The organism is Pseudomonas sp. LBUM1669 (assembly GCF_059695705.1).
Genome location: NZ_CP166784.1, coordinates 2,230,604 through 2,345,946, shown reverse-complemented (window position 1 = coordinate 2,345,946; position 115,343 = coordinate 2,230,604). Strand labels below are relative to the sequence as shown.

Annotated in this window: 88 protein-coding genes, 1 other RNA gene and 1 pseudogene (2 of these 90 running past the window's edge); 45 read left to right on the top strand and 45 right to left on the bottom strand. The window is 59.9% G+C overall.

Annotated features, from left to right (window positions below; all coding sequences use genetic code 11):
• Window positions 1-708, bottom strand: partial view of a glyceraldehyde-3-phosphate dehydrogenase gene (locus ACA051_RS10840; protein WP_219096444.1) — the 5' end (the start) only. It extends 756 nt beyond the left edge of the window; only the first 708 of its 1,464 coding nucleotides appear in the window; it begins with the start codon at window positions 706-708; the stop codon falls past the left edge of the window.
• A gap of 363 nt (window positions 709-1,071) precedes the next feature.
• Here ACA051_RS10840 and mfd point away from each other — a divergent pair, with 363 nt between their 5' ends.
• The 3 genes from mfd to ACA051_RS10825 are packed head-to-tail and all read left to right on the top strand — an operon-like array spanning window position 1,072 to window position 7,802.
• The gene (gene mfd / locus ACA051_RS10835; RefSeq protein WP_497309597.1) at window positions 1,072-4,521 is read left to right on the top strand and encodes a transcription-repair coupling factor; all 3,450 of its coding nucleotides are present in this window, start codon (window positions 1,072-1,074) and stop codon (window positions 4,519-4,521) included.
• A 10-nt stretch (window positions 4,522-4,531) separates the two neighbouring features.
• Window positions 4,532-5,098, top strand: coding sequence for a CsiV family protein (locus ACA051_RS10830; RefSeq protein WP_497309595.1), 567 nt, complete (start codon window positions 4,532-4,534; stop codon window positions 5,096-5,098).
• Between the two features lie 10 nt (window positions 5,099-5,108).
• Window positions 5,109-7,802 (top strand): DEAD/DEAH box helicase, encoded by a 2,694-nt coding sequence (locus tag ACA051_RS10825; RefSeq protein ID WP_497309594.1) that lies wholly within the window; start codon window positions 5,109-5,111, stop codon window positions 7,800-7,802.
• A gap of 125 nt (window positions 7,803-7,927) precedes the next feature.
• Here the strand turns inward: ACA051_RS10825 and ACA051_RS10820 are convergent, their stop codons facing one another.
• Window positions 7,928-10,897: a DEAD/DEAH box helicase gene (locus ACA051_RS10820; RefSeq protein WP_497374706.1), complete on the bottom strand. Its 2,970-nt coding sequence runs from the start codon at window positions 10,895-10,897 to the stop codon at window positions 7,928-7,930.
• Between the two features lie 36 nt (window positions 10,898-10,933).
• Here ACA051_RS10820 and ACA051_RS10815 point away from each other — a divergent pair, with 36 nt between their 5' ends.
• Entirely contained in the window at window positions 10,934-11,194 is a 261-nt protein-coding gene (locus ACA051_RS10815) for a hypothetical protein (RefSeq protein WP_497374704.1), read from the top strand.
• A 97-nt stretch (window positions 11,195-11,291) separates the two neighbouring features.
• Here ACA051_RS10815 and ACA051_RS10810 read toward each other — a convergent pair whose 3' ends face one another.
• The 3 genes from ACA051_RS10810 to ACA051_RS10800 all read right to left on the bottom strand — a co-directional run bounded on the left by ACA051_RS10810 (window position 11,292) and on the right by ACA051_RS10800 (window position 13,918).
• Complete coding sequence (locus ACA051_RS10810) at window positions 11,292-12,029, bottom strand: S-methyl-5'-thioinosine phosphorylase (RefSeq protein ID WP_497374702.1); 738 nt, start codon at window positions 12,027-12,029, stop codon at window positions 11,292-11,294.
• A 12-nt stretch (window positions 12,030-12,041) separates the two neighbouring features.
• A complete protein-coding gene (gene nagZ / locus ACA051_RS10805; RefSeq protein ID WP_497375536.1) occupies window positions 12,042-13,040 on the bottom strand; it encodes a beta-N-acetylhexosaminidase in 999 nt (332 codons plus the stop codon).
• A gap of 170 nt (window positions 13,041-13,210) precedes the next feature.
• Window positions 13,211-13,918 carry a TetR/AcrR family transcriptional regulator gene (locus tag ACA051_RS10800; RefSeq protein WP_131059947.1) on the bottom strand — a complete coding sequence of 236 codons (708 nt, stop codon included), beginning with the start codon at window positions 13,916-13,918 and terminating at the stop codon, window positions 13,211-13,213.
• A gap of 229 nt (window positions 13,919-14,147) precedes the next feature.
• Here ACA051_RS10800 and lexA point away from each other — a divergent pair, with 229 nt between their 5' ends.
• A complete protein-coding gene (gene lexA, locus ACA051_RS10795; RefSeq protein WP_046026989.1) occupies window positions 14,148-14,756 on the top strand; it encodes a transcriptional repressor LexA in 609 nt (202 codons plus the stop codon).
• 10 nt (window positions 14,757-14,766) lie between these two features.
• Window positions 14,767-15,240 (top strand): SOS-induced cell division inhibitor SulA, encoded by a 474-nt coding sequence (sulA, locus tag ACA051_RS10790; RefSeq protein ID WP_083376186.1) that lies wholly within the window; start codon window positions 14,767-14,769, stop codon window positions 15,238-15,240.
• 95 nt (window positions 15,241-15,335) lie between these two features.
• On the opposite strand, the gene ACA051_RS10785 is transcribed toward sulA, so the two are convergent.
• From ACA051_RS10785 to ACA051_RS10755, 7 genes are all read right to left on the bottom strand, one after another.
• Window positions 15,336-15,569 carry a hypothetical protein gene (locus ACA051_RS10785; RefSeq protein ID WP_010456352.1) on the bottom strand — a complete coding sequence of 78 codons (234 nt, stop codon included), beginning with the start codon at window positions 15,567-15,569 and terminating at the stop codon, window positions 15,336-15,338.
• 106 nt (window positions 15,570-15,675) lie between these two features.
• On the bottom strand, window positions 15,676-16,200 hold the full coding sequence (locus ACA051_RS10780; protein ID WP_497309586.1) for a DUF6586 family protein: 525 nt from the start codon (window positions 16,198-16,200) through the stop codon (window positions 15,676-15,678).
• A 140-nt stretch (window positions 16,201-16,340) separates the two neighbouring features.
• Complete coding sequence (topA, locus tag ACA051_RS10775) at window positions 16,341-18,968, bottom strand: type I DNA topoisomerase (RefSeq protein WP_497309584.1); 2,628 nt, start codon at window positions 18,966-18,968, stop codon at window positions 16,341-16,343.
• Window positions 18,969-19,082: 114 nt separating this feature from the next.
• Complete coding sequence (locus ACA051_RS10770; protein WP_046047845.1) at window positions 19,083-19,319, bottom strand: DUF1653 domain-containing protein; 237 nt, start codon at window positions 19,317-19,319, stop codon at window positions 19,083-19,085.
• Window positions 19,320-19,419: 100 nt separating this feature from the next.
• A complete protein-coding gene (gene fadA, locus ACA051_RS10765; protein ID WP_010456360.1) occupies window positions 19,420-20,595 on the bottom strand; it encodes an acetyl-CoA C-acyltransferase FadA in 1,176 nt (391 codons plus the stop codon).
• Between the two features lie 32 nt (window positions 20,596-20,627).
• Window positions 20,628-22,775 carry a fatty acid oxidation complex subunit alpha FadB gene (gene fadB, locus ACA051_RS10760; protein WP_461980602.1) on the bottom strand — a complete coding sequence of 716 codons (2,148 nt, stop codon included), beginning with the start codon at window positions 22,773-22,775 and terminating at the stop codon, window positions 20,628-20,630.
• Window positions 22,776-23,315: 540 nt separating this feature from the next.
• Window positions 23,316-23,753: a hypothetical protein gene (locus ACA051_RS10755; RefSeq protein WP_010456364.1), complete on the bottom strand. Its 438-nt coding sequence runs from the start codon at window positions 23,751-23,753 to the stop codon at window positions 23,316-23,318.
• Between the two features lie 104 nt (window positions 23,754-23,857).
• On the opposite strand from ACA051_RS10755, the gene ACA051_RS10750 reads away from it, so the two are divergent.
• Complete coding sequence (locus ACA051_RS10750; RefSeq protein WP_094471516.1) at window positions 23,858-24,295, top strand: universal stress protein; 438 nt, start codon at window positions 23,858-23,860, stop codon at window positions 24,293-24,295.
• 190 nt (window positions 24,296-24,485) lie between these two features.
• On the opposite strand, the gene ACA051_RS10745 is transcribed toward ACA051_RS10750, so the two are convergent.
• A complete protein-coding gene (locus tag ACA051_RS10745; RefSeq protein ID WP_497309582.1) occupies window positions 24,486-26,405 on the bottom strand; it encodes an ATP-binding cassette domain-containing protein in 1,920 nt (639 codons plus the stop codon).
• A 213-nt stretch (window positions 26,406-26,618) separates the two neighbouring features.
• Here ACA051_RS10745 and ACA051_RS10740 point away from each other — a divergent pair, with 213 nt between their 5' ends.
• Window positions 26,619-28,547: a transglycosylase SLT domain-containing protein gene (locus ACA051_RS10740; RefSeq protein WP_497374700.1), complete on the top strand. Its 1,929-nt coding sequence runs from the start codon at window positions 26,619-26,621 to the stop codon at window positions 28,545-28,547.
• A gap of 72 nt (window positions 28,548-28,619) precedes the next feature.
• On the opposite strand, the gene ACA051_RS10735 is transcribed toward ACA051_RS10740, so the two are convergent.
• Together ACA051_RS10735 and ACA051_RS10730 are read right to left on the bottom strand one after the other, a co-directional pair.
• Complete coding sequence (locus ACA051_RS10735) at window positions 28,620-29,657, bottom strand: Fic family protein (RefSeq protein WP_497374698.1); 1,038 nt, start codon at window positions 29,655-29,657, stop codon at window positions 28,620-28,622.
• 68 nt (window positions 29,658-29,725) lie between these two features.
• Window positions 29,726-31,492 (bottom strand): ABC transporter transmembrane domain-containing protein, encoded by a 1,767-nt coding sequence (locus ACA051_RS10730; protein WP_497374696.1) that lies wholly within the window; start codon window positions 31,490-31,492, stop codon window positions 29,726-29,728.
• A 257-nt stretch (window positions 31,493-31,749) separates the two neighbouring features.
• Between ACA051_RS10730 and ACA051_RS10725 the strand changes: the two genes are divergently transcribed.
• The gene (locus ACA051_RS10725) at window positions 31,750-31,929 is read left to right on the top strand and encodes a PA1571 family protein (protein ID WP_497309576.1); all 180 of its coding nucleotides are present in this window, start codon (window positions 31,750-31,752) and stop codon (window positions 31,927-31,929) included.
• Between the two features lie 184 nt (window positions 31,930-32,113).
• Here the strand turns inward: ACA051_RS10725 and pdxB are convergent, their stop codons facing one another.
• Window positions 32,114-33,256 (bottom strand): 4-phosphoerythronate dehydrogenase PdxB, encoded by a 1,143-nt coding sequence (gene pdxB, locus ACA051_RS10720; protein WP_497309574.1) that lies wholly within the window; start codon window positions 33,254-33,256, stop codon window positions 32,114-32,116.
• 337 nt (window positions 33,257-33,593) lie between these two features.
• On the opposite strand from pdxB, the gene ACA051_RS10715 reads away from it, so the two are divergent.
• A complete protein-coding gene (locus ACA051_RS10715) occupies window positions 33,594-35,003 on the top strand; it encodes an MATE family efflux transporter (protein ID WP_497309572.1) in 1,410 nt (469 codons plus the stop codon).
• Here ACA051_RS10715 and tusA read toward each other — a convergent pair.
• A complete protein-coding gene (gene tusA, locus ACA051_RS10710; RefSeq protein ID WP_054054315.1) occupies window positions 35,000-35,251 on the bottom strand; it encodes a sulfurtransferase TusA in 252 nt (83 codons plus the stop codon). The genes ACA051_RS10715 and tusA overlap by 4 nt on opposite strands.
• A gap of 165 nt (window positions 35,252-35,416) precedes the next feature.
• Complete coding sequence (gene rlmM / locus ACA051_RS10705) at window positions 35,417-36,490, bottom strand: 23S rRNA (cytidine(2498)-2'-O)-methyltransferase RlmM (RefSeq protein WP_497374694.1); 1,074 nt, start codon at window positions 36,488-36,490, stop codon at window positions 35,417-35,419.
• A 222-nt stretch (window positions 36,491-36,712) separates the two neighbouring features.
• Between rlmM and acnA the strand changes: the two genes are divergently transcribed.
• From acnA to ACA051_RS10690, 3 genes are all read left to right on the top strand, one after another.
• Window positions 36,713-39,454, top strand: a complete 2,742-nt coding sequence (gene acnA, locus ACA051_RS10700; RefSeq protein WP_497374692.1) for an aconitate hydratase AcnA — start codon at window positions 36,713-36,715, stop codon at window positions 39,452-39,454.
• A gap of 249 nt (window positions 39,455-39,703) precedes the next feature.
• Window positions 39,704-40,495, top strand: coding sequence for a CPBP family intramembrane glutamic endopeptidase (locus ACA051_RS10695; RefSeq protein ID WP_497309566.1), 792 nt, complete (start codon window positions 39,704-39,706; stop codon window positions 40,493-40,495).
• Window positions 40,496-40,597: 102 nt separating this feature from the next.
• Complete coding sequence (locus ACA051_RS10690; RefSeq protein WP_497309564.1) at window positions 40,598-42,163, top strand: methyl-accepting chemotaxis protein; 1,566 nt, start codon at window positions 40,598-40,600, stop codon at window positions 42,161-42,163.
• A 205-nt stretch (window positions 42,164-42,368) separates the two neighbouring features.
• Here ACA051_RS10690 and ACA051_RS10685 read toward each other — a convergent pair whose 3' ends face one another.
• On the bottom strand, window positions 42,369-43,046 hold the full coding sequence (locus ACA051_RS10685; RefSeq protein WP_497374690.1) for an alpha/beta family hydrolase: 678 nt from the start codon (window positions 43,044-43,046) through the stop codon (window positions 42,369-42,371).
• Between the two features lie 111 nt (window positions 43,047-43,157).
• On the opposite strand from ACA051_RS10685, the gene ccoN (ACA051_RS10680) reads away from it, so the two are divergent.
• The 8 genes from ccoN (ACA051_RS10680) (at window position 43,158) to ccoP (ACA051_RS10645) (ending at window position 50,074) form a co-directional block, all read left to right on the top strand.
• Entirely contained in the window at window positions 43,158-44,582 is a 1,425-nt protein-coding gene (ccoN, locus tag ACA051_RS10680) for a cytochrome-c oxidase, cbb3-type subunit I (RefSeq protein WP_497309561.1), read from the top strand.
• Window positions 44,583-44,592: 10 nt separating this feature from the next.
• The gene (ccoO, locus tag ACA051_RS10675) at window positions 44,593-45,201 is read left to right on the top strand and encodes a cytochrome-c oxidase, cbb3-type subunit II (protein ID WP_497309559.1); all 609 of its coding nucleotides are present in this window, start codon (window positions 44,593-44,595) and stop codon (window positions 45,199-45,201) included.
• Window positions 45,202-45,222: 21 nt separating this feature from the next.
• Window positions 45,223-45,420: a cbb3-type cytochrome oxidase subunit 3 gene (locus tag ACA051_RS10670; protein ID WP_497310564.1), complete on the top strand. Its 198-nt coding sequence runs from the start codon at window positions 45,223-45,225 to the stop codon at window positions 45,418-45,420.
• Entirely contained in the window at window positions 45,417-46,370 is a 954-nt protein-coding gene (gene ccoP, locus ACA051_RS10665; RefSeq protein WP_497374688.1) for a cytochrome-c oxidase, cbb3-type subunit III, read from the top strand. Before ACA051_RS10670 ends, ccoP (ACA051_RS10665) begins: the two co-directional genes overlap by 4 nt.
• 482 nt (window positions 46,371-46,852) lie before the next feature.
• The gene (gene ccoN / locus ACA051_RS10660) at window positions 46,853-48,295 is read left to right on the top strand and encodes a cytochrome-c oxidase, cbb3-type subunit I (RefSeq protein WP_010456410.1); all 1,443 of its coding nucleotides are present in this window, start codon (window positions 46,853-46,855) and stop codon (window positions 48,293-48,295) included.
• Window positions 48,295-48,903: a cytochrome-c oxidase, cbb3-type subunit II gene (gene ccoO / locus ACA051_RS10655; RefSeq protein ID WP_018925301.1), complete on the top strand. Its 609-nt coding sequence runs from the start codon at window positions 48,295-48,297 to the stop codon at window positions 48,901-48,903. The genes ccoN (ACA051_RS10660) and ccoO (ACA051_RS10655) overlap by 1 nt, the downstream gene beginning before the upstream one ends.
• Window positions 48,904-48,908: 5 nt before the next feature.
• Complete coding sequence (locus ACA051_RS10650) at window positions 48,909-49,094, top strand: CcoQ/FixQ family Cbb3-type cytochrome c oxidase assembly chaperone (RefSeq protein WP_003175465.1); 186 nt, start codon at window positions 48,909-48,911, stop codon at window positions 49,092-49,094.
• Window positions 49,091-50,074 (top strand): cytochrome-c oxidase, cbb3-type subunit III, encoded by a 984-nt coding sequence (gene ccoP / locus ACA051_RS10645; RefSeq protein WP_497309555.1) that lies wholly within the window; start codon window positions 49,091-49,093, stop codon window positions 50,072-50,074. The genes ACA051_RS10650 and ccoP (ACA051_RS10645) overlap by 4 nt, the downstream gene beginning before the upstream one ends.
• A 55-nt stretch (window positions 50,075-50,129) precedes the next feature.
• On the opposite strand, the gene ACA051_RS10640 is transcribed toward ccoP (ACA051_RS10645), so the two are convergent.
• Entirely contained in the window at window positions 50,130-51,131 is a 1,002-nt protein-coding gene (locus ACA051_RS10640; protein WP_497374686.1) for a metallophosphoesterase family protein, read from the bottom strand.
• 529 nt (window positions 51,132-51,660) lie between these two features.
• On the opposite strand from ACA051_RS10640, the gene ccoG reads away from it, so the two are divergent.
• The 8 genes from ccoG (at window position 51,661) to ACA051_RS10600 (ending at window position 60,238) form a co-directional block, all read left to right on the top strand.
• Entirely contained in the window at window positions 51,661-53,076 is a 1,416-nt protein-coding gene (gene ccoG, locus ACA051_RS10635; protein ID WP_497309551.1) for a cytochrome c oxidase accessory protein CcoG, read from the top strand.
• Window positions 53,077-53,087: 11 nt separating this feature from the next.
• Window positions 53,088-53,627 (top strand): FixH family protein, encoded by a 540-nt coding sequence (locus ACA051_RS10630; RefSeq protein ID WP_497309549.1) that lies wholly within the window; start codon window positions 53,088-53,090, stop codon window positions 53,625-53,627.
• Window positions 53,628-53,801: 174 nt separating this feature from the next.
• A complete protein-coding gene (locus tag ACA051_RS10625; RefSeq protein ID WP_497374684.1) occupies window positions 53,802-56,252 on the top strand; it encodes a heavy metal translocating P-type ATPase in 2,451 nt (816 codons plus the stop codon).
• A 22-nt stretch (window positions 56,253-56,274) separates the two neighbouring features.
• The gene (gene ccoS / locus ACA051_RS10620; protein ID WP_007905420.1) at window positions 56,275-56,493 is read left to right on the top strand and encodes a cbb3-type cytochrome oxidase assembly protein CcoS; all 219 of its coding nucleotides are present in this window, start codon (window positions 56,275-56,277) and stop codon (window positions 56,491-56,493) included.
• A complete protein-coding gene (locus ACA051_RS10615) occupies window positions 56,486-57,169 on the top strand; it encodes a sulfite exporter TauE/SafE family protein (RefSeq protein WP_497309545.1) in 684 nt (227 codons plus the stop codon). Before ccoS ends, ACA051_RS10615 begins: the two co-directional genes overlap by 8 nt.
• A 194-nt stretch (window positions 57,170-57,363) precedes the next feature.
• Entirely contained in the window at window positions 57,364-58,746 is a 1,383-nt protein-coding gene (gene hemN / locus ACA051_RS10610; protein WP_497310563.1) for an oxygen-independent coproporphyrinogen III oxidase, read from the top strand.
• Between the two features lie 129 nt (window positions 58,747-58,875).
• Complete coding sequence (gene fnr / locus ACA051_RS10605) at window positions 58,876-59,610, top strand: fumarate/nitrate reduction transcriptional regulator Fnr (protein WP_403100636.1); 735 nt, start codon at window positions 58,876-58,878, stop codon at window positions 59,608-59,610.
• A 79-nt stretch (window positions 59,611-59,689) separates the two neighbouring features.
• Window positions 59,690-60,238, top strand: a complete 549-nt coding sequence (locus ACA051_RS10600; protein WP_497309543.1) for an adenine phosphoribosyltransferase — start codon at window positions 59,690-59,692, stop codon at window positions 60,236-60,238.
• Between the two features lie 136 nt (window positions 60,239-60,374).
• Here the strand turns inward: ACA051_RS10600 and ACA051_RS10595 are convergent, their stop codons facing one another.
• The 5 genes from ACA051_RS10595 to dnaX all read right to left on the bottom strand — a co-directional run bounded on the left by ACA051_RS10595 (window position 60,375) and on the right by dnaX (window position 66,175).
• Complete coding sequence (locus ACA051_RS10595) at window positions 60,375-61,523, bottom strand: acyl-CoA dehydrogenase family protein (RefSeq protein ID WP_497374682.1); 1,149 nt, start codon at window positions 61,521-61,523, stop codon at window positions 60,375-60,377.
• Window positions 61,524-61,707: 184 nt separating this feature from the next.
• Entirely contained in the window at window positions 61,708-62,310 is a 603-nt protein-coding gene (recR, locus tag ACA051_RS10590) for a recombination mediator RecR (protein WP_497309540.1), read from the bottom strand.
• Between the two features lie 65 nt (window positions 62,311-62,375).
• Window positions 62,376-63,410: an NADPH-dependent curcumin/dihydrocurcumin reductase gene (gene curA, locus ACA051_RS10585; protein ID WP_497309538.1), complete on the bottom strand. Its 1,035-nt coding sequence runs from the start codon at window positions 63,408-63,410 to the stop codon at window positions 62,376-62,378.
• Between the two features lie 278 nt (window positions 63,411-63,688).
• Entirely contained in the window at window positions 63,689-64,027 is a 339-nt protein-coding gene (locus ACA051_RS10580; RefSeq protein ID WP_109628912.1) for a YbaB/EbfC family nucleoid-associated protein, read from the bottom strand.
• A 66-nt stretch (window positions 64,028-64,093) separates the two neighbouring features.
• Complete coding sequence (gene dnaX, locus ACA051_RS10575; RefSeq protein WP_497374680.1) at window positions 64,094-66,175, bottom strand: DNA polymerase III subunit gamma/tau; 2,082 nt, start codon at window positions 66,173-66,175, stop codon at window positions 64,094-64,096.
• A gap of 144 nt (window positions 66,176-66,319) precedes the next feature.
• Here dnaX and ACA051_RS10570 point away from each other — a divergent pair, with 144 nt between their 5' ends.
• The gene (locus ACA051_RS10570; protein ID WP_497309534.1) at window positions 66,320-67,072 is read left to right on the top strand and encodes a substrate-binding periplasmic protein; all 753 of its coding nucleotides are present in this window, start codon (window positions 66,320-66,322) and stop codon (window positions 67,070-67,072) included.
• Between the two features lie 118 nt (window positions 67,073-67,190).
• Here ACA051_RS10570 and ACA051_RS10565 read toward each other — a convergent pair whose 3' ends face one another.
• Window positions 67,191-68,891 carry a putative bifunctional diguanylate cyclase/phosphodiesterase gene (locus tag ACA051_RS10565; RefSeq protein WP_497309533.1) on the bottom strand — a complete coding sequence of 567 codons (1,701 nt, stop codon included), beginning with the start codon at window positions 68,889-68,891 and terminating at the stop codon, window positions 67,191-67,193.
• A gap of 303 nt (window positions 68,892-69,194) precedes the next feature.
• On the opposite strand from ACA051_RS10565, the gene ACA051_RS10560 reads away from it, so the two are divergent.
• Window positions 69,195-69,509 (top strand): helix-turn-helix domain-containing protein, encoded by a 315-nt coding sequence (locus ACA051_RS10560; RefSeq protein ID WP_094471480.1) that lies wholly within the window; start codon window positions 69,195-69,197, stop codon window positions 69,507-69,509.
• Window positions 69,510-69,693: 184 nt separating this feature from the next.
• Here the strand turns inward: ACA051_RS10560 and ffs are convergent.
• From ffs to ACA051_RS10530, 6 genes are all read right to left on the bottom strand, one after another.
• An RNA gene (gene ffs, locus ACA051_RS10555) (signal recognition particle sRNA small type) lies at window positions 69,694-69,790 on the bottom strand.
• Between the two features lie 192 nt (window positions 69,791-69,982).
• Window positions 69,983-71,149, bottom strand: coding sequence for a zinc-binding metallopeptidase family protein (locus ACA051_RS10550; protein WP_497309531.1), 1,167 nt, complete (start codon window positions 71,147-71,149; stop codon window positions 69,983-69,985).
• A 174-nt stretch (window positions 71,150-71,323) separates the two neighbouring features.
• The gene (gene ligA / locus ACA051_RS10545; RefSeq protein ID WP_497309529.1) at window positions 71,324-73,681 is read right to left on the bottom strand and encodes an NAD-dependent DNA ligase LigA; all 2,358 of its coding nucleotides are present in this window, start codon (window positions 73,679-73,681) and stop codon (window positions 71,324-71,326) included.
• Between the two features lie 128 nt (window positions 73,682-73,809).
• Window positions 73,810-74,664, bottom strand: a complete 855-nt coding sequence (zipA, locus tag ACA051_RS10540) for a cell division protein ZipA (RefSeq protein WP_017337515.1) — start codon at window positions 74,662-74,664, stop codon at window positions 73,810-73,812.
• Window positions 74,665-74,922: 258 nt separating this feature from the next.
• Window positions 74,923-78,411 (bottom strand): chromosome segregation protein SMC, encoded by a 3,489-nt coding sequence (gene smc, locus ACA051_RS10535; protein WP_497309526.1) that lies wholly within the window; start codon window positions 78,409-78,411, stop codon window positions 74,923-74,925.
• Between the two features lie 2 nt (window positions 78,412-78,413).
• A complete protein-coding gene (locus ACA051_RS10530; protein WP_109628876.1) occupies window positions 78,414-79,073 on the bottom strand; it encodes a GntR family transcriptional regulator in 660 nt (219 codons plus the stop codon).
• 266 nt (window positions 79,074-79,339) lie between these two features.
• Here ACA051_RS10530 and xdhA point away from each other — a divergent pair, with 266 nt between their 5' ends.
• The 4 genes from xdhA (at window position 79,340) to guaD (ending at window position 85,503) form a co-directional block, all read left to right on the top strand.
• Window positions 79,340-80,794, top strand: a complete 1,455-nt coding sequence (gene xdhA, locus ACA051_RS10525; RefSeq protein WP_497309524.1) for a xanthine dehydrogenase small subunit — start codon at window positions 79,340-79,342, stop codon at window positions 80,792-80,794.
• A complete protein-coding gene (gene xdhB, locus ACA051_RS10520; protein ID WP_497374678.1) occupies window positions 80,787-83,186 on the top strand; it encodes a xanthine dehydrogenase molybdopterin binding subunit in 2,400 nt (799 codons plus the stop codon). Before xdhA ends, xdhB begins: the two co-directional genes overlap by 8 nt.
• A gap of 143 nt (window positions 83,187-83,329) precedes the next feature.
• Window positions 83,330-84,175, top strand: coding sequence for a xanthine dehydrogenase accessory protein XdhC (xdhC, locus tag ACA051_RS10515; RefSeq protein WP_497374676.1), 846 nt, complete (start codon window positions 83,330-83,332; stop codon window positions 84,173-84,175).
• Window positions 84,176-84,198: 23 nt separating this feature from the next.
• Window positions 84,199-85,503 carry a guanine deaminase gene (gene guaD / locus ACA051_RS10510; RefSeq protein WP_497309518.1) on the top strand — a complete coding sequence of 435 codons (1,305 nt, stop codon included), beginning with the start codon at window positions 84,199-84,201 and terminating at the stop codon, window positions 85,501-85,503.
• A 154-nt stretch (window positions 85,504-85,657) separates the two neighbouring features.
• Here guaD and ACA051_RS10505 read toward each other — a convergent pair whose 3' ends face one another.
• On the bottom strand, window positions 85,658-86,422 hold the full coding sequence (locus ACA051_RS10505) for a GntR family transcriptional regulator (RefSeq protein ID WP_064378756.1): 765 nt from the start codon (window positions 86,420-86,422) through the stop codon (window positions 85,658-85,660).
• Window positions 86,423-86,771: 349 nt separating this feature from the next.
• On the opposite strand from ACA051_RS10505, the gene ACA051_RS10500 reads away from it, so the two are divergent.
• Window positions 86,772-87,962 (top strand): benzoate/H(+) symporter BenE family transporter, encoded by a 1,191-nt coding sequence (locus ACA051_RS10500; protein WP_497374674.1) that lies wholly within the window; start codon window positions 86,772-86,774, stop codon window positions 87,960-87,962.
• A 193-nt stretch (window positions 87,963-88,155) separates the two neighbouring features.
• Here the strand turns inward: ACA051_RS10500 and ACA051_RS10495 are convergent, their stop codons facing one another.
• Window positions 88,156-88,500 (bottom strand): YggL family protein, encoded by a 345-nt coding sequence (locus ACA051_RS10495; protein ID WP_007896965.1) that lies wholly within the window; start codon window positions 88,498-88,500, stop codon window positions 88,156-88,158.
• Between the two features lie 234 nt (window positions 88,501-88,734).
• On the opposite strand from ACA051_RS10495, the gene dacB reads away from it, so the two are divergent.
• Window positions 88,735-90,195, top strand: coding sequence for a D-alanyl-D-alanine carboxypeptidase/D-alanyl-D-alanine endopeptidase (dacB, locus tag ACA051_RS10490; RefSeq protein WP_497309514.1), 1,461 nt, complete (start codon window positions 88,735-88,737; stop codon window positions 90,193-90,195).
• A 170-nt stretch (window positions 90,196-90,365) separates the two neighbouring features.
• Here the strand turns inward: dacB and ACA051_RS10485 are convergent, their stop codons facing one another.
• Complete coding sequence (locus tag ACA051_RS10485) at window positions 90,366-92,765, bottom strand: sensor domain-containing diguanylate cyclase (RefSeq protein ID WP_497309512.1); 2,400 nt, start codon at window positions 92,763-92,765, stop codon at window positions 90,366-90,368.
• A gap of 141 nt (window positions 92,766-92,906) precedes the next feature.
• Window positions 92,907-95,177: a bifunctional 23S rRNA (guanine(2069)-N(7))-methyltransferase RlmK/23S rRNA (guanine(2445)-N(2))-methyltransferase RlmL gene (gene rlmKL, locus ACA051_RS10480; protein WP_497374672.1), complete on the bottom strand. Its 2,271-nt coding sequence runs from the start codon at window positions 95,175-95,177 to the stop codon at window positions 92,907-92,909.
• 530 nt (window positions 95,178-95,707) lie between these two features.
• On the opposite strand from rlmKL, the gene rmf reads away from it, so the two are divergent.
• Entirely contained in the window at window positions 95,708-95,923 is a 216-nt protein-coding gene (gene rmf, locus ACA051_RS10475; RefSeq protein ID WP_003223300.1) for a ribosome modulation factor, read from the top strand.
• Window positions 95,924-96,206: 283 nt separating this feature from the next.
• Here the strand turns inward: rmf and ACA051_RS10470 are convergent, their stop codons facing one another.
• Window positions 96,207-97,226: a quinone-dependent dihydroorotate dehydrogenase gene (locus ACA051_RS10470; RefSeq protein ID WP_497374670.1), complete on the bottom strand. Its 1,020-nt coding sequence runs from the start codon at window positions 97,224-97,226 to the stop codon at window positions 96,207-96,209.
• Window positions 97,227-97,457: 231 nt separating this feature from the next.
• Between ACA051_RS10470 and ACA051_RS10465 the strand changes: the two genes are divergently transcribed.
• From ACA051_RS10465 to cobA, 7 genes and pseudogenes are all read left to right on the top strand, one after another.
• Window positions 97,458-98,669: a CmpA/NrtA family ABC transporter substrate-binding protein gene (locus ACA051_RS10465; RefSeq protein ID WP_497374668.1), complete on the top strand. Its 1,212-nt coding sequence runs from the start codon at window positions 97,458-97,460 to the stop codon at window positions 98,667-98,669.
• Between the two features lie 15 nt (window positions 98,670-98,684).
• Window positions 98,685-99,260 (top strand): ANTAR domain-containing response regulator, encoded by a 576-nt coding sequence (locus tag ACA051_RS10460; RefSeq protein WP_008146285.1) that lies wholly within the window; start codon window positions 98,685-98,687, stop codon window positions 99,258-99,260.
• Between the two features lie 356 nt (window positions 99,261-99,616).
• Window positions 99,617-100,828, top strand: coding sequence for a nitrate/nitrite transporter (locus ACA051_RS10455; RefSeq protein WP_497309504.1), 1,212 nt, complete (start codon window positions 99,617-99,619; stop codon window positions 100,826-100,828).
• Window positions 100,829-100,835: 7 nt separating this feature from the next.
• Entirely contained in the window at window positions 100,836-102,509 is a 1,674-nt protein-coding gene (locus tag ACA051_RS10450; RefSeq protein ID WP_497374666.1) for a bifunctional protein-serine/threonine kinase/phosphatase, read from the top strand.
• A 423-nt stretch (window positions 102,510-102,932) separates the two neighbouring features.
• Window positions 102,933-104,189 (top strand): annotated as a pseudogene (locus ACA051_RS10445) (NAD(P)/FAD-dependent oxidoreductase); the annotation flags it as partial.
• 2 nt (window positions 104,190-104,191) lie between these two features.
• A complete protein-coding gene (locus tag ACA051_RS10440; protein ID WP_497374664.1) occupies window positions 104,192-106,906 on the top strand; it encodes a nitrate reductase in 2,715 nt (904 codons plus the stop codon).
• Window positions 106,907-106,916: 10 nt separating this feature from the next.
• Window positions 106,917-107,702: a uroporphyrinogen-III C-methyltransferase gene (cobA, locus tag ACA051_RS10435; RefSeq protein ID WP_497374662.1), complete on the top strand. Its 786-nt coding sequence runs from the start codon at window positions 106,917-106,919 to the stop codon at window positions 107,700-107,702.
• A gap of 75 nt (window positions 107,703-107,777) precedes the next feature.
• Here the strand turns inward: cobA and ACA051_RS10430 are convergent, their stop codons facing one another.
• The 8 genes from ACA051_RS10430 to ppsA all read right to left on the bottom strand — a co-directional run.
• Window positions 107,778-108,812, bottom strand: a complete 1,035-nt coding sequence (locus tag ACA051_RS10430; RefSeq protein WP_497309498.1) for an OmpA family protein — start codon at window positions 108,810-108,812, stop codon at window positions 107,778-107,780.
• 107 nt (window positions 108,813-108,919) lie between these two features.
• The gene (gene sigX / locus ACA051_RS10425; RefSeq protein WP_010456518.1) at window positions 108,920-109,510 is read right to left on the bottom strand and encodes an RNA polymerase sigma factor SigX; all 591 of its coding nucleotides are present in this window, start codon (window positions 109,508-109,510) and stop codon (window positions 108,920-108,922) included.
• Between the two features lie 87 nt (window positions 109,511-109,597).
• Window positions 109,598-110,422: a mechanosensitive ion channel family protein gene (locus ACA051_RS10420; RefSeq protein WP_008048604.1), complete on the bottom strand. Its 825-nt coding sequence runs from the start codon at window positions 110,420-110,422 to the stop codon at window positions 109,598-109,600.
• A gap of 2 nt (window positions 110,423-110,424) precedes the next feature.
• Window positions 110,425-110,673 (bottom strand): CrfX protein, encoded by a 249-nt coding sequence (locus ACA051_RS10415; protein ID WP_497309496.1) that lies wholly within the window; start codon window positions 110,671-110,673, stop codon window positions 110,425-110,427.
• A gap of 63 nt (window positions 110,674-110,736) precedes the next feature.
• Window positions 110,737-111,732 carry a divalent cation transporter CmaX gene (gene cmaX / locus ACA051_RS10410; protein ID WP_497309494.1) on the bottom strand — a complete coding sequence of 332 codons (996 nt, stop codon included), beginning with the start codon at window positions 111,730-111,732 and terminating at the stop codon, window positions 110,737-110,739.
• A 39-nt stretch (window positions 111,733-111,771) separates the two neighbouring features.
• Window positions 111,772-112,263, bottom strand: a complete 492-nt coding sequence (gene rraA, locus ACA051_RS10405; RefSeq protein WP_497309492.1) for a ribonuclease E activity regulator RraA — start codon at window positions 112,261-112,263, stop codon at window positions 111,772-111,774.
• A gap of 121 nt (window positions 112,264-112,384) precedes the next feature.
• Window positions 112,385-113,374 carry an alpha/beta fold hydrolase gene (locus ACA051_RS10400; RefSeq protein WP_497309491.1) on the bottom strand — a complete coding sequence of 330 codons (990 nt, stop codon included), beginning with the start codon at window positions 113,372-113,374 and terminating at the stop codon, window positions 112,385-112,387.
• A 100-nt stretch (window positions 113,375-113,474) separates the two neighbouring features.
• Window positions 113,475-115,343, bottom strand: the 3' portion of a protein-coding gene (gene ppsA / locus ACA051_RS10395; RefSeq protein WP_497309489.1) for a phosphoenolpyruvate synthase. The gene runs 507 nt beyond the window's last position; 1,869 of the gene's 2,376 nt are visible here — the last part of the coding sequence; its start codon lies off the right edge, out of view; its stop codon occupies window positions 113,475-113,477.

The window sequence follows — 115,343 nt, the reverse complement described above, 5'->3', positions numbered from 1 at the left end:
GTCTTTGATGCCGTACTGGGTGTAATCCACTTCAGTCGGGTTTTTCGCGTAGATAACCTGGATCAGGTTGCCGTTGGCGGTGATGGTGTTGTTGGCTTCATCTATGGTGATGGTGCCGTCGAACGGGCCATGAACCGAGTCGCGACGCAGCAGGCTTGCACGCTTGACCAGATCGTTCTCGGCGCCCTTGCGGACAACGATGGCGCGCAGACGCAGACCGTCGCCACCACCGGTTTTCTCGATCAGGATGCGCGCCAGCAGACGGCCGATACGACCGAAGCCGTACAGAACAACGTCGGTGCCTTTGCGGGCGGAAACGTTTTGCTGACCAACGACGTCAGCCAGTTCTTCACGGACGAACTGCTCGGCAGTACGGCCATTGCCTTCGGCTTTGAACTTGACGGCAAGCTTGCCCAGGTCAACCGAAGCAGCGCCGAGCTTGAGCTCGCTCATTGCCTTGAGCAGCGGGAATGTTTCGTGGACGGACAATTCGCTGTCATCGGACTGACGATGACGAGCAAAGCGGTGAGCTTTGAGAATCGCAATGACTGAACGATTGATCAGGCTGCGGCCATAGATCGAGCTCACCACGTTGTTATTGCGGTAGAGCTGACCGATAAGCGGAATCATCGCTTCTGCGAGTGCTTCACGGTCGATCCATTCACCAAGACACTGGTCGGGCTTCTGAGTCACGGGAACCTTCCACATGTAGGGGCAGAAAAAAGGGGCTACATTATGCCGCCGAGTGACTCCCGTAGCAATGCGCGCCTGTCGTGCGATCCGTAACAAAATCAGGTTCAAAAAAATCACGCAGCGACGGAGCCCAGTAAAACCGCGGCTTACAGCGCAGTCAATTTTTTGGAGATACCGCTGTCTTATCCGTAACCCTCCGTAACACTCGGTCGTTTTGCCACTACATAATCATCAATTTCCGGTGAAAAACCGGCGAATTTTGTCTTTACCACTACATTTCGCCAAACCTGCGTAATAGACACAGTCTGCAACTGACAGGCGGCACCTGGGGCCGCTACAATTACCGACTTTGTCGCAACGCTTGGAGCTCAACCTTCCGTGCCCGTTCTGCGTCTACCGCTTCTCCCTGCCGCGGCAGGTAAACAGCACTGGGGCAACCTGCCCGGTGCCGCCCTGAGCCTGGCCATCGCCGAGGCTGCCAGCGCTGCCAAGCGCTTTACCCTGCTGCTGACCGCCGACAGCCAAAGTGCCGAACGGCTGGAACAGGAGCTGAGTTTCTTCGCCCCGGATTTGCCCGTGCTGCATTTCCCGGACTGGGAAACCCTGCCTTACGATCTGTTTTCGCCACACCAGGACATCATTTCCCAGCGCATCGCGGCCCTATACAGGTTGCCGGAGCTGAGTCATGGCGTCTTGGTGGTGCCGATCACCACCGCGCTGCATCGTCTGGCGCCGACCAAATTCCTGCTCGGCAGCAGCCTGGTGCTGGACGTCGGTCAGAAGCTCGACGTCGAGCAAATGCGCACCCGGCTTGAAGCCAGCGGCTATCGCTACGTCGACACGGTGTACGAACACGGCGAATTCACCGTCCGCGGCTCGCTGATCGATCTGTTTCCGATGGGCAGCAAACTGCCCTTCCGTATCGACTTGTTCGACGACGAAATCGAGACACTGCGTACCTTCGATCCAGAAAACCAGCGCTCCATCGATAAAGTCGACACCGTTCGCCTGCTGCCCGCGCGGGAATTCCCGCTGCAGAAAGATGCGGTCACCCGCTTCAAGGCACGCTTTCGTGAGCGTTTCGATGTCGACTTCCGTCGCTGCCCGATCTTCCAGGATTTGAGCAGCGGGATTACACCGGCCGGTATCGAGTACTACCTGCCGCTGTTCTTCGACGAAACCTCGACGCTGTTCGATTACCTGCCCCAGGACACGCAAGTGTTTTCCCTGCCGGGCATCGAACAGGCGGCGGAAAACTTCTGGAACGACGTGCGCAATCGCTACGAAGAACGCCGCGTCGATCCCTCTCGTCCTTTATTGCCACCAGCCGAGCTGTTCCTGCCGGTGGAAGACTGCTTTGCGCGCCTGAAGAACTGGCCGCGTGTGGTAGCCAGTCAACAGGACGTGGAAACCGGCGTTGGCCGCGAGCGCTTCCCGGCGCGTGAACTGCCGAACCTGGCCATCGAAGCCAAGGCCACTCAGCCGTTGGCGGCTCTGGCCGGTTTCCTCGACGAGTTCCCCGGGCGCGTGCTGTTTACCGCCGAGTCCGCGGGCCGTCGTGAAGTGTTGCTGGAATTGCTCGAACGCCTAAAGCTGCGACCGAAAACCGTCGACAGCTGGCCGGACTTTGTCGCGAGCAAGGAGCGTCTGGCGATCACCATCGCGCCGCTCGACGAAGGCCTGGTGCTAGACGATCCGGCCCTGGCGCTGGTGGCCGAAAGCCCGTTGTTCGGTCAGCGCGTGATGCAACGTCGCCGCCGCGAAAAACGCGCCGATGCCAACAACGATGCGGTCATCAAGAACCTTACCGAGCTGCGCGAAGGTGCGCCGGTGGTGCATATCGATCACGGCGTCGGTCGCTACCTCGGGCTCGCAACACTGGAAATCGACGATCAGGCCGCCGAATTCCTCACGCTGCAATACGCCGAAGGCGCCAAGCTTTACGTGCCGGTCGCCAACCTGCACCTGATCGCCCGCTACACCGGCAGCGATGACGCCCTGGCCCCGCTGCACCGTCTGGGCTCCGAAACCTGGCAGAAAGCCAAGCGCAAAGCCGCCGAACAGGTGCGCGATGTGGCGGCAGAATTGCTCGACATCTATGCCCGTCGCGCCGCTCGCGAAGGTTATGCCTTCGAAGACCCGAAAGCCGATTACGCAACCTTCAGCGCCGGTTTCCCATTCGAAGAAACCCCGGATCAGCAAACCACCATCGACGCAGTCCGCGCCGACATGCTCGCACCGAAGCCGATGGACCGCCTGGTCTGCGGCGATGTGGGTTTCGGCAAGACCGAAGTGGCGATGCGCGCGGCATTCATCGCGGTGCATGGCGGTCGTCAGGTCGCGATTCTGGTGCCGACCACCCTCCTTGCCCAGCAGCATTACAACAGCTTCCGCGACCGCTTCGCCGACTGGCCGGTGAGCGTGGAAGTGATGAGCCGCTTCAAGTCGACCAAGGAAGTGAACGCCGCGGTCGCGGACCTCGCCGAAGGCAAGATCGACATCGTCATCGGCACGCACAAGCTGCTGCAAGATGACGTGAAGATCAAAAACCTCGGGCTGGTGATCATCGACGAAGAGCACCGTTTTGGTGTCCGTCAGAAAGAACAGCTCAAGGCCCTGCGCAGTGAAGTCGACATTCTCACCCTGACCGCCACGCCGATTCCGCGCACGTTGAACATGGCGGTGTCGGGCATGCGCGACCTGTCGATTATCGCCACGCCGCCAGCCCGCCGCCTGTCGGTGCGGACCTTCGTCATGGAGCAGAACAAAAGCACGGTCAAAGAGGCCCTGCTGCGTGAGTTGCTGCGCGGCGGTCAGGTCTACTACCTGCACAACGACGTGAAGACCATAGAGAAATGCGCCGCCGACCTCGCCGAACTGGTACCGGAAGCACGGATCGGCATCGGCCACGGGCAGATGCGCGAGCGCGATCTCGAACAGGTGATGAGCGACTTCTACCACAAGCGCTTCAACGTGCTGATCGCCTCGACCATCATCGAGACCGGCATCGACGTGCCGAGCGCCAACACCATCATCATCGAGCGTGCCGACAAATTCGGCCTGGCGCAGCTGCACCAGTTGCGTGGCCGGGTCGGTCGCAGTCACCACCAGGCTTACGCGTACCTGCTGACCCCGCCGCGCCAGCAGATCACCCCGGACGCGGAAAAGCGCCTGGAAGCGATCGCCAACACCCAGGACCTCGGCGCGGGCTTCGTGCTTGCCACCAACGACCTGGAAATCCGTGGCGCCGGCGAACTGCTGGGCGACGGTCAGAGCGGGCAGATTCAGGCGGTCGGTTTCACCCTGTACATGGAAATGCTCGAACGCGCGGTGAAGTCGATCCGCAAGGGCGAACAACCGAACCTCGATCAGCCGTTGGGTGGAGGTCCGGAGGTAAATCTACGAGTACCGGCGTTGATTCCAGAAGCCTACTTGCCGGACGTTCACGCCCGACTGATTCTCTACAAGCGCATTGCCTCGGCCACCGATGAGGAAGGCCTCAAGGACCTGCAAGTGGAGATGATTGACCGTTTCGGCCTGTTGCCGGAGCCGACCAAGAACCTGATGCGCATCACAGCGCTGAAGCTGCAAGCCGAACTGCTGGGCATCAAGAAAGTCGACGGCGGCCCTCAGGGCGGCCGGATCGAGTTCGCAGCGCAGACGCCGGTCGACCCGCTGACCCTGATCAAACTGATCCAGGGCCAACCCAAACGCTACAAATTCGAAGGTGCCACGATGTTTAAATTCATGGTCCCGATGGAAAGCCCGCAAGAGCGCTTTAATACTGTAGAGGCGCTGCTTGAGTGCCTCATTCCGAAAACTGCTTGAAGGACGCCGCATGCGCCTGTTTCGTTTACTGACCTTGCTGACCACCCTGGTCGCCCCTTCGGTGTTTGCCGATGACCTGTATCAGGTTGAAATGATCCTGATGCGGCAAAACGCCGTGCCTGCCATTGTCAGCAAAGCCGCACCGGAAAACTGGGCTGCCGGCGCCCAGCGCATCAGTCCCGACAGCTTCCGCACGCCGAGCCTGAATTCCGAAGTGGAAAAGCTCACCGCCAGCAATGAGTACTCGGTGTTGCTGCACAAGGCGTGGCGCCAACCTCTCGGTGAAGAAGCCACCAAAGTCGCGATCAGCGAAGGCACCGAACAATTTGGCCAGTTCCCGATCGAGGGCACGTTGAGCCTGAAACTCGGGCGTTTCACCGACGTCGACGCGGATTTCTGGGTCAACCAGATCGACGCCAACGGCATGGTCACTGCCAGCGAACGCCTGAAGCAGGAAAGCCACACCAAGAACGGCCAGCTGAACTTCCTCGACAATGGCCACCTGGCCCTACTGATCAAGATCACCTCGCTCACCGCCCCTGCGCCTCGGCCAGCCCCCGATGAAATTCCGGACTGATTGAGTCCTTATGTCAGCGACCCTGAGCAAACCCCTGGCACCTTCCTGGGTCAGCCGATTCAAGGAGCAGAGCCTGGAGCGTGGCCGTCGCTACGCGCTGGAGAACCGCGTCAGGATTGTCGAGGCTGGCGACGCCACGATCATTGCCGCCTGCGAGGGCTCGGGCGGTAACGTGTACCGTCAGACCATACACCTTCGTGAATCAGCCAAAGCGACCTTGCTGATGGTCGACGCCACGTGCACTTGCCCGGTTCACGTCAACTGCAAACATTGCGCGGCAGTACTGCTGAAAGTCCAGGACACCCTGGCCTATCCCGCCGCCGCACAAGACGCCGATCTGCTGGAAAAACTTCAGGCAGTGCTGGAAAACCGCAGCCCGAAAGCGCCTCCGCAAGTGTTGGTGGACAACGTGCAACCGATACCGCGCCTGTGGCTGGCGAGCATCGAGTTCAGCGCCTTCGAACCACGCAACGGCAAGATGCAGCGCTACATCCAGCATCGGGCGGCGCTGTCGTTCAGCTATCTGGATGAATACGTTTCCGGGCAGAAGAACGCCGATGTACTGATTCGCCAGGAAACCCAGACGCTGCGGATAAAACGCCACCCGGAAGTCGAACAGGCCTACCGGGAGCAGCTGCGAATCCTCGGCTTCAAGATCGCCACCCGACAAAGCAAGGCCTTGCCGGAAAGCGCTGGCGAACTCTATGAAATGGTCAACGACAGCGCCTGGTTGACCTTCACCCTCAATGAATTGCCGAAACTGCGCACTCAAGGTTGGGAGCTGCAGATCGACGAAGATTTCGGCTTCGACCTGACCGCCGTGGACGATTGGTACGCCACCGTCGAGCAGGCACCGGAGCGCGACTGGTTTGATCTGGAGCTGGGGATCATCGTCAACGGCGAGCGCTTGAGCTTGCTGCCGATCCTGCTGAACCTGATGCGCTCCCACACCGAAATCCTCAATCCGGAACGCCTCGCCCGACGTCGTGACGACGAACTGATTCTGGTGAACATTCCCAACCGCCCGAATTCCGAGTACGGCCCCTTGCAGGTCGCCCTGCCCTTCGGCCGGTTGAAACCGGTGCTGGCGACACTTGGCGAGTTCTACCTGCAAGAACCCGGCGAAACCACGCTGCGCCTGAGCAAGGCCGACGCCACGCGCCTGAACCCGCTGGAAGGCATGCCGCTGCTTTGGGAAGGTGGCGAGCAGATCCGCACGTTTGCCCAGCGCCTGCGGGACATCAAGGACTACACCGCAACCGCACCGGAAGGCTTGAACGCGACCTTGCGTCCGTATCAGCTGGAGGGCTTGAGCTGGATGCAGTCGCTGCGGCAACTGGAAGTCGGCGGAATTCTCGCGGACGACATGGGCCTGGGTAAAACCCTACAGACCCTGGCGCATATTCTTAGTGAGAAGAACGCCGGACGCCTCGACCGGCCGTGCATGGTGGTGATGCCCACCAGCCTGATCCCGAACTGGCTAGACGAAGCGGCCCACTTCACGCCGCAACTCAAAGTGCTGGCGCTGTATGGCGCCACTCGCAAAAAGCATTTCAACCATCTGACCGATTACGATCTGATCCTGACCACCTATGCGTTGCTGCCCAAGGACGTCGAACGCCTGGCCACGCAGCCATTGCATGTGCTGGTGCTGGATGAAGCGCAGTACATCAAGAACCCCAACAGCAAGGCCGCTCAGGCTGCGCGCGAACTGAATGCGCGCCAGCGCTTGTGCCTGAGTGGTACACCGCTGGAAAACCACCTCGGCGAGCTGTGGTCGCTGTTCCACTTCCTCTTGCCTGGCTGGCTCGGCGACGTGAAAAGCTTCAACCGCGATTACCGCGTACCGATTGAAAAACGCGCCAGTGAAGTCAGGCTTCAGCACCTCAATGGTCGGATCAAACCGTTCCTGCTGCGCAGGACCAAGGAACAGGTCGCGACTGAGTTGCCGCCGAAGACCGAGATCATCCATTGGGTCGAGCTCAACGAAGCCCAGCGCGATGTGTATGAAACCATGCGCCTGGCGATGGACAAGAAAGTCCGCGATGAAATCACTCGCAAAGGCGTGGCGCGCAGCCAGATCATCATTCTTGAAGCCCTGCTGAAGCTGCGCCAGGTGTGCTGCGACTTACGCCTGGTCAACGATGCCGTGCCGCCGACTCGCGGCAGCACCTCGGGCAAGCTCGACAGCCTGATGGAAATGCTGGATGAGTTGTTTGAGGAAGGTCGGCGGATTTTGCTGTTTTCGCAGTTCACGTCGATGTTGGCGTTGATCGAGGTCGAACTGAAAAAACGCGGTGTTGAATACGCGTTGCTGACGGGACAGACCCGTGACCGACGGGCGCCGGTGAAAGACTTTCAGAGCGGCAAGCGCCAGATCTTTCTGATCAGTTTGAAGGCGGGTGGCGTCGGCTTGAATCTGACGGAAGCAGATACAGTGATCCACTACGACCCGTGGTGGAACCCTGCGACGGAAAATCAGGCGACTGACCGGGCGTATCGCATCGGCCAGGAGAAGCCGGTGTTCGTCTACAAGATGATTGCCCGCGGAACGGTGGAAGAGAAGATTCAACACCTGCAAAAAGAAAAATCCGACCTGGCAGCCGGCGTGCTGGATGGACGCAAGACTGGCGACTGGAAGTTACAGAGCGACGATATTGAAGCGTTGTTTGCGCCGTTGCCGGATAAGCTCGAGAAGCGCTGAAATCTGCGGCGCCTGGTAGATCGCCATCGCGGGCAAGCCACGCTCCCACAGGTTCAGCGATCATCCTGTGGGAGCGTGGCTTGCACTCGATAGGTTCAACTCGTTTTCATTTAAGAGATCGGAAATCAGGACTTGAGATTTGGCAACGGCGCAAACAGCGCCTCAATGTCACTCTGCTCAAGCTTCCAGCCACCCGTCGTTCCACCTTCAAGCACCGCCCCGGCCAGTGCGGCCTTCTCCAACTGCAATGCCTGAATTTTTTCTTCTACAGTGCCACGGGCTATCAGCTTGTAGACAAACACAGGTTTGTTTTGCCCGATCCTGTAGGCCCGATCAGTCGCCTGGTTTTCGACCGCAGGGTTCCACCAGGGATCAAAATGGATGACTGTATCCGCAGCTGTCAGGTTCAGACCTGTGCCGCCAGCCTTCAAACTAATCAGAAACAGCGGCACTTTACCGCTCTGAAAATCCTTGACCGGTGTGCGCCGATCCGTCGTCTCACCCGTCAACAACGAGTAGCCCTGACCACGTTGCTGCAACTCTTCCTCAATCAAGGCGAGCATCGAGGTGAACTGTGAAAACAGCAAAACCTTGCGGCCTTCATTGAGCAACTCTTCCAGCATCTCCATCAGGCTGACCAGTTTCCCGCTGCCAGAGCGAATAGCCTTGGCGGTGAGCGGCGTTTTGATCAACCGCAGATCGCAGCACACCTGACGCAGCTTGAGCAATGCATCGAGGATGATGATTTGACTGCGCCCGACACCACTGCGGGCAATTTCGTCACGAACCTTCTTGTCCATTGCTACGCGCACGGTTTCATACACATCCCGCTGCCCATCGCTGAGATCAACCCAATGCACAATCTCGGTTTTCGGCGGTAATTCGGTTGCCACCTGATCTTTCTTGCGACGTAGCAAAAAGGGCCTTATCCGGGCGGTCAGATGCTGCATCCGTTCGTTATTGCCGTGCTTCTCGATTGGCGTGCGGTAGTCGCGATTGAAGGTTTTGCTGTCGCCAAGCCAGCCAGGCAGCAAAAAGTGAAATTGCGACCACAACTCGCCGAGATGATTTTCCAGCGGGGTGCCGGACAGACACAATCGCTGGCGGGCCTGTAGGTCTCGGGCTGCTTGAGCCGCTTTGCTGACCGGATTCTTGATGTTCTGCGCCTCATCGAGAATCAGCACACTCCAGACCTGAGGCTGCAAAACCTCCAGATCGCGCGGCAACAGCGCGTAGGTGGTCAGTATCAAGTCGTATTCGGCAAGACTGGCAAAGTCTTTTTGCCGCGCCGCACCATGCAGTGCCAATACCTTCAACTGCGGGGTAAAGCGCTGCGATTCGTCGAGCCAGTTGGGGATCAGGCTGGTGGGCATCACAGCCAGTGCCGGACGATCAAGCCGCCCGGCCTGTTTTTCTGTCAGCAGATGAGCCAGGGTTTGCAGGGTTTTCCCCAGGCCCATGTCGTCGCCGAGAATACCGCCGACCTCCAGTTCTCGAAGGGTTTGCATCCAGTTCAGCCCTTCCAGCTGATAAGGTCTTAGCGTCGCGTTCAGGCCCTCGGGCGCCGGGACATGAGCATGGATCGACTCCCGTAAACGCTTTGCAAAACTGCGCAGTCGTTCACCGCCCTGCCAGACCAGCGGAATGCCTTCCAGCGCACTCAGCCGCGCCGCATCTGGAGCACTCAAACGCAACGAGTCGCCCAGATGTTTACCCAGGTACAACTCGCCAAGGGTCGCCATCAGCGGTTTTATCCGGCCAAAGGGGAGTGCGACTTTGCCACTGGGTTTGCCACCGAAACGCCCATCGCCAAGTTCAATCAGTAGCTGTTCGTCATCATTGCGCTGGGCCAGGCTCGCAGGTTCCATCAACTGTGGCTGGCTACGTAGCAAATGCAGCAGGATGGGCAACAGGCTATGACGCTCGCCGTTGACGACGATGCCCAACTGCAAATCGAACCACTGGCGCCCCGACTCCTCCTCGACTTCTGCATACCACTGTTCGACGGGGTGCAAGTTGAAGTGAAAGTTATCGCTGATATCGATCAGCCAATTTTTCTCCCGCAGCGCCGGGATGCCATCTTGCACAAAGGCAAGCCAGGCCGCGTCATCCGGCAGGGCGAACATTTCTCCCGGACGATCCAGGTTGCTTTTGCGAGTGGCCTTTTTAAAACCGTGTTTTTGCAGGGCTTGGCGCAAGGCTTTTTCGGCGACTGGGTTGCGCTGGATGCGCTGGGTTTCGGTACCCGAAAGGATCAGCACCTCCGGGTTTCGGTCCGACGTCGGATGGCCGTTGTAGGTAAACGCCAATGCAGCCCGGTGCTCTGGCTCGTACTGCCAGCGGATGTAACGCTTGCCGCTGGCGAGCGCCAGGTGAGCCTGAGGAAAAATGCCTTCGACCACCCGTTCCGTCAGGGCGTGCGGAGGCGGTGCTGCCCGGGTCGCAGCGGTCATCCGGTGGCTGAACTGCATCGCCTGACGTGCAGGAATATCGGGAGCCAATGACAAGTGACTGGCCAGCTTTTCATCCAGCTCGTTGAACAGCGGTCCGACTTGCAGCCGCTCGCGATCCAGATAATACAAGGGTTCCAGGGCCAGGATCGTTTCCACTGGCGCTTCGTCGCTGCCCCATTGAGGACGAAAACTGCCATTGGATTGTTCGGCCCAGGAAAATTGACCTGTTCTCCGCATGCCCGGGGCCAGGGGTTGCGGTTGTTCGAGATCGAGGAAAAGGCGCGAGGTTCGCAACAGCATTTCGATAAGTTCGGCGCCACTGCTGCCTTCCAAGGGGTAGCCGGCGTAATAGGCGTGGTGGGAGTGAACGGCGACCAACAATCTGGCGATCCGTAGATCCAGTTCAGTCAGGTAACCAGGTTGCCGAATCAGCGTATCCGACAGCGAGTAGACCGGCTTGATGTCTTGCAGGCGGCCGTCCTTGAGCTGACGGGCCTTGAAAATTTCCAGCGTCCATTTCCCGACAGAGGGTGTTGCCCTGAGTTTGTAAAACAGGCGCGTGCCTGCTCCCTGCGCCGACTCGTCAGGGGGGTTGCTTGCAGAAGGAATACCGTCGATCCAGCGCTCCAGTTCACGATTCAAGTGAACCTGGACGGCACTTTCAGGCGCGTTAACGGGATGTTCTTGCAGGTGATAGATGACTGCGGCGCAGTGCTTGCAATTGAACAGGACAGGACAGGAACAAACGCATTGGAGCTGCGCTTGCCCACGCCGATCTTCAGTGAGCTCAATGACCTGCTCGTATGCCTGCGTCTGGGAGCCGATGCACGTAGCGATAACCATAAGGTCATCGATTTGATGGATCGTTATCCGATCCTCATCCGCGTACCTGCGAGCTTTTTCCAGAGCACGATGGCTGAACACCTCTGCCCAGGGTAGCGCATGAAGTTGCTCAGTTATTGTGGTCATGAAATCAACACCGCTTGAAACTCATTGAATCGTAAAGCAGCCAGGTACCTCATCCGACCGCTGATACTCAACCCGCCAACACCCGCGCCAGCGTCGACTTGACCTTGCCCATCCCGTCCTGCAACGCCTGCTCGATCTCGGCCATGGTGATCACCTCCGTGGACTTGCCCGCGGCCGGGTTCACCACCAGCGCCAGACACGCATAATCCAGTTCAAGCTCACGCGCCAATGCGGCTTCCGGCATGCCGGTCATGCCGACGATGTCGCAGCCGTCGCGTTCCAGTTTCGCGATTTCAGCGACGGTCTCCAGACGTGGACCCTGAGTGCAGGCATAGACGCCTTGACTGCTGTAATCGACGCCTTCGGCCGCCAACGCCCCAATCAATTGTTGACGCAACGGTTCGCTGTAGGGAAAGCTGAAGTCGATGTGGGTGACGTGCTCCAGGTCATCGGCGAAATAGGTGTGTTCGCGACCGCTGGTGTAATCGATCAACTGATGCGGCACGCAGAAATGCCCGGTGCCCATCGCGGCATGAATCCCGCCGACGGCGTTGACCGCAAGGATCGCTTCGGCGCCGGCCTGTTTCAGCGCCCAAAGGTTGGCGCGGTAGTTCACCTGATGCGGCGGAAAACGGTGCGGGTGACCGTGGCGGGCAAGGAACAGCACTTCCTTGCCGGCGTATTCACCGATCTGCACTTCGGCTGAAGGCGCGCCATAAGGGGTATCCACCGCCAGTGACTGACGAATGTTCAGGCCTTCGAGCTGAGTCAGGCCGGTGCCACCGATAATCGCGTAAACCGTCATAACGAAAAGTCCTTATTCAATCAGTTGAGCTTCTTTAAGCGCGCCGATGGCGGTCAGCCAGCGCGGGTTCTGACGGTATTCGGTATTGGCATACGCCTGGCCACGCATCCGCGCAATGCGTTCGGACGGTTTGACCTTCAAGCGCTGGGCAGCGCTCAAGGCCAGCTCCGCTGCAGCCCGGTCGTTGCACACCAGGCCCATGTCGCAGCCGGCGGTCAACGCGGCTTCGATACGGCTGGCGGCATCGCCCACCACGTGGGCGCCGGCCATGGACAGGTCGTCGCTGAAGATCACACCATCGAATTGCAGCTCGCCGCGCAGAATGTCCTGCAACCAGCGGCGGGAGAAACCGGCGGGCTGGGAATCGACTTGCGGGTAAATAACGTGGGCAGGCATCACGGCGGCCAGTTGCTTGCTCAATGTGGCAAACGGCACCAGGTCGTTGGCGCGGATTTCATCGAGGCTGCGTTCGTCGTTCGGGATGGCAACGTGGGAATCCGCCTCGGCCCAGCCGTGACCGGGGAAATGCTTGCCGGTGGCGGCCATGCCAGCGTTGTTCATGCCGCGGATAAATGCACCCGCCAGCAGTGCGGCGCGCTCCGGGTCACCTTCAAACGAACGGGTGCCGATGACGGCGCTGCGCTGGTAATCCAGGTCCAGCACTGGGGCGAAACTCAGGTCGAGGCCGACGGCCAGCACTTCGGTGGCCATGATCCAGCCGCACTGCTCGGCCAGGTATTCGGCGTTCGGATTGTCGGCGATGGCGCGCATCGCCGGCAGTCGCACGAAGCCCTGGCGCAGACGCTGAACGCGACCGCCTTCCTGATCCACCGCCAGCAGCAAGTCGGGACGAATGGCGCGGATCGCAGCGCTCAATTCGCGCACCTGGCGCGGGTTTTCGATGTTACGAGCGAAAATGATCAGGCCACCCACTTCGGGCTGACGCAACAATTGGCGATCTTCGGCCGTCAGCCAGGTACCGGCGACGTCCACCATCAACGAGCCTTGCAGGCCAGCAGTCATAGAGATTCCTTGATAACGAAAAACCCGGCTCGCACGCGTTCGCCGCCTTGGGCTGTGCCCGGCAGGTCGGCGATATCAATGGGGAGCGGTTTCAGAACGAGAGTCGGCATGGGCGGCTAGCTTAGCGGATGTCAGTCGCCGCGCCCACCCATGCGCGGTTAAACCTTGGCGGCAGCCGGGGCTGACTTGCTGCGCGGACGCAGTTGCGCGGTGGCCATGGCCGCGTCGGTGACACCGGTTTCGGCACGCATGCCTGCGGCCAGGAACGGCACCATCAGACGCATCACTTGCTCAATGGAGGTGTTGACGCCGAAATCGGTCTCGGCAATGGCCCGCAACGCCTTGATCCCAGACATGCTGAATGCCGCGGCGCCGAGCATGAAGTGCACGCGCCAGAACAGTTCGATCGGCGGAATACGCGGCGCGGCTTCGTTGACCAGCATCATGTAGCGGCGGAACACCTTGCCGTACATGTCTTCCAAATAACGACGCAGATGGCCCTGGCTCTGACTGAACGCCAGCCCCAGCAAGCGCATGAAGATAGACAGATCGTTGCCGCTGCGCGGCTGCACGACGAGGGCTTGCTCAACAAGGATTTCGAGCAGCTCTTCAAGTGTCGGCTTGTTTTCAGGCTTGGACTGACGCCGCTCCAACTCTTTATCAAGGCTCAGGCAAAAAGGCCCGAGAAAGCGCGAGAAGACGGCTTGGATCAGCGCCTTCTTCGAACCGAAGTGATAATTCACCGCCGCCAGATTGACACCGGCCTTGCTGGTAATCAGGCGTAACGAGGTTTCGGCGAAACCTTTTTCCGCGAACAACTGCTCTGCAGCATCAAGAATGCGTTCAACGGTTTCCGACTGGGCCATGGCTACTCCGCCTGACAAACACTTGTTTGAAACATACGTTTCAGCCTGTGCGTTGTCAAGCCTGCCGGTTCGTTTTGGGAATGGTCGGTCAGCTATTTAACCATACAAAGGTACGGCTTTAATCAGGAGGCTGATTGACCGTCCAGCAGTCCGCGAAAAAAGGGGCATTGCCAAGACCGTTTCACTGTATATAATCCCAGTCACTGTATAAAAAGACAGAGCGATCAATATGCTAAAGCTGACGCCACGCCAAGCAGAGATTCTGGCCTTCATCAAACGCTGCCTCGAAGACAACGGCTACCCACCGACCCGTGCGGAAATCGCTCAAGAATTGGGTTTCAAGTCGCCTAACGCGGCGGAAGAACACCTCAAGGCGCTGGCCCGCAAGGGTGCGATCGAGATGACCCCGGGCGCTTCCCGCGGCATTCGCATCCCAGGCTTCGAAGCCAAGGCCGATGACTCCACGCTGCCGATTATTGGCCGAGTAGCTGCCGGTGCGCCGATCCTGGCCCAGCAGCACATCGAGGAGTCCTGCAACATCAATCCCGCCTTCTTCCATCCGCGCGCTGATTATCTACTGCGCGTTCATGGCATGAGCATGAAGGATGTCGGCATTTTCGACGGCGACCTGTTGGCCGTCCACACCACTCGGGAAGCGCGCAATGGCCAGATCGTCGTGGCGCGGATCGGTGATGAAGTGACCGTCAAGCGCTTCAAGCGCGATGGAAGCAAGGTCTGGTTGATTGCCGAAAACCCTGAATTCGCCCCTATCGAAGTCAACCTGAAAGATCAGGAACTGGTGATCGAAGGCTTGAGCGTCGGCGTTATTCGCCGCTAAAGGAGGCTTTATGCAGTTCCCACACACATCACAGCAAGCCCAACTGCCGTTGTTCGAGGCATTCATGGTGCAGCCGTTAGCGCCGATCCTGAAAGACGTCGTCGAGTCGCCCTGGAGCGCCGAACCCGAAGTCTTCAGCGAGCTTTCACTGCGTGGTGCGGCCGGGAATTGCCTGAACCTATTGGCACCGATTCTCCGGGAACTGAGCCAGGATCAAGACGCGCGGTGGCTGACACTGATCGCCCCGCCCGCCAGCCTGACTCAGACGTGGTTGCGGGACGCTGGCCTTAACCGCGAACGCATCCTGCTGCTACAACCTCGCGGCACTCAGAGCGCTCAGCAGTTGACCTGCGAAGCCTTGCGCTTGGGCCGCAGCCATACGGTTGTCAGTTGGCTCAACCCTTTGAACGCAAACTCACGGCAACAGTTGATCAGCGCAGCCCGTACCGGGGATGCGCAGAGTCTGAATATTCGCTTGGGTTAACGTGTCAACAATGCGCGCAATGCATAGCGCGGGGCTTCTCAAAGGATAGAGAAGCCGGTTCGTAGCCGTATCAGCAAAAAGCGACGAATGTGGGATCAGTGAAGAACCCGCGAACTTTCATCCGTATTGAATTCGCCTTCAACCAGGCGTCCTGCCATCTGGACACCGACGCTCAACATCGCCTTGGCGACTTCCACGTGCTGGCCCTGCAGGAAAGCCTTGGCATCCTCGGAGAAATCCAAAGTAACCAGAGAACCCTCGTCCTCGGCCCTGCGCAGCTCGATCCGGCCGTCTGGTAACTCGACAATTTCTAGAAAGGACGTTGGCATAAAGGTCTGTTCTCCACGAAAGGCGGGGATTATATAGGCATCGGCCAGGCTTCGCTCGGTAACTTGACCAGCAGCGCTTTTAACCGCACCGCCGGCTCTCAGTCGATCAGCACTCGTTCAAGCCTTCGCGAAACCGGATCGCCAGCCCTTTCAGGTTCTGACGCCAGCTCTCCAGCTCTTCGCGACTCAACTCCTCAGGCGCGTCTTCTTCATCCAGGTTAACGGCCAGGATGAGCGGCTGAGTCACGTCGCCCTTGGGCTTATGAGGAGCGCGAGGCGGTTGAAACATCGCCGTATGAGCCGCCAACAACTTGGCCAGCCAGGTTTCCGGATTTTGGGCCAGCTCGACCAGCTCAGCCATCTCGGGAATGGCGATGGATTCCAGCACTTCGCGAGTCAACAGCATCTCTGCCCGAGGAGCATTGGCCTGAGGCAAGCGGTAGAAGCCGGCGATTTCATGGCACAGCCCCAACAACGCACCGTACAGGTGAAACAACGCCGACTCGCGCCCAGCTTGAATCAACGCAAGGGAATTCATCGCCCGCCCCTCTTCGGCTCTGGCGAGCGCTTCCAGCGACAGGCCGGCGAAATAAATCTTCTGGTTGGTACGGGTATAGAGTTCGTGGGCCATGACGGCAGCCTCCACAACGAAATAATTGCTTAACGCAGGTCAGACAGTGTCGTGGATCAGCCGATCCGACCGCAAGTACAAAACAAAAGGCCGCATGAAAACCCGAGGGTTGTCATGCGGCCTTTTATGTACAGCCTCTTTTACGCCTTGGCTGCCGGACGCTTGTCTTCAACCGTCCACTTGCCGCCGTCGTAGTACGCCTTCCAGCCAGTCGGCTTACCGTCGACTTCAGTCTGCACGTACTGCTCTTTGGTCTTGCGGCTGTAACGGATTACAGCAGGCAGGCCGTCCGGATCTTTCTTCGGTGCTTCGCAGAGGAAGTGGTACTTCGGATCGATCTCATCCTTGTGCGGCACAATTTCGATGACCAGCGGAGCACGCGTTTCGCGGTTTTTCGGGAATTGGCTGGCCGCCAGGAACAGGCCGGAAGCACCGTCGCGCAGGATATAAGTGTCGTTGACCTTTTCGCATTTCAGCTCAGGCATCTTCACCGGATCCATCTTCGGCGGCGCCGCATCACCGCTTTTCAGCAGCTTGCGGGTGTTTTTGCACGTCGCATTGGTGCAACCGAAGAACTTGCCGAAACGGCCGGTCTTGAGCTGCATCTCGCTGCCGCACTTGTCGCATTCCAGGCTCGGACCTTCGTAGCCCTTGATGCGATAGGTGCCCTCTTCGATTTCATAACCAGCGCAATCCGGGTTGTTACCGCAGATGTGCAGCTTGCGCTTCTCATCCAGCAGGTAAGCGTCCATCGCCGTGCTGCAGATTGGGCAACGGTGCTTGCCGCGCAATACCAGGGATTCAGATTCACCCTCGTCGTCGGCCGCGATTTCATCGCCCGGTACCAAGTTGACGGTGGCCTTGCAGCGTTCTTTCGGCGGCAGGCTGTAACCCGAGCAACCCAGGAACACGCCGGTCGATGCCGTACGAATCTGCATCGGACGACCGCACAACACGCACGGAATGTCAGTCATCACCGGCTGATTGGCGCGCATGCCGCCTTCGGCGCTTTCGGCTACTTCCAGTTTCTTCTTGAAGTCGCCGTAGAACTCGTCGAGCACGTTTTTCCAGTCGCGTTCGCCTTGGGCCACGTCATCGAGGTTCTCTTCCATGCCGGCCGTGAAGCCGTAGTCCATGAGATTGGAGAAGCTCTCGGCCAGGCGCTCGGTCACGATGTCGCCCATCTTTTCCGAGTAGAAACGACGGTTGTGCAGCGCGACGTAGCCACGGTCCTGGATGGTCGAAATAATCGCCGCGTAGGTCGAAGGACGACCGATGCCGCGTTTTTCCATTTCCTTGACCAGGCTCGCTTCCGAGTAACGCGCCGGTGGCTTGGTGAAGTGCTGGGTCGGATCAAGCTTGATCAGCTTCATCGCGTCGCCCTGGGCCATGTCCGGCAGCACGTCGTCATCGCCCGGCTTGGCGATTTGCGGCATGACGCGGGTGTAACCGTCGAACTTCAGGATGCGACCCTTGGCACGCAGCTCGAAGTCGCCGGCACCGACGGTGACCGTGGTCGACAGGTATTGGGCTGGCAGCATCTGGCAAGCGAGGAACTGGCGCCAGATCAGCTCGTAAAGGCGCTCTGCATCACGCTCCATGCCCGACAACTTGCTTGGCTCGGTGTTGGCATCGGACGGACGAATCGCTTCGTGAGCCTCTTGTGCGCCTTCCTTGCTGCTGTAGACGTTCGGGTTTTCCGGCAGGTACTTCTTGCCGAACTCGCCTTCAATATAGGTGCGCGCCATCGTCACGGCATCGACCGAGAGGTTGGTGGAGTCGGTACGCATATACGTGATGTAGCCGGCTTCGTACAAACGCTGGGCCATCATCATGGTTTTCTTCACGCCGAAGCCCAGGCGGTTACTCGCGGCCTGTTGCAGGGTGGACGTGATGAACGGTGCCGACGGCTTGCTGCTGGTCGGTTTGTCTTCGCGCTTGACGATGCTGTAGCTGGAAGCCTTGAGCTTATCCAGCGCAGCCATGGCTTGGGCTTCGTTAAGCGGCTTGAAAGCCTCGCCTTTCTCGCGGGCCACGTCAAAGCGCACAGTCGCGCCCTTGGCGGTGCCGAGGTCGGCGTGAACTTCCCAGTATTCTTCCGGGTTGAACGCACGGATTTCACGTTCGCGTTCGACCACCAGCTTCACGGCAACTGATTGCACGCGACCGGCGGACAGGCCACGGGCGACCTTGGCCCACAGCAGCGGCGAAACCATGTAACCCACCACACGGTCGAGGAAACGACGCGCTTGTTGTGCGTTGACACGATCAATGTCCAGCTCGCCCGGTTTGGAGAAGGCTTCCTGGATCGCTTTCTTGGTGATTTCGTTGAACACCACGCGCTTGTAGCGGCTGTCGTCACCACCGATGGCTTCGCGCAGGTGCCAGGCAATGGCTTCCCCCTCGCGATCCAAGTCGGTTGCGAGATAGATGGTGTCAGCATCTTTGGCGAGCCGGCGCAGCTCTTCGATGACCTTTTCCTTGCCCGGGAGGATCTCGTACTTGGCTTTCCAGCCATGATCGGGATCGACACCCATGCGCGAGACCAGCTGCTTGCGCGCTTTCTCTTTCGGCGTGAGCACCGGACCTTCACCCGCGGCGGCCTTGCCGCGCTTGGCGGCAGGCTCTTTGCTGGCGCTAGCCGAACCGCTGGTGGGCAGGTCTCGGATATGGCCGATACTCGACTTCACCACGTATTGGTTACCCAGATACTTGTTGATGGTCTTGGCCTTAGCCGGGGATTCCACAATGACCAGCGATTTGCCCATGGATCAGAAAATTCCTGAATTCTAGAAGTGAAAGGCGGTTGGCGCCTGACGCGGCACCGCTATATATAGTGGCTACAAGGTGAGGTCAAGCGCAGGGTCTTGCGCGCACTCAGCTTATGGCTTCGAAAAAAGGCTCGGTTCAGCTTGCACCAAAGCAAAGCGCGGTACCTGTTCGCCGTCAACCTCGACCGACTCCAGGAACATGCTCAAGGGACGCACCCAAAAGCCGTAATCGCCATACAGGGCTTGGTAGAAGACCACTTCTTCTTCGGTTTCCGAATGCCGCGCGATGCTGAATACGCGGTACTGCGGACCTTTGTAATGCTGGTAGAGCCCAGGTTGTATCGGCATGGTTTGGCCCTCACTCAAATCTTTTAAAAATAAATACAAAAAATAAATTCAGAAAAACAAAAACCGGGGCACTTGGCCCCGGCTTCCGTCAACGAAACGCTTAAACGCGTTCGAAGACGGTGGAGATGCCTTGGCCGAGACCAATGCACATGGTGGCTACCCCGAAGGTGCCGCCATTCTGCTTCATCACGTTCAGCAGAGTGCCGGAGATACGGGCACCGGAGCAACCGAACGGGTGACCCAGGGCGATCGCGCCGCCGTGCAGGTTAACCTTCTCGTTCATCTTGTCGAGCACTTTCAGATCTTTCAGCACTGGCAGGGCCTGTGCAGCGAAAGCTTCGTTGAGCTCGAAGAAGTCGATATCGTTAATGCCAAGGCCCGCACGTTTCAGTGCTTTCTGAGTGGCCGGTACTGGACCATAGCCCATGATTGCCGGGTCCACACCTGCCACCGCCATCGAGCGGATAACCGCCAGCGGCTGGATGCCCAGGTCCTGTGCACGCTGTGCCGACATCACGATCATGCACGAAGCACCATCGGTGATCTGCGACGAGGTACCGGCTGTCACGGTGCCGCCCTTCGGATTAAACGCTGGCTTCAGAGCTGCCAGGCTTTCCAGGGTAGTTTCCGGACGAATGGTTTCGTCGTAGTCGAACAGTTTCAGGAAACCGTTCTCGTCGTAGCCCTGCATCGGGATGATTTCGTCTTTGAACTTGCCTTCCAGGGTCGCCTTGTGGGCGAGCTGGTGGGAGCGCACGCCGAAAGCGTCCTGTTGTTCGCGAGTGATGCCGTGCATTTTGCCCAGCATTTCAGCGGTCAGGCCCATCATGCCCGAGGCTTTCGCCGCGTACAGGGACATGTGCGGGTTCGGATCGACACCGTGCATCATGCTCACGTGACCCATGTGCTCGACGCCGCCGACGACGAATACGTCACCGTTGCCGGTCATGATCGCTTGTGCGGCAGTGTGCAGCGCGCTCATCGACGAACCACACAGGCGGCTGACGGTCTGGCCGGCAGCGGTGTGCGGGATCTGCGTCATCAGGGACGCCATGCGCGCGATGTTCCAGCCCTGCTCCAGGGTCTGGTTTACGCAGCCCCAGATCACGTCTTCGACTTCGTTCGGATCAACCTTGACGTTGCGCTCCAGCAATTTGCTGATCAGGTGCGCCGACATGTCTTCGGCGCGGGTGTTGCGGTGCATGCCGCCCTTGGAGCGGCCCATCGGAGTACGACCGAAGTCGACAATCACGACGTCTCTTGGATTCAAGCTCATAAAATTTCACTCTCGCTCAAGTGTTGGGACGCTTAACCGAAGAACCGTTGGCCGGTTTTGGCCATTTCACGCAGTTTTGCGGTCGGGTGGTACAGCGCGCCCAAATCAGCGTACTGGTCAGCCAGGGCAACGAACTCGGCAACACCGATCGAATCGATGTAGCGCAGCGCACCGCCACGGAATGGAGGGAAACCAATACCGTAGACCAGACCCATGTCGGCTTCGGCGGCGGTTTCGACAATGCCGTCTTCCAGGCAACGCACGGTTTCCAGGCACAGCGGGATCATCATCCAGTTGATGATGTCTTCGTCAGTGACTTCGCGCTGCTCGTAAACGATCGGCTTGAGCACTTCCAGCACCGACGGATCGGCCACTTTCTTTTGCTTGCCTTTCTTGTCGGTCTCGTAAGCGTAGAAACCCTTGCCATTCTTCTGGCCCAGGCGCTTGGCTTCGTAGAGCACGTCGATGGCCGAACGACGGTCGTCTTTCATGCGGTCCGGGAAACCCTCAGCCATCACGTCACGACCGTGGTGGCCGGTGTCGATGCCGACCACGTCCATCAGGTACGCCGGGCCCATTGGCCAGCCGAATTTTTCCATGATCTTGTCGATACGGACGAAGTCCACACCGGCGCTGACCAGCTTGGCGAAACCGCCGAAGTACGGGAACAGGACGCGGTTGACCAGGAAGCCCGGGCAGTCATTGACGACGATCGGGTTCTTGCCCATTTTCTTGGCGTAGGCAACGGTGGTGGCAACGGCCAGTTCGCTGGACTTCTCACCACGAATCACTTCGACCAGCGGCATCATGTGCACCGGGTTGAAGAAGTGCATGCCGACGAAGTTTTCCGGACGCTTGAGGGCCTTGGCCAGCAAGGTAATGGAAATGGTCGAGGTGTTGGACGCGAGGATGGTGTCCTCTTTGACCTTGTCTTCGACTTCGGCCAGAACGGCTTGCTTGACCTTCGGGTTCTCGACGACGGCTTCGACGACCAGGTCAACGTGACCGAAATCACCGTAGGACAGGGTCGGACGAATGCCATTGAGCACTTCAGCCATTTTCGCCGGGGTCATGCGACCTTTATCAACGCGGCCGACCAGCAGCTTGGCGGCTTCAGCCAGGCCCTGCTCGATGCCGTGCTCGTTGATGTCCTTCATCAGGATCGGCGTACCTTTTGAGGCCGACTGATAAGCGATGCCGCCACCCATGATGCCGGCGCCCAATACAGCGGCCTGCTTCACGTCCTTGGCGATTTCGTCGTAGGCCTTGGCCTTTTTCTTCAGTTCCTGATCGTTCAGGAACAGACCGATCAAGCTCTGCGCGGCAGAGGTCTTGGCCAGCTTGACGAAACCGGCGGCTTCGATTTCCAGCGCCTTGTCACGACCGAAGTTCGCGGCTTTCTGGATGGTCTTGATCGCTTCGACCGGTGCCGGATAGTTCGGACCGGCTTGACCGGCCACGAAACCCTTGGCGGTTTCGAAGGCCATCATTTGTTCGATGGCGTTCAGTTTCAGCTTTTCCAGCTTCGGCTGACGCTTGGCCTTGTAGTCAAACTCGCCGGAGATGGCGCGCTTGATCAGCTCCAGGGCCGCTTCCTGCAGTTTCTCAGGGGCAACCACTGCATCGACGGCGCCTACTTTCAGCGCGTCTTCAGGACGGTTTTCCTTACCGGCGGCAATCCACTCGATGGCGTTGTCGGCACCGATCAGGCGCGGCAGACGCACGGTACCGCCGAAGCCCGGGTAGATGCCCAGTTTGACTTCCGGCAGACCGATCTTGGCCTTGGTGGACATGACGCGGTAGTCCGCCGCCAGGCACATTTCCAGACCGCCACCCAGAGCGATGCCGTTGATCGCGGCGACAGTCGGGACGTTGAGGTCCTCGAAATCGCTGAAAATCTTGTTGGCTTCCAAGTTGCCAGCAACAAGCTCTGCATCAGGCAGCTTGAAGTTCTCGACAAATTCGGTGATGTCGGCGCCGACGATGAAGACGTCCTTGCCACTGCTGACGATCACACCCTTGATCGAAGCATCTGCCTTGATAGTGTCTACGGCCTGACGAAGTTCGTTCAGGGTTAGACGGTTGAACTTGTTGACGGACTCACCCTTGAGGTCGAATTTCAATTCGACGATGCCACTTTCAAGAGCCTTAACCGTGATGGCTTTACCTTCGTAAATCATCAACTGATCTCCACGATATGGAAGCTGAACAGTACACGTCGGACGCAGGCGAATGGCTTGGCAGGGACGCTTATCGTCGATGCTACGCCAATCCACCCGGCACACCCGCCAACGCGATAGTCGGGATTCTGTAGGAGCGGTCTGAAATACAAACGCTCAATTCATACGCCCGTTTGATTTGGGTACGTCACCTTCACGGAATTTCCGGCAATTGTCAATCGCCCAAAATACGGGTTGAAACGCGACTTTCCGGTCATTTCCGTACTGCGAAGATCTTCAACACGCCTAAGCATGTGGAGTCATTCATAGGATCAATAGTTAGAAAAGTCGCCCTAATTCACTGCAGCCTTTGTTTAACAGGCTACGCTGGCGGGACATTCGGAAAAAAAATTGAACACTTTTGGCGAACACCAAGCGTAAGATCTGCGCCACAAAGAATTACCGGCCTGCCTGGCCAACCCCAGCCCGATGATGATGTCGGGCTTTTTATTGCCTGTCTGTCGGAGGTTTCGCGCCATTGCAGCGCGAAATGTCCGTGAATCATGCCAGCGCTTTCAGCACCGCATCGATGTCTTGCAAAACCGTCGCTTCGCCCTTCTCGCCCCAGTACAGAGTGATCATCTGCTTGTCCGCTTCAACCTTGTAGACGTTGGCTGGCAATTTTTCGAAATGATTGAGCAGCGCTCGATCTTCGCAAATCTCCTGCCACTGGTTCACCCACACACCCGGCGACTTTTGCCAGTAACTCCAGCACGCTGGTTGATTGCCACGACGTGGCCGATGGTACTGGGCGCAAGGGCTCGGCGGCTCCTGGCTCAGCCAGTGCGGCCACTCCTGGGGCGCAAGCTGCATGGCCAAGCCGATTCGCCGCGCTTCCATGCGCAAGGCCATACGCCCGCTCTGTCCACGGGACGGCCGCAACCACGCCAGCGGACTCAGTACCACCAGCAGGATTGACACCACTATCCAGACCGTCATATCTGTACTCCCGATTCTTGATGGGCGCTTTGAGTCACTTTGGAACCATTGCGCTTGAAACCAGCCATACTTACCAATATTGCAATCCTCAGGAGGAGCACCTCATGCCCTACCACCATATTCTGGTCGCTGTAGATCTAACCGAAGAGTGCGACCCTGTAATCCACCGTGCTCGCGAGCTTTCAGTGAGCAATGGCGCGAAATTATCCTTGGTCCACATCGTCGAACCGATGGCCATGGCCTTTGGCGGCGACGTCCCCATGGACCTGTCACAACTGCAACAGCAGCAGTTTGATCAGGCCAAGGAACGTCTGGACCGACTGATCCTGAAATATCCTGAACTCACCAAAGAATACAGCCACCTAACCTACGGCCAGCCACGCCAGGAGATTCATCACCTGGCCAAGGAACAAACCTGCGACCTTATCGTGGTGGGCAGCCATGGCCGACACGGCCTGGCATTGCTGCTGGGCTCGACGGCCAATGACGTGCTGCACGGTGCGCCATGCGATGTGCTCGCGGTGCGCCTGATCAAAAGCTGACAACCCGTACCCTGTGGGAGCGAGCCTGCTCGCGATGAGGCCCTGTCAGTCAACATTGATATCGACTGACAGGGCCTCATCGCGAGCAGGCTCGCTCCCACAGGGGATCTATAGCAACTTGTAGATCGCATTCCATACGAAAAGCCCGGCGCTCATCACTGAGCGCCGGGCTTTTTTGTTACGGGATCAATCAGGCATCCAGCTCGGCCCAACGCTCGACCATCACGTCGAGTTCAGCCTGCAACTGCTCAAGCTGAGCAATCACGGCAGCGGTCTCGGCTGCAGGACGTTGGTAGAAACCGGCATCGGCCATCTGCGCCTCGACGGCAGCGATCTGCTGTTCCATGGCTTCGATCTGGGCCGGCAACATCTCGAGCTCACGCTGCAATTTGTAGCTGAGCTTCTTCTTCGCCACCGGCGCTTCGACTGCCGCAGCAACCGGCGCCGCATCCGCCGTCACGACCGCAGAGGTCAGGTCGGCCTTGCCGGATTTGCTCTCGGTCACGCCCAGCAGACGCGGCGAGCCGCCCTGACGCAGCCAGTCCTGGTAACCACCGACGTATTCGCGCACCTTGCCTTCACCTTCGAAGACCAGGGTGCTGGTGACCACGTTGTCGAGGAATGCCCGGTCGTGACTGACCATCAGCACGGTGCCGTTGAAGGTCAGCAAGACCTCTTCCAGCAGCTCGAGGGTTTCCACATCGAGGTCGTTGGTCGGTTCATCGAGGACCAGCAGGTTCGCCGGCTTGCTGAACAGTTTGGCCAGTAACAGACGAGCACGCTCACCACCCGACAGCGCCTTGACCGGCGTGCGGGCACGCTGCGGGCTGAACAGGAAGTCGCCGAGGTAGCTCAGCACGTGGCGGCTCTGACCATCGATATCGATGAAGTCGCGACCTTCGGCCACGTTGTCGATCACGGTCTTTTCCAGGTCCAACTGATGGCGCAACTGGTCGAAGTAGGCAACGTCAATGCGCGTCCCCTCTTCCACTGTGCCGCTGGTAGGCTGCAGACCGCTAAGCATCAGCTTCAGCAGCGTGGTCTTGCCGGTACCGTTGGCGCCGAGCAGACCGATACGGTCGCCGCGCGTCAGGACCATCGAGAAATCCTTGATCAGGAACGGGCCACCCGGGTGAGCGAAGCTCACGTTCTCGAGGACCATCACCTGCTTGCCGGATTTGTCAGCGGTGTCCAGCTGAATGTTGGCCTTGCCGGTACGCTCGCGACGTTCGCTGCGCTCGACGCGCAAGGCTTTCAATGCGCGTACGCGGCCTTCGTTACGGGTACGACGGGCCTTGATGCCCTGACGGATCCAGACTTCTTCCTGGGCCAGCTTCTTGTCGAACAGCGCGTTGGCAGTTTCTTCAGCGGCCAGGGAGGCTTCTTTGTGCACCAGGAAACTGGCGTAGTCGCCGTTCCAGTCGATCAGGCCGCCGCGATCCAGTTCCAGAATGCGCGTCGCGAGGTTTTGCAGGAATGAACGGTCGTGCGTGATGAACAGCACGGCGCCCTGGAAATCCTTCAGCGCTTCTTCGAGCCAGGCGATTGCACCGATGTCCAGGTGGTTGGTCGGTTCGTCGAGCAGCAGCAGGTCCGGTTCGGAAACCAGGGCCTGGGCCAGCAGGACGCGACGGCGCCAGCCGCCGGACAATTCGGCGAGGGTCTTGTCGGCGGGCAACTGCAGACGGCTCAAGGTGCTGTCGACCAGTTGCTGCAAACGCCAGCCATCGCGGGCTTCGAGGTCGTGCTGGACGTGCATCAGCTTGTCCAGGTCGGCGTCGGTGACGATGTTCTGGCTCAGGTGGTGATACTGCGCGAGCAGCTCTCCGACACCGTCCAGGCCTTCAGCCACGACGTCAAACACGGTCCGCTCGTCGGCTACCGGCAATTCTTGCGGCAATTCGCCAATCTTGAGGCCGGGCGCGCGCCAAACGGAGCCTTCGTCGGGCTTCTGGTCGCCCTTGACGAGCTTCATCATGCTGGACTTGCCAGTGCCGTTGCGGCCGATGATGCACACCCGCTCACCACGGGCGATCTGCCAGGACACCTTGTCCAACAACGGCATAGCGCCGAAAGCAAGGGACACATCGCTGAATTTGAGCAGGGTCATGAGCTTCTCCAAAAACCGGGCGCGCATTCTACCTGACTTGAGGCTTCAGAAGGCCGGCAATTTCAATGTCGAAGCACTCTGCATGACAATTGTTGCGAACTTGTGCCGAGAGGCCGGCAAAGCTTTCGCCTGCTGCTGGCAAAAGGCTAAGCTACAGATAATTCAGTGCAGGTTAAGTCTGCACTTGTCGTGATTTCTATGCCCGGACGTCTCATGCGCAGTCGCCTCTTCAGTTTTTTATCTTGCTTGCTTCTTTCTGCCGCTGCCGTTCAAACCGCCCAGGCGGTGGACCTGTCCACCCAGCGCCAATATTACGATGAGGCCAAGCGTGCCTTGGCCAAGGGCGACACCGGCCCTTACTTTCGCTACAGCCAGGCCCTCAGCGATTATCCACTGGAGCCTTATCTGGCCTACGACGAGCTGACCGCGCGGCTGAAAACCGCCAGCAATGCCGAAATCGAAAAATTCCTCTCCGAACACGGTGACCTGCCTCAGGCCAACTGGATGAAATTGCGCTGGCTGCGCTGGCTGGCCGAACGCGGCGACTGGGCGACCTTCGTCAAATACTACGACCCCAAGCTCAATTTCACCGAACTGGACTGCCTGAACGCGCAGTACCAGATCAGTCATAACCAGAAAGCCGAAGGCTACGCCAACGCGAACAAACTCTGGCTGACCGGCAAATCCCAGCCCGCCGCCTGCGACGCGCTGTTCGGGCAATGGGCCGCCGAAGGTCAACTGACCGAACAAAAACGCTGGGAGCGCGCCAAGCTCGCCGCCCAGGCGCGCAACTATCCACTGGCCAACAGCCTGGTCAACGGTATGGCCACCCTCGCCCCGCGCGGTCGATTGCTGGTGGATGTGGCGCAGAAACCTGAACTGCTGAACCAGCCGTCGCGCTTCACCCCAGCCGACGAACCGATGTCCGACGTGGTCAGCCTCGGCCTGCGCCGCCTGGCCCGCCAGGACCCGGACAAGGCCATGGACCTGCTCGACGGCTATGCCAGCAGCATGCACTTCTCCCGCGATGAAAAAGTGGCGATTGCCCGCGAAATCGGCTTGACCCTCGCCAAACGTTTCGACCCTCGCGCGCTGGAGGTGATGACCAAGTACGACCCGGAACTGCGCGACAACACCGTGTCCGAATGGCGTCTGCGCCTGCTGTTGCGTCTGGCCCGCTGGGACGATGCCTATCAGTTGACCCGTCGCTTGCCGCAGGATCTGGCGATCACCAACCGCTGGCGCTACTGGCAAGCCCGCAGCCTGGAACTGGCGCAGCCGCAGAACCCGGAAGTGCAGACGCTGTACAAGAACCTCGCCCGCGAGCGCGATTTCTATGGTTTTCTCGCCGCCGATCGTTCGCAGTCCCCTTATTCGTTGATGAACAAACCGTTGGTGATGAGCCAGGCACTGATGAACAAAGTGCGCAACACACCGGGCATTCGTCGCGCCCTTGAATTCCACGCCCGCGGGCAGATCGTCGACGGTCGTCGCGAGTGGTACCACGTCAGCCGTCACTTCAGCCGTGACGAAATGGTCGCCCAGGCGAAACTGGCCTACGACCTGAAATGGTATTTCCCGGCAATCCGCACCATCAGCCAGGCGCAGTACTGGGACGATCTGGACATCCGCTTCCCGATGGCTCACCGCGAGACCCTGGTGCGTGAAGCCAAGGTTCGCGGTTTGCACTCGAGCTGGGTGTTCGCCATTACCCGCCAGGAAAGCGCCTTCATGGCCGACGCCCGTTCCGGCGTCGGCGCCAGCGGCCTGATGCAGCTGATGCCCGGCACCGCCAAGGAAACCGCGCGCAAGTTCAGCATCCCCCTGGCTTCGCCGCAGCAAGTGTTCGACCCGGACAAGAACATCCAGCTCGGCGCCGCTTACCTGAGCCAGGTCCACAGCCAGTTCAACGGCAACCGCGTCCTTGCCTCCGCCGCCTACAATGCCGGCCCCGGCCGCGTACGCCAGTGGCTGCGCGGTGCGGACCACCTGAGCTTCGACGTGTGGGTGGAAAGCATCCCGTTCGACGAAACCCGTCAGTACGTTCAGAACGTGTTGTCCTACTCGGTGATCTACGGCCAGAAACTCAACTCGCCACAACCGCTGGTGGATTGGCATGAGCGGTACTTTGACGATCAGTGATCGTGATTTGACGCGCAAAAAAAATGCCCGCATTGAAAAATGCGGGCATTTTTTATGATATTCAAACGCTGATCAGTACCGCACCGCCGTCCGTTCGCCAAGCTCGGTCAGGCGATACCTTTGAACTGGACTGCGAGGGGAATCGGGATCAGTCATTTCAATGAAGCCGACAGCTAATGCCGGCTTGAGATAGTTAGCCCTAAAGGTTGCCTTGTGAGCCAGCCCGACCTCAGCCATCAGATCGTTAACCCTGAGTGGAGCGCTTCCACGCAGGGCAATGAGCAGTTTCGCTACTTGGTCGGTTACTTGGTCGGCTACTTGGTCGGTCACTTGGTCGGTCGCCGGTTCGCTTTGGGCAGCCTCACCAAGCGCAACGCTCAACGCCTGCAACATGAACTCGACAAAAGGCGTTGATTCAGCCATCTGATCGGCTGTCGACAACGCAGCGTAATGGGCGTCTTGCTGCTCTCGAATCACCGCTTCGACTGGCAGATAAGCCAACACCGGCCGCCACTGACTGAGTATCAAGGTTTGCCAGAGTCGCCCCATTCGCCCATTTCCGTCGGCGAAGGGATGAATAAATTCGAACTCGTAGTGGAAGACACAGCTGACGATCAATGGATGCCAATCCGAATCGCTGAGCCACTCCAGCAAATCGTCCATCAGATGGGCAACGCGACTCGGCGGCGGTGCCATGTGGACCAACTGCTCGCCACGGTAAATACCCACACCGGCTCGACGAAACTGCCCGCAGTCGTCAATCAATCCGCCCATGAGCAATTCATGTGCCCTCAGCAGGTCAGCCCGGCTGCTCGACCGCCATTCAGACATGGCTTCATAAGCCGCAAAAGCGTTACGCACTTCCTGGATTTCTCGCGGCAGACCAAGAACCCGTCGCCCTGCCAGAACGGCAGTCACCTGCTCGATGCTGAGCGTGTTGTTCTCGATCGCCAAGGAAGCCTGAATCGTGCGAATTCGATTGCTACGACGTAGTTGAGGCGTCTGCAAGCGTTCGTCCACAGCCGTCAGCTGACCGATTTGTTCGCTGATCCCGGCGATCAACGCCAGCATTCTGGTGGTCAGGGTCAACGGTGGTTGATAACGGCTCATATCCTCATCCAGGCTCGCAACTCAGGCCGACATAATGCCCGAACCCGATCACATTCAGCAGCTCTCATTCATGCCGCTTCGTGCCCATCACTAAACTGCAACGCCGCCAGCCGCGCATACAGCGCATTGTTCGCAATCAGTTCCTGATGCGTCCCTATCGCCACCAGTTTTCCCTGATCCATCACCGCGATCCGGTCGGCATTTTTTACCGTGGCCAAGCGGTGGGCGATGACCAGGGTGGTGCGGTTTTTCATCAGGCTCGGCAGGGCTTGCTGGATCAGGTGTTCGCTTTGGGCGTCGAGGGCGCTGGTGGCCTCGTCCAGCAACAGGATCGGCGCGTCCACCAGCAGTGCCCGGGCAATGGCCAGGCGTTGGCGCTGGCCGCCGGACAACCCGAGGCCGCCGTCGCCCAGGTGGGTCTGGTAGCCGTTGGGCATTTGCTCGATGAAGTCGTGAGCGTAGGCGATTTTCGCCGCTTCCTGGACCTGGGCCAGGGTTGCCGTCGGGTTGCCGTAGCGGATGTTCTCTTCGATGCTGCCGAAGAACAGTGCCGGGTTTTGCGAGACCAACGCGAAGCAGCGACGCAGGTCGAGCGGATCGAGTTGGGTCAGCGGCACGTCATCCAGCAGGATCTGTCCCGAGGCGGGATCGTAAAAACGCAGCAGCAGGTCATACACGGTGGATTTACCGGCACCGGACGGGCCGACCAGAGCGAGGGTTTCGCCCGCATTGATGGTCAGACTCAAGCCATCGACGGCATAGCTTTCCTGTCGCGACGGGTAGGAAAAGCGCACATCGCGCAATACCAGATTGCCTTCTACCCGATCAGGCAAGGTGACCAACCCTGAGGCTGGCGGCTGGATGATGTTTTCCGAGCGCAGCAATTCGGCAATCCGCTCGGCCGCACCCGCCGCTCGCTGCAACTCCCCGATCACTTCGCTCAATGTGCCGAAGGCGCTGCCGACGATCAGACTGTAGAAGACGAAGGCCGCCAGTTCACCTGCCGAGATCCGTCCGGCGATCACGTCCATCCCGCCGACCCACAGCATCACGCCCACCGCGCCCAGCACCAGCACGATCACCAGCGTAATCAGCCAGGCCCGTTGGAAAATACGTTTGCGCGCCGTGGTGAACGCCTCCTCCACGGTCACGGCGAAGCGTTGCTCGTCCTGGACTTGATGGTTATAGGCCTGCACGGTTTTTATCTGGCCGAGGGTTTCGGAGACGTAGCTGCCGATGTCGGCAATCCGGTCCTGACTCAGGCGCGACAAGCTGCGTACCCGACGGCCGAAAATCAGGATCGGCGCGATCACCAGCGGCAACGCCACGACCACGATGCTGGTGAGTTTGGGGTTGGTGATAAACAGCAAGACGATCCCGCCGATCACCATCAGCAAATTGCGCAGGAACAACGACAGCGAAGAACCGATCACTGATTGCAGCAACGTGGTGTCGGCGGTCAGCCGTGATTGGATCTCGGAGCTGCGATTGTCCTCATAGAACCCCGGATGCAGGTAAACCAGGTGGTTGAACACTTGCTTGCGGATGTCCGCGACCACACGCTCGCCGATCCACGACACCAGATAAAAGCGCGCAAAGGTGCCTATCGCCAGCCCGACTACCAGCACCATGAACAGGCCGATGGTCTGGTTGAGCAAATGCGCCGATTGGGTCATGAATCCCTGATCCACCAGCAAGCGAATGCCCTGCCCCATCGACAAGGTGATGCCGGCGGTGATGATCAGCGCGAGCAAGGCGCCAAGGGCCGGCCAGCGATAAGGGGCAAGAAAACGGCTGGTCAGGCGAATCGCGCGGCGGTGACGGGCAGAGAGCATCGGGTTATCCAGTACGCAATTGATGGGGCCAGCCTATACCGCTTAAGTGGGGAGGAACTCTGTAAATCACAATGAGTCAGGTTAATTATGACCACAACGACTATCGCCTAGACGCTATTGGTCTAAAGTCCGGGTGGCAACACTGCGCTATTTCTGGTGGACTGATGTTGCCGCCCTGGAAAGATCGCAGGGAGTTGTCACAGCCCGGTCACCTGGCGGTTTTAAAGTAGGTACACAACCTGATGAGGAGACAGGCCATGTCCTTGCAAAACAGCAGCGAAGACAAGATTCAAGTGATCCGCACACAGCCAGACCAGTCTCTGGGTTGCTCAATTATTGATAAGGATGGGCGCGAAGTACCGATCACTGAAGACATGATCCAGCAAGCCTGCAGCGAACTGGATAAGCGATTGGTCAAGCCTGCCGAACAAAAGTGATATAGCCACCGTCTTCTTGACCCGGCCCTGATGGCCGGGTTTTTTGTGGGTGCTTATCCGGGAATTGCGGTGCAGCCATTCGCGGGCAAGCCACGCTCCCACAGGTTTTGAGTCGTCCACCTATTTAGCGAACACCCAAACCCTGTAGGAGCGAGGCTTGCCCGCGAAAGGGCCAGCTCGATCTCTAGACAGCCGTTGCACCCAGCGCCGCCACAATCTTCAGCAACTCAGGCGAATCCCCCTCGACCCGCACCTGCAACCCATCGATCTCCCGGCGCGATGGATAGTTTTTGCGCAATGCATCAAACGCCGCACGCTGCTCGCTCACGCTGCCTACAAGGCTGCGACGGAAATCTGCATCGTCCCGGCGCGGGTCGTACACGCCGCGGCACAGCATCGCCAGCGCCCAGGCGGGATCGCTCTCAGCGTGCAGGGTCACGTGCGACAACCACGGCGCTGGCAGCAGATGGCTCAAGCTGACCTGGGCCGGTTGCCCGATGAATTCGCAATACGCCTGATAGATCTGCGCCGTCCCCCGTTGTTTGCCATCAAGGCTGTAGCCGGCGATGTGCGGCGTTGCCAGCACGCAGAGTTCAGCCAGCGCGACATCGACTTCAGGTTCGCCTTCCCAAACGTCGAGCACCGCTTGCAGGTCTTCGCGTTGCAACAACACCTGGCGCAGGGCGGCGTTGTCGATCACTGGGCCACGACTGGCGTTGATCAGCCAGGTGCCAGGCTTGAGTTGATTCAGACAATTTTTATCGAACAGATGCCAGGTCGACTGTGCGCCGTGTTTCTTCAAAGGGGTGTGCAGACTGATGACGTCGCACTGCTCGATGATCTGTTCAAGGCTGACGTAATCGCCACCTTCTGCGGCTTGCCTTGGCGGATCGCAGACCAGCACGTTCCAGCCCAGACCTTGCAGAACCTTGACCAATCGGCCGCCCACTTCACCGGCACCGACGATGCCATAGGTGCGCTGAGTCAGGTCAGCGCCTTCGATTTCGGCCAGGGTCAGCAAACTGCCGAGCACGTAGTCGACCACGCCCCGGGCATTGCAGCCGGGCGCGCTGGACCAGGTGATGCCGGCCCGCTGAAAGTAATCCAGATCCAGGTGATCCGTGCCGATGGTGCAGGTGCCGACAAATCGCACCTTGCTGCCTTCGAGCAACGCGCGATTGACGTTGGTCACTGAGCGCACCAGCAGCACATCGGCCTGTTCGACGGTGGCGCGGTCGATGGAGCGTCCCGGTACCCGGCGGATTTCGCCGAATCCTTCAAAGAAGGCATCGAGCAGCGGGATATTTTCGTCGGCAACAATCAGCATGGCAGGCTCCTTTGGCGGGTTGGCAGTGTAGGCGGAGATGACTGTAGTGGGCCAGCGGGCATTAAGGTCACTCCATACCCTGTGGCGAGGGAGCTTGCTCCCGCTGGACTGCGCAGCAGTCCCAAAACCTTTGCACGCGGTGTGCCTGTTGAAACCAGGTCGCTTGAATGGGGGGGCCGCTGCGCGACCCAGCGGGAGCAAGCTCCCTCGCCACAATAATGCTCGGCATGAAAGCGGGTCGATGATTACAAATAGCTAACACAGCACTTTTCCTGACCACTGCGTCAAGGCGTAGAATGCGCCGCCTCGTGCATCAAAATCTTTGGACGTTTCGCTCTTGAATTCTGTGACTGACCGCCCCGCCGCTACTTCCCTCACCCGCCCGGCCCGGGTGCGCCTGGAGCTGAAAAACCTGCTCGGCCTGGCGCTGCCGATCATGATCGCGCAACTGGCGACCACCGCTATGGGCTTCGTCGATGCCGTGATGGCGGGACGGGTTGGCCCGCGTGATCTGGCGGCCGTGGCGCTCGGCAACTCGATCTGGGTTCCGGTGTTTCTGCTGATGACCGGCACCTTGCTGGCCACCACCCCGAAAGTCGCCCAGCGCTTCGGTGCCGGCACCCACAGCGAAATCGGCCCGATCGTGCGTCAGGCGTTATGGCTGGCCTTCGTGGTGGGTTTGATGGCGACCGGCATGCTGTTGAGCGCCGAACCGATCCTGCACATGATGAAGGTCGATCCCGAGCTGATCGGCCCCTGCATGCAGTACCTGCACGGTATCGCCAGCGGCTTGCCCGCCGTCGCCTTCTACCATGTGTTGCGTTGTTTCAGTGACGGCCTGGGGCGTACACGCCCGGCGATGGTCCTCGGTCTGTGTGGGCTGGCGCTGAATATTCCGCTGAACTACATCTTCATCTATGGCCACTTCGGTGTGCCGGCCATGGGCGGTGTCGGGTGCGGCTGGGCCACGGCGATCGTGATGTGGGTGATGGCGCTGGGCATGGCCGGGTGGGAGCGCTGGGCGCCGGCGTATCGGTCGAGTGAGTTGTTCAGCCGTTTCGACTGGCCGCAATGGTCGGTGATCAAACGCCTGCTCGGTATCGGCCTGCCGATCGGTATCGCGGTGTTCGCCGAGTCGAGCATCTTCGCGGTAATCGCCCTGCTGATCGGCAGCCTCGGCGCCACCGTGGTGGCCGGACATCAGATCGCCCTGAACTTCAGCTCGCTGGTGTTCATGATCCCTTATTCCCTTGGCATGGCCGTGACCGTGCGGGTCGGCCAGGCACTCGGACGCGAGGAGCCGCGCGAAGCCCGCTTCGCCGCCGGTGTCGGCATGGGCACGGCGCTGGCTTATGCCTGTATTTCGGCGAGCGTGATGCTGTTGTTGCGCGAACACATTGCAACGATCTACACGGCTGATCCGACGGTGATTCGAGTGGCGGCGATGTTGATTGTGTATTCGGCGCTGTTCCAGTTTTCCGACGCGATTCAAGTCACCGCCGCCGGCGCCCTGCGCGGTTATCAGGACACGCGGGTGACGATGATCCTGACCCTGTTCGCCTATTGGGGCATCGGTTTGCCGGTGGGATACGCCTTGGGCCTGACCGACTGGTTCGGCACGCCGAGCGGCCCGAGCGGGCTGTGGCAGGGTTTGATCGTGGGTCTGAGCTGCGCGGCGCTGATGCTGTCGATCCGCCTGACGCGCAGTGCACGCAAGCGGATCCGCATCAGTCATTCAGCGGGCTAAGCGAGTTTTTTGCGGATCCAGTAGAGGTAGGTGCCTGCCTCTTCGTGCTGCGCGACCAGTTCGTGGTCGAGAAACACGCAGAACTTGGGAATGTCGCGACGGGTCGAGGGATCGGTCGCGATCACCTTGAGCAGGCCGCCGGGTGCCAAGTCACGGATGTGTTGGTGCAGCATCATCACCGGTTCCGGGCAGTTGAGGCCGGTGGCGTCGAGGGTGCCGTCTACCGGTGTATCAAGCATTTCACTCATGATTCACTCCTGAAACTGGCCGGCATTGTCGCGCATTGCCGGGTGTTCGGTCATCTATGTCGTACACCGCCCCCCCTGTGAGCGAGGCTTGCCCGCGAAGGGGCCCTCGAGGACGCCAAAAGCTTCGCGGGCAAGCCTCGCTCCTACAAGGGGGTGCGGTGTGTATCAGCGGGATTTCGGTTTTTTCACATCAATGCGGCGCAGGTGACAAGTCACTTCTTCGCGGTCGTGGTACAGCTGCTTGCAGCCGATCTCGACCCGAATGCCGCGCTCCTTGAAGCCATCGGCAATGCGCTCCAGCAAACGCTTCACTTCGGCGTAACGCTGTTTCATCGGCAGCTTGAGGTTGACCACCGCTTCGCGGCAATGCCCCTCGCCAATCCATTCTTCAAGCATCGCGGCGTTGCGCGCCGGTTTCTCGACAATGTCGCAGACCATCCAGTCCACCGGCTGCTTGGGCTTGAAGGTGAAACCGTCGGCCATCAAGTGCTGCACCAGACCAGTGTCCATCAAGCTTTCGGCCATCGGGCCGTTGTCGATCGCGGTCACCAGCATGCCGCGGTTGACCAGTTGCCAGGTCCAGCCGCCGGGGGCGGCACCGAGGTCGACGCCGGTCATGTCGCTGTGCAGGCGCTCATCCCATTGATCGCGGGGGATAAAATGGTGCCACGCCTCTTCCAGCTTCAACGTCGAACGGCTCGGCGCTTCACGGGGAAACTTCAGGCGCGGAATGCCCATCGGCCACATCGCCGAGTTGTTGGACTCGGCCAGACCCATGAACACTTCGCGGCCGCTTTTGAAGGTCAGCAGCAGGCGCGGCTTGTGTGCATCTTCGACCAACTTGCCGGCCGCCATCAGCGCCTTGCGCAGGTGGCCTTCGAATTTCTTGCAGAAGTTCGACAGCTCCTTGCCATCGTTGGTGTCGACCATTTCCAGCCACAGGCTGCCGCACAGCGGGAAGTCCGCCATGTGCGCGATGATCACGCTGATGCGGTCGGTTTCCGGCAGATCGATGAAGATCCCGCGCGCCCATTGGCGCGGGAAGATCAGCTCAGCAAACCGCTGGCCGCGCATCAGGCGCTCGGCGCCATCTTCTTCGGTGCAGATGAATTCAGCGCAGGCGCTGGCGGTCTTGGCCTTGGCATAACCGGCCACGTTCAGCCGTGCGGCGTGTTCGGAAATCTCGGAACAGACTTCGCTTTCGAAGCCCGGCCGGCAATGCATAAAGAGGGTGTTCATTCTTACTCCTGGGCAGTTGGCGAAGAATTCAGCCACTGCGCGATGCCCAGGCTTGCGTTGAAGCAAAGCCTGTCACGAAAACCGGCGCATGATAGCCGAGTTCGGAACCTCGGACTTGTCGATAGAGTCCAGTTATTAGCCAGCTACTTAAAACAGGGCTAGTTTTAATGCTCTGTCCGTCCCCTCAGTCCGTAGCCGTGCGGACTCAAAGGAGTGATCGCAATGCCGTCCCTCGATAGCCTGAACACCCTTAAAACCCTGCAAGTCGACGACAAGAACTATCACTATTTCAGCTTGCCGGACGCCGCCAAAAGTCTGGGCGACCTGGACAAGCTGCCAATGTCGTTGAAAGTGCTGCTGGAAAACCTGTTGCGCTGGGAAGATGAAAAAACCGTCACCGGCGCCGACCTCCGGGCGATTGCCGCCTGGCTCAAGGAGCGTCGCTCCGACCGCGAAATTCAATACCGCCCCGCGCGGGTATTGATGCAGGACTTTACCGGCGTGCCTGCCGTGGTTGACCTGGCCGCCATGCGCGCCGCCATGGCCAAGGCCGGGGGTGACCCGCAGCGAATCAACCCGCTCTCCCCCGTGGATCTGGTGATCGACCACTCTGTGATGGTCGACAAATTCGGCAGTTCCAGCGCCTTCGAACAGAACGTCGACATCGAAATGCAGCGCAACGGTGAACGTTACGCGTTCCTGCGCTGGGGCCAGAGCGCCTTCGACAACTTCAGCGTGGTGCCTCCGGGCACGGGCATTTGCCACCAGGTCAACCTGGAATACCTCGGCCGCACGGTCTGGACCAAGGACGAGGACGGCCGCACTTACGCCTTCCCCGACACGCTGGTCGGCACCGATTCCCACACCACCATGATTAATGGCCTCGGCGTGCTCGGTTGGGGCGTCGGCGGGATCGAAGCGGAAGCGGCGATGCTCGGCCAGCCCGTGTCGATGCTGATTCCGGAAGTGATCGGTTTCAAACTCACCGGCAAGCTCAAGGAAGGCATCACCGCCACCGACCTGGTGCTGACCGTCACGCAGATGCTGCGCAAGAAAGGCGTGGTCGGTAAATTCGTCGAATTCTATGGCGATGGCCTCGCCGACCTGCCGCTGGCCGACCGCGCGACCATCGCCAACATGGCCCCTGAATACGGCGCCACCTGCGGCTTCTTCCCGGTCGACGACATCACGCTCGAGTACCTGCGCCTGTCCGGTCGCCCACTGGCAACCGTGAAACTGGTCGAGGCCTACAGCAAAGCCCAGGGCCTGTGGCGCTTGCCGGGCCAGGAACCGGTGTTCACCGACACCCTGGCGCTGGACATGGCCAGCGTCGAAGCCAGCCTGGCCGGGCCGAAACGCCCACAAGACCGGGTTTCGCTGCCAAATGTCGCGCAAGCGTTCAGTGACTTCATCGACCTGCAATTCAAACCCACCAGCAAGGAAGTCGGTCGCCTGGAAAGTGAAGGCGGCGGTGGCGTCGCGGTGGGCAATGCCGATCTGGCGGGCGAAGCCGACTACGAATACGACGGTCAGACCTATCGATTGAAAAACGGCGCAGTGGTGATCGCCGCGATCACCTCTTGCACCAACACCTCCAACCCGAGCGTGATGATGGCCGCCGGTCTGGTGGCGAAGAAAGCCGTGGAGAAAGGCCTCAAGCGCAAACCGTGGGTCAAGAGCTCGCTGGCCCCCGGCTCGAAAGTGGTCACCGACTACTACAAGGCCGCCGGCCTGACCCAATACCTGGATGAGTTGGGTTTTGCACTGGTCGGTTATGGCTGTACGACGTGCATCGGCAACTCCGGCCCCTTGTCGGAACCGATCGAAAAAGCCATTCAGGCCGCCGACCTGACCGTCGCCTCAGTGCTGTCGGGTAACCGCAACTTTGAAGGTCGGGTGCATCCGCTGGTGAAAACCAATTGGCTGGCGTCCCCGCCGCTGGTCGTTGCTTATGCGTTGGCCGGTACGGTGAGGACCGACATCAGCAGCGAGCCGCTGGGCAACGACAAAGACGGCAATCCGGTGTACCTGCGGGACATTTGGCCGAGCACCAAAGAAATTGCTGACGCGGTGAGTCAGGTCAACACCGCGATGTTCCACAAGGAATACGCCGAAGTGTTTGCCGGTGACGAGCAATGGCAAGCCATCGAGGTGCCACAAGCGGCGACGTATGTCTGGCAGGACGACTCGACTTACATCCAGCATCCGCCGTTCTTCGATGACATCGGCGGACCGCCGCCGGTGGTCAGGGACGTCACAGGGGCCAGGGTCCTCGCGCTGCTGGGTGACTCGGTGACCACCGACCACATCTCCCCCGCCGGCAACATCAAGGCCGACAGCCCGGCCGGCCACTACTTAAGCGAGAAAGGCGTGGAGCCGCGGGACTTCAACTCCTACGGTTCCCGTCGCGGCAATCACGAAGTGATGATGCGCGGCACCTTCGCCAACATCCGCATTCGCAACGAGATGCTCGGTGGTGAAGAAGGTGGCAACACGATCTACATCCCGACCGGGGAAAGGATGCCGATCTACGACGCGGCCATGCGCTATCAAGCGTCGGGCACGCCGCTGGTGGTGATCGCAGGGCAAGAATACGGCACCGGCTCGAGCCGCGACTGGGCGGCCAAGGGCACCAATCTGCTGGGCGTGAAAGCGGTCATCGCCGAAAGCTTTGAGCGGATTCACCGCTCAAACCTGGTGGGCATGGGCGTGCTGCCGTTGCAGTTCAAGCTGGATCAGAACCGCAAGAGCCTGAACCTGACCGGCAAGGAGACGCTGGATATTCTTGGTTTGACCGGCGTCGAGCTGACACCTCGGATGAACCTGACGCTGATCATCACCCGTGAAGACGGCAGTCGCGAGAAGGTCGAGGTGCTGTGCCGGATCGATACGCTCAATGAAGTGGAATACTTCAAATCGGGAGGGATCTTGCATTACGTGTTGCGGCAGTTGATTGCGTCGTGATCCACCGCTGACACAGACACCGCCTTCGGGCGGTGTTTTTATTTGGGTTGCGAGCGTCCCTATAATCCTGCGCCAAAAGTGCAGACAACACTGATCTAAATGTGGGAGCGGGCTTGCTCGCGAAAGCGGTTTAGCTGTCGACGATGATGGTGAATGTTATGACCTCTTCGCGAGCAAGTCGGATCGCCGCACCGCCGCTCCCACAGTGGATCGACTCAAACCGAAAAATTTCGGACACAAGGACTTCAAATGATTGCCCTGCCATGGACTTACCTGGCCCTTCTCTCCCTCGGTTACACCCTCGCTCTGACCTTCGGCCACCTCGGTTGGCTGGCCGGCATCTCCGTCGCGTTGCTGCTCGTCGCCGGTTTCGCGGTCCGCCAGCAAAAACTGCCCATCGCTCGCTACCTCGGTCACGGCGTGTTCATCATCCTCGCCCTGGCGCTGGCGATGCACTGGCTGCCCGGTTTCTACAACGGTCGCGGCATCGACCCGCAACGCTTTACCGACGATGCCGTGCCGTTTTCCATGTACCTGAATCAGGACAAGCCCCTGATCGGCTTTTGGCTGTTACTGGCGTGCCCGTGGATCGTCGGCCGGCGTTCGCTGCGGCTTTCGATCTATGCCACCGCCCTCGCCCTGCCCCTGAGCGCCGTCCTCGCCTTGGGTGGTGCACTCTTGCTGGGCATGATCAGTTGGGCGCCGAAGTGGCCGGATCAAGCCGGGGTGTGGGTGCTGAACAATCTGCTGCTAGTGACACTGGTGGAGGAAGCGCTGTTTCGCGGTTACGTCCAGGGTGGGCTGAGCCGGCACTTCAAACACCTGCCCTACGGCGAAAACCTGGCATTGCTGCTCGCCTCGCTGTTGTTCGGCCTGGTGCACGCGGGCGCGGGTTGGCAATGGGTGCTACTGGCGAGTCTGGCAGGTGTCGGCTATGGTCTGGCCTACCGTTTTGGCGGATTGGGGGCGGCCATCGCCACCCATTTCGGCTTGAACCTGCTGCATTTCGCACTGTTCACCTACCCGATGCTCGCCGGCTGATGCAATGGCCATTTTGCGACGCGCCACTGATTATTGAAAAATATTTCAATAAAATCCTGACACCGCCGACAACCTCTCAAAGCCTTGCGGATTGAAAAAGCCATGCGTAACAACCAGCCCACCACACAGCGCGAACGGACCTTCCCGGCTCAGCAACGGTTGATTTCCACCACCGATGCCAAGGGCGTGATCACCTACTGCAACGACGCCTTCGTCGAAATCAGCGGGTTTTCCCGCGAAGAACTGATCCGTGCGCCGCATAACCTGGTCCGTCACCCCGACGTCCCGGCGGCGGTGTTCGCGCACATGTGGGGCACACTGAAACAAGGCTTGCCATGGATGGGCATTGTCAAGAATCGCTGCAAGACCGGTGACCACTACTGGGTTAACGCCTATGTCACACCGGTGTTCGAAGGCAATCAGGTGATCGGTTACGAGTCGGTGCGGGTCAAACCCACTGCCGAACAGATCCGCCGTGCCGAAGCGCTCTACCAGCGCATCAATCTGGGCAAGTCGGCGATTCCTTCAACAGACAAATGGCTGCCGGTGCTTCAGGACTGGCTGCCGTTCATTCTGGTCAGTCAGCTGAGCTTCATGATCGGCGCCACGCTCACGTCCCAATGGGGCTTTGCGCTCGCCGCCGGACTCTCGGTGCCGTTGGGTCTGATGGGGTTGAGCTGGCAACAGCGTGGCCTCAAGCGCTTGCTGCGGCTGGCCGAGCAGACCACCTCCGACCCGCTGATTGCGCAGATGTACACCGACAGTCGTGGCGCCCAGGCACGTCTGGAGATGTCGATTCTCAGCCAGGAAGCGCGTCTGAAAACCTGCCTGACTCGCCTGCAGGACACCGCCGAGCACCTGACCGAGCAAGCCAAGCAGTCCGACGCCCTGGCTCACAGCAGCTCCAGTGGCCTGGAACGTCAACGCGTCGAAACCGAGCAAGTGGCCACCGCCGTCAATCAGATGGCCGCCACCACGCAGGAAGTCGCCAGCCACGTGCAGCGCACCGCCGACGCCACTCAGGAAGCCAATCGCCTGACCGGTCGCGGTCGCGACATCGCCGGGGAAACCCGCGAAGCCATCCAGCGCTTGTCGGTGGTGGTCGGTGAAACCGGCCTGACCGTGACCCAACTGGCCAAGGACAGCGACGAAATCGGTGGTGTGGTCGATGTGATCAAAGGCATCGCCGACCAGACCAACCTGCTGGCCCTGAACGCCGCCATCGAAGCGGCGCGTGCCGGTGAAATGGGTCGCGGTTTTGCGGTGGTGGCTGACGAAGTACGTCAACTGGCGCAACGCACCAGCGAATCCACCGGGCAGATTCACGCGCTGATCGCCAAGCTGCAGCAAACCGCCAGCACCGCGGTGCAAACCATGGAAGCCGGGCATCGCCAGGCTGAAGAAGGCGTGGCGCGGGTACTGGAAGCAGATCAGGCACTGGTGGGGATCAGCGAAGCGGTGGCCAACATCACCGACATGACCACCCAGATTGCGGCGGCGACCGAAGAGCAAAGTGCTGTTGCCGAAGAAATCAGCCGCAACATCAGCAACATCTCGCAGCTGGCTGACCAGACTTCGGAACAGGCTCAACACTCGGCGTTGTTGAGTGAAGAGCTGACGAAGACGGCGAATACCCAGTATTCGTTGGTGGAGCGGTTTAACCGCTGATTGATGCACGAATGTAAAAACCCGGATAGCGGAAGCTTCCGGGTTTTTTATTGCCAGTTTTGAATGTGTATTGCCTGACAGACAGCATTCGCGAGCAAGCCCGCTCCCACATTCGATCTTCAGTGAACACAGATTTAGTGTCCGGCAAAGATCAAATGTGGGAGCCGGCTTGCTCGCGAAGAGGCCATCGCTGCCGGCAAAAATCTCACTGCAGGAACGCAGCTACCTGACTCGCCGCAGCCGCCAAATGCTGCTGATGCGTAAACCCCGAAGCCTTCAACGGCTTCAAATCATGGTCCCCCGCGACCAGCCAAAACACCTCAATACTCGGTGCCAACGTGTAAGCCTCAACGGCCTCACGATTCCCCAGCGCATCCCGCTCACCCTGCACAATTAACGTCGGCGTCTTCAGCGCCGCCAGATGATCAACCCGAGGCTTCTCCGGTTTACCCACCGCATAAAACGGATAACCGAGGCACACCAGCGCATCCGCCTCCAGCTCATCCGCCAAAAGACTGGCCATCCGCCCGCCCATGGACTTGCCGCCAATGGCCAGACGCCCAGTGACATGGCGTCGCACCACGGCATAGACCTCACGCCAGCACTCGAGCAGTTTCGGTGCCGGATTCGGTGGGCGCTTGCCCCCGTCAACACGCCGCTGCGCCATGTATGGAAACTCGAAGCGCAACACGTTGACGCCTTGAGCCGCAAGGCGCGCAGCCATGTCGTTCATCCAGCCGCTGTCCATCGGCGCACCGGCACCGTGGGCGAGGATCAACGTGGTCGATGCAGGTCCTGAGGCGGCATTCCACAACCATCCATGATCCTGCATACACCGCGCCCATTGATCCCCGTCAATACTGGCCTTGTGCTCTTTGTCCATGCTTGCCTCGCTTTTAGTCTGCCTATAACTCCAGGCGAAGGAAGCGTCTGCCTTGCGCGGCTTACTCGCAAAGACGGGCCTTCACTTCGGCTGAACCGTGGATGGGGAACCATGAACACTTCTATCAGTACCGCCTACAACTACAAGGTGGTCCGCCAATTCGCCATTATGACGGTGGTGTGGGGCATCGTCGGCATGGGGCTCGGGGTTTTTCTCGCAGCCCAATTGGTCTGGCCTGAACTCAACTTCGATTTGCCGTGGACCAGTTTCGGCCGCTTGCGCCCATTACACACCAACGCGGTGATCTTCGCGTTCGGCGGTTGCGCCCTGTTCGCCAGTTCGTTCTATTCGGTGCAGCGCACCTGCCAGACCCAATTGTTTGCGCCGAAAATCGCCGCGTTCTGCTTCTGGGGCTGGCAACTGGTGATCCTGCTGGCGGCCATCAGCCTGCCGCTGGGTTACACCAGCTCCAAGGAATACGCCGAGCTGGAATGGCCGATCGACATCCTGATCACCATCGTCTGGGTCGCCTACGCCATCGTGTTCTTCGGCACGCTGGCCAAGCGCAAGACCAAACACATCTACGTCGGCAACTGGTTCTTCGGTGCGTTCATCATCACCGTGGCGATTCTGCATATCGTCAACAACGTTGAGCTGCCGGTGAGTTTCACCAAGTCCTACTCGGTCTACGCCGGTGCCACCGATGCCATGGTCCAGTGGTGGTACGGCCACAACGCCGTGGGCTTTTTCCTCACCGCCGGTTTCCTCGGGATGATGTACTACTTCGTGCCGAAACAGGCCGAGCGCCCGGTGTATTCCTATCGCTTGTCGATCGTGCACTTCTGGGCGCTGATCACCCTGTACATCTGGGCCGGTCCGCACCACTTGCACTACACCGCGCTGCCGGACTGGGCACAGTCTCTGGGCATGGTGATGTCGCTGATCCTGCTGGCACCCAGCTGGGGCGGGATGATCAACGGGATGATGACGCTCTCGGGCGCCTGGCATAAATTGCGCAGCGACCCGATCCTGCGCTTCCTCGTGGTATCCCTGGCGTTCTACGGCATGTCGACCTTTGAAGGGCCGATGATGGCCATCAAGACGGTCAATGCGCTGTCGCACTACACCGACTGGACCATCGGCCACGTTCACGCCGGCGCACTCGGCTGGGTGGCGATGATTTCCATCGGCGCGCTGTACCACATGATCCCGAAAATCTTTGGTCGTGCGCAGATGCACAGCATCGGCCTGATCAACGCGCACTTCTGGCTCGCGACCATCGGCACCGTCCTGTACATCGCTTCGATGTGGGTCAACGGCATCGCCCAGGGCCTCATGTGGCGCGCAGTCAACGAAGACGGCACGCTGACCTACTCCTTCGTCGAAACCCTGGTGGCCAGCCACCCAGGCTTCGTCGTGCGACTGGTGGGCGGTGCGATCTTCCTCAGCGGCATGTTCCTGATGGCTTACAACACCTGGCGCACCGTGCGGGCCTCGCAGCCTGCCGAAGTCGCCGCTGCCGCGCAGATGGCCTGAGGAGTCCGCCATGAAACACGAAACAATCGAGAAAAACGTCGGCCTGCTGATGCTGCTGATGGTCCTGGCCGTGAGCATCGGCGGTCTGACCCAGATCGTCCCGCTGTTCTTCCAGGACGTGACCAATAAACCGGTGGAAGGCATGAAGCCCTACACCGCCCTGCAACTGGAAGGTCGCGACATCTACATTCGCGAAGGCTGTGTCGGTTGCCACTCGCAGATGATCCGACCGTTTCGCGCCGAGACTGAACGCTACGGGCACTACTCGGTGGCCGGGGAAAGCGTGTGGGATCACCCGTTCCTCTGGGGCTCCAAACGCACCGGGCCGGACCTGGCAAGGGTCGGCGCACGTTACTCGGATGACTGGCACCGTGCGCACTTGTACAACCCGCGCAACGTGGTGCCGGAGTCGAAAATGCCTGCCTACCCTTGGCTGGTCACGCAAGCGGTCGACAGCGGCCACACCGAAACCAAGATCCGCACCATGCGCACCCTCGGCGTGCCGTACAGCGATGACGACATCAGCGGCGCCGTCGCCAGCCTCAAGGGCAAGACCGAAATGGACGCACTCGTTTCTTACCTGCAAGTGCTCGGCACTGCCATCAAGAGCAAGAGGTGAGCCATGACCATACCCTTCGAAATAGTGACCGTGATGAGCAGTGGAATGATCCGCGGTCTCGGTACGGTCGTGGTGTTCGTGGCCTTCGTCGGCCTGACGCTGTGGGTGTTCAACAGCAAGCGCAACCCGGAATTCGCCGAAGCGCGCCTGTTGCCGTTTGCCGATGAGCCACAACCCGATAGCACCCAAGAACCTGTCACAAGGAGTACCCGGCCATGACCACCTTCTGGAGTACGTGGATCTGCGTACTGACCATCGGCAGCCTGATCGGCCTGACCTGGCTGCTGATCGGCACCCGCAAGGGCGAAACCAAGGGCAGCGTCGACCAGACCATGGGCCACAGCTTCGACGGCATCGAGGAGTACGACAATCCGCTGCCGCAGTGGTGGTTCATGCTGTTCGCCGGCACGCTGGTGTTTGCCGTGGGCTATCTGGTGCTTTACCCGGGCTTGGGCAACTGGAAAGGCATCCTGCCGGGTTACGAGGACGGCTGGACCGGCGTCCACGAATGGGAAAAGGAGATGAACAAGGCAGACACGCGATTCGGGCCGATCTTCGCCAAATTCGCGGCCATGCCCGTTGAAGAAGTGGCCAAGGACCCGCAAGCACTGAAAATGGGCGGTCGCCTGTTCGCGTCCAACTGCTCGGTGTGCCACGGCTCGGATGCCAAGGGCGCTTTCGGCTTCCCGAACCTGGCCGACAGCACCTGGCGCTGGGGTGGTGATGCCGAGATGATCAAGACCACGATCATGGGCGGTCGCATGGCGGCAATGCCGGCCTGGGGTGAAATCCTCGGTGACACCGGCGTGAAGAACGTGGCCGCGTATGTGCGACATGAACTGGCGGGCCTGCCATTGCCGGCTGGCGACACCGCCGATCTGCAAGCCGGACAGCAAGCGTTCAGCACCACGTGCGTAGCCTGTCATGGTGCAAACGGCCAGGGCACTGAAGCCATGGGCGCGCCGAACCTGACGCAACCGGCCGGATTCATCTACGGTACAAGCCTGGCGCAACTTCAGCAGACCATCCGCCATGGCCGTCAGGGCCATATGCCGGCGCAGAACGAATTGCTCGGCAACGACAAGGTGCAACTGCTGGCCGCTTACGTGTACAGCCTGTCCCACGGTCTGAATACCGAGCGTTTGCAAGCCGAAGGCAAACGCGAATAAATCTCGACCGCTCTACTGCCGCATTCTCCCGGATGCGGCAGTTCCCTGCCTCTTTGCGACCAAGTGTCGCACCCCTCCGTTGGTCCTCCTTTCGGTTCACCTGATTCGGGTCTAAGCTTGATCGATGCGAACTGGCATGAGCCGGTTCCAGGTCGACTCAACCCGATGTGTTCGACGAATCTGCTCGATGACAGGCCGCAAAGGCTGGTAGATACCGGCTGTCGTGCCAATTGCCATCGGTCACCCGATCGTTGTGTTTGAACACACCCCGTAACATCTGACCTGACCCCCTCATCTTTTTCGTTCACTGCGACATTTTGTCCGAGGCCGATTTTGTCCTTACGCGGCGCATGGAAAGGCCGCAGAATCAGCTTTTGAAAGCATTGACCCAGGTCATGGCGCGTTGCAATGACCCCCCGCTTTCTACATACTTGCGGCCGATTTTTACTCCTAATAAAACACCCAAACCGTGGAACCTTAGAATGAGCACAGCAATCAGTCCGACTGCTTATAACTATAAGGTAGTCCGCCAGTTCGCCATCATGACGGTGGTCTGGGGGATCCTTGGCATGGGGCTTGGTGTCTTCATCGCCTCACAGCTTGTATGGCCGGAATTGAACTTCGGTCTGCCGTGGACGACTTTTGGACGCTTACGCCCGTTGCACACCAACCTGGTGATTTTTGCCTTCGGTGGTTGTGCTCTGTTTGCCACTTCTTATTACGTCGTGCAGCGAACCTGCCAAACGCGACTGATTTCCGACAGCCTCGCGGCCTTCACCTTCTGGGGTTGGCAAGCGGTCATTGTCGGCGCGATTATTACCTTGCCGCTGGGTTACACCACCACCAAGGAATACGCGGAACTGGAATGGCCCCTGGCTATTTTGCTGGCCATCGTCTGGGTGTCCTACGGTCTGGTGTTCTTCGGCACCATCACCAAGCGAAACACCAAGCATATCTATGTGGGTAACTGGTTCTACGGTGCCTTCATCGTCGTAACGGCGATGCTGCACATCGTCAACCACGCGTCCCTGCCGGTCAGCTTCTTCAAGTCCTACTCGGCCTACGCCGGCGCGACTGATGCGATGATCCAGTGGTGGTACGGCCACAACGCGGTCGGTTTCTTCCTGACCACCGGCTTCCTGGGGATGATGTACTACTTCGTTCCGAAGCAGGCCGAACGTCCGATCTATTCCTATCGCCTGTCGATCGTGCACTTCTGGGCGCTGATCACCCTGTACATCTGGGCCGGTCCGCACCACCTGCACTACACCGCGCTGCCGGACTGGGCTCAGTCCCTGGGCATGGCGATGTCGATCATCCTGCTGGCTCCGAGCTGGGGCGGCATGATCAACGGCATGATGACCCTGTCGGGCGCCTGGCATAAGTTGCGCACCGACCCGATCCTGCGCTTCCTGGTTGTGTCGCTGGCCTTCTACGGCATGTCGACCTTTGAAGGCCCGATGATGGCCATCAAGACCGTGAACTCGCTGTCGCACTACACCGACTGGACCATCGGCCACGTACACGCCGGTGCCTTGGGCTGGGTGGCGATGATCTCGATCGGCGCGATCTACCACATGATCCCGAAACTGTTCGGTCGCGCGCAGATGCACAGCATCGGCCTGATCAACACGCATTTCTGGCTCGCGACCATCGGTACCGTTCTGTACATCGCCTCGATGTGGGTCAACGGCATCACCCAAGGTCTGATGTGGCGTGCAATCAACGACGACGGCACCCTCACCTACTCGTTCGTCGAAGCGCTGCAAGCCAGCCATCCTGGTTTCATCGTTCGCGCCCTGGGCGGTGCGTTCTTCGCCAGCGGCATGCTGTTCATGGCCTACAACGTATGGCGTACCGTACGTGCCTCGAACCCGGCTGAAGCCAAAGCTGCTGAACAGATTGCTGTAGTTGGAGCTCACTGATGAAGCATGAAGCAGTCGAGAAGAACATTGGCCTGCTGGCCTTCTTCATGGTTATCGCCGTCAGCATCGGCGGCCTGACCCAGATCGTTCCGCTGTTTTTCCAGGATGTAACCAACAAGCCGGTCGAAGGCATGAAGCCTCGCACCGCCCTTGAACTGGAAGGCCGCGACATTTACATCGCCAACGGTTGTGTCGGCTGCCACTCGCAGATGATCCGCCCGTTCCGTGCTGAAACCGAACGTTACGGCCACTACTCGGTTGCCGGTGAAAGCGTCTGGGACCACCCGTTCCTGTGGGGTTCCAAGCGTACCGGTCCGGACCTGGCCCGTGTCGGCGGTCGTTACTCCGATGACTGGCAGCGTGCGCATTTGTACAACCCGCGCAACGTGGTGCCCGAGTCGAAAATGCCGGCCTACCCGTTCCTCGTGGAAAACAAGCTCGACGGCAAAGACACCGCCAAGAAAATGGAAGTCTTGCGCACGCTCGGCGTCCCTTACACCGACGAAGACATCGCCGGCGCCAAGGATGCTGTGAAGGGCAAAACCGAAATGGACGCGCTGGTGGCCTATCTGCAAGGCCTGGGCACCATCATCAAAAGCAAACGGTGAATTGGATGGATATCGGGATGATTCGTGGCCTGGGCACCGTTGTTGTGATGGTGGCCTTCATCGGTCTGGCGTTGTGGGTATTCAGCCCCAAGCGCAAGTCGGAGTTTGAAGACGCGACCTTGCTGCCTTTCGCGGATGATCCCGAAGCCATCAAGCACGTCGAGCAAGCTTCTAGGAGTAACAAAGAATGACTACGTTCTGGAGTCTGTACGTCACAGTCCTCAGTCTCGGCACCATCTTCGCCCTGACCTGGCTGCTGCTGTCCACCCGCAAGGGCCAGCGCGCCGAGCAGACAGAGGAAACGGTTGGCCACTCCTTCGACGGGATCGAGGAGTACGACAACCCACTGCCGAAATGGTGGTTCATGCTGTTCGTGGGCACCATCATCTTCGCCCTGGGCTATTTGGTGCTGTACCCGGGCCTGGGCAACTGGAAAGGCCTGTTGCCGGGTTACAACTACCTGGATAACGAGAAGCAGACCGCGTTCGCCAACGGTCAGACCGGCTGGACCGGCGTTCACGAGTGGGAAAAGGAAATGGCCAAGTCGGACGCCAAGTTCGGTCCGATCTTCGCCAAGTTCGCTTCGATGCCGATTGAAGAAGTGGCCAAGGACCCGCAAGCCCTGAAGATGGGTGGCCGCCTGTTCGCCTCCAACTGCTCGGTCTGCCATGGTTCCGACGCCAAGGGCGCCTATGGCTTCCCGAACCTGACCGACGCCGACTGGCGCTGGGGCGGTGAAGCGGAAACCATCAAGACCACCATCATGGGCGGCCGTCATGCGGTCATGCCAGCATGGGCTGAAGTCATTGGCGAACAAGGCGTTGCCGACGTTGCCGGCTACGTGCTGACCAACCTCGATGGCCGCAAGCTGCCGGAAGGCACCAAGGCCGATCCGGTTGCTGGCCAGAAGCTGTTTGCCGCCAATTGCGCGGTGTGCCACGGTCCGGAAGGCAAAGGTACGCCAGCCATGGGCGCGCCGAACCTGACTCACCCGGCAGCGTTCATCTACGGTTCGAGCTTCGCTCAACTGCAGCAGACCATCCGTTACGGCCGTCAAGGCCAGATGCCTGCGCAAGAACAGCTGCAAGGCAACGACAAGGTTCACCTGCTGGCCGCTTACGTCTACAGCCTTTCTCATGGTGAGAAAGCGCCTGCGGAAGATGCTCAGTAAGGCATACGCTTGACGCAACAAAGAAGGCCCCGCCAGTGATCTGGCGGGGCCTTTTTCATGGGCGACTGGCCCAGATCGACTTCACCGGCACCGTATCCAGCAGCTTTCGGCTCTGCCATTGATTGTTCTTCACCAGGTTGATCTGCAACTGCTTGCGATCCTCCGAGAAACTGGCAACCAGGTAGGTTTGCTGAGAAGTAGCGCCGCTCAAGTACATCGGCACGCCATTCACGTCATAGGCATCGCCACCTTGATCATGGAGATGGCCGGCGAAAATAGCAGTGACCTCATACTTCCTGATCATCTGGTAAAAGCGCCGCGCCTGCTCACTGTCACCCATCATTTCCATTGGCTTGTGCATGTTGATAATGATGGCGTAACCCTGAGTCCGAGCGACTCTCAAATCGTTTTCAAGCCAATCCAGGGTACTGGTGATGTCGAACGTCGTCGGGTTTAACGCATGAGAAATCCTGGTGGCATAGGTCGGCTCATTATTGAGCTGCACCATATGGACGTCACCCATGTTTTTGGAATAGGCGAGACTGCCGGAATACAGCCGACTCAGGAAATTACCGGTAACTTTCAAATCAAAATTATCAACCTTATTCTCATGATGCTCTTTAAACTCCACGACACTACCGGCCGCACAGTTATTACTGAAGCAATCATCCACGTTATTCTCATAATCGTGGTTACCCAGGCCATACAAGAAATCGCCTTTGAAGTATTTTTTCAACATCGAATTCATGTAAGAGCGCTGCCAGCCGTGACCGAAAGCGGTGATGTCGCCATTGATCATCAGTGGCACATGGGATTGCGCATGGTTTTTCCGGAAGTCGACAATACTCGCAAACTGGGTCTCCACCAGCCATTTCGAGCGTTTATCGAAATCCGCCTGGGACTCGGGCTCTCTGCGATCGAGTTTGTCCGTCCACGGATATTGCGTATCCGACGCGAAGATCATATGACGTGGAGCACCTTCTATTGAATAGGCCAAAGGCGCCATAGACAGCAGGCAAACGCCCAGCACAAAATGCTTAACTTTCTTAGAAATCATAGAATTCCGTTTCCATTAATATTAGATAAAGTGCGCAACCAGCAAGCCGCGCCCAACTAACTTATTGGAAACAGACGAAAACTTCAAACAACCAACTAACCTCAATTAAATAAATATATTTCCGCCACACACCGACGAACAACCACCCCACCAAGTTAAACTTTGTTAGTTATGAGTTTTGCTGGATTAAAACTGCAATGCGTCAAACTATGAAGTTACTGCTGCTATGGCGTGTATTCCAGCGGCAGACCTCCCGGACGGATGAGGTGCGCAGCTCGCCTTCACCTCGTCGGCCACGCTACGGCCAGGAATCGCCGCACCTCTGATTCTGCATCACGAAAAAACGTCCATAATCCACAAGTCAATTGATTCAAGTCACTACACCATCAATTGAATTTGCCCAACGCGACCAAAGGTCGCACCCTTGAACTAGAGCGACAGGCGTATCATTGCGCCACTGCAACACCTCTTTTTGACCGCGGTCGGCATGTACTGACCGAGGCATTTTCCACTGCCGTGGGATGCAATGATGAGCAATCAGATTCCGGTACACGACGTCACACCGCCTGCCAAAGACGCGAACAACAGCGTCGATCTTTATGCCTCTCGAGAAAAAATCTACACCCGCGCCTTCACCGGCCTGTTCCGCAACCTGCGGATGATGGGCGGTGCCGGGTTGTTTTTGCTGTATTTCGGTACGGTCTGGCTGAACTGGGGCGGTCATCAAGCCGTCTGGTGGAACCTGCCGGAGCGCAAATTCTTCATCTTTGGCGCGACCTTCTGGCCCCAGGACTTCATCCTGCTCTCCGGGATCTTGATCGTCAGCGCCTTCGGCCTGTTCTTCATTACCGTGTACGCCGGTCGGGTGTGGTGCGGTTATACCTGCCCGCAGAGTGTCTGGACGTGGATATTCATGTGGTGCGAAAAGGTCACCGAAGGCGACCGCAACCAGCGCATCAAGCTCGACAAGGCGCCGATGAGCGCCAACAAATTCCTGCGCAAACTCAGCAAGCACTCGATGTGGCTGTTGATCGGCTTCGTCACCGGCATGACCTTCGTCGGTTACTTCTCGCCGATCCGCGAGCTGACCATCGACTTCTTTACCGGCGAAGCGGATGGCTGGTCGTATTTCTGGGTCGGCTTCTTCACCCTCGCCACCTACGGCAACGCCGGTTGGCTGCGTGAGCAGGTGTGCATTTACATGTGCCCGTATGCGCGTTTCCAGAGCGTGATGTTCGACAAGGACACGCTGATCGTTTCCTACGATCCGCGCCGTGGTGAGAGCCGTGGCCCGCGCAAGAAAGGTATCGATTACAAGGCCCAGGGCCTGGGCGATTGCATCGATTGCACCATGTGCGTCCAGGTCTGCCCGACCGGCATCGACATTCGCGACGGTCTGCAGATCGAATGCATCGGCTGTGCGGCGTGCATCGATGCCTGCGACAGCATCATGGACAAGATGGACTACCCGCGCGGGCTGATCAGCTACACCACCGAGCACAACCTGTCCGGGCAAAAAACCCATAAACTGCGCCCGCGCCTGATCGGCTATGCCCTGGTGTTGCTGGCCATGATGGGATTGCTGGCGGGCGCGTTCTTCATGCGTTCACTGGTCGGTTTCGACGTCAGCAAGGATCGCGTGCTGTACCGCGAGAACGCCGAAGGCCGGATCGAGAACGTTTACAGCCTGAAGATCATGAACAAGGACCAGCGCGACCATACCTACGTACTGGAAGCCTCCGGTCTGCCGGACCTCAAGCTGCAAGGCAAGCGCGAGATCAAAGTCGCCGCCGGGGAGATTTTCAGCCAGCCAGTGGAACTGTCCATGGCACCGGAAAAACTGCCGTCGAGCACCAACGAGGTGAAATTCATCCTCAAGGATGCCGACGACGACAGCGTCCACGTTGAAGCCAAGAGCCGATTCATCGGCCCACAAATTCGTTGAGAGAAGTGATCATGCCCGCAGCAAACGCAGCAAGCCCTTGGTACAAGCATCTTTGGCCATGGATCATCATCGCCATCCTGGCCTGTTCCGTGACCCTGACCTTGTCCATGGTGACGATCGCGGTGAACAACCCGGATAACCTCGTCAACGACAACTACTACGAAGCCGGCAAAGGCATCAACCGCTCCCTCGACCGTGAGCTGCTGGCCCAGACCCTGTTGCTGCGGGCCAGCGTTCACCTGGATGACGTGACCGGCGAAGTCGACCTGCGCCTGAGTGGCAACAGCCAACCGAAAACCCTTGAGCTGAACCTCATCTCGCCGACCCAGCCGGAGAAGGATCGCAAGATCACCCTCGCCCGCAGCGAATCCGAACAGGGCCGCTACATCGGTCAGTTGAGCGACAAGATTGAAGGCCGTCGCTTTGTCGAATTGCTGGGTACTCAGGACGACCACATCTGGCGCATGTTCGAAGAAGAGCTGGTCAGCCATGACAAAGATCTGTTGTTGGGTGACGAGCCGCTGCAAGGCGCCGAAGACCTGAAGAAGTAAGTTCCAGTGAACACGGTCAACTGTGGCGAGGGAGCTTGCTCCCGCTGGGTGCGAAGCGCCCCCTGAAACCAGCAAACCGATTCTTTCAGTCATAGCGCGTTCGCAGGTTTACGACTGCTGCGCAGCCGAGCGGGAGCAAGCTCCCTCGCCACAATGGTTTCCATGGCAGCACAGATGACCACGCCAACCCCCTGCTACCACTGCGCCCTGCCCGTCCCGGCCGGCAGCCGCTTCACCGCTGCGGTCCTCGGTGAAACCCGCGAGTTCTGCTGCCCGGGTTGCCAGGCCGTGGCTGAGGCGATCGTGGCCGGAGGGCTTGAAAGCTATTACCAGCACCGCAGCGAGTCATCGGCCAACCCCGAAGCCTTGCCGGTGCAGTTGGTGGATGAGTTGGCGCTCTACGACCGCGCCGACGTGCAAAAGCCCTTCGTGCGCCACGACGGCGAACTCGCCGAAACCACCCTGTTGATGGAAGGCATCAGCTGCGCCGCCTGCGGCTGGCTGATCGAGAAACACCTGCGCGCCTTGCCGGCGGTGGCCGAGGCGCGACTGAACCTGTCCAACCATCGCCTGCACGTGCGTTGGGCCGACGCGCAATTGCCGTTGAGCCGGGTACTGAGCGAGTTGCGCCACATCGGCTACGCCGCGCACCCCTATCAAGCCGACCGCGCCAGCGAACAACTGGCCAGCGAAAACCGTCTGGCCTTGCGCCAGCTCGGCGTGGCCGGGCTGCTGTGGTTCCAGGCGATGATGGCGACCATGGCCACCTGGCCGGAATTCAACATCGACTTGAGCCCTGAGTTGCACACCATCCTGCGCTGGGTCGCGCTGTTCCTCACCACGCCAATCGTGTTCTACAGCTGCGCGCCGTTCTTCAAGGGCGCCATGCGCGACTTGCGCACCCGCCACCTGACCATGGACGTTTCAGTGTCGCTGGCGATTGGCAGCGCTTACGTCGCCGGGATCTGGACCTCGATCACCGGCGTCGGCGAGCTGTATTTCGATGCGGTGGGCATGTTCGCGTTGTTCCTGCTGGCCGGGCGTTATCTGGAACGTCGCGCCCGGGAACGCACCGCCGCCGCCACCGCACAGCTCGTCAACCTGTTACCCGCCTCGTGCCTGCGTCTGAGTGCCGACGGCCAGAGCGAACGGATCCTGCTCAGCGAACTGCGCGTCGGCGATCAGGTGCTGGTGCATCCGGGTGCGATCCTGCCGGCCGACGGCAAGATCCTCGACGGCCAGTCGAGCATCGACGAATCGCTGCTGACCGGCGAATACCTGCCGCAACCGCGCACGCTGGGCGATGCAGTGACCGCTGGTACGCTGAACGTTGAAGGCGCGTTGACCGTGGAAGTCCTGGCGTTGGGCCAGGACACGCGACTGTCGGCCATCGTCCGCCTGCTGGATCGTGCCCAGGCCGAAAAGCCGCGACTGGCGGAAATCGCCGACCGCGCTGCGCAATGGTTCCTGTTGCTGTCATTGATCGCGGCAGCGGCAATCGGCCTGTTGTGGTGGGAACTGGATTCGTCGCGAGCCTTCTGGATTGTCCTGGCGATGCTCGTTGCGACGTGCCCGTGCGCCTTGTCGCTGGCCACGCCGACCGCCCTCACCGCCGCCACCGGCACATTGCACAAGCTTGGTCTTTTGTTGACCCGCGGCCATGTGCTGGAGGGTCTGAACCAGATCGACACGGTGATTTTCGACAAGACCGGCACATTGACCGAAGGTCGCCTGGCGCTGCGTTCGATCCGTCCTCTCCGCGCACTCGACAGCGATCAATGCCTGAGTCTCGCCGCCGCCCTGGAAAACCGCTCCGAACACCCAATTGCCCGCGCATTTGGCCGGGCGCCATTGGCGGCCGAAGAAGTCCTCAGCACGCCAGGGCTTGGCCTCGAAGGCGTGGTCGGCACGCAACGCCTGCGCATTGGCCAGCCGGTTTTTGTCTGCGAACTCAGTGGCGCTGCCGTACCGGTCATGCCCGATGAAGCGGGCCAATGGCTGCTGCTCGGCGACGTCCAAGGGCCGCTGGCGTGGTTTGTCCTCGATGACCGTTTGCGCGCCGATGCACCGGTGCTTTTGGAAGCCTGTAAGGCACGTGGCTGGCGCACCTTGCTGCTGTCGGGCGATACCTCACCGATGGTCGCCAGCGTGGCGGCCGAACTGGGCATCGACGAAGCCCGAGGCGGTTTGCGCCCCGATGACAAATTGCAGGTCCTGCAACAGCTGCACAAGGAAGGTCGCAAGGTGTTGATGCTCGGTGACGGCGTCAATGACGTGCCGGTGCTGGCCGCTGCCGATATCAGCGTGGCGATGGGTTCGGCCACCGATCTGGCGAAAACCAGCGCCGATGCGGTGTTGCTGTCGAACCGTCTCGATGCGCTGGTGCAGGCCTTCAGCCTCGCACGGCGCACCCGTCGGGTAATCATCGAGAACCTGCTGTGGGCCGGGCTGTACAATGGCCTCATGTTGCCGTTCGCCGCCCTCGGCTGGATCACGCCGGTATGGGCCGCGGTCGGCATGTCCATCAGTTCGTTGACCGTGGTACTGAACGCCCTGCGCCTGACTCGCCTGCCGAGTGCGCCCGGCGCCCGCCCCACGCCAGAAACCCGTCCGCTGCCGGCCTGAGCCGCGCGGGCATGGAGTCCAGATGCCAGCTCTCTACGTGATGATCCCGGCCGCGCTGCTGATCGTGGCCATCGCTATCTATATCTTCTTCTGGGCGGTCGACAGCGGTCAGTACGACGACCTCGACGGCCCGGCCCACAGCATTCTGTTCGACGACCAGGACCCGAACCACAAAGCCGCGGTCGACGAAGCCAGCGGCCATCCGGCCAAACCGGACGACAAGGCGCCTCCGCATGCTTGAGTTGGCGCCACTGCTGGTGTCTGCGGTGATTCTCGGCCTGCTCGGCGGTGGGCATTGCCTGGGCATGTGCGGCGGCTTGATGGGTGCGCTGACCCTGGCGATTCCCAAAGAGCAGCGCAGCCGCCGTTTTCGCCTGTTGTTGGCGTACAACCTGGGGCGAATTCTCAGCTATGCAACAGCCGGCCTTCTGATTGGCCTGGCGGGTTGGGCCGTGGCCAACAGCCCGGCCGCCATGTTCATGCGTGTGATCGCCGGATTGTTGCTGATCGCCATGGGCCTGTACCTCGCCGGCTGGTGGAGCGGCCTGACCCGTATCGAGAGCCTCGGCCGCGGCCTGTGGCGGCATATCCAGCCAATTGCCAACAAACTGCTGCCAGTGTCGAGCCTGCCCCGCGCGTTGCTGCTGGGCGCGCTATGGGGCTGGTTGCCGTGCGGGCTGGTTTACAGCACGTTGCTGTGGGCGGCGAGCCAGGGCAATGCGCTGGACAGTGCATTGCTGATGCTCGCGTTCGGACTCGGCACCTGGCCGGTGCTGCTCGCCACCGGACTGGCGGCGGAGCGGGTCACGGCGTTGTTGCGCAAGCGCAGTGTGCGGATGACCGGAGGGTTGCTGGTGATGTTGTTCGGCATCTGGACCTTGCCCGGGCCGCATCAGCATTGGCTGATGGGTCATTAGATCGGCGGTGCGCCCTTCGCGGGCAAGCCTCGCTCCTACAAAGGGATGCGAACTCCTGTAGGAGCGAGGCTTGCCCGCGAAGAGGCCCTCATCAACAACACAAATCCTGACCGTTGATGCAAATCAAGATGCCCCGGCGTCGCACCCCATAGACTTGCGAACACTGCCAGCCTATCCGGGGGAATGCCCGCATGATGCTCGACGCCATTCGTTGGGACACCGATCTGATCCGCCGTTATGACTTGGCGGGTCCGCGCTATACCTCTTACCCGACCGCGGTGCAATTCGACGGACAGGTCGGCACGTTCGACCTGTTCCACGCCCTGCGCGACAGCCGTAAGGCCCTGCGCCCATTGTCGCTGTACGTGCACGTGCCGTTCTGCGCGAACATTTGCTACTACTGTGCCTGCAACAAAGTCATCACCAAGGACCGTGGCCGCGCCCTGCCCTACCTGCAACGCCTTGAGCAGGAAATCCAGCTGATCGCCTGCCACCTCGACCCGGCGCAAAAAGTCGAGCAACTGCACTTTGGCGGCGGCACCCCGACCTTTCTCAGCCACGACGAACTGCGCCAGTTGATGGCTCAGTTGCGCAAGCACTTCAACCTGCTGGACGACGATTCCGGCGACTACGGTATCGAGATCGACCCTCGCGAAGCCGACTGGTCAACCATGGGTCTGCTCCGTGAACTGGGTTTCAACCGGGTCAGCATTGGCCTGCAAGACCTCGACCCGACGGTGCAACGGGCGGTCAATCGCCTGCAAAGTCTTGAAGAAACCCGCGCCGTGATCGACGCCGCCCGGACCCTGCAATTTCGCTCGATCAACATCGACCTGATCTACGGCTTGCCGAAACAGACCCCGGAAAACTTCGCCCGCACGGTCGACGAAGTCATTGCGCTGCAACCGGATCGACTCTCGGTGTTCAACTACGCGCACCTGCCGGAACGCTTCATGCCGCAGCGGCGGATCAACAGCAACGAGCTGCCGACGCCGGCGCAGAAGCTGGAAATGCTCCAGCGCACCATCGAACAACTGACCGCTGCCGGTTACCGCTACATCGGCATGGACCACTTCGCCCTGCCCGACGATGAGCTGGCGATTGCCCAGGAAGAGTCGACCCTGCAACGAAACTTTCAGGGCTACACCACTCACGGTCATTGCGATTTGATTGGGCTGGGGGTGTCGGCCATCAGTCAGATCGGCGACCTCTACTGCCAGAACAACAGCGATCTGAATCAGTATCAGAACACGCTGGCCTCCGCCCAACTGGCCACTAGCCGTGGCCTGCTGTGCAACGCCGATGACCGCGTGCGGCGGGCGGTGATTCAGCAGTTGATCTGCACGTTCAGCCTGGAGTTCGCGGACATCGAACAGGCCTTCAACATCGATTTTCGCGGTTACTTCGGTGAACTGTGGCCGCAGCTATTGACCATGGCCGAGGACGGTTTGATCAGCCTCGATAACGAGCGGATCAGCGTACTGCCCGCCGGTCGCTTGCTGGTGCGCTCGGTGTGCATGGTGTTCGATGCCTATTTGCAACAGCACAATCACCAGCGGTTTTCGCGTGTGATCTAGTCATCCACTCACTTACTGGTTGGCGAAATGCTGGCTTTACGACCCTGCGGCAAAATCGCTGCGTGCCTGAATGTCCTCCCGTGAGTTACCCTTACGGCTTATGTGTGTTTTCCCACAAGGATTGAAGAAATGTCCGAGCCAGTAAAACTGCGCGCTCAAAGCCAGGTCCATTGCAAGGATTGCAGCCTGGCCCCCCTCTGCTTGCCACTTTCTTTGAATCTGGAAGACATGGAAGCGCTGGACGAAATCGTCAAACGGGGTCGCCCACTGAAAAAAGGCGAGTTCCTGTTCCGCCAGGGCGACACCTTCGATTCCGTTTATGCAGTACGCTCCGGTGCCCTCAAGACCTTCAACCTGAGCGATGGCGGTGAAGAACAGCTCACCGGCTTCCACTTGCCGAGCGAACTGGTCGGCCTGTCGGGCATGGACACTGAAAAGCACCCGGTCTCGGCGCAAGCCCTGGAAACCACGTCAGTGTGCGAAATCCCCTTCGAACGCCTCGACGAACTGGCCCTGCAACTGCCGCAACTGCGCCGTCAGTTGATGCGGGTGATGAGCCGCGAGATTCGTGACGACCAGCAAATGATGTTGCTGCTGTCGAAAAAAACCGCCGACGAGCGCATCGCCACGTTTCTGGTCAACCTCTCGGCACGCTTCCGCGCCCGGGGCTTCTCGGCCAACCAGTTCCGCCTGAGCATGTCGCGCAACGAAATCGGCAATTACCTGGGCTTGGCGGTGGAAACCGTGTCCCGGGTGTTCACGCGCTTCCAGCAAAACGAACTGATCGCCGCCGAGGGCAAGGAAATCCACATCCTCGACCCGATTCAGCTGTGCGCCCTGGCCGGTGGCTCGCTCGAAGGCTGATGGCAATAATTGCGGCCGAGCGAAACGGTTCAGCCGCCGTTATACTGCGACGTTTGCAGCCTGCCAGGACACCTCGACGATGCTCATCGAATCCTTCGACATCAAATCCCTGATCCGCCCCGTGATCGACTTCCCCAAGCCGGGCGTGATCTTTCGTGACATCACGCCTCTGTTCCAGTCGCCCAAGGCCCTGCGTCTGGTGATGGACAGCTTCGCCCACCGTTATGTCGAGGCGGACTTCACGCACATCGGCGCGATGGATGCGCGTGGTTTCCTGATCGGCTCGGTGCTGGCCTATCAGCTGAACAAGCCGCTGGTGCTGTTCCGCAAGCAAGGAAAACTGCCGGCCGACGTGTTGGCCGAGGGTTATGCAACCGAATACGGCGAAGCCTTTCTCGAAGTGCACGCCGACAGTTTGTGCGAAGGCGACTCGGTGGTGATGTTTGATGATTTGATCGCCACTGGCGGTACGCTGATTGCGGCGGCGAACCTGATTCGGCGCATGGGCGCGCGGGTTCATGAAGCGGCGGCGATTATTGATCTGCCGGAACTGGGTGGGTCGCAGCGGCTGGAAGAAATGGGGATTCCTACGTTCTGCCTGACGCAGTTTTCGTTGAGCGAGAAGTAAGGCGGCGTTCGCACGGACGACTTCGCGGGCAAGCCTCGCTCCTACAAGATCAGAGTCGTGTCGAAAATTCGGCTTCGACCGAAAACCGTAGGAGCGAGGCTTGCCCGCGAAGGCGCAAGCCGACACATCGCAAAATTCAAAGCCCCATCTGCTTACTGATGATCTCGTTCATCACTTCCCGCGTCCCGCCGCCAATCGACAGAATCCGGTTATCCCGATACAACCGCTCCACCAGGCTCTCGCGCATGTAACCGAGGCCACCGAGGATCTGCACCGCATCCGTGGTAATCCGGTCAGCCGTGTCGGTCGCGAAGTTCTTGGCCATGGAAATCTCCTTGATCACGCTCTGCCCCGCCGCCATCTTCGCCGCCTGACGGTAAGTGAACTCCCGTGACACCTCCAGGGCCGTGGCCATTTCCGCGAGGCGGTGCTTGAGCACCTGGAACTTGCCAATCGGTTTGCCAAAGGCTTCGCGCTGACGCGCCCACTTCAGGCTTTCCTCCAACGCCAGCTGCGCCGTCATGTTGGCCATCAGCGCCAAGGCCAGGCGCTCGCTCTGGAAGTTGCCCATGATGCAGGCGAACCCCATGTTCTCGGCGCCAATCAGATTTCCCACAGGCACCCGGCAATCATCGAAGAACAATTCGGCAGTGTCCGACGCCCACCAGCCCATTTTCTTCAACTGACGGCCGACGGTGAAACCGGGTGTGCCTTTTTCGATCAGCAGCAGACTGATGCCACCGAAACCCGGCTCGCCGGTGCGTACCGCCACGGTATAGAAATCCGCGCGCACGCCACTGGTGATAAAAGTTTTGCTGCCGCTGACCCGGTAAAAGTCGCCGTCACGCACAGCGCGGGTTTGCAGGTTGGCCACATCGGAGCCGCCGCTGGGTTCGGTGACAGCCAGCGCGCTGATCTTCTCGCCGGCCAGCACTTGCGGCACGACACGATCACGGATTTCGGGCCGGGCCCACTTGAGAATCGGTGGCAGCCCGATGTCCAGAGAACCGAGGCCGGCCACCAGGCCACCAGAGCCACAGCGCATCAACTCTTCGCTGGCGGCGACCTTGGCGAACAGATCGCCTTCGTGACTGCCGCCCAGGGATTCGGGATAGCCGATCCCCAGGATTCCCGCCGCACCGGCCTTGAGATAGAGCTCGCGGGGAAAGCTTTCAGCTTCTTCCCACTGATCAATGTCTGGAAGGATCTCACGCTCGACGAAACGTCTGACGCTGTCGCGGACCAATTGGTGGCTGGGATCGAAGTATTCCTGAAAGGCAGGCATCGGCGAACTCCACTGAAGGTTCAGCGAAGTTAACCGAGCGCTTGCTTGGTTTTCAACAGGATTGTTGTGAATCAGATGGACCGAGTTGCGCCCTTCGCGGGCAAGCCTCGCTCCTACAGGGTCAACGGTCCTTCTGTAGGAGCGAGGCTTGCCCGCGAAGGCGTCAGATCAAACACCAAAAGACTCAAAGAGCGATCGGCTTACGCCCCGCAAACGAATGCGCCAACGTCCCGCCGTCGACCAGTTCCAGCTCGCCACCCAACGGCACACCGTGGGCGATACGCGAGGCAATCAGACCTTTATTGCTCAACAACTGCGCAATGTAATGCGCCGTCGCCTCACCTTCCACGGTCGGATTGGTGGCCAGGATGACTTCGGTAAAGGTGCCGGCCCCTTCAATCCGCGCCAACAGCTGCGGAATGCCAATGGCCTCAGGCCCCAGGCCGTCGAGCGGCGAAAGATGGCCCTTGAGCACAAAGTAGCGACCCCGGAACCCGGTCTGCTCCACGGCGTAGACGTCCATCGGACCTTCCACCACGCAGAGCAAGGTGTCGTCACGGCGCGTATCGGCACATTGCGGGCAGAGGTCGTCTTCGGTCAGCGTGCGACATAACCGGCAATGGCCCACCCCTTCCATGGCCTGGCTCAGTGCCGACGCCAGTCGCGAACCACCGCTGCGATCACGCTCAAGCAGTTGCAGCGCCATGCGCTGGGCGGTTTTCTGACCGACACCCGGCAAAATTCGCAGGGCATCGATCAGTTGGCGAATCAAAGGGCTGAAGCTCATGGGGGAACGTCCGACAAATCAACGAGACGCGGTTTATACCCGCGCCTCTGTATAGCGTCAATTACTCAGTCCCGGGCGACCCGCACCACCAGTTTGCCGAAGTTGCGTCCTTCGAGCAGACCGATGAAGGCCTCAGGCGCATTCTCGAGGCCATCGACCACGTCTTCGCGGAACTTGACCTTGCCGTCACGCACCCACGGCGCCATGGCACTGACGAACTCCGGCTGACGATCACCGTAGTCGTCGAACACGATAAAGCCCTGGATTCTTACGCGCTTGGTCAGCAATGTGCGTTGCAATTGCGGCAGGCGATCCGGGCCGGTCGGCGCTTCGTGTGCGTTGTAGGAAGCGATGAGGCCGCACAATGGAATCCGCGCCTTGGCATTGAGCAGCGGCACCACCGCGTCGAACACCTTGCCGCCGACGTTCTCGTAGTAAATATCGATACCCTCGGGGCACGCCTGGGCCAGTTCATCGGCGAAATTCGGGCTCTTGTGGTCGACGCAAGCGTCGAACCCCAATTCTTCCACCACGTAACGGCATTTTTCCGCACCGCCCGCCACGCCCACCACGCGCAGGCCTTTGATCTTCGCCACCTGGCCGACCACCGAACCCACCGCGCCCGAGGCGGCCGCGACCACCAGGGTTTCGCCGGCCTTGGGCTGACCGATGTCCATCAGGCCCATGTACGCGGTCATGCCCGGCATGCCCAGCACACCCAGGGCCATGGACGGGGACGGCAAACCGCTCGGCACCGGAATGATGTTGCGACCGTCGCTGATGCTGTGGCTCTGCCAGCCGGTGGCGCCCACCACCAGATCGCCTTCATGGAATTTCGGATTCAGCGAGCGCTCGACGCGGCTGACAGCGCCACCGGTCATCACCTCGCCGATTTCCACCGGTGCGGCGTAGGACGGCCCGTCACTCATGCGGCCGCGCATGTAGGGGTCCAGCGAGAGGTATTGAGTCTTGAGCAGGACCTGGCCGTCGGCAAGTTCCGGCAGTGCTTCCCGTTCCAGGCGGAAATTCTCCGGTGTCGGCGCGCCTACGGGGCGGGACGCCAGGACGATACGTTGGTTGAGGGTCAATGCGTCTGGCATGTGAGCGTCTCCTGTGATCGATGAATTCGGCGGTATAGGGGAGCAGACCTTTGTGATGGTGTGGCGTTCGATGTTTCTGCCTTTCATTGTGGCGAGGGAGCTTGCTCCCGCTGGACTGCGCAGCGGTCCCCTTCTTTTCAGCTAAAGAGCGGGGCCGCTTCGCGCCCCAGCGGGAGCAAGCTCCCTCGCCACAGGGATTAACCTCGCCTGGCAGAAACAAAAATGCCAGGCGCGATGCCTGGCATTTTTTTGTAGCTCATCCGACGCGCTTTGGCGAATCAGAACGGCAGTTTCATACCCGGTGGCAATTGCATGCCAGCGGTCATGTTGCCCATTTTGTCCTGGCTGTTGGCTTCGATCTTGCGCACGGCGTCGTTGACGGCGGCGGCGAACACGGCTTCCAGCATCTCTTTGTCGTCTTCGCTCAGGCCTTCAACCAGGCTCGGGTCGATGGTCACGCGCTTGACGTCGTGACGACCGGTCATCACCACGGTGACCATATCGCCGCCGGCTTTACCGGTGACTTCAGCGTTGGCCAGTTCTTCCTGCATCTTGGCCATTTTTTCTTGCATCTGCTGTGCCTGCTTCATCAGGCCGGCCATGCCACCTTTCATCATGGGAATCACCTCAAAGTACTTGGATTTAAACAGCGCCCGGCCCTTGTGGCCAAACGCCTTCAGTTATTAGCCCTGACTGACCAGGGCTTCGACAGGTTCAATAGTATCGTTGCGGACCACCGCACCGAACTGCTGCATCATTTGCTGGATGAACGGATCACCATGGATCGACTCTTCCGCCTCGCGCTGACGGTTCGCACGACGACGGGAAGCGGCCTGGGCCGGGGTTTCCTGCTCCGGCTTGATCAGCTCCATGCTCAGGGTCAGCGTGCGCCCGTGAAACTGGTTCAACGCATCGTTGAGACGCCGTTGCTGGGTCGCGTTGAACAAGGCGCTGTGGGCCGGATCCAGGTGCATCAGCCAGTGGTCGCCATCGACGGCGATAAGGGTGCAGTTGGCGGCGATGCTGCCGGTCATGCCGGAGATCGGCAGTTTCGGGAACAAGTCCAGCCATTGCAGGGCCAGACCGGTGGCGGGCATGGCGGCCGGCTCAGGCTCGGGTTCCGGCGCTGGCTCGGCAGCGTGTTCACTGGCCAGTTCATCGAGGTAGCTGTAGGCAGAATCGATGTCCGGCTCGATGTAGTCTTCGTCCAGCGGCGGCTCGTCATCCAGGTCCACACCCGGTGTCGCGGCATCGACGTCGGCCACCGACGGTTCCGGGATTGGCGCAGCGGCCCACTCCGGTGCGTCCGGCACCACGCTGTCAGGCGTCGGCAACGGCATGGGCGGCAGATCAGGTTGTTCGCTGGTGGTTTCCAGGACCGGCTCGACGGCGGGTTGCTGGACGGGTTCAGGCTCGACCGGGTCATTCCACGGCAAGTCGACCGCCGCCTTGACCGCGACCGGCTCAACCACAGGCTCGGCCACCACAACGGGGGCAACCGGTTCAGGCGCTGGAGCAGGAACCGCCGCAGCGACGGGTTCAGGCGCGGGTGCAACGGGTGCAACTGCCGCAGCGACTATCGGCGCCGCAACCGGCGCGGCAGCCACTGAATTTGCGGAATCAACTGTGGCCTGGCTGATCCCCACTGGCTTTAGCGGTTGCCTCGGGGCGTCGGCCGTGTCCGCCGGTCGGAACGCGAGCATTCGCAGCAAGACCATTTCGAAGCCACCACGCGGGTCCGGCGCCAGCGGCAAGTCGCGGCGGCCGATCAGGCCCATCTGGTAATAGAACTGCACGTCTTCGGCCGGCAAGGCCTGAGCCAGCGCCAGCACCCGATCGCGGTCGCCATGACCGTTGTCGACGCCTTCAGGCAACGCCTGGGCGATGGCGACACGGTGCAGCACGTTGAGAATTTCCGAGAGCACGCCGTTCCAGTCCGGGCCTTGTTCCGCCAGATGGCGGACACCTTCGAGCAAGGCCTTGGCGTCGCCTTCGATCAGCGCATGCAGAACGTCGTAGACCTGACCATGATCGAGCGTGCCCAGCATGGCCCGCACGTCGGCAGCCATGACCTTGCCTTCACCGAAGGCGATGGCCTGGTCGGTCAGGCTCATGGCGTCACGCATCGAGCCGTCGGCGGCGCGACCCAGCAGCCACAGTGCGTCGTCTTCGAACGGCACGTTCTCGACGCCCAGCACATGGGTCAAATGCTCGACCACACGCTCCGGGGTCATGTTCTTGAGGGAGAACTGCAGGCACCGAGACAGAATGGTTGCAGGAAGTTTCTGCGGGTCGGTCGTCGCCAGGATGAACTTGACGTAGGGCGGCGGTTCTTCAAGGGTTTTCAACAGCGCATTGAAGGAATGGCTGGAGAGCATGTGCACTTCGTCGATCAGGTAGACCTTGAAGCGACCACGGCTCGGCGCGTATTGCACGTTATCGAGCAGCTCGCGGGTGTCTTCGACCTTGGTCCGGCTCGCGGCGTCGATCTCGATCAGATCGACAAAGCGGCCCTCATCGATTTCGCGGCATACCGAGCACTCGCCGCAGGGCGTCGAAGTGATACCTGTTTCACAGTTCAGGCATTTGGCGATGATCCGCGCGATGGTGGTCTTGCCGACCCCGCGCGTACCGGTGAACAGGTACGCGTGGTGCAGCCGCTGGCTGTCCAAGGCATTGATCAGAGCCTTGAGCACATGGGCCTGGCCGACCATTTCGCGGAACGAGCGCGGACGCCATTTACGTGCAAGAACCTGATAACTCATCGAAAACCGTCGCAACGAAGGAACAGAAGCGGCTAATGCTAGCGGAGCAAGGCCAAAATTGCATCCGGTGCGCTCGTCTAATCTGGCTAAGATGCACTTTGGGGGGCTTTTATCGGCTCAGGTTTATGACGTACCGGAGTGTTTATGCGTTTTGCCTTGGGGGCACTGCTGTGGATAAGTCTGAGCGTCGCCGCCGCCGAAGCGCCGCTGCGTTTTGTAGTGCCCGACAGTTGGGCGATGCCGATGGTGCAACTGGAACGCGGGCGTGTAACCCAAGGGATCCTGTATGACGTGATGCTCAGCCTCGCGACCCAGGTTGGCGTGCCGGTCGAATTTCAAGTGCTGCCCCGAGCACGGGTGCAAAACGCCATGGAGCACGGCGAGGTCGATGTCCGCTGCTATGCCGCGCAATCCTGGCAGCCGAATCAGTCCGGCGACTACATCTGGAGCATTCCCCTCTGGTTTCAGCGCGACCTGCTGATCAGCCGGCAAGATTCGCAGCCCTCGGTGGTGCCTGCCAACTTGCCGCGACAAGCCATCGGCACCGTGCTCGGCTATTCCTACCCAACGTTGCAACCGCTGTTCGATGCCGACCGACTGCTGCGCGAAGACGCGCGCAACCAGGAACAGGTGCTGGAAAAACTCCACGCCGGGCGCTATCGCTACGCCGTGAGCAATCAATGGACACTGGACTGGTTCAATCAGCGCCTGTTACCCGACAAGCAACTCAAAGGCGTGGCGGTGCTGCAGGAGCAGAGCGTCGGCTGCTACGTGCGCAACGATCCCAAGGTGCCGGTGCAACGCATTCTGCGCACGTTGGTGCGGATGAAAATGTCGGGGGAGATTGATGACATTATCCGGCTCTATATTGGTGGAGAACCCAGAGCCAATCCATAACCTGTGGGAGTGAGCCTGCTCGCGATAGCGGTATGTCAGTCACCATCAATGTTGAATGTCAGACCGCCATCGCGAGCAGGCTCACTCCCACAGGGGAACCGGTGTGGATTTCCGGACTTCAGCCAACCTGATCCAGCGCTTGCCATTGCGGCGGCGCGACAAACCCCGCGACCCAACCCGGCACGTCGGCGGGTGGCATTGGCCGGGCAATGAAATAGCCTTGAGCCACTTCACACCCCAATCGCAACAGCAACTCACCGTGCTCGATACTCTGCACCCCTTCAGCAATCACCTGCCGGCCAAACGCCCGGGCCAGGCCGATCACCGCCGTGGTCAGCGCCAGGTCGTCGTGATCATCCAGAATGTCGCGCGCAAATGATTTATCGATCTTGATGGTCTGGGTGCGCAAATGCTTGAGGTCGCTCAGCGATGAATGACCGGTGCCGAAGTCACCCAGTGAAAACTGCACCCCCAGCGCCTGACAGGCCCGCAAACAGGCGCTGACGTGCTGGATATTTTCGATCGCCACCGACTCGACGATTTCCAGGTCGAGCATCTGTGGCGCAACGTCGGCATGCCGGTCGAGCACCTGCCTGAGCCGGTCGACGAAATCCGCGCGTTGAAAATGCCGGGCCGCGACATTAATGCTGATCGGCCAGCCCTTCCCTGCCTGCTGCCAGCGGCGCAATTGCGTCAGCACCTGATCCATCACCCATTCACCGATGTCGACGATCAGGTCCGTCTCTTCCACAAACGGCAGAAACTCCCGGGCCAGCACCATGCCGTTTTGCGGATGTTCCCAGCGCAACAGCGCCTCGAAACCGACCACCACACCAAGGCGCATGTTGACCTTGGGCTGGAAATGCAAACACAGCTCATCGGCGGCCAGCGCCTGGCGCACGCGCTCGACCGTCTGGTGAGTGGCCTTGACCTCCTGATCCCTGGACACGTCGAACAGATGGAATCGGTTGCGCCCGCGCTGCTTGGCCACGTACATGGCCTGATCGGCGTGACGCAGCAGGGTTTCAGCATCTTCATGGTCGAGGGGAAACAGCGTGACGCCGATGCTGGCGAACACATTGATGCCCTTGCCGTGCAACGTATACGGCGCCGAAATCGCCCCCAGCACCCGGTTCAGCGCCGCACGCAATTCCGGCAGATCCCGCACGTAACGCAACACCAGCACGAACTCGTCGCCGGCCAACCGCGCCACGACATCTTCGCCACGCACGATGTGGCGCAAGCGCTTGGCCACTTCCACCAGCAATTGATCGCCACTGGCGTGGCCGTATCCATCGTTGACCGCCTTGAACCCGTCAAGGTCGAGCATGCAGACGGCGAGCGGGATGTTTTCCTGCCGGGAGAACTCCAGCGCCTGGTCCAGCAGATCCGAGAGGAACGCACGATTGGGCAGCCCGGTCAGCACGTCGTGCCCGACCCGCCATTGCAAGGAATGCAACAACTGGCGTTTTTCGCTGATGTCGAAACGAATCGACAGGTATCGATCGACCCGCCCGGTGGCGTCATTGAGCACCGGCACCATGGTGCTTTCGACCCAGTACAGACTGCCGTCCTTGGCGCGATTGCAGATATCGCCTTTCCAGACGTTGCCCAGCGCGATGGTGCGCCACATGCCGGCGAAGAAGTCAGCGGTGTGCACGCCGGAGTTGAGGAGACGGTGGTTTTGCCCCAGCAACTCGTCGCGGCTATAACCGGACACGGCGCAGAACTGATCATTGACGTGGGTGATCCGGCCGCTCAGGTCAGTCTCGGAAAAAATGGCGGCGGCATCCACGGCCCTGCGGTATTTCTCATCCATGAATCAGGCTCGCTGTCGCTAGCGGTGGGACTGCGCAAACACGTTTTCACTCCATGACCCGCATTTGATGACCGCGCAGAACCGAAGATCGGCTAGTCTCAAAAACCTCGTGCAAGGCTGGCAAAGGAGCGCAATGCTGGCGGTTTCGCATCGCCCATTTTCGGGAAACAGGTCACCAATCACCCCTTATTGGCGGCGATTCTACGAAACGCATCACATTTTGCAAAGCAAGGTGATGGATCATGCAGTTGCCTAATGCAAAAATCTATCGTTAAGTTCTTGATTCTAAATGGGAATTGAGCGATGCAAATTTCAAGTTTGGGTCCAGCCATCCGACGCTACCGCAAGGTCGCGGGGCTTACTCAGGCTGAACTCGGCGAAAAAACCGGTTTTGACCCCAAAACCATCAGCCGCTTTGAAACCGGAACCTATACCCCCAGCGTCGAAGCCTTGTTCCTGCTTGCCGACGTGCTGGACGTAAAGCTGAAAGCCTTTTTCGCAGATCTCGGCGATGAAGATGAACAGCGGGCGTATCTGTTCGGTGTCATCCACAAAGCCACCCCGAAGGATCTGGGAAAGCTGATCGCAGCGGTTGACCAGGCCTTGTCCAAGCCTTAGTGGCGGAAATGAAAAAAGGAAGCCGACGTGTCTGATACGACACATCGGCCTCCTTTTTTACGCTCACTCTGCAAATCGGAAACGAAAAAATACCGCCTGGAGCCAGCGCCATGGCAGCACACACAAAATAAGTATTTTCAGACAGAAAACGCGAGAGAGAACTCGCGGTGCGTTATGGAGGCAACCCCACCAGCCACACCCCGGCACACAATGTTCCCGCTGTGGCTGCTCCCTTCCGGGTCTGACCAGGTTCACGGGTAATCGTTGCGGGGGGACCGATGGGGTCACCATAACGACGCTCACCTGACGGCGAGCCGCGCCATTGTACCTATCTGAGACGAAGTTACAACCGTTCGAGGGGATTAAAAAATATGTGCTGGTTCAAGGACATGCAAAATCTGCAGAACACCGCAGTCACGTAGCAGCTGTCGAGCCTGCGAGGCTCGACAGCTGCTACGGATGAACGGAGTCGGCTAGAGGTCTTGCAGCACTTCATCCGCCCTGCCGCCCTCTTGCTGGATCACCAGGTGGATAAAATGCAGTTTGGCGATGACCGCTGGTGGCAGCACGAACGGATAGAAATCCGGCTGCCCCATGCTGCGCGACAGCTCGTTGAGCATGCCGGCCAGTTCGATCCACGCGTTGACGAACGACAGGAACGCCGCACCGCCGGGATGCTGCGGATCGTAGAGCGTGTCGAGCGGGAATGGCTGGTAGTCGAAATCCATCTCGCGAGCGCTCATGCCAAACCCAAGCGCCGTGTCCACCGCGTCCATCATGTGCAGGTAATGCGCCCAGGTTTCCGCCCAGTCTTCCCACGGATGCATGGTGGCGTAGGCGCTGACACACTGTTGCTGCCAGTCGAGCGGTGCGCCTTGCTGGTAATGGCGCTCGAGGGCGTCGGCGTAGCTGACACGCTCGTCACCGAACAGCCCGCGAAATGGTTCCAGCCAGTGACTGTTGGCGATCAGTCGATCCCAGTAGTAATGACCGACCTCATGCCGAAAATGCCCGAGCAGCGTGCGATAAGGCTCGTGCATTTGCACCCGGACCTTTTCGCGGTGGGCGTCGTCGGCTTCCTTGATATCGAGGGTGATCAGGCCGTTGGCATGCCCCGTGGTCGGCGGCTTGCCTTCAAGGTCGACACCAATGAAATCGAAGGCCAGGCCGGTCTGTTCGTCGACGCTTTTGGGAATCACCTGCAACCCCAGGCTGATCAACTGCGCGACCAAGCGACGCTTGGCGGTTTCGACCTGGCGCCAGCGTTCGTGGTTTTCGGCAATCGACAGGTCAGGGATGGTGCGATTCAGGCTACAGGCGATGCACAGCGCATCGTGGTCATTGGCCGGCAGCAGCCAATTACACGCGGCCGGGGAATCGAGGTTGGCGCAGCGCCGGAACAGACCGGCTTCGGGGTCGACGTCGAGGGACCAGGTGTCGACCTGAACACCCGGTTGCAGCGAGGACAAGCGGCTCTGCTCCGGCTGATACCCCAACGCTGCCGAACAGGCCAGGCACTGGCTGTTGCGAAAGAACAGCGACTGCCCGCAGCGGCACTGCCAGACCTTGCTGTTGCGCGAACTTTCACCGATGAAGGGCGCAGCAATGCGTGAGCTGAGCTGTTCGAAGAAGCGGTACATGACGATCTCTCCCTGGGGCCTGCCAAGACTAGATCATTGCTGCGCGAAGATCGTTCCGTTTCCTGTGGCGAGGGAGCTTGCTCCCGCTGGACTGCGAAGCGGTCCCCCTAACCTAAGTCTTGGCGACTGCTGCACAGTCGAACGGGAGCAAGCCCCCTCGCCACAGGTCCAGCGTCAGACAGAGATGCCGTGTTTTTTCAGAAAATCGACAAACGCCTCTTCATCGAGCACCTTCAGTCCCAACTCATTAGCCTTGGTCAACTTCGAACCGGCACCCGGCCCAGCCACCACGCAATGGGTCTTGGCCGACACCGACCCCGCCACCTTGGCGCCGAGGCTTTCGAGTTTGTCCTTGGCGATGTCGCGACTCATCAATTCCAGCGAACCGGTCAGCACCCAGGTCTGGCCCGCCAGCGGCAGGCCTTCGACGACTTTTTTCTCGCTCTGCCAGTGCATGCCGAAATCGCGCAGCTGCTGTTCAGCCGCCTCAGCAACCTGGCGATTTTCTGCAACCGCAAAAAACTCTCGAACTGAATTGGCCTGCTTCTCCGGCAGTGCCTGGCGCATGTCCAGCCAGTCAGCACCGAACACCCCTTCCAGCGAACCAAACTTGTCCGCCAGCTTCTGCGCCCCGCCCGGCCCGACCGAAGGAATGTGCAGCTTGTCGAGGAAACCACCCAACGTCGTGCTGGCAGCAAACTCAGCACCCAACTCGCCCTGATCCTGAATCTGCAGACCGTGCTTGAGCAGCTGCGAAATGACCTGCTGGTTATGCGCATCTTCGAAGAAGCTGTGAATCTCGTGAGCCACTTCCAGACCAACATCCGGCAAGTACGTGAGCACTTGCGGCAACGCCTGCTGAACCCGCTCCAACGAGCCGAGAGAGCGCGCCAGGACCTTGGCCGTCTCTTCGCCGACATCAGGAATCCCGAGGGCATAGATGAACCGTGCCAGGCTCGGTGTCTTGCTGTCCTTGATCGCGGCGAGCAGTTTGTTGCTCGACAGCTCGGCAAAGCCCTCCAGATCGACAATGTCATCGAACTTCAAGGCATACAGATCGGCTGGAGAACTCACCAAACCTTCATCCACCAATTGTTCAACGCTCTTGTCGCCCAGGCCTTCAATGTCCATCGCACGACGGGAGACGAAGTGAATGATCGCCTGCTTGAGTTGCGCACCGCAGGCCAGACGACCGACGCAGCGGTAAACCGCGCCTTCGCTGACGGTCTCGCGACCCTTGCTGCGCTTGACCAATTGCGTGCGCTCGACATGTGAGCCGCAGACCGGGCACTGCTGCGGAATCTGCACTGGACGCGCGTCGTCCGGGCGACGCTCCATGACCACTTGCACCACTTGCGGAATCACATCGCCCGCGCGGCGAATGATCACGGTATCGCCGATCATCAGGCCCAGGCGCGCCACTTCGTCCATGTTGTGCAACGTCGCATTGGCCACGGTGACCCCGGCGACCTTTACCGGTTTCAAGCGTGCCACAGGCGTCACGGCGCCGGTGCGGCCGACCTGGAATTCCACGTCGAGCAGTTCGGTGAGTTCCTCCATGGCCGGGAATTTGTGGGCAATCGCCCAGCGTGGCTCGCGAGCGCGGAAACCCAGTTCACGCTGGGAGGCGATGCTGTTGACCTTGAACACCACGCCATCGATTTCATAGGCCAGCCCGTTGCGGCGCTCACCGATGTCGCGGTAGTAATCCAGGCATTCATCAATGCCGTGCGCCAGTTTCAGCTCGCGACTGATCGGCATGCCCCACGCCTGGAGCTGTTTGAGATTGCCAATGTGCGTGTCGGCAATGTCCGCCGAAATCTGGCCGATACCATAGCAGCAGAACTCCAGCGGACGGTTGGCGGTGATTTTCGAATCCAGCTGGCGCAAGCTGCCGGCCGCCGCGTTGCGTGGGTTGGCGAAGGTTTTGCCGCCGACCTCCAGCTGCGTGGCGTTCAGGCGCTCGAAACCGGCCTTGGACATGAACACTTCGCCGCGCACTTCCAGAGTCGCCGGCCAGCCTGTTCCCTGCAGTTTCAGCGGGATGTTGCGCACAGTGCGCACGTTGACGCTGATGTCTTCGCCGGTGGCGCCGTCGCCGCGTGTCGCGCCGCGCACCAATACACCGTCCTGATAAAGCAGGCTGACCGCCAGACCATCGAGCTTCGGTTCGCAGCTGTATTCCACCGCCGCGCCGGCACCAAACAAATCACCGGCCGGCAGGTCCAGGCCTTCCGTCACCCGGCGATCGAACTCGCGCATGTCGTTTTCTTCGAAGGCGTTGCCGAGGCTGAGCATCGGCACTTCGTGGCGCACCTGAGTGAACGCCGACAGCGCAGCGCTACCGACGCGCTGGGTTGGCGAGTCGCTGGTGATCAAGTCGGGATGAGCCGCTTCGAGGGCCTTGAGCTCGTGAAACAACCGATCGTATTCGACGTCCGGGATGCTCGGCTCGTCCAGCACGTGATAACGGTAGTTGTGCTGATCCAGCTCAGCGCGCAGCTCTAGAATGCGGGTTTTGGCGGCGGTCATGGGTGTTCTCTCATAAAGCAAAAGAGCAGCCGAGGCTGCTCAATCTGTAGATTTTTTTTGTAGGAGCCAGGCTTGCCAGCGAAGGCGTACTTGAGATCGCCTTCGCCGGCAAGCCTGGCTCCTACAGATCAACGCTTCTGGGTCAGGGCGCGGCGTTCGAACTCGACGATGCGCTGACGGTAATGCTCAATCGTCTGGGCCGTCAGCACGCTGCGCTGGTCGTCTTTCAGTTCGCCGTTCAGCTCCTGGGACAGTTTGCGCGCCGCGGCCACCATCACGTCGAAGGCTTGCTTCGGATGACGCGGGCCTGGCAGGCCGAGGAAGAAACTCACCGCCGGGGTGCTGAAGTGGTCGATGTCGTCCAGATCGAAGATGCCCGGCTTGACCGCATTGGCCATGGAGAACAGGACTTCACCGTTGCCGGCCATGCTTTCGTGACGGTGGAAAATATCCATCTCACCGAAACGCAGACCGCTTTCCAGAATGTTCTGCAACAGTGCCGGGCCTTTGAACCCGGCAGCGTCACGGCAGATCACGCTGATCACCAGCACTTCTTCAGCTTGCGGTTGTTCCTTGTCGCTGACCGACGGCGAAGCCTTGGTGTCATCCGGGAAATCGTCGTCACGGCTGCTGAAGCTCGGGCCGCCATCCAGATCCAGGCTGAGGTTCATGTCGCCTTGGGAAGGTTCGCCATGACCACGTTTGCCGCGCTTGGAACCCGACTCACGCGGCTCACGAGCAGGCATGCTCACCGACGGCAGATCGTGCTCGTCCAGTTGCGGTTCTTTATGCGTGTCCAGCACGCGGGGCGGGCCCAACAGCTCGGCGCTGGTGTCCTCGTCCGGCAGGTTGGACAAACTTCGGTCAAGACGGAATTTCAGTTTTCCCTTGCCGCCGCGCATGCGACGCCAGCCATCGAAAAGAATACCGGCAATGACAATAATGCCGATGACGATCAGCCACTCGCGCAGACCGATTTCCATGTAATCCCGTGCCTCTATAAAAAATGCTGAAAAATAAGGGGTTTACAACTCGCAAACCGCTTTAAAACGTGGCGCCAACTCTATGTTCTGACAGGCGTTTTGCCCACGTATACGAAAAATTGACATTAAACTAGCACGACCAAAGGTAACTTTACACCGTCTGTCACAATGGCTTGCGCGAATATGTCGATTGGCCAGCAAGTCGAGGCAAGTAAAAAAATCCTACAGATCAAAAATACTTGCCCTACACGCACCGACTCAGGCCTCCACCATCGCCATCGCCTCCTCGACATCCACTGCCACCAGACGCGAACAACCCGGTTCGTGCATCGTCACTCCCATCAGTTGCTCGGCCATTTCCATGGCGATCTTATTGTGGGTGATATAGATGAACTGCACCGTCTGCGACATCTCTTTGACCAGCCGTGCGTAGCGTCCAACGTTAGCGTCATCCAAGGGTGCATCAACTTCATCAAGCATGCAGAACGGCGCCGGATTCAACTTGAAGATGGCAAACACCAGGGCCAATGCGGTCAGGGCTTTTTCGCCACCGGAGAGCAAATGGATGGTGCTGTTCTTCTTTCCTGGCGGCTGCGCCATGATCGTTACCCCTGTATCGAGTAGATCTTCGCCCGTCAGTTCCAAATACGCGCGTCCTCCACCGAAAACTTTTGGGAAAAGCGCCTGTAAACCGCCATTGATCTGATCAAAGGTATCCTTGAAGCGGTTTCGGGTTTCCTTGTCGATCTTGCGAATCACGTTCTCAAGGGTGTCCAGCGCTTCCACCAGATCATCGTTCTGCGCATCCAGATAACGTTTACGCTCGGATTGTTGCTGGTATTCGTCGATGGCCGCCAGGTTGATTGCACCGAGGCGCTGAATCCGCGCCGCGATCCGTTCGAGTTCTTCTTCGGCATCCTTCTCGCTGGCCTCGGCGGTCAGCGTGGCGAGCACGCCGTGCAAGTCGTAGCCGTCTTCCAGCAACTGATCTTCCAGCGTCTTGCGGCGCACGGTCAGGGCTTGCCATTCCATGCGCTGGGTTTCCATCTGGCCACGAATCAACTGCGATTGCTGCTCGGCCTGGTTGCGACGTTTTTCTGCATCACGCAATTCACGGTCAGCATCTTCCAAGGCGATCTGCGCCGTCTTCAGTTCTTCGTCGACCGTCATGCGCTTGTCGAGCAACTCTTCAAGTTTCAGGCGTAGCTCTTCCAGCGGCGCTTCGCCCTCCTCCAGGTTGAGACTCAGCTGTTCGCGTTTCTCAGTCAGGCGCTCGGACTGCATCTCTAGCCGTTCCAGCGCCTGACGCGTCGAGTCGTGTTGCGCCTTGAGCGAACCCAGACGCACCGCCAGTTGATGGGCGTGATCCTTGTGTTGCCGGGCTTCCTGACGCACCCGATCAAGTCGCTCGCGCAGGCTGTCGCGCTGGGCCAGCAGTAACTCTCGTTGCTCGGTGTCCAGCGCCATGGCATCGAGGGCTTCCTGCAATTGCAGGCGCGCTTCGCCGATGTTTTCGTGCTCCAGCGCACGCTGTTCGGCCAACTCGGTGAGTTCTTCATCGAGGCGGGTTCGGCGCAATGTCAGCTGTTCGACCTTGGCTTTGCCGGCGGACAACTGGGCTTTCAATTCGCCTTGCTGACGCGCTTCGTCTTGCAGCAAACGACGCAAATGTTCGCGACCGTTTTCCTGCTGACGCTGCTGCGCCCTGAGCGTCTGAAGTTGGGTTTCCAGGGATTCGACCGTGGCTTCGCGCTCTTCACGCTCGATGCTCAGCCGCTGGATTTCCTGCCCCCGGGCGAGCACGCCGCTTTCCGCTTCACTGGCCCGACGAACACGTAGAAAGTGTCGACCGACCCAATAACCGTCGCGACTGATCAGACTCTGGCCCGCAGTCAATTGACTGCGCAAGGCCAACGCCTGCTCGAGACTTTCGACCGGTTTGACCTGCCCCAACCAGGGTGACAGATCGATCTGCGCCTCAACCTTGTCGAGCAGGCTGCCTGGTACGCGCACGCCATCGCTCGCCGGGCTGAGTAAACGTAAATCGCCTTGGGCAAAACCGGCCAGATCGAAATCGCCGAAGTCATCCACCAGCACCGCTTGCAGGTCGGCACCGAGCACGGTTTCCACCGCCAGCTCCCAACCCGCTTCAACTTTCAAACCTTCGGCCAGACGCGGACGGTCCGCCAGATGCTGTTCGCGCAGCCATTCAGCGGTGCCGGTGCCCGGATCGAGCGCGGCTTGCTGCAAGGCTTCGAGGGAAGCGAGACGACCGTTCAGGCGCTGCAAATCGCCCTGGGCCTGCTGCTGATTTTGCAGCGCTAATTGCAATTCCTGACGCAGTTGCTCAAGGCGTTCGACCTGGGCTTCTTCGCTGGCCTGCAAATCTTCGAGGGTCGCTTCGCTCGCGGCCAGTTGCTCGCTGAGCTCCATGATCGCCGCGTCTTCCGGGTCCGCCGAGAGCAACGCGCGCTCTTCGCCAAGACGCTTCTGGCGATCGGCCAGACGCTCCATGCTGGTTTCGAGTTGCTGAATGCGTGACTGCTGGACCTCGGACTGGCGGCGCGGCTCGGCGGCCGTGAGGTTGAAGGTGTCCCACTGCTCCTGCCAGCCGTGCATGGTGGTTTCGGATTCTTCCAGCGCCGCGGCGGCCTCTTCGGCGGCGGCGCTGGTGACTTCCTGCTCCGGCGTGAGCATGTCCAGCTCTTCGCCGAGGGTCAGCAGCAAGGTGCGGTCGTGACCCAGGTGCGATTCGGTTTCCAGGCGCGCCCGCTCGGCTTCTTTCAGATCGTCCTGCAACTGCCGCAAGCGCTGCTGACCGTGCTGGATGCTCTGCTCGACCCGGGCAATGTCGCCGCCGACTGAATAGAAGCGCCCCTGCACCAGATTGAAGCGTTCTGACAGGTCATGGTGCCCGTCACGGAAGCGTTCGATGCTGGCGTCGGCGTTGCGCTGCTCGGCAACCAGGGATTCGAAGGTGACTTCCTGATTGCCAATGACTGCTTCGCGCTGCCCGACCTGTTCGTTCAACGCCTGCCAGCGCAGCGCCGACAGTTGGGCCTTGAGCTGACGCTCCTCGCCTTTGTATTCCTGATACTTCTTGGCGGCCTCGGCCTGGCGATGCAGGCGCTCAAGCTGACGCTCAAGCTCTTCACGCAAATCGGTCAGGCGGGCCAGGTTTTCATGGGTGCGACGGATGCGGTTTTCGGTCTCGCGCCGACGCTCCTTGTACTTGGAGATACCCGCCGCTTCTTCGATGAAGTTGCGCAGGTCTTCGGGCTTGGACTCGATCAGCTTGGAGATCATCCCCTGCTCGATGATCGAATAGCTGCGCGGGCCCAGGCCGGTGCCCAGAAAGATGTCGGTGATATCGCGGCGGCGGCATTTGGTGCCGTTGAGGTAGTAGGTGGTCTGGCTGTCGCGGGTCACTTTGCGGCGAATGGAAATTTCCGCGTAGGCGGCGTATTCGCCAAGCAGCGTGCCGTCGGAGTTATCGAACACCAGTTCGATACTCGCCTGGCTCACCGGTTTACGGCTGGTCGAACCGTTGAAGATGACGTCGGTCATCGACTCGCCGCGCAGGTTCTTCGCCGAACTTTCGCCCATCACCCAGCGAACGGCGTCGATGATGTTCGACTTGCCGCAGCCATTGGGCCCGACCACGGCCGCCATGTTGCTGGGGAAGTTCACCGTGGTCGGGTCGACGAAGGATTTGAACCCTGCCAGCTTTATGCACTTGAGCCGCACGCTTAAGCGTCCGTCAGGGCAGAAACCACCAGATCGCTGCTGCGCTGGGCATACGCCGTCAGCACTTCGCGGATCTGCGGAAAGTCACGGGCCAGCACGGCGGCGAGCAAGCGTTCGAACAACTCCAGGAACTCGCTCATCGACGCCTTGCGCTGGTCCAGGGCGAGGAAATACGCACGGCTCATCGCCGGTTGCAGGTTCTCGACGGTTTCCTGCAAGTACGGGTTGTTGGCGAACGGGTACGCGGCGCGCATCACGTTAAAGCTGTCGTCGACGAAGGTGCGGATGTCCTGACGCTCGTAGCTGGCGGCCAGGCGCTGCTGGATCTGCACGAACGGCGCCATGTCGGCCTGAACCTGCCAGCCTTTGGCGACGGCGTTGCCGAGCAAAATGTACAGCTCGCTCATCAGCGTGCACAGGCTCTGCACTTTATGGGCCGTGAGCTCGGTAACGTGGGCACCGCGTCGCGGCAGGATCGCGATCAGGTGGCGGCGCTCGAGGATCAGCAAGGCTTCGCGGACCGATCCGCGGCTGACATTGAGGGCCAGCGTAACCTTCTGTTCCTGGATGCGCTCCCCGGGCTTCATTTCGCCACGAATGATGCGTTCGGCGAGGTGGTGAGCGATTTGCTCGGCGAGGCTGTCCGGCGCCTTGAACGTCATGGTTGTCCTTCAAACTCTTCGATCTGCACAAGCGGCGCAGTGTAGCGCACATGAAGGGTCATGGCGGAGTGCCCACTCAGCGGTTTTTGGCACGAATCAAGCAAAAAGCAGGCTAACCCGCGAGGGTCAATAATGAAGGAACGAGTCGTTGATCGACAAAATGGCTTTTCCTGACCTTTAAGTCAGAAAATCATTGACCGCAAAGTCAGACCTGATAAATTCGGTCCAAGTCGGTTAACAACAATAATGAGTCTGCGAGGCCTTCCGTGATCCAGTTTTTACTTAACCAGGAACTCCGTAGCGAGCACGCCCTGGACCCAAACCTGACCGTGCTCAATTATCTGCGCGACCATGTGGGCAAACCCGGCACCAAAGAAGGCTGCGCCAGCGGTGACTGCGGCGCCTGCACCGTGGTGGTCGGCGAGCTGCAAACGGATGACGATGGCCGCGAACACATTCGCTATCGCAGCCTCAACTCGTGCCTGACGTTCGTGTCGGCATTGCACGGCAAACAACTGATCAGCGTCGAAGACCTCAAGCACCAAGGCGAATTGCACAGCGTGCAGAAAGCCATGGTCGAGTGCCACGGCTCGCAATGCGGCTTCTGCACCCCGGGCTTCGTCATGTCGCTGTTCGCCCTGCAAAAAAACAGCGATCAACCAGATGCTCATAAAGCCCATGAAGCACTGGCCGGCAATCTCTGCCGTTGCACGGGCTATCGACCGATTCTGGAAGCCGCCGAGCAATCTTGCTGTGGTAAACAACCGGACCAATTCGATGCACGCGAAGCCGACACCATCGCCCGCCTGAAAGCCATCGCCCCCACCGACATCGGCGAACTCAACAGTGGCGACAAGCGCTGCCTGGTGCCGCTGACCGTGGCCGATCTGGCCGACCTCTACGACGCTTATCCACAGGCCCGGCTGCTGGCCGGCGGTACGGATCTGGCATTGGAAGTCACCCAGTTCCACCGCACCCTGCCAGTGATGATTTACGTTGGCAACGTCGCTGAAATGAAGCGCATCGAGCGCTTCGAAGATCGCCTGGAAATCGGCGCCGCGACCGCCCTCTCCGATTGCTACGAAGCCTTGAAGGCCGAATACCCGGATTTCGGCGAATTGCTGCAACGCTTCGCTTCATTGCAGATTCGCAACCAGGGCACCCTCGGCGGCAATATCGGCAACGCCTCGCCAATCGGTGACTCGCCTCCCCTGCTAATTGCCTTGGGCGCGCAGATCGTCCTGTGCAAAGGCGAAACCCGCCGCACCCTGGCCCTTGAAGATTACTTCATCGATTACCGGGTCACCGCGCGTCAGGAAAGCGAGTTCATCGAGAAGATCATCGTGCCGCGTGCCTGCGCCGAACAGCTGTTCCGTGCGTACAAGGTTTCCAAGCGCCTGGACGATGACATTTCCGCCGTTTGCGCCGCGTTCAACCTGCGGATTGAAAACGGCGTGATCGCCGACGCCCGCGTCGCGTTCGGCGGCATGGCCGCGATTCCGAAACGTGCGAATAACTGCGAAACCGTGTTGCTCGGCTCACCGTTCAATCACGCCACCGTCGAACGCGCCTGCGCCGCACTGGCCGAAGATTTCACGCCGCTCTCGGACTTCCGCGCCAGCAAGGAATATCGCCTGCTCAGCGCGCAGAACCTGCTGCGCAAATACTTCATCGAACTGCAAACGCCGCACATCGAGACTCGGGTGACCGCTTATGTCTAACCATCACGCCGTAGAGAAGACCCAGGCCGAGCTGGCTGAACTGTTCGCCAAGGACCTGACTACCGGTGTCGGCCGCAGCGTCAAGCACGACAGCGCCGCCAAGCATGTGTCGGGTGAAGCGCAGTACATCGACGACCGTCTGGAATTTCCGAACCAGCTGCACGTTTACGCACGCCTGTCGGACCGTGCGCACGCGAAAATCATCAGCATCGACACCAAGCCCTGCTACGCCTTCGAAGGCGTGCGCATCGCCATCACCCACGAAGATGTGCCGGGCCTGAAAGACATCGGGCCCTTGCTGCCGGGCGATCCACTGCTGGCAATTGATGACGTGCAGTTCGTCGGTCAACCCGTACTGGCGGTTGCCGCAAAAGATCTGGAAACCGCACGCAAAGCCGCCATGGCCGCGATCATCGAATACGAAGATCTCGAGCCGGTGCTGGACGTGGTCGAAGCCTTGCGCAAACGCCATTTCGTGCTCGACAGCCACACCCATCAGCGTGGTGATTCGGCCGGCGCCTTGGCCACCGCTGAACATCGCATTCAAGGCACGCTGCACATCGGCGGCCAGGAACACTTCTACCTCGAAACCCAGATTTCTTCGGTGATGCCGACTGAAGACGGCGGGATGATTGTCTACTGCTCGACGCAGAACCCCACTGAAGTGCAGAAACTGGTGGCCGAGGTTCTGGACGTGTCGATGAACAAAATCGTCGTCGACATGCGCCGCATGGGCGGAGGTTTCGGCGGCAAGGAAACCCAGGCCGCGAGCCCGGCGTGCCTGTGCGCAGTCGTCGCCCACCTCACCGGCCAGCCGACCAAGATGCGCCTGCCGCGGGTCGAAGACATGCTGATGACCGGCAAACGTCACCCGTTCTACGTCGAATACGACGTCGGCTTCGACAGCACCGGTCGCCTGCACGGTATTGCCCTGGAACTGGCCGGCAACTGCGGTTGCTCGCCGGACCTGTCGGCGTCAATTGTCGACCGTGCGATGTTCCACGCCGACAACTCTTATTACCTCGGCGATGCGACCATCAACGGTCACCGCTGCAAGACCAACACCGCCTCAAACACCGCTTACCGTGGTTTCGGCGGCCCGCAAGGCATGGTCGCGATCGAGGAAGTGATGGACGCGATTGCCCGGCATCTGCACCTCGATCCGCTGGCGGTGCGCAAGGCCAACTACTACGGGAAGACCGAGCGCAACGTCACCCACTACTACCAGACCGTCGAGCACAACATGCTCGAAGAAATGACCGCAGAGCTGGAAGAAAGCAGCCAGTACGCCGAGCGCCGTGAAGCGATCCGTCGCTACAACGCCAACAGCCCGATCCTGAAAAAAGGCCTCGCCCTGACCCCGGTGAAATTCGGTATTTCCTTCACCGCCAGCTTCCTCAACCAGGCCGGTGCGCTGATCCACGTCTACACCGACGGCAGCATCCACCTGAACCATGGCGGCACCGAAATGGGCCAGGGTTTGAACACCAAAGTCGCGCAAGTCGTGGCGCAAGTGTTCCAGGTAGAAATGGACCGCGTGCAGATCACCGCGACCAACACCGACAAGGTGCCGAACACCTCGCCGACCGCCGCTTCCAGCGGTGCCGACCTCAACGGTAAAGCGGCACAGAACGCGGCGGAAATCATCAAGAAACGCCTCGTGGAATTCGCCGCCCGGCATTACAAGGTCAGCGAAGAAGACGTGGAATTCCACAACGGTCATGTGCGGGTTCGCGATCACATCCTGACCTTCGAAGCGCTGATCCAGCAGGCGTATTTCGCCCAGGTGTCGCTGTCGAGCACCGGCTTCTACAAGACCCCGAAAATCTTCTACGACCGCAGTCAGGCCCGTGGTCGGCCGTTCTATTACTACGCCTTTGGTGCAGCCTGTTGCGAGGTGATCATCGACACCCTGACCGGCGAGTACAAAATGCTCCGTACTGACATCCTCCACGACGTCGGCGACTCGCTGAACCCGGCCATCGACATCGGCCAGGTCGAGGGCGGTTTCATCCAGGGCATGGGCTGGCTGACCATGGAAGAACTGGTGTGGAACAACAAGGGCAAACTGATGACCAACGGCCCGGCCAGCTACAAGATCCCCGCCGTGGCCGACATGCCGCTGGACCTGCGGGTGAAGCTGGTGGAAAACCGCAAGAACCCGGAAGACACGGTGTTCCATTCCAAGGCTGTGGGTGAGCCGCCGTTCATGCTCGGCATCGCGTCGTGGTGTGCGATCAAGGACGCCGTGGCAAGCCTCGGTGACTACAAACATCAACCGAAAATCGACGCGCCGGCGACCCCGGAGCGGGTGTTGTGGGGGTGTGAGCAGATGCGGCAGTTGAAGGCGGCGAAGGTTGCCGAAACCGAAGTTGAGTTGGCTTCGCTTTAAGACCGAGGCGCGGCCTTCGCGGGCAAGCCTCGCTCCTACAGATTGATGGTGTATCGCGATGATGTGCACGACGCGAATCCTGTAGGAGCGAGGCTTGCCCGCGAAGAGGCCCGAACAGACAACACAGATGTCGAGGTGAAAACATGTACAACTGGATCGACGCCCTCGCCGACCTGCAATCCCAGGGTGAACCCTGCGTGTTGGTGACCATTATCGAAGAGCTCGGCTCGACGCCGCGCAATGCCGGTTCGAAAATGGTCATCAGCGCCAACCAGACCTTCGACACCATCGGTGGCGGGCACCTGGAATACAAAGCCATGCAGATCGGCCGCGAGATGCTGGCCAGCGGCAAGCAGGACACCCATCTGGAGCGCTTCAGCCTCGGCGCCAGTCTGGGCCAGTGCTGCGGCGGCGTGACCGTGTTGCTGTTCGAACCGATGGGCCAGGTCCAGGCGCAGATCGCCGTGTTCGGCGCCGGCCATGTCGGCCGGGCGCTGGTGCCGCTGCTCGCCAGCCTGCCCTGCCGGGTGCGCTGGATCGATTCGCGGGAAGCCGAATTCCCCGAGCAGATCCCCCACGGCGTGCGCAAAATCGTCGCCGAAGAACCGGTGGATGAAATCGACAACCTGCCCGCCGGCAGCTACTGCATCGTCATGACCCACAACCACCAGCTCGACCTCGAACTCACCGCCGCGATCCTCAAGCGCGACGACTTCGCCTACTTCGGCCTGATCGGCTCGAAGACCAAACGCGTGAAGTTCGAACACCGCTTGCGTGACCGTGGTTTCGACAGCGCTGTGCTGCAACGCATGCGCTGCCCGATGGGCATCGGCGAAGTCAAAGGCAAGTTGCCTGTGGAAATCGCCATCTCCATCGCCGGCGAAATCATCGCCACCTATAACGCCAGTTTCGGCCAGCAAATTGCCAGCGCCGGATCATCGATCGCCAAACTGCTGCCTGCCTCACGCCGCAGCCAAGCTTCGAACTAAAAAGCCACGAATTGAGAAATTTTATGCCTCTGACTCGCAAAGCCTACCGCGCCGCCATCCTGCACAGCATCGCCGATCCCGCCGAAGTGGGCATCGAAGCCTCGTATGAGTATTTCGAAGACGGCCTGCTGGTGGTCGATAACGGCCAGATCAGCGCCCTCGGCCACGCCAGCGACTTGCTGCCGACCCTGCCTGCCGATATCGAGATCACTCATTACCAGGACGCGCTGATCACCCCCGGTTTCATCGACACCCACATTCACTTGCCGCAAACCGGCATGGTCGGCGCCTACGGCGAGCAGCTTCTGGACTGGCTCAACACTTACACCTTCCCGTGTGAGAGCCAGTTCGCCGACAAGGCACACGCTGACGAAGTCGCGGACATTTTCATCAAGGAACTGCTGCGCAACGGCACCACGACGGCGCTGGTGTTTGGCAGCGTGCACCCGCAATCGGTGAACTCATTCTTCGAAGCCGCCGAGCAGCTGGACCTGCGGATGATCGCCGGCAAGGTGATGATGGACCGTAACGCCCCGGACTATCTGACCGACACCGCCGAATCCAGCTACGTGGAAAGCAAGGCGCTGATCGAGCGCTGGCACGGCAAGGGCCGCTTGCACTACGCGGTCACCCCGCGCTTTGCCCCGACCAGCACCCCGGAACAACTGACCCTCGCCGGCCAGTTGCTCAGCGAATACCCCGACCTGTACATGCAGACCCACATCAGCGAAAACCTGAAGGAAGTCGAGTGGGTCAAGGAGCTGTTCCCCGAGCGCAAGGGCTACCTCGACGTTTACGATCACTACCAATTGCTGGGCGAGCGCTCGGTGTTCGCCCACGGTGTGCACCTGTGCGACGACGAATGCGCGCGGCTGGCGGAGACGGGTTCGGCGATTGCTTTCTGCCCGACCTCGAACTTGTTCCTCGGCAGCGGCCTGTTCAATTTGCCGATGGCCGAGAAGCACAAACTCAATGTAGGTTTGGGCACGGACGTGGGCGGCGGCACCAGTTTTTCGCTGCTGCAAACGTTGAACGAAGCGTACAAGGTCATGCAACTGCAAGGTGCGCGCCTGAGCCCGTTCAAATCGCTGTACCTGGCAACCCTGGGTGGTGCGCGTGCGTTGCGCCTGGAAGACAAGATCGGCACGCTGAAACCGGGCACCGACGCCGACTTCCTGGTGCTGGACTACAACGCCACGCCGCTGCTGAGCTATCGCTTGAAGCAGGCCAATAACATTGCCGAGACGTTGTTTGTGTTGATGACGCTGGGGGATGACCGGACCGTGTTGCAGACGTATGCGGCGGGGAATCAGGTGCATCAGCGCTAGGTTTTTTCGGGCATAAAAAATCCCCCGTACTCTTCAGTCCGGGGGATTTTTATTGCCTTTGAAGCCGCCTTCGCGGGCAAGCCTCGCTCCTACAGGTTTAACGCGAAGCCCTTGTAAGAGCGAGGCTTGCCCGCGAAGGCCGCAACTCGATCTTTCAGAGTTTGGCAGCAGGCCGCCCAGGCTTCTTGGTCTGCAACAAATGCGAGAACACCGCATGCAAATCATCCGATGCGCTTTCTTCGTCAAGGTTGAGTTTGCTGTCGATGTGATCCATGTGATGCATCATCAGGTCCACTGCCAGCTCACCATTACGCGCTTCGATGGCGTCGATCAGCTGGGTGTGCTCGTCGTAGGAACAGTGCGAACGGTTGCCGCTTTCGTACTGGGCAATGATCAACGAAGTCTGGGACACCAAGCTGCGCTGGAAGCTGATCAGCGGCGCATTCTTCGCTGCTTCGGCCAGTTTCAGGTGGAATTCGCCCGACAAACGGATGCCGGCACCGCGATCGCCACGGGAGAAGCTGTCGCGCTCGTCGTTGACCATCTGCCGCAACTCGGCAATCTGCTCGGCGGTCGCGTGCTGAACCGCCAGTTCAGTGATCGCCCGCTCCACCAGACGCCGGGCCAGGAACACCTGACGGGCCTCCTCGACACTCGGGCTGGCGACCACAGCGCCACGGTTCGGACGCAGCAGCACGACGCCTTCATGGGCCAGGCGCGACAGCGCGCGGCGAATGATGGTGCGACTGACCCCGAAAATTTCCCCCAGCGCCTCTTCGCTCAACTTGGTGCCGGGCGCCAGACGCTGTTCGAGGATGGCCTCGAAGATATGCGCGTAGACAATATCGTCCTGGGTACCGCTGCGGCCGGCTTTGCCTGCTCGCGGTTGTTTCTTTAGGGGCTGCAACTGTTCGTTCATGGGCACTCGAGTCGGGAGAACTGCGGCGAATTGACCGTGACTGTAATACGGCACAGTGGGTCGCTGGCAAGTATCGCGTAAAAAACACCGCGATTGTACACAATGGATGGTGGCAACACGACTGTACGGCTGTTTGTCGCTTCTGCTGTATCGCAACGGTTGGTTACTTTTGAGTTTAGGCTTGATCGCAGAATCCGCCGCTTCCACACAATCCTTTGTAGGAGCGAGGCTTGCCCGCGAAGGCGTCGTACCGGTCGACATCAATGTTGAATGATAGGACGCCTTCGCGGGCAAGCCTCGCTCCTACAGGGGATTCGGCATTTTTATCAGAACAAGGAACACCGCTGTCATGAACGACGCCACGCACACACAGCTCCGCCCCTTGGCCGATACGTCACCGTCGGCGATCGTCGCCGGCTTCATCGCGATGATGACCGGTTACACCAGCTCCCTGGTCCTGATGTTTCAGGCAGGACAAGCGGCGGGCCTGACCAGCGGGCAGATTTCGTCGTGGATCTGGGCGATCTCGATTGGCATGGCGGTGTGCTCGATCGGCCTGTCCCTGCGTTATCGCACGCCGATTACCATCGCTTGGTCGACCCCCGGCGCGGCGCTGCTGATCACCAGCCTGGGTGGCGTGAGTTACGGCGAGGCCATCGGTGCCTACATCACTTGCGCAGCGCTGGTGACGATTTGCGGCCTGACCGGCAGCTTCGAACGGCTGGTGAGAAAGATTCCGGCGTCATTGGCCGCCGCCCTGCTGGCGGGGATTCTGTTCAAGATCGGCAGCGAAATCTTCGTCGCCGCGCAGCATCGTACCGGACTGGTGCTGGGGATGTTCTTCACTTATCTGCTGGTCAAGCGCCTGTCGCCGCGTTATGCCGTGCTCGCAGCGTTGCTGATCGGCACGGCGCTGTCCGGGTTCATGGGGCTGCTGGACTTCAGCGGTTTCCATCTGGAAGTGGCGACGCCGGTCTGGACCACGCCGCACTTCTCTTTGGCCGCGACCATCAGCATCGGTATTCCGTTGTTTGTGGTGGCGATGACCTCGCAAAACATGCCCGGCATCGCGGTATTGCGCGCCGACGGCTACACCGTGCCTGCCTCGCCGCTGATCACCACCACCGGCATCGCCTCACTGCTGCTGGCACCGTTCGGCTCCCATGGGATCAACCTGGCGGCCATCAGCGCGGCGATCTGCACCGGGCCGCATGCCCATGAGGATCGCAACAAGCGCTACACGGCGGCGGTCTGGTGCGGGATTTTCTACGGGATTGCCGGGGTGTTCGGCGCAACGCTGGCGGCGTTGTTTGCGGCGCTGCCTAAAGAGTTGGTGCTGTCGATTGCGGCGCTGGCGCTGTTCGGCTCGATCATCAATGGCCTGAGCATTGCCATGACCGAAGTGAAAGAACGTGAGGCGGCGTTGATTACCTTTATGGTCACGGCGTCGGGGCTGACGCTGTTTTCCATTGGTTCTGCGTTCTGGGGGATTATGGCCGGGGTGTTGACGCTGGTGATTCTGAATTGGCGCAAGGCCTGAGGGACCCTTCGCGGGCAAGCCTCGCTCCTACAGGGTTGAGTGTCGATCAAAAAACATCGGCACACCTCAATCCTGTAGGAGCGAGGCTTGCCCGCGAAGGCATCCCCGAGATCGACATCGCAGGCCAAGCCATACACCTACAAAAAGCAGGCATAAAAAAACGGCGACCCTTGGGCCGCCGTTTTTTATGACATCAAGCTACCGGATTGATCGGCTTTTCCGGGTACCAGACGTCGATCAGCGGGCTGACGGTTGCTTCGGTCAGTTCGCTGCGGCCTTTGAGCCAGGCTTCAACAGCAGCGCGCTGCTCTTCGGACACCGATCCACGCTTCTGCAGGCAAACCAGACCGAAGTCGTCGCCGCCAACATAACCCAGACCGTTGGCTTCCATGGCTTCTTTCAGAAACGCGTCGAGGAAAGCATCAATGGCTTCATCAGCCAAATCTTCTTTGAAATCCAGGTTCAGTTCGAAACCCAGCTCTTGAAATTCATCGACGCACAGTTTTTTGCGCAGACGCTGGGAACGGTTAGTCGCCATTGGAACAATCCTCATAAGTAATAACGGGCGGCACTTTAGCAGTTTAAGCCGCTAATTGCCCGACTCTCTGGGGCGCGTGGCTGACCGTCGGTAAAAAAATTGCGGATTAGAGGGCCACGGCAAGGCACAAGCCGTTACACCTTGGGGCATAATGCCGACACTTTCATGACCACTGAGGGAATTTATCTTCATGCCCTCGTCTTTTTTCCCCTCGAATGTAGGGTTTTATTTCACATGATCAAATCTTTGCGTCCCTTGTTGCTGGCCGGTTTCCTTCTTCCTCTGGCCTTCTCCGTTTCCGCCGCCACCATCAACACCGGTCTGTCACCCAACGTCGAAAAAGCCCTCAAGGCCAGCAAGCTTCCGGACAACGCCCTGTCGCTGGTAATGATTCCGTTGAACGGCCCGGGCACCCCGACCATCTACAACGCTGACGTTTCGGTCAACCCGGCCTCGACCATGAAGCTGGTAACCACCTATGCCGCGCTGGAAATGCTCGGCCCGAACCATCAGTGGAAAACCGAGTTCTACACCGACGGCACCCTCAGCGGCGGCATCCTCAACGGCAACCTCTACCTCAAGGGTGGCGGCGATCCGAAACTGAACATGGAAAAACTCTGGCTGTTGATGCGTGACTTGCGCGCCAACGGCGTGACGCAAATCACCGGCGACCTGGTGCTGGACCGCGGTTTCTTCGTGCAACCGCAACTGCCGGAGTTCAACGACGACGGTAATGACGAGAACAAACCGTTCCTGGTCAAACCCGACTCGCTGTTGGTCAACCTCAAGGCCTTGCGCTTCGTGGCGCGCAACGACAACGGCCGGGTCCTGGTGTCAGTAGAGCCGCCGATTGCCAGCATCCATATTGAAAACCAGGTCAAAGCGGTCAATTCCAAGCAATGCACCGGTGGCGTGCGTTACAACCCGGTGACCCAGGCCGATGGCAGCGTGACCGTGACGGTCGGCGGTCAGTTGGGCGAAGGCTGCAGCTCGCAGACTTATCTGTCGCTGCTCGACCACGCGACCTACACCGCCGGTGCCGTGCGGGCGATCTGGAAGGAACTGGGCGGCAGCATCCAGGGCAGGGATCGTCTGGCGCCGACGCCGAACAACGCCAAGGTGCTGGCCCGGGCCTACTCGCCGGATCTGGCGGAAATCATTCGCGACATCAACAAATACAGCAACAACACCATGGCTCAGCAGCTGTTCCTGAGCCTGGGCCAGAAATTCCGCACCGACGCCGACGGTGACGACGCCAAGGCTGCCCAGCGCGTGGTGCGTCAGTGGCTGGCGAAGAAAGGCATCACCGCGCCGCACTTGGTGATGGAGAACGGCTCCGGCCTGTCCCGCGCCGAACGTGTGAGCGCTCGTGAAATGGCGGCGATGCTGCAAGCCGCGTGGCGCAGCCCCTACTCCGCCGAGTTCATCAGCTCGATGCCGATTGCCGGAACCGACGGCACCATGCGCAAACGCCTGAAAACCACGGCGATGCGCGGCGAGGCCCACGTCAAGACCGGCACCCTGAACACCGTGCGCGCGATCTCCGGTTACAGCCGTGACGTCAACGGCAACACCTGGGCGGTGGTGGCGATCCTCAACGACAAGGCCCCGTTTGGCGCGTCTTCGGTGCTGGATCAGGTGCTGCTGGACCTGTATCGCCAACCGAAAGTGCCGGAAACGGCTTCGGTGCTCTGACCCGGATCTACACGACACCTCAGATCCAATGTGGGAGCGAGCCTGCTCGCGATGACGGCGGCACATCTAACAATGATGTGACTGACAGACCGCTATCGCGAGCAGGCTCGCTCCCACACTGGGTCAGTGTCGTTTTCTAAAACTGTTCCCACAGGGGTCAGGATGAAGGCTTAGTTCATCTCTCCTTCAACCCGATCCCGTCCCGCCTGCTTCGCCGCATAAACCCCCGAATCCGCCCGCAGCAACAGCGCATCCGCGCCCTCCCCGACTCGCCAACTGGCAATCCCGAAACTCGCGGTAACGACCCCGACGCCTTCGATCGGTGAACTGCGCAACCCTTGCCACAGCTGTAAGGCCAGGACATGGGCATGTTCTGCGTCGATGTCCGGGCACAGCACCATGAATTCCTCACCGCCCAGGCGGCAGAACACGTCGGTACGTCGCAGACGATGACCGATGCGTTCGCACACGACCTGCAACACCCGGTCGCCCACGGCATGTCCATGCTGGTCATTGATGCGCTTGAAGTGGTCGATGTCGAGCATGATCACCGACAACTCGCCACCACCGCGCTCGACCCGGGCCATCTCGGTGGTCAGGCGTTCTTGAAAGTAGCGGCGGTTGTGAATTCCGGTCAGAGAGTCGGTAATCGACAGCGCCCGCAGCTCTTCTTCCACCCGCTTCAGGTCGGAAATGTCCGAGATGTAGCCATGCCAGAGCACGCCGCCACCCGGCAGTTCCTCCGGGGTCGCCTCGCCGCGCACCCAGCGCAGGCCGCGCTGAGGCAGTTGCACCCGGTATTCCTCGCGCCACGGGCTGAGGGTGTCCGCCGACGCGCGGATCGAGGCGCGAACGCGGGTCGTGTCCTGGGGATGAATCCGCGTGAAAATCGCCTCGGCGTTGAGCAGCAGCACGTCCGGCTCGAGCTCGTAGATCTCACGAATCCCGTCGCTGGCATAGATCACACTGAAGCGACCGTCAAATTCCATCTTGAACTGATAAATGCCACCGGGCACATGGACGCTGAGCTTTTTCAGCAACAGGTCGCGCGCGGCCAACGCCTCGTGAACGCGCTTGCGTTCGGTGATGTCAATACAGATTGCCAGATGCCCGACCCACAGGCCTTGCTCGTCGAGGACCGGGGTCGCGAGCATGTTCACGGTCAAATGGCTGCCATCCTGACGGACCAGCGTCCACTCCCGCGCTTCGTGACCGCCCTCTTCTGCGCCTTCGACCAACATCGCCTGACAGGTCGGAATCCGCTTGCCATATCGCACACTCAGTTCCGCCGAGCGTGCGACCAGCTCTCGGGGAAAGTGCAGGTTTTCCAGGGTCATGCGCCCCACCACTTCAGCGCTGGAATATCCCAGCATTTGCTCGGCCCCGGCGTTAAAGGTGCTGATGACGCCTCGCAGGTCGGTGGCGATGATCGCCACCTGGGTCGCGGCATTCAGCACGCCGCGCAACTGGCCGTGAGTGCCGCGCAATTCCTGCTCGCGGGCGTGCAGTTCCTGGGTGCGCTGCTCGACCATTTTCAGTGCGCGCTGGCGTTGGCTGACCAGCACGTAGAGCAATGCGCTGAGCAGCACGCTCAGCAAGCCACCGAGCACCACGAGGCTGGTCACCGAGGAATGGTTGGCCTTCAAAAAGGCTTCGCTGGGCAGGATGTCGACTTGATAGTCGCGGTCGGCCATACGCAGCAGGCGTGTCGCGGACAGTTCGCTGGGCGCGGGCGAGTTATAGGACTCGTAAAGCACTTCGTGCTGGTCGTCGGTGGATAAGTCGAGGATGCGCACCGAGAGATAGTCATAACTGGCCTCCGGCAAACCGTCCGCCAGCAGCTGGCGCATGCTGATCACGGCCATGACATATCCGTAAGGTTTCGTCGCCGCCGTCGCCGCGTCACTTTGACGCTTCACCGGCGCCACCAGCAGCACACCCCGCGCATAGGCCGGCTCGATGCTGACCAGATGCATCGGCTGCGACACCGCCATACTGCCCAGCTTGTCGGCCCGGTCAAGGGTGGCGCGGCGCAACGGCTGGGCGAACAAGTCGTACCCCAGCGGCGAGCCGAGCCGGCTTTGGGTCTGGCTGAAGAGCACGGCCACGTACTCATCCCGTTCGGCCGCCAATTGCAGTTGGCCGTCGGCATTGAGCTCACGCAGCGTGAAGTCGCTCAACCCCTCCTCGCGCACCTTGCGCTCGAACGCTGCCCGCTCGGCACGGGTGATCCGCGCAGCGAATGAATATGCCTGCGTGCGGTGCAGCAACGGTTGGGTATAGCCTTCGAACTCCTCGCGGGAGACCGACTCGGAATTGGCGAAGAACCGGCGCAGGCCGTCGAGGCGCTGCTCCTGATCTTCGAAACGTTCTTCGATGCGGCTGTAACGTTCGCTGGCGAGCAGCTGGAAACGTTGCCTTAATTGATGGTGAAACAGATTCAGTGTCGACCAGGCCAGCAATCCAGTGAGAATCCCACCGACGAGCAATACCAGCAGCGCGACCAGCCAGGCCGAGACATCTTCGCTGATAAATCCCAGGATCTTGGGGCGCACGGCGTGCAACGACATAAACGCAACTCAAAACGCCAGGTGCGGGAAAGCCCATTGGCCATGCGTTGAGTTATAGCTATTAGCCATCAATTTGACCAGCACTGAAAGAACCCAAGAGCCTTTAAAAATCAAGGCTCTGTGGATCCAATTGCTGATCTGTCAACGCGCTGTGATTTTCCAGGCACGGTGGATCTTGCCGTTGCGGGCGAAATCCGGATCGATGGTCTGGGCGGTGATTTCTTCAACGACATAACGCGCGGCGAGGTTCTCCTCGAGCGTGAACTTGCGGAAGTTGTTGGAGAAGTACAACACGCCACCCGGCGCCAGGCGCGCCATCGCCAGGTCGATCAATTGCACCTGATCGCGCTGCACGTCGAAGATCCCTTCCATGCGTTTGGAGTTGGAGAACGTCGGCGGATCGATGAAGATCAGGTCGTACTCGTCACGGCAGGCATCGAGCCACGCCATCACGTCACCCTGCTCCAGACGGTTCTTGTCAGAGAAACCGTTCAGCGACAGGTTGCGACGCGCCCAGTCCAGGTAGGTTTTCGACAGGTCGACGCTGGTGGTGCTGCGCGCACCGCCCTTGGCTGCGTGAACACTGGCGGTTGCGGTGTAGCTATACAGGTTGAGAAAGCGCTTGCCGGCTGCCTCTTTCTGAATCCGCATGCGCATCGGGCGGTGGTCGAGGAACAGCCCGGTGTCGAGATAGTCGGTGAGGTTGACCAGCAGCTTCACGCCGCCTTCATTGACCTCGACAAACTTGCCCTGCGCCGCTTGGCGTTCGTATTGCTTGGTGCCGCTCTGACGCTCGCGGCGCTTGACCACCACGCGGCTCTTGTCGATGTTCAAGGCCTGCGGAATGGCGGCCAGGGCATCGAACATGCGCGCCGAGGCTTTTTCCGGATCGATGGACTTCGGCGCGGCGTATTCCTGGACGTGGACCCAATCCTGATACAGGTCGATGGCCATGGAATATTCCGGCATGTCGGCATCGTAGACGCGGTAGCAATCAATGCCCTCGCGCTTGACCCACTTGCCCAAAGCCTTGAGGTTCTTTTGCAGGCGGTTAGCGAACATCTGCCCGCCTTCGCTCAAGCGCGGTTGCTCGATCACCACTGGGGCCGGTTTGATCGGGTTGCCATTCTTGTTGTACTTCTCGTACTTGCCGGGTGCCACGTCATTGTCTGCGACTTCGACTTCGGCCTGCTCACGCTCGACCTGACGCTGTTCCGGGGTGCGACGCTCGCCGGTGACGAACTGGTCCGGCGTGACTTTGATCAGCAGCAATTTGCACGGCAAGGCGCCGTTCCAGAACGAATACTGTTTGTGACTGCGGATGCCCATGCGCTTGCCCAGGTCCGGCGCGCCGGTGAAGACGGCCGCTTCCCAGTTCAGGCAGGCCTGACGCAGACGCTCGCCGAGGTTCTGGTAAAGGTAGAGCAGGCTCGCCTCGTCGCCCAGACGCTCGCCATACGGTGGGTTGCAGATCACCAGACCTTTCTGGTTCTGATCCGGACGCGGCTCGAACGTACCGACTTCGCCCTGGTAGATCTTGATCCATTCGCTCAGGCCTGCACGTTCGACGTTGTTGCGGCCGGGTTGAATCAGGCGCGGGTCGGCTTCGTAACCGCGAATCCACAGCGGTGGCTTGGCCAGACCGGCCGCGGCGCGTTCGGTGGCTTCTTCGTGAAGTTTTTTCCACAGCGCCGGCACGTGGCCGAGCCAGGCGGTGAAGCCCCACTGCTCGCGACGCAGGTTCGGCGCCATGTCGGCGGCGATCATCGCTGCTTCGACGAGGAACGTGCCGACACCGCACATCGGGTCAGCCAGTGCGCCACCATCGGCCGCAATGCGTGGCCAACCGGAACGGATCAGGATGGCGGCCGCGAGGTTTTCCTTCAGCGGCGCCGCGCCCTGCTGCAAGCGATAACCGCGCTGGTGCAGGCTGTGGCCGGAGAGGTCGAGGGACAAAATGGCTTCGCCACGGTCCAGACGCAGGTGGATGCGCAGGTCCGGGTTGAGCTTGTCGATGGACGGACGGTCGCCCTGCGGAGTGCGCAGTTTGTCGACGATGGCGTCTTTGACTTTCAAGGCGCCGAAGTGAGTGTTGTCGATGCCCGAGCCGTGACCACTGAACTCGACGGCCAGGGTGCCATCGTTGAGCATGTGATCTTGCCACTCGATGTCGAGTACGCCGTGGTACAGGTCTTCGGCGTCCTTCATCGGGAAACGCTTGAGCACCAGCAGCACCCGGTTCGCCAGACGCGACCACAGGCACAGGCGATAAGCGGTTTCCATGGTGGCCATGCCGCGCACGGCAGAGGTGTGCTCACGTGCTTCTTCAAGGCCAAGCCCGACGGCTTCCTCGATCAGCAGGCCTTCAAGGCCTTTAGGGCAAGTGAGGAAGATTTCGAATTGATCGGACATTGGAATTTCAGAGCCTTTAGCTAAGTGAACCGGCAACGCATTGCCGGCCCGGTTTTCAATCAGGCGCTTTTCTAAAAGAGCGCCCGCGTGGCACGAAGGTGTGCCGTCCCACCTGTGCTGCTCAGATTAGAAGAGCTTAGATGCACAGGCAGATAAAAATGTTGATGCAACAAAATGTCATAAGCCGACCCTTCGTCGAATAGTCCTCCTGCTCAACAGGAGCCATTCTCACTAAAGGATTAAACCTATCATCCTGCGGGGGCCCGATCATACAGGGCTTTGACCAATAAACACGGGACAAACATCGTGTTACTTATGGCCTTAGCATCTTTACGGTTACGTTCTTATGACAAAACGATCATTCCCTCGATGTGACGCATTGGTTAGAACTCCATACAGGTTGACGCCGCAACGACGTCAACACCTTGGCTCGCGACGCCGGCAGCGAGCCCCAACGGCAGGAATTTTTCTGCCAGACCTCAATTGAGGTCGACGCGATAAATACAGTCAACAAGTGAGGGCAACACCCTATGAGAAGACTTAAGCGTGATCCGTTGGAAAGAGCATTTTTGCGCGGATATCAATATGGCGTTGGTGGCAAATCCCGTGAGCTTTGCCCATTTACTCTACCGTCGGTACGCCAAGCCTGGATTAACGGCTGGCGAGAAGGACGCGGCGACAACTGGGACGGTATGACCGGCACTGCGGGAATCCACAGACTCAACGAACTTCACGCCGTCGGCTAACACAGGGCACACACTCCGACACGACAATCTGATTACGTAACGACTTACCACGCACGCCCCATCCGGGCGGCGGGCTTCGGCCCAGGGGCTCCTTCGAGGAGCCCTTTTTTATGCCTGCAAAAACCTTTCGCGAGTGAAATCGATCTTGTGGCGAGGGAGCTTGCTCCCGCTGGGCTGCGAAGCAGCCTCCAAACACTCAACATTGTTTGTCAGGAAAAACACGACTGCTTCGCAGCCGAGCGGGAGCAAGCTCCCTCGCCACAAAAGCCCGCTCGCAGAGGGTTCAGCGCAGGGCGGCGATGGCGTCGACGGACTCGCGAACCAGCGCCGGGCCTTTATAGATGAAGCCGGAATAGAGCTGCACCAGGCTGGCACCCGCAGCGATTTTCTCAGCCGCGTGCTTGCCTTCGGTAATGCCGCCCACAGCGATGATCGGCAAGCGCCCGGCCAGTTCCGCCGCCAGTACCTTCACGGTGTGAGTGCTCTTCTCGCGAACCGGTGCGCCGGACAGACCGCCCGCCTCGTCACCATGTTCCATGCCTTCAACGCCGACGCGGCTCAAGGTGGTGTTGGTGGCGATCACCGCGTCCATCCCGGTTTCGATCAGCGCCTGCGCGACCTGTGCGGTTTCTTCGTCGGTCATGTCCGGCGCGATCTTGATCGCCAGCGGTACATGTTTGCCGTGGCGCAAGGCCAGTTCCGCGCGACGGGTCGCCAGATCAGCCAGCAATTGCTTGAGCGAATCGCCAAATTGCAGGCTGCGCAGGCCCGGGGTGTTCGGCGAGCTGACGTTGACCGTCACGTAGCTGGCGTGGGCGTACACCTTGTCCAGGCAGATCAGGTAATCGTCGACCGCGCGCTCAACCGGCGTATCGAAGTTCTTGCCGATGTTGATGCCCAGCACGCCTTTGTACTTGGCCGCCGCCACGCGAGCTAGAAGGTGATCGACGCCGAGGTTGTTGAACCCCATGCGGTTGATGATCGCCTCGGCTTCCGGAAGGCGGAAAATCCGTGGCTTGGGGTTGCCCGGCTGCGGACGCGGGGTGATGGTGCCGATTTCGACAAAGCCGAAACCCAACTGCGCAAACCCGTCGATGGCCGCGCCGTTCTTGTCCAGACCGGCCGCCAACCCTACCGGGTTCGGAAATTCCAGACCCATGACGTTCACCGGCATTTTCGCCGGCGCCTTGCACAGCAAACCGTTGAGGCCCAAACGCCCGCCCGCGCCGATCAGGTCCAGGGACAAATCGTGGGAGGTTTCCGGGGAAAGTTTGAACAACAGCTGACGGGCCAGGGTGTACATGGGCGGTTTTGACTCGAATGGCGGCGAAATGAGGCGGCGATTATAGCCGGGCATCGGTGTTTCAAGCGAGGCGCGCAACAAAATCAGCGGGCAATGGCATATGCCTTGCACCATCACTGACATCAGCACTCATGCCAACGGCGGGATGAGTCGAAAGACAAAGGCGTCGTCACCTGGCCTTGCCACGGCAAGCAGCCCGGTACGGCGCTTTTTTTTGGAAGGTGTTTAGCCATGAATGAAACCACAGCGGGCCCACTGGCCTGGGTCAATGGCAGCGATGCCCCGGAAAAGACTGAAATCAACCTCGGCTTCATGGCCCTGAGTGACTGCGCCTCGGTAGTAGTCGCGGCCACGCAGGGCTTCGCCCAACCTTATGGCCTGACCCTGAACCTCAACCGCCAGTCGTCCTGGGCCAACCTGCGGGACAAACTGGTCAGCGGCGAACTCGACGCCGCGCACAGCCTGTACGGCCTGATCTACGCCGTGCACCTGGGCATCGGCGGCGTAGCGCCGACCGACATGGCGGTGCTCATGGGCCTGAACCAGAACGGCCAGAGCATCAATCTTTCTCACGGCTTGCAGGCCTTGGGGGTGACCAGTCCTGAAGCACTGGACCGGCACGTGCACCAAAGTCGCCCAAAACTGACCTTCGCCCAGACATTTCCGACAGGCACCCACGCCATGTGGCTGTATTACTGGCTCGCGAGTCAGGGCATTCATCCGTTGCAGGACGTCGACAGCGTGGTGGTGCCACCGCCACAGATGGTCGCGCACCTGCAAGCCGGCCGTATCGACGGCTTCTGCGTCGGTGAACCGTGGTCCGCCAGCGCGGTTCAGCAAAATCTGGGATTCACCCTGGCAACGACCCAGACCATCTGGCCCGATCACCCGGAAAAAGTTCTCGGCTGCACCCGCGCTTTTGTCGAGCAGTACCCCAACACCGCCCGGGCGTTGGTGATGGCGATCCTCGAAGCCAGCCGCTTCATCGAAGACAGCAGCGAAAACCGCCGCAGCACCGCGAAGCTGTTGAGCGCGCCCGAATACCTCGATGCACCGCTCGATTGCATCGAACCGCGCTTGCTCGGCGACTACGCCGATGGCCTCGGCAATCGCTGGCAGGACCCGCATGCGCTGCGTTTCCATGCGGGCGGCGAAGTCAACGTGCCGTACTTGTCCGACGGCATGTGGTTCATGACCCAGTTTCGCCGCTGGGGCTTGTTGCGCGACGATCCGGACTACCTCGGCGTGGCCCGTCAGGTCCAGCAACTAGACTTGTACCGTGAGGCCGCCAGCGCAGTCGGTGTTGCCGCCGAGGGTGAGGACATGCGCAGCAGCCAATTGATCGACGGCAAAATCTGGGACGGCTCCGACCCGACCGGCTATGCCCGCAGTTTCAAGCTGCACGCCATGAGCGACAACTCCCCCCTTCTCGCCAGCCGCTGACAGGAGACTGCGAATATGTTGCGTATCCTGCTGATCAACGACACCGCGAAGAAAGTCGGTCGCCTGAAAGCGGCCCTGACCGAAGCCGGGTTCGAGGTGATCGACGAATCCGGCCTGACCATCGACCTGCCCGCGCGCGTCGAAACGGTGCGTCCGGACGTGATCCTGATCGATACCGAGTCACCGAGCCGCGATGTGATGGAGCAAGTGGTGCTCGTGAGCCGCGACCAACCGCGGCCGATTGTGATGTTTACCGACGAACATGACCCCGATGTGATGCGCCAGGCGATCAAGTCCGGGGTCAGTGCCTACATCGTCGAAGGCATTCACGCACAACGCTTGCAGCCGATTCTCGATGTCGCCATGGCCCGCTTTGAAAGCGACCAGGCCCTGCGCGCCCAGCTCAATGCCCGCGACCAGCAACTGGCCGAGCGCAAGCGCATCGAGCTGGCCAAGGGGCTGTTGATGAAGATGAAGGACTGTAATGAGGAAGAGGCCTACACCCTCATGCGCCGCCAGGCCATGAGCCGGCAGCAGAAGCTGATTCAGGTGGCGGAGCAGATTATTGCCATGAGCGAATTGCTTGGCTGAAGCCTTGCGGAGCCTGTGAAGACGCCTTCGCGGGCAAGCCTCGCTCCTATGGGTCTTGTGTCGCCCACACCCTCTGAACTCACCACAAAACCCGTAGGAGCGAGGCTTGCCCGCGAATGGCCGCAACTCGGTTTCACCTGTTGGCACAGATCTCGCTAAGTAATCGCTACAGGTAACCAACGGCGGTTGCCCCACCTACGACAAAGACGTCGCTCACCTCATTTGCCCATGGCGAATCGGGTGGCGGCGTTTTTTCGTTTTGGCCCCAGAGATCGGGGCCGGTGGTGCGGCCGAGGCGGCGCCCCACCTGCAAGCTTCTGACTCCTTCTCGAGACTCCCTACAGCTGAGGTGCGCGATGAATTCAAGCTTCTGGAAATCTGGCCATACCCCGACATTGTTCGCGGCCTTCCTCTATTTCGACCTGAGTTTCATGGTCTGGTACCTGCTCGGCCCCTTGGGGGTGCAGATCGCCGCCGATCTGCACCTGACCACCCAACAGCGCGGGATGGTGGTGGCCACGCCGATTCTGGCCGGCGCCGTGCTGCGCTTTGTCATGGGCCTGCTGGCGGATCGCCTGTCGCCGAAAACCGCCGGGCTGATTGGCCAAGTGATCGTCATCTGCGCGCTGTTTGGCGCCTGGAAACTCGGCATCCACAGCTACGAACAAGCGCTGGTGCTGGGCCTGTTCCTCGGCATGGCCGGCGCATCCTTCGCCGTCGCCCTGCCGCTGGCCTCGCAATGGTATCCACCACAACACCAAGGCAAAGCCATGGGCATCGCCGGTGCCGGTAACTCGGGCACTGTGCTCGCCGCGTTGATCGCCCCGGTGCTGGCGGCCGCCTTCGGGTGGAGCAACGTGTTCGGCTTCGCCCTGATCCCGCTGATCCTGACCCTCATCGTCTTCGCCTGGCTGGCCAAAAACGCGCCTGAGCGGCCGAAAGCCAAGTCCATGTCCGACTACTTCAAGGCCTTGGGCGACCGAGACAGTTGGTGGTTCATGTTTTTCTACAGCGTGACCTTCGGCGGCTTCATCGGCCTGGCCAGCGCCCTGCCCGGCTACTTCAACGACCAATACGGCCTGAGCCCGGTGACCGCTGGCTACTACACCGCAGCCTGCGTGTTTGGTGGCAGCCTGATGCGTCCGTTGGGCGGCGCGCTGGCCGACCGTTTCGGCGGGATTCGCACATTGCTGGGGATGTACACGGTCGCAGCGATCTGCATCGCGGCGGTGGGTTTCAACCTTCCGAGTTCCTACGCGGCCCTGGCACTTTTCGTCTGCACCATGCTCGGTTTGGGTGCGGGTAACGGCGCGGTTTTCCAATTGGTCCCACAGCGTTTTCGTCGGGAGATCGGCGTAATGACCGGTTTGATCGGCATGGCCGGCGGCATCGGTGGTTTTGCCCTGGCAGCGGGCATGGGCGCGATCAAGCAAAGCACCGGCAGTTATCAACTGGCCTTGTGGTTGTTCGCCAGCCTCGGCGTGCTTGCCTGGTTCGGCCTGCACGGGGTGAAACGTCGCTGGAGAACCACCTGGGGTTCGGCCGCTGTGACCGCCGCTCGGGTCTGAGACCTCAATGAGCCTGCAACTGAGTTTCGCCGAAGCGAGCGCCATCGGCCCTCGTGAGGAAAATCAGGACGCCCTGCGGCTGGTCACTCCGGCCCCGGCGCTGGCGGCGAGCAAGGGTTACCTGTTCGCCATCGCCGACGGGGTCAGCCAGTGCGCCGATGGCGGTCTCGCCGCCCGTTCGACCTTGCAGGCCCTGGCGCTGGACTATTACGCCACCCCGGAAACCTGGGGTGTCGCACAGGCGCTGGATCGCCTGCTGCTGGCGCAAAATCGCTGGCTGCAGGCCAATGGCGGTGGGCAACCATTGCTCACCACTGTCAGTGCTTTGGTCATGCGCGGCAGGCGTTTTACCTTGGCCCATGTCGGCGATTGCCGGGTGTATCGCTGGCACGCCGACACGTTGCAGCGAGTTAGTGAGGATCACGTTTGGGACCAGCCGGGCATGCAGCACGTGCTCAAGCGTGCGCTGGGGCTCGATCAGCATTTGGTCCTGGATTTTCTCGACGGTGAATTGCGCCTCGATGAGAGCTTCGTGCTGCTCAGCGATGGCATCTGGGCTGTGCTGGGCGACACCGCCATTGCGGCGATTCTGCGCGATCAACCGGACCTGCACAGCGCTGCGCAAACCCTGGTCAGCGCAGCGCACTTGGCCGGCAGTCAGGACAATGCCAGCGCTCTGTTGGTGCGAGTCGATGCCCTCGGTGAAACGAGCATCGGCGACGCGTTGATTCATTTGCAGCAATGGCCGCTGCCGCCCGCGCTGAAACCGGGCCAGACGTTCGAAGGTTGGCAGGTCGAAGGGATGCTCGGCCAGAGCCAGCAGTCGCTGCTCTATCGGGTTCGCGACAGCCAACAACAACCCTGGCTGCTGAAAACCTTGCCCGGTGCACTGCGCGACGATCACCTCGCCGGGCAGGCATTGCTGTCGGAGGAATGGTTTCTCAAGCGCGTGGCCGGACGGCATTTCCCTGAAGTCCATGCCGCCAGTCAGCGTCAGCATTTGTATTACGTGATGCGCGAATATTCCGGTTCCACTCTGGCGCAGCTGCACGAACGGGTTGCCGCGCTGCCGCTGGCGCAATGGCAGGACGTGGCCGAGCGTCTGCTGAAGGCCGTCGGCATGCTGCATCGCCGGCAGATTCTTCATCGCGACATCAAACCGGAAAACCTGTTGCTGGGCGACGACGGTGAGTTGCGCCTGCTGGATTTCGGCCTCGCCTACTGTCCGGGCCTGTCCGAGGATCAACCCACGACCCTGCCCGGCACGCCGAGCTATATCGCGCCGGAAGCCTTTGCCGGTGAGGCACCGACACCGCAACAGGATCTGTACGCAGTCGGTGTGACCCTGTATTTCCTGCTGACCGGGCATTATCCCTACGGCGAAATCGAAGCCTTCCAGCGTCCACGCTTTGGCGTGCCCATCAGCGCCAGCCGCTACCGCCCCGACCTGCAGGACTGGATCGCGCAAAGCCTGGAGCGCGCGGTCGCAGCGGATCCGGGTCAACGCTTTGAAACGGCGGAAGAATGGTTGTTGCTGTTGGAACAGGGAGAGCGACGCAGTTTGAGTGTGCGGCCCAGACCGCTGCTGGAGCGCGAGCCGCTGAAGGTCTGGCGGACGTTGGCGCTGGTGATGTTGGTGGTGAATCTGGTGCTGCTGGTTTTGCTGTTTCACTCATCCTGACTCGAACCAGATCCCCTGTGGCGAGGGAGCTTGCTCCCGTTCGACCGCGCAGCGGTCGCAGAATGTTTGGGTCTGCTTCGCAGCCCAGCGGGAGCAAGCGCCCTCGCCACAGGTTCCCCATGCGCCAAGACCGGGCGGCCCGCTTCGAATCGGTGCAGAAACAGTGAATCTGATCCTGAAATCCTACTCAGAACCCACTAAAACCGAATCCTGAACGACTTGGCACAACCACTGCATTACCTCTCCCAACAGACATAAAGCCCAGCCTTCAACGATGAAGGGTGCGCTTCCCGAGAGAACGGGACCAGGACAAAGGCGTCCTCGCTAGGCAACTAGCGGGACGCCTTTTTTTGTTTGCGCAAAATATGTCGAGCAAGACCTGACAGCCCTGATGAGGCGGGTCCGAGCTCCCCGGAGAACCTGATGAAAAAACTAAAACTGGTGATGATCGGCAACGGCATGGCCGGGGTCCGCACCCTGGAAGAACTGCTCAAGCTGAGCAATGAGCTGTACGACATCACGGTCTTCGGCGCCGAACCCCATACCAACTACAACCGCATCCTGCTGTCACCGGTACTGGCCGGTGAACAGACCTTCGACGAGATCGTACTGAACGATCTCGACTGGTACCTGGACAACAACATCAAGTTGCTGCTCAACCGCAAAGTGGTGGAGATCGACCGAATCAAACGCAGGGTCATCGCCGACGACGGCACCGAAGCGGAATACGATCGCCTGCTGATCGCGACCGGCTCGACCCCGTTCATCCTGCCGATCCCCGGCAATACCTTGCAGGGCGTGATCGGCTACCGCGACATCGCCGACACCCAGGTCATGATCAACACCGCGAAAACCCACAAGCACGCCGTGGTGATCGGTGGCGGGTTGCTCGGCCTGGAAGCCGCAAACGGCCTGATGCTGCGCGGCATGCACGTCACCGTGGTGCACATCGGCGAATGGCTGCTGGAACGGCAACTGGACAACACCAGTGGTCAACTCCTGCAAACCGCCCTGGAAGCCCGTGGCCTGCATTTTCGTCTGGGCGAACAGACCCAGGCCCTGCACGATGCCGGCAACGGCCGGGTTGGCTCGGTTGAATTCAAGAATGGCGACATCATCCCCGCCGACCTGGTGGTCATGGCCGCCGGCATTCGCCCCAGCACCGAGCTCGCAGAAAAATCCGGCATTCCCTGCCATCGCGGGATTCTGGTCAATGACACCCTGCAAACCTATGACCCACGGGTCTATGCCATCGGCGAATGCGCCAACCACCGTGGAACCGCCTACGGCCTGGTCGCGCCGCTGTTCGAGCAAGCCAAGGTCTGTGCCAACCACCTCGCGCAACTGGGCTTCGCCACCTACAAAGGCTCGGTGACCTCGACCAAATTGAAAGTCACGGGCATCGACCTGTTCTCCGCCGGCGACTTCATGGGCGGCGAAGGCACCGAAACCATCACCCTCTCCGACCCGATCGGTGGGGTCTACAAAAAACTGGTGATCAAGGATGACGTGCTGGTCGGTGCCTGTCTGTACGGCGATACAGCCGATGGCGGGTGGTATTTCCGGCAGATTCGTGAGAGTCACGACATCGACGAGATCCGCGATCACTTGATGTTCGGCGACGCTTCGTTCATGGACCAGGCCCTCGGCGACGCAGGACACCCAGGCAGGGAAGCAAGCTGATGAACCAGATCACCGCTTCCACCTGCTGCTACTGCGGGGTCGGCTGCGGCGTGCTGATCGAGCATGACGGCGAGCGCATCCTCGGCGTCAGCGGCGATCCGAGCCACCCGGCGAACTTCGGCAAATTGTGCAGCAAGGGCTCGACCTTGCACCTGACGGGCGACTTGACCGCGCGAGCGTTGTACCCGGAATTACGCCTGGGCAAAGGCCTGGCCCGCAGCCGCACCGACTGGGACACCGCGCTCGACCACGCGACGAATGTCTTTGCCCGAACCATCGCCGAACACGGCCCGGACAGCGTGGCGTTCTACATTTCCGGGCAGTTGCTGACCGAGGACTATTACGCCTTCAACAAACTGGCGCGGGCGCTGGTGGGCACCAACAACATCGACAGCAATTCGCGGCTGTGCATGTCGTCCGCGGTGGTTGGCTACAAGCGCAGCCTGGGGGCCGATGCGCCGCCGTGCAGCTACGAAGACCTGGAACTGAGCGACTGCGTGATGATCGTCGGCAGCAACATGGCCTACGCCCACCCGGTACTGTTTCGTCGCCTGGAAGAAGCCAGATCCCGCCGCCCGCAGATGAAAGTCATCGTCATTGACCCACGTCGTACCGACACGTGCGATTTGGCTGACCTGCACCTGGCGATTCTTCCCGGGACCGATGTCGCCTTGTTCCATGGGATTTTGCACCTGCTGCTGTGGGAAGACTGGGTCGACCGCGACTTCATCCAGGCTCATACCGAAGGTTTGGCCGAGCTGAAAAATCTTGTACGCGATTACACGCCGTCAATGGTGTCGCAGTTGTGTGGGATCGAGGTCGAGCAATTACAGGAATGCGCCAAATGGGTCGGCACCTCCACGAGTTTTCTGTCGCTGTGGTGCATGGGATTAAACCAGTCCACCGCCGGCAGCGCTAAAAACAGCGCGCTGATCAACCTGCACCTGGCCACCGGGCAAATCGGCCGGCCGGGCGCAGGACCTTTCTCCCTGACCGGCCAGCCAAATGCCATGGGCGGACGGGAAACCGGCAGCCTGTCGAACCTGCTGCCTGGCCATCGCGAAGCGGCCAATGCCGAGCATCGCGCGCAAGTGGCGGCTTACTGGGGTGTTGACCAACTTCCGGAAAATACCGGGCTCACCGCGATCGAGTTGTTCGAGAAGGTTCGCAGCGGAAAAATCAAAGCCCTGTGGATCGCCTGCACCAACCCCGCCCAATCACTGCCGGACCAGACCGCCGTGCGCGCTGCCCTGCAGGCCTGCCCGTTCGTGGTGTTGCAGGAAGCCTTTCGCACCACCGAGACCGCCGCGTTCGCCGACCTGCTGTTGCCCGCCGCCAGTTGGGGCGAGAAGGACGGCACGGTGACCAACTCTGAACGGCGTATTTCCCACGTCCGCCGGGCCATCGTCGCACCGGGTGAAGCGCGTTCCGACTGGGCGATCACGGCGGACTTCGCACAACGCCTGGAAAAACAGTTGCGCCCCGGACAAAACAGTCTGTTTGCCTTTGAAACGCCGGCGCAGGTCTTCGACGAATACAAACTCCTGACCCGCGGGCGTGATCTGGACCTGTCCGGGATCAGTCACGAGCTGATCGATCGCCTCGGTCCACAACAATGGCCTTTCCCTTCTGGCGCCAGCGTAGGCACTGCACGCCTGTATCTGGACGGCATTTTCCCGACCGCCAGCGGACGCGCTCAGTTTGTGGCCGATCCGTATCGCGCGGCCAAGGAACAGCGCGACGCACACTTTCCGCTGACGCTGATTACCGGCCGCTTGCGCGATCAATGGCACGGCATGAGCCGCACTGGCACCGCCGCGCAGCTGTTCGGCCATGTCAGCGAGGCGGTGTTGAGCCTGCACCCGGATGAATTGCGTCGGCATCGTCTGCAACCTGGCGATCTGATCAGCCTGAAAAGTCGGCGTGGAGCGGTGATCGTGCCGGTCGCCAGCGACGACAGCGTGCGGCCCGGCCAAGCCTTTCTGCCGATGCATTTTGGTGACCGTTTTCTCAAGGGCGGCGTGAACAGCCTCACCCTGCCCGCCTTCGATCCGCTGTCAAAACAGCCGGAACTCAAACACAGCGGCGTGCGACTTGAGCCGGTGCAGTTGCCGTGGCAGCTGTTCGCCTTGGTCGAGGGCAATGTTCAACAACATTTTGAGACCCTACGACCGCTATGTGAGGCGTTTTCCTACGTCAGCCTCAGCCTCGTCGGCCGTGAACGCCCCGCGCTGCTGATACGCGCTGCCAGCGCCATCGCACCTGATCCGCAACTGCTGCGTGATATCGACCGATGCCTGGCGCTCAACGACGGGCCGGTACTGGCCTACGACGACCCAGGGCGTTCCATCGGCAAACGCGTGCGGATCGAGAACGGACGGATCACCGCGATTCGCCTGGCCGGCGAAACACTCGCCCGACACTGGCTGCAAAACCTCTGGCTTGAGGGCCGCGCCGACGAACAACTGCGGCGATGGCTGTTGGCACCGCTGAGCGTGCCACCGGGTAACGCGGGTACTGCGGCAGCGGGCACAAAAACCCTGTGCAACTGCAAGAACGTCAGTCAAAGCGCAGTCTGCGCCGGCATCAGCCGTGGCCTGGACTTGCAGGGTCTGAAACAACAATTGGGCTGCGGCACGCAATGCGGCTCCTGTGTACCTGAAATAAAGCGCCTGCTGGCTGCCACCGCGCAGCCGATCGCCGTCATCTCGTGAGGAAAATACGATGAGCACAAAAGTCTGGCTGGTGGGTGCGGGCCCGGGCGACCCTGAATTGCTGACCCTCAAGGCTGTTCGGGCGTTGAGAGAAGCGGATGTGGTGTTGATCGACGATCTGGTCAATGACGCGGTGCTGGAGCATTGCCCCGACGCGCGGATCATTGCCGTGGGCAAACGCGGCGGCTGTCGCTCCACGCCTCAAGCCTTCATTCATCGCCTGATGCTGCGTTATGCCCGCCACGGCAAATGCGTGGTGCGGCTCAAGGGCGGCGATCCGTGCATATTCGGTCGCGGCGGTGAAGAGGCGCAGTGGCTGCGCGAGCGCGGTGTTGAAGTCGAACTGGTCAACGGCATCACTGCCGGGCTGGCGGGTGCGACGCAATGCGATATTCCATTGACCCTGCGCGGCGTTGCCCGGGGCGTAACGCTGGTCACCGCCCATACGCAGGATGGCAGCAGCCTGAACTGGCAAGCCCTGGCCCAAAGCGGCACGACGTTGGTGATTTACATGGGCGTGGCGAAGCTGAGCGAGATTCGCGAGCAACTGCTGGCCGGGGGGATGGCGGCGGATACGCCGGTGGCGATGATTGAAAACGCGTCCCTGCCGCACCAACGCGAATGTCGGAGCGATTTGACGGCCATGGAACAGGATGCCTGCGTGTTTGAACTGAAAAGCCCGGCGATCCTGGTGATTGGCGCTGTTGCAGCCCGCTCTGCATTTTACTGTGAGGGCGAGCCTGCTCGCGAAGAGGCCTTGTCCATCGACATCAATGTTGGATGTCAACGCGCCTGACTGTTCGCCCCTCACCAAATCGCAGACAAAGAAAAGCCCGGCCTAAGCCGGGCTTTTCTCAGAGCTGCGGGCTAATTACTTAGCGTTAGCTTCTACCGACGCTTCTACGCGACGGTTTACAGCTTGGCCAGCTTTAGTAGCGTTGTCAGCAACTGGGCGGGATTCGCCGTAGCCAACAGACTGAACGCGGGTCGATTCAACACCGTACTGGTTGGTCAGAACTTGCTTAACGGCGTTTGCACGACGCTCGGACAGTTTCTGGTTGTAAGCGTCAGGACCGACGGAGTCAGTGTGACCTTCAACAGTAGTGCTGGTGGCAGGGTACTGCTTCATGAAGTCAGCGAGGTTCTTGATGTCGCCGTAGCTGTTAGGCTTGACTACCGACTTGTCGAAGTCGAACTTCACGTCCAGCTCAACACGAACAACTTCAGCAACTGCTGGGCAGCCGTCAGCGTCAACAGTTACGTTGGCTGGGGTGTCCGGGCACTTGTCAACGTTGTCGCAAACGCCATCGTTGTCGCTGTCGGAGCAGACTTCAGCTGGTGCTGGAACTGGAGCAGCAGCAGGCTTGGAGCCGCCACCGAAGTTCACACCGATACCGACGCTTGGAGCCCACTCGGTGTCGCCCTGGTCGATGTTGTATTGAGCTTCAACGCCAGCACGGGCGTAGAAGTTCTCGGTGAAGTACAGCTTGGCACCGCCACCAACGTTGGCGAAGGTCGAACGGTTACGACCGCCCGAACCGTTCTGACCGATGCTCTGATCGGAGAAACCAGCCGATACGTATGGACGCAGCATGTCGCCTGGGTTGTTGAAGTGGTACAGAGCGTCCAGAGCGGTGTTAGCGCCCTTGATGTTACGACCGTCGTCGGAACGCACGTTGTGCACTTCGTCGTAGGCCAGACGCAGTTCAACGTCGTCGGTCAGGAAGTAACCGATCGAACCGCCGAACAGGTTGCCGTTGTTCTTGAAGTTACGAGCGCTGTCGAATTGTTCTTTCTTGGCGAAGCCTTCGATTTCAACTGCGCCTTGGCCTTGTGCCAGAGCGCCGAAAGAAGTGGCGGCAATCAAAGAACCAATGGCCAAGCCCAAGGTGTTTTTCAGTTTCATCCGTTAAATCCCCATCTGGTGATTGTGAAGCAGTCCCGCAAACCGGGGGACAACTCGGCGGCAAGTCTATCAGAACTTGCCTACACGTAAGAGATATTTGCGCCGAACTAAGTTTCAGCAATGCCTGCAAATTTCTCACGCAATTTATCTAGAGCACGTTTGTAACGCATTTTTGTCGCACTCAAACCCATGTGCATGATGTCTGCGATCTCTTGAAATTCCAGCTCTGCGACAAATCGCAGCACCAGAATTTCACGGTCAATCGGGTTCACATACACCAGCCAGCGATCGAGTCCACCCTTGTCCTCGGGTTTCGGCGTCTTCTCTTCAGACGCTTCCTCGAGGGGGTCCAGACTCAAAGCATCCATCAAGCGACGCTTTCGCCGTTCCTTCCGATACTGTGTGATGCATTCGTTGTACGTGATGCTGTAGAGCCACGTTTTGAACTTCGATTTCCCCTCGAAGTTCTTCAGGCCATACAACACCTTCAACATCACTTCCTGACAGACATCGTCTGCGTCGCGATCGTTCCCCAGATATCGTGCACAGACGTTAAATAATGTTCGTTGGTAACGCCGCATCAGTTCTTCATAGGCGCGTGTTACGTGAAACAGCTCGGTATGCGAGCGCGCGACCAACTCCTCATCAGAGAGCTCGCGGGGGTCGTAGCGCGTGGAGAGCGATTGAGCTTTATTCAAAACAAGTCGGGCCGACAGTCAGGTCAATGTCCGCCGCGGCCCTTACAGAGCCATTTGCGGCGGCATACATTAGCAGGGTTTGCCGGGTTAGCGGCTACTCACATGCTGCTCCAGGAGGATCCGATTGGAGAGAGAGACTAGCTCACCCTCATCGGTCAGCAATGTGGTTTTAACCGTGCCGATCTCTTCAATCTGACCTTCGACCTCGCCAACACGCACTTGTTGCCCAACCTGATACAACTCACGCACATAGATTCCCGCAAGAATCTGACCGGCAATTTCCCGGCTTCCCAAGCCCATGGCCAGCGCAACCGCCAGACCAACGGTAATCAATACGATCACAATCACGTGGTTGAGCAGGTCAGTCTTGACCTCCAACTGGCTGATCGCGACCGAAATACTGATGATAATTACCAAGCCTTGGGCAATTCGCCCCAGGCCCGAAGCGTAATCCAGCCCTACGCCCTCTGCTGCACCGCGCACCAGCCCATTGGCCAGTTGCGCCAGCAAAACACCCACCAGCAGCACCAGCGCGGCGCCAAATACTTTCGGCAAATACAGCGCAAGCATGTCAAGCGTAGCCGAAACTCGCTCAAGTCCAAGGGACTCTGCGGCAGAAACCAGAAAAATCAGCAGAACGAACCAATAGACGATCTTGCCGATCAAGGTCGAGATCGGCACTTGAAGGCCGGCCCGGGACAACAATTTTGTCAGACCGGTGCCGCCCATCAGGCGATCGAGTCCCAGCTTGGCGAGCAACTTGGACAGCAAAGTGTCCAAAAGTTTCGCCACGACGAAACCCAATAGCAAAACGACCAGTGCGCCGAACAGGTTCGGGATGAAATTTGCCACCTTGGTCCATAACGCAGTCATTGCAGTGACGAGGCTCTGTGTCCAGAGATCAAGTTCCATATTCAATCAGCCTTATCAGCGGTGCGAACGGTAGATTTACGGTGACGGGATACCGGCGAGACATGGGCCGAGCCGTTATTGAGGGCAATCATCAGCGCGGGCAACCAGCGGCCCAGCAGGCTGAACAGATCGCCGGCGCCGACCTGGCGGTTGGCGGTTTTCAGGACACGCCCAAGGCACGCATCGTCGTCACGGGTGGACGGTGAGGCGTTCAGCATGTCGCGCAAAGACTGTTCAAACGGATCGTGCATACGCACCTCTCGTGATGTCTGTGAAAGACGCGGTCAAATTTGCTCGGGTCACATGACTCATCGTCACACCCAGCGCAAACGTCGGAATAACCACCACTGCCCCAGTGCCACAGAGACCATCACCAGGCAGGCGATCGGGAAACCATAAGGGCTGGCGGAGAATGGAATTCCACCGACGTTGATGCCCAGAAGACCGGCCAGAAAACTCATTGGCAAAAAGATTCCGGTGATGATCCCGAAGCGGTACATCGTGCGGTTCATGCGCACGCTCAAACGTCGATCTTCGGCCTCAAGGACCAGCCCCACCCGCTCCCGGGTCAATTCCAGTTCCTCGAGGTAACGGGTCAGGCTGTTGTTCAATTCGTTCCAGTAATCGCCATCGTCTTCGACAAACCAAGGCAGCTTTATACGCGTCAGTTGGCCAAAAATATCCCGCTGAGGTGCAAGAAAACGTTTCAATGCCGCAGCCCTGCGACGGATCTGCAAAATGGCGCCGTGCTCGGGTGTATACCGTTCGTCGGCATCCAGCTTTTCTTCTTCCTCATCGACCACTTCCGAGAGGCAACTGACCAGATCCTGCACCTTATGGGTGAGGTACTGAGCCATATAAAGGATAAGTTCAGAGGCGGTTTTCGGCCCTTTGCCTTCGGCCAGCGTCACCAGCAATTCATCGGTGGCGCGCAACGGACGCAGACGAAGGGAAATCACACGCTGGGCGGAGGCAAAGATGCGCACCGAGACCATGTCTTCCGGCTCGGCGCCCGGGTTCAGGTTGACCCCACGCAGAAACAGCAGGAGTTCATAGTCCGGTAGAGGCAGAAGGCGCGGCCGGGTGTTTTCTTCGAGCAGCAGGTCACAGCTGAATGCACTCAGACCGCTGGATTTGCGCAGCCAGGTCTGGGTTTGCGGGTGACTGCGATCCCAGTGCAGCCACAGGCTTTCATGGGCCTGCAGCTGCAAGTCATCGAGTTCAGTCCGGGCTATCGAACGCGCACCGCCTTTACCATCCAGCACCAGAGCATGCACCAGCCCCCACTGCGCGTTTTCTTCCTCGAACATCCTCACTCCATGTTTGCCACAAAAGTTCGCATCGACGCTTTATTCAGGCATCTTCAACGGGCTTGGCGAGATGATCACGCCGTTGTTGTCCGCATAAATGTAATGGCCTGGATGGAACGTCACTCCGGCGAAAGTCACCGGAACGTTAAGGTCGCCGAGCCCACGCCTGTCGGATTTCCTCGGGTGGCTGGCGAGGGCCTGAACGCCCAGATCGGTCTGCGCGAGGATATCGACGTCGCGGATGCAACCGTAGATCACCAGCCCCGCCCAACCGTTTTTTGCGGCTTTCTCGGCCAGCATGTCACCCAGCAACGCATGTCGCAGGGAACCGCCCCCGTCGACCACCAGCACCTTACCGTCACCCTTGAGTTCGACTTGCTCTTTGACTCGCGAGTTATCTTCGAAACACTTGATGGTCACGATTTCGCCACCGAAGGAATCACGGCCGCCGAAATTGCTGAACATCGGTTCCAGAACCTGGATCAGTTCCGGGTAGGCGTCGCACAAGTCAGGCGTTACGTAATGGTTCATCGAGAAACTCCTGTAAAGAGGAAGACAATCGAGGATGTCGCAAAGTGACCGAAAAAGCTCAATGCGTCATATCTTAGCCGCATGCCGACCGGAGCGAAATGCCCTTGTTAGAGCATCGGGCTCAGACGGTCGTGGCCAAATCCGGCTTCTCACCCAGTAGCGGCGTTTGTTGATCGGCCAGCCAGCGAGCCACCAACGGCCAGACTTCGACCTGCGCGGCTTTGCTCACCAGCATCTCAACGTGACCGAAATTATCGCCAAAGCCCTGTTCCCGGCCAAGGTTGATGAATTGCTTGTGTTCGCAACCCACTTGATCGAACAGCTTGCGGCACGCCCACGCCGGATCCTGGTGGTCGCCGGCGGCACTCACGGCCAGCACCGGTAATTGAACCTCGGCCAATCCCGCCCACCAGTCCTTGTCCGCATCGCCGAAGCGCCCGAACAGGCCATACCAGCGCATGCTTTCCAGGGCCAGGCCAATCGGCTCGTCCTCCGGGCCGCGCTTGAGCCGGGAACCAGACAGTTGGGCAAAACGCTTGAGAATGAAGCGACCGCTCCACTCCACCGGTGGAATTTTCAACGGCCAGTAGGTGCGACTGACTTGCGTACCGAAGAACGCCGCAGACGCGACGACAGGCTCGCCGATGTATTGCCCACCCAGCGCCGCCGCCAGCGTGATACCGCCCAGCGAGTGACCTATCCAGTGCGGGACTTGCCCGCTCTGCTCGCGCACAAAGGCGCCAATCGCCGGCAGATCGTAACGGGCGTAGTCGGCAACACGGTTCTTGCGGTAGTTCTGATTACGCTGGGACAGGCCGTGACCACGCATTTCGGGAATCCAGACATCGAACCCCAGACGCGTCAGGTAGGCACCCAGCCCAAGCCCTTTGGGCGAGAACCAGAACCGGCGATTGGAAAAACTGCCGTGCAACAAAATTACCGGCACACCGCGCACAGACGATTCATCGGCCATGCCCAGGCGTGTCACCGCCAGTTCAACGGTGCCGTCAGGGCTGTTGCCAGGTTTCAAACGATAGACATCTTCGCTCAGATCGCCGCGACGCTCGGCGCTGATCAGGGCGACAGGAAATAGGTTGCTGCTGCTTTGCATAATGCTCTTGCACAAAAAAGGGCGGCTTCCAGAGGAGCCCGCCCTGCTTGAATCTCTAAAAAGACCGCCCCGTGTGGGAGCGGCCCTTTCTCTCACACCATCAAACTGCTGCTTGACCTTCAGCCAGGAAGAACCAGGTTTCCAGTACGGAATCGGGGTTCAACGAAACACTTTCGATGCCCTGCTCCATCAGCCACTTGGCCAGATCAGGGTGGTCCGAAGGTCCCTGACCGCAAATGCCGATGTACTTGCCAGCCTTGTTGCAGGCCTGAATCGCGTTCGCCAGCAGCTTCTTGACCGCAGGATTTCGCTCGTCGAACAGGTGAGCAATGATCCCGGAGTCACGGTCCAGGCCCAGCGTCAGCTGAGTCAGGTCGTTGGAGCCGATGGAGAAGCCGTCGAAGAACTCGAGGAATTCTTCAGCCAGGATCGCGTTTGATGGCAATTCACACATCATGATGATGCGCAGACCGTTCTCGCCGCGAGCCAGCCCGTTTTCGGCCAGCAGATCGATCACCTGGCTCGCTTCGCCCAAAGTACGGACGAACGGCACCATGATTTCAACGTTGGTCAGGCCCATCTCGTTACGCACGCGCTTGAGCGCGCGGCATTCGAGTTCGAAGCAGTCACGGAACGCTTCGCTGATGTAACGCGAGGCACCACGGAAGCCCAGCATCGGGTTTTCTTCTTCCGGCTCGTAGAGCTTGCCGCCGATCAGGTTCGCGTATTCGTTGGACTTGAAGTCCGACAGACGCACGATGACCTTTTTCGGGGTAAACGCAGCGGCCAGGGTGCTGATGCCTTCGACCAGTTTATCGACATAGAAGCCGACCGGATCGTCGTAACCGGCAATGCGCTTGTCGACGCTGTCCTTGATGTCCTGCGGCAGACCGTCGTAGTTCAACAGCGCTTTGGGGTGGACACCGATCATGCGGTTGATGATGAATTCCAGACGGGCCAGGCCCACACCGGCGTTCGGCAGTTGCGCGAAGTCGAATGCACGATCCGGGTTGCCGACGTTCATCATGATCTTGAACGGCAGATCAGGCATGGCGTCCACGGAGTTTTTCTTTATGTCGAAGCCCAGTTCGCCTTCGAAGATGTAACCGGTGTCGCCTTCCGCGCAGGAAACGGTCACGCCCTGGCCGTCTTTCAACAGCTGGGTGGCGTTGCCGCAACCGACCACGGCCGGGATACCCAGTTCGCGAGCGATGATCGCCGCATGGCAGGTACGACCGCCGCGGTTGGTGACGATGGCGCTGGCGCGCTTCATGACCGGTTCCCAGTCCGGGTCGGTCATGTCGGAGACCAGTACGTCGCCTGGCTGGACTTTGTCCATCTCGGACACGTCCTTGATGATGCGGACCTTGCCGGCGCCGATGCGCTGGCCGATGGCGCGACCTTCAACCAGTACGGTGCCGGTTTCTTTCAACAGGTAGCGTTCCATGACGTTGGCCGAGGTACGGCTCTTCACGGTTTCAGGACGGGCCTGAACGATGTAGAGCTTGCCGTCGTCGCCGTCTTTGGCCCATTCGATGTCCATCGGGCACTTGTAGTGCTTCTCGATGATCATCGCTTGCTTGGCCAGTTCGCTGACTTCGGCGTCGGTCAGGCAGAAACGGGCGCGATCAGCCTTGTCGACGTCGATGGTCTTGACCGACTTGCCGGCCGTGGCCACTTCGCCGTAGATCATCTTAATGGCCTTGCTGCCCAGGTTGCGACGCAGTATGGCCGGACGACCGGCGGCCAGCGTGCCTTTGTGGACGTAGAACTCATCCGGGTTCACCGCGCCTTGTACGACGGTTTCACCCAGGCCGTAGGCGCCGGTGATGAACACCACGTCACGGAAGCCCGACTCGGTGTCGAGGGTGAACATCACGCCGGCGGTGCCGGTTTCGGAGCGGACCATGCGCTGCACGCCAGCTGACAGGGCGACCAGTTTGTGGTCGAAGCCCTGGTGGACGCGGTA

Coding starts and splice junctions, on each gene's coding strand:
- lexA (WP_046026989.1), top strand. CDS start 14,148: ATGCTAAAGCTGACGCCACGCCAAGCAGAGATTCTGGCCTTCATCAAA.
- dacB (WP_497309514.1), top strand. CDS start 88,735: ATGATCAAATCTTTGCGTCCCTTGTTGCTGGCCGGTTTCCTTCTTCCT.
- ACA051_RS10450 (WP_497374666.1), top strand. CDS start 100,836: ATGAGCCTGCAACTGAGTTTCGCCGAAGCGAGCGCCATCGGCCCTCGT.
- ACA051_RS10735 (WP_497374698.1), bottom strand. CDS start 29,657: ATGAGCCGTTATCAACCACCGTTGACCCTGACCACCAGAATGCTGGCG.
- ACA051_RS10485 (WP_497309512.1), bottom strand. CDS start 92,765: ATGTCGTTGCACGCCGTGCGCCCCAAGATCCTGGGATTTATCAGCGAA.
- ACA051_RS10785 (WP_010456352.1), bottom strand. CDS start 15,569: ATGCCAACGTCCTTTCTAGAAATTGTCGAGTTACCAGACGGCCGGATC.
- ACA051_RS10725 (WP_497309576.1), top strand. CDS start 31,750: ATGTCCTTGCAAAACAGCAGCGAAGACAAGATTCAAGTGATCCGCACA.
- fadB (WP_461980602.1), bottom strand. CDS start 22,775: ATGATTTACGAAGGTAAAGCCATCACGGTTAAGGCTCTTGAAAGTGGC.
- xdhB (WP_497374678.1), top strand. CDS start 80,787: ATGTCTAACCATCACGCCGTAGAGAAGACCCAGGCCGAGCTGGCTGAA.
- ccoS (WP_007905420.1), top strand. CDS start 56,275: ATGCCAGCTCTCTACGTGATGATCCCGGCCGCGCTGCTGATCGTGGCC.
- ACA051_RS10460 (WP_008146285.1), top strand. CDS start 98,685: ATGTTGCGTATCCTGCTGATCAACGACACCGCGAAGAAAGTCGGTCGC.
- topA (WP_497309584.1), bottom strand. CDS start 18,968: ATGGGCAAATCGCTGGTCATTGTGGAATCCCCGGCTAAGGCCAAGACC.
- ccoO (WP_497309559.1), top strand. CDS start 44,593: ATGAAACACGAAACAATCGAGAAAAACGTCGGCCTGCTGATGCTGCTG.
- ACA051_RS10810 (WP_497374702.1), bottom strand. CDS start 12,029: ATGACGGTTTACGCGATTATCGGTGGCACCGGCCTGACTCAGCTCGAA.
- ACA051_RS10420 (WP_008048604.1), bottom strand. CDS start 110,422: ATGGAACTTGATCTCTGGACACAGAGCCTCGTCACTGCAATGACTGCG.
- ACA051_RS10415 (WP_497309496.1), bottom strand. CDS start 110,673: ATGCACGATCCGTTTGAACAGTCTTTGCGCGACATGCTGAACGCCTCA.
- ccoO (WP_018925301.1), top strand. CDS start 48,295: ATGAAGCATGAAGCAGTCGAGAAGAACATTGGCCTGCTGGCCTTCTTC.
- ACA051_RS10685 (WP_497374690.1), bottom strand. CDS start 43,046: ATGGACAAAGAGCACAAGGCCAGTATTGACGGGGATCAATGGGCGCGG.
- ACA051_RS10560 (WP_094471480.1), top strand. CDS start 69,195: ATGCAAATTTCAAGTTTGGGTCCAGCCATCCGACGCTACCGCAAGGTC.
- ACA051_RS10630 (WP_497309549.1), top strand. CDS start 53,088: ATGCCCGCAGCAAACGCAGCAAGCCCTTGGTACAAGCATCTTTGGCCA.
- ACA051_RS10455 (WP_497309504.1), top strand. CDS start 99,617: ATGAATTCAAGCTTCTGGAAATCTGGCCATACCCCGACATTGTTCGCG.
- guaD (WP_497309518.1), top strand. CDS start 84,199: ATGCCTCTGACTCGCAAAGCCTACCGCGCCGCCATCCTGCACAGCATC.
- ACA051_RS10470 (WP_497374670.1), bottom strand. CDS start 97,226: ATGTACACCCTGGCCCGTCAGCTGTTGTTCAAACTTTCCCCGGAAACC.
- ccoG (WP_497309551.1), top strand. CDS start 51,661: ATGAGCAATCAGATTCCGGTACACGACGTCACACCGCCTGCCAAAGAC.
- ACA051_RS10500 (WP_497374674.1), top strand. CDS start 86,772: ATGAACGACGCCACGCACACACAGCTCCGCCCCTTGGCCGATACGTCA.
- ACA051_RS10830 (WP_497309595.1), top strand. CDS start 4,532: ATGCGCCTGTTTCGTTTACTGACCTTGCTGACCACCCTGGTCGCCCCT.
- ACA051_RS10825 (WP_497309594.1), top strand. CDS start 5,109: ATGTCAGCGACCCTGAGCAAACCCCTGGCACCTTCCTGGGTCAGCCGA.
- ACA051_RS10440 (WP_497374664.1), top strand. CDS start 104,192: ATGAACCAGATCACCGCTTCCACCTGCTGCTACTGCGGGGTCGGCTGC.
- ACA051_RS10505 (WP_064378756.1), bottom strand. CDS start 86,422: ATGAACGAACAGTTGCAGCCCCTAAAGAAACAACCGCGAGCAGGCAAA.
- rraA (WP_497309492.1), bottom strand. CDS start 112,263: ATGAACCATTACGTAACGCCTGACTTGTGCGACGCCTACCCGGAACTG.
- ACA051_RS10565 (WP_497309533.1), bottom strand. CDS start 68,891: ATGGATGAGAAATACCGCAGGGCCGTGGATGCCGCCGCCATTTTTTCC.
- ACA051_RS10650 (WP_003175465.1), top strand. CDS start 48,909: ATGGATATCGGGATGATTCGTGGCCTGGGCACCGTTGTTGTGATGGTG.
- ACA051_RS10430 (WP_497309498.1), bottom strand. CDS start 108,812: ATGAAACTGAAAAACACCTTGGGCTTGGCCATTGGTTCTTTGATTGCC.
- cmaX (WP_497309494.1), bottom strand. CDS start 111,732: ATGTTCGAGGAAGAAAACGCGCAGTGGGGGCTGGTGCATGCTCTGGTG.
- ACA051_RS10550 (WP_497309531.1), bottom strand. CDS start 71,149: ATGTACCGCTTCTTCGAACAGCTCAGCTCACGCATTGCTGCGCCCTTC.
- ccoP (WP_497309555.1), top strand. CDS start 49,091: ATGACTACGTTCTGGAGTCTGTACGTCACAGTCCTCAGTCTCGGCACC.
- ccoN (WP_010456410.1), top strand. CDS start 46,853: ATGAGCACAGCAATCAGTCCGACTGCTTATAACTATAAGGTAGTCCGC.
- ACA051_RS10730 (WP_497374696.1), bottom strand. CDS start 31,492: ATGCTCTCTGCCCGTCACCGCCGCGCGATTCGCCTGACCAGCCGTTTT.
- ACA051_RS10690 (WP_497309564.1), top strand. CDS start 40,598: ATGCGTAACAACCAGCCCACCACACAGCGCGAACGGACCTTCCCGGCT.
- curA (WP_497309538.1), bottom strand. CDS start 63,410: ATGCCAGACGCATTGACCCTCAACCAACGTATCGTCCTGGCGTCCCGC.
- ACA051_RS10800 (WP_131059947.1), bottom strand. CDS start 13,918: ATGGCCCAGTCGGAAACCGTTGAACGCATTCTTGATGCTGCAGAGCAG.
- cobA (WP_497374662.1), top strand. CDS start 106,917: ATGAGCACAAAAGTCTGGCTGGTGGGTGCGGGCCCGGGCGACCCTGAA.
- recR (WP_497309540.1), bottom strand. CDS start 62,310: ATGAGCTTCAGCCCTTTGATTCGCCAACTGATCGATGCCCTGCGAATT.
- ACA051_RS10465 (WP_497374668.1), top strand. CDS start 97,458: ATGAATGAAACCACAGCGGGCCCACTGGCCTGGGTCAATGGCAGCGAT.
- rlmM (WP_497374694.1), bottom strand. CDS start 36,490: ATGAACACCCTCTTTATGCATTGCCGGCCGGGCTTCGAAAGCGAAGTC.
- ACA051_RS10530 (WP_109628876.1), bottom strand. CDS start 79,073: ATGACGTTCAAGGCGCCGGACAGCCTCGCCGAGCAAATCGCTCACCAC.
- ccoN (WP_497309561.1), top strand. CDS start 43,158: ATGAACACTTCTATCAGTACCGCCTACAACTACAAGGTGGTCCGCCAA.
- ACA051_RS10570 (WP_497309534.1), top strand. CDS start 66,320: ATGCGTTTTGCCTTGGGGGCACTGCTGTGGATAAGTCTGAGCGTCGCC.
- xdhC (WP_497374676.1), top strand. CDS start 83,330: ATGTACAACTGGATCGACGCCCTCGCCGACCTGCAATCCCAGGGTGAA.
- ACA051_RS10625 (WP_497374684.1), top strand. CDS start 53,802: ATGACCACGCCAACCCCCTGCTACCACTGCGCCCTGCCCGTCCCGGCC.
- fnr (WP_403100636.1), top strand. CDS start 58,876: ATGTCCGAGCCAGTAAAACTGCGCGCTCAAAGCCAGGTCCATTGCAAG.
- zipA (WP_017337515.1), bottom strand. CDS start 74,664: ATGGAAATCGGTCTGCGCGAGTGGCTGATCGTCATCGGCATTATTGTC.
- ACA051_RS10400 (WP_497309491.1), bottom strand. CDS start 113,374: ATGCAAAGCAGCAGCAACCTATTTCCTGTCGCCCTGATCAGCGCCGAG.
- acnA (WP_497374692.1), top strand. CDS start 36,713: ATGCCGTCCCTCGATAGCCTGAACACCCTTAAAACCCTGCAAGTCGAC.
- ACA051_RS10695 (WP_497309566.1), top strand. CDS start 39,704: ATGATTGCCCTGCCATGGACTTACCTGGCCCTTCTCTCCCTCGGTTAC.
- ACA051_RS10580 (WP_109628912.1), bottom strand. CDS start 64,027: ATGATGAAAGGTGGCATGGCCGGCCTGATGAAGCAGGCACAGCAGATG.
- ligA (WP_497309529.1), bottom strand. CDS start 73,681: ATGACCGCCGCCAAAACCCGCATTCTAGAGCTGCGCGCTGAGCTGGAT.
- ACA051_RS10640 (WP_497374686.1), bottom strand. CDS start 51,131: ATGATTTCTAAGAAAGTTAAGCATTTTGTGCTGGGCGTTTGCCTGCTG.
- ACA051_RS10740 (WP_497374700.1), top strand. CDS start 26,619: ATGCGCAGTCGCCTCTTCAGTTTTTTATCTTGCTTGCTTCTTTCTGCC.
- ACA051_RS10815 (WP_497374704.1), top strand. CDS start 10,934: ATGTTCTTGCAGGTGATAGATGACTGCGGCGCAGTGCTTGCAATTGAA.
- ccoP (WP_497374688.1), top strand. CDS start 45,417: ATGACCACCTTCTGGAGTACGTGGATCTGCGTACTGACCATCGGCAGC.
- fadA (WP_010456360.1), bottom strand. CDS start 20,595: ATGAGCTTGAATCCAAGAGACGTCGTGATTGTCGACTTCGGTCGTACT.
- ACA051_RS10745 (WP_497309582.1), bottom strand. CDS start 26,405: ATGACCCTGCTCAAATTCAGCGATGTGTCCCTTGCTTTCGGCGCTATG.
- rmf (WP_003223300.1), top strand. CDS start 95,708: ATGAGAAGACTTAAGCGTGATCCGTTGGAAAGAGCATTTTTGCGCGGA.
- ACA051_RS10750 (WP_094471516.1), top strand. CDS start 23,858: ATGCCCTACCACCATATTCTGGTCGCTGTAGATCTAACCGAAGAGTGC.
- tusA (WP_054054315.1), bottom strand. CDS start 35,251: ATGAGTGAAATGCTTGATACACCGGTAGACGGCACCCTCGACGCCACC.
- ACA051_RS10755 (WP_010456364.1), bottom strand. CDS start 23,753: ATGACGGTCTGGATAGTGGTGTCAATCCTGCTGGTGGTACTGAGTCCG.
- sulA (WP_083376186.1), top strand. CDS start 14,767: ATGCAGTTCCCACACACATCACAGCAAGCCCAACTGCCGTTGTTCGAG.
- ACA051_RS10600 (WP_497309543.1), top strand. CDS start 59,690: ATGCTCATCGAATCCTTCGACATCAAATCCCTGATCCGCCCCGTGATC.
- ACA051_RS10495 (WP_007896965.1), bottom strand. CDS start 88,500: ATGGCGACTAACCGTTCCCAGCGTCTGCGCAAAAAACTGTGCGTCGAT.
- ACA051_RS10595 (WP_497374682.1), bottom strand. CDS start 61,523: ATGCCTGCCTTTCAGGAATACTTCGATCCCAGCCACCAATTGGTCCGC.
- ACA051_RS10615 (WP_497309545.1), top strand. CDS start 56,486: ATGCTTGAGTTGGCGCCACTGCTGGTGTCTGCGGTGATTCTCGGCCTG.
- pdxB (WP_497309574.1), bottom strand. CDS start 33,256: ATGCTGATTGTTGCCGACGAAAATATCCCGCTGCTCGATGCCTTCTTT.
- hemN (WP_497310563.1), top strand. CDS start 57,364: ATGCTCGACGCCATTCGTTGGGACACCGATCTGATCCGCCGTTATGAC.
- dnaX (WP_497374680.1), bottom strand. CDS start 66,175: ATGAGTTATCAGGTTCTTGCACGTAAATGGCGTCCGCGCTCGTTCCGC.
- rlmKL (WP_497374672.1), bottom strand. CDS start 95,177: ATGTCCGATCAATTCGAAATCTTCCTCACTTGCCCTAAAGGCCTTGAA.
- ACA051_RS10780 (WP_497309586.1), bottom strand. CDS start 16,200: ATGGCCCACGAACTCTATACCCGTACCAACCAGAAGATTTATTTCGCC.
- ACA051_RS10770 (WP_046047845.1), bottom strand. CDS start 19,319: ATGCCGATACAACCTGGGCTCTACCAGCATTACAAAGGTCCGCAGTAC.